The organism is Streptomyces hygroscopicus subsp. hygroscopicus (assembly GCF_030269125.1).
Taxonomy (GTDB): domain Bacteria; phylum Actinomycetota; class Actinomycetes; order Streptomycetales; family Streptomycetaceae; genus Streptomyces; species Streptomyces hygroscopicus_C.
Map to the genome: position 1 here is coordinate 57,672 of NZ_BSSM01000010.1, position 115,343 is coordinate 173,014.

Annotated in this window: 96 protein-coding genes and 1 pseudogene (2 of these 97 cut by a window edge); 64 read left to right on the forward strand and 33 right to left on the reverse strand. The window is 71.2% G+C overall.

Annotation, left to right across the window (positions count from 1 at the left end; genetic code table 11):
• The 9 genes from QSK45_RS22190 to QSK45_RS22230 form a co-directional block, all read left to right on the forward strand.
• Positions 1-4,479, forward strand: partial view of a non-ribosomal peptide synthetase gene (locus QSK45_RS22190; RefSeq protein ID WP_490993600.1) — the end only. Its footprint begins 5,763 nt before the window's first position; only the last 4,479 of its 10,242 coding nucleotides appear in the window; the start codon falls outside the window, past its left edge; it ends in the stop codon at positions 4,477-4,479.
• Positions 4,463-4,681 (forward strand): MbtH family protein, encoded by a 219-nt coding sequence (locus QSK45_RS22195; RefSeq protein WP_285559524.1) that lies wholly within the window; start codon positions 4,463-4,465, stop codon positions 4,679-4,681. Before QSK45_RS22190 ends, QSK45_RS22195 begins: the two co-directional genes overlap by 17 nt.
• 12 nt (positions 4,682-4,693) lie before the next feature.
• A complete protein-coding gene (gene txtE / locus QSK45_RS22200; protein WP_285559526.1) occupies positions 4,694-5,950 on the forward strand; it encodes a 4-nitrotryptophan synthase in 1,257 nt (418 codons plus the stop codon).
• Positions 5,951-5,968: 18 nt separating this feature from the next.
• Positions 5,969-7,147, forward strand: a complete 1,179-nt coding sequence (locus QSK45_RS22205; protein WP_285559528.1) for a nitric oxide synthase oxygenase — start codon at positions 5,969-5,971, stop codon at positions 7,145-7,147.
• A 26-nt stretch (positions 7,148-7,173) separates the two neighbouring features.
• The gene (locus QSK45_RS22210; RefSeq protein ID WP_285559530.1) at positions 7,174-8,181 is read left to right on the forward strand and encodes a class I SAM-dependent methyltransferase; all 1,008 of its coding nucleotides are present in this window, start codon (positions 7,174-7,176) and stop codon (positions 8,179-8,181) included.
• Positions 8,182-8,308: 127 nt separating this feature from the next.
• Positions 8,309-14,536 (forward strand): non-ribosomal peptide synthetase, encoded by a 6,228-nt coding sequence (locus QSK45_RS22215; protein ID WP_285559532.1) that lies wholly within the window; start codon positions 8,309-8,311, stop codon positions 14,534-14,536.
• Between the two features lie 85 nt (positions 14,537-14,621).
• The gene (locus QSK45_RS22220; RefSeq protein WP_285559533.1) at positions 14,622-15,845 is read left to right on the forward strand and encodes an MFS transporter; all 1,224 of its coding nucleotides are present in this window, start codon (positions 14,622-14,624) and stop codon (positions 15,843-15,845) included.
• A gap of 487 nt (positions 15,846-16,332) precedes the next feature.
• Entirely contained in the window at positions 16,333-17,946 is a 1,614-nt protein-coding gene (locus tag QSK45_RS22225) for a site-specific DNA-methyltransferase (RefSeq protein ID WP_285559535.1), read from the forward strand.
• Positions 17,943-20,444 carry a DEAD/DEAH box helicase gene (locus QSK45_RS22230; protein WP_285559536.1) on the forward strand — a complete coding sequence of 834 codons (2,502 nt, stop codon included), beginning with the start codon at positions 17,943-17,945 and terminating at the stop codon, positions 20,442-20,444. Before QSK45_RS22225 ends, QSK45_RS22230 begins: the two co-directional genes overlap by 4 nt.
• On the opposite strand, the gene QSK45_RS22235 is transcribed toward QSK45_RS22230, so the two are convergent.
• Positions 20,425-21,666: a serpin family protein gene (locus tag QSK45_RS22235; RefSeq protein WP_285559538.1), complete on the reverse strand. Its 1,242-nt coding sequence runs from the start codon at positions 21,664-21,666 to the stop codon at positions 20,425-20,427. The two genes, QSK45_RS22230 and QSK45_RS22235, sit on opposite strands and share 20 nt — an antisense overlap.
• A gap of 269 nt (positions 21,667-21,935) precedes the next feature.
• Between QSK45_RS22235 and QSK45_RS22240 the strand changes: the two genes are divergently transcribed.
• From QSK45_RS22240 to QSK45_RS22260, 5 genes are all read left to right on the forward strand, one after another.
• Positions 21,936-22,688, forward strand: a complete 753-nt coding sequence (locus QSK45_RS22240; protein WP_285559540.1) for a GntR family transcriptional regulator — start codon at positions 21,936-21,938, stop codon at positions 22,686-22,688.
• A 368-nt stretch (positions 22,689-23,056) separates the two neighbouring features.
• Positions 23,057-23,248, forward strand: coding sequence for an SPOR domain-containing protein (locus tag QSK45_RS22245; protein ID WP_285559543.1), 192 nt, complete (start codon positions 23,057-23,059; stop codon positions 23,246-23,248).
• An 89-nt stretch (positions 23,249-23,337) separates the two neighbouring features.
• Positions 23,338-23,748 (forward strand): (deoxy)nucleoside triphosphate pyrophosphohydrolase, encoded by a 411-nt coding sequence (locus QSK45_RS22250; protein ID WP_285559927.1) that lies wholly within the window; start codon positions 23,338-23,340, stop codon positions 23,746-23,748.
• A 181-nt stretch (positions 23,749-23,929) separates the two neighbouring features.
• Positions 23,930-24,337 (forward strand): ATP-binding protein, encoded by a 408-nt coding sequence (locus QSK45_RS22255; RefSeq protein WP_285559545.1) that lies wholly within the window; start codon positions 23,930-23,932, stop codon positions 24,335-24,337.
• 318 nt (positions 24,338-24,655) lie between these two features.
• Positions 24,656-27,244, forward strand: a complete 2,589-nt coding sequence (locus QSK45_RS22260) for a SpoIIE family protein phosphatase (protein ID WP_285559546.1) — start codon at positions 24,656-24,658, stop codon at positions 27,242-27,244.
• A 135-nt stretch (positions 27,245-27,379) separates the two neighbouring features.
• On the opposite strand, the gene QSK45_RS22265 is transcribed toward QSK45_RS22260, so the two are convergent.
• Positions 27,380-29,347: a hypothetical protein gene (locus QSK45_RS22265; RefSeq protein WP_285559548.1), complete on the reverse strand. Its 1,968-nt coding sequence runs from the start codon at positions 29,345-29,347 to the stop codon at positions 27,380-27,382.
• 293 nt (positions 29,348-29,640) lie between these two features.
• Here QSK45_RS22265 and QSK45_RS22270 point away from each other — a divergent pair, with 293 nt between their 5' ends.
• On the forward strand, positions 29,641-30,771 hold the full coding sequence (locus QSK45_RS22270) for a glycoside hydrolase family 18 protein (protein ID WP_285559550.1): 1,131 nt from the start codon (positions 29,641-29,643) through the stop codon (positions 30,769-30,771).
• Here QSK45_RS22270 and QSK45_RS22275 read toward each other — a convergent pair.
• Together QSK45_RS22275 and QSK45_RS22280 are read right to left on the reverse strand one after the other, a co-directional pair.
• Positions 30,765-31,026: pseudogene (locus QSK45_RS22275) on the reverse strand (succinate dehydrogenase/fumarate reductase iron-sulfur subunit); the annotation flags it as partial. The gene QSK45_RS22270 and the pseudogene QSK45_RS22275 overlap by 7 nt on opposite strands.
• 169 nt (positions 31,027-31,195) lie before the next feature.
• Positions 31,196-31,483 carry an Rv0250c family protein gene (locus QSK45_RS22280; RefSeq protein WP_285559551.1) on the reverse strand — a complete coding sequence of 96 codons (288 nt, stop codon included), beginning with the start codon at positions 31,481-31,483 and terminating at the stop codon, positions 31,196-31,198.
• Between the two features lie 288 nt (positions 31,484-31,771).
• Here QSK45_RS22280 and QSK45_RS22285 point away from each other — a divergent pair, with 288 nt between their 5' ends.
• The 7 genes from QSK45_RS22285 (at position 31,772) to QSK45_RS22315 (ending at position 42,800) form a co-directional block, all read left to right on the forward strand.
• Positions 31,772-33,892, forward strand: coding sequence for an ABC transporter family substrate-binding protein (locus tag QSK45_RS22285; RefSeq protein WP_285559553.1), 2,121 nt, complete (start codon positions 31,772-31,774; stop codon positions 33,890-33,892).
• Positions 33,893-34,108: 216 nt separating this feature from the next.
• Positions 34,109-36,016, forward strand: coding sequence for a translational GTPase TypA (gene typA / locus QSK45_RS22290; RefSeq protein ID WP_285559556.1), 1,908 nt, complete (start codon positions 34,109-34,111; stop codon positions 36,014-36,016).
• A 546-nt stretch (positions 36,017-36,562) separates the two neighbouring features.
• Positions 36,563-37,594 (forward strand): ABC transporter permease, encoded by a 1,032-nt coding sequence (locus QSK45_RS22295; protein WP_285559557.1) that lies wholly within the window; start codon positions 36,563-36,565, stop codon positions 37,592-37,594.
• A 154-nt stretch (positions 37,595-37,748) separates the two neighbouring features.
• The gene (locus tag QSK45_RS22300; RefSeq protein WP_285559559.1) at positions 37,749-39,557 is read left to right on the forward strand and encodes an ABC transporter substrate-binding protein; all 1,809 of its coding nucleotides are present in this window, start codon (positions 37,749-37,751) and stop codon (positions 39,555-39,557) included.
• A gap of 84 nt (positions 39,558-39,641) precedes the next feature.
• Positions 39,642-40,622: an ABC transporter permease gene (locus tag QSK45_RS22305; RefSeq protein WP_285559561.1), complete on the forward strand. Its 981-nt coding sequence runs from the start codon at positions 39,642-39,644 to the stop codon at positions 40,620-40,622.
• A 12-nt stretch (positions 40,623-40,634) separates the two neighbouring features.
• On the forward strand, positions 40,635-41,657 hold the full coding sequence (locus QSK45_RS22310) for an ABC transporter ATP-binding protein (protein ID WP_285559563.1): 1,023 nt from the start codon (positions 40,635-40,637) through the stop codon (positions 41,655-41,657).
• A 12-nt stretch (positions 41,658-41,669) separates the two neighbouring features.
• Complete coding sequence (locus tag QSK45_RS22315; protein WP_285559565.1) at positions 41,670-42,800, forward strand: ABC transporter ATP-binding protein; 1,131 nt, start codon at positions 41,670-41,672, stop codon at positions 42,798-42,800.
• 79 nt (positions 42,801-42,879) lie between these two features.
• On the opposite strand, the gene QSK45_RS22320 is transcribed toward QSK45_RS22315, so the two are convergent.
• On the reverse strand, positions 42,880-43,623 hold the full coding sequence (locus QSK45_RS22320) for a class I SAM-dependent DNA methyltransferase (RefSeq protein ID WP_285559566.1): 744 nt from the start codon (positions 43,621-43,623) through the stop codon (positions 42,880-42,882).
• An 81-nt stretch (positions 43,624-43,704) separates the two neighbouring features.
• On the opposite strand from QSK45_RS22320, the gene QSK45_RS22325 reads away from it, so the two are divergent.
• Positions 43,705-44,088, forward strand: a complete 384-nt coding sequence (locus QSK45_RS22325; RefSeq protein ID WP_285559568.1) for a VOC family protein — start codon at positions 43,705-43,707, stop codon at positions 44,086-44,088.
• A gap of 137 nt (positions 44,089-44,225) precedes the next feature.
• On the opposite strand, the gene QSK45_RS22330 is transcribed toward QSK45_RS22325, so the two are convergent.
• From QSK45_RS22330 to QSK45_RS22350, 5 genes are all read right to left on the reverse strand, one after another.
• On the reverse strand, positions 44,226-45,269 hold the full coding sequence (locus QSK45_RS22330) for an ABC transporter ATP-binding protein (RefSeq protein WP_285559570.1): 1,044 nt from the start codon (positions 45,267-45,269) through the stop codon (positions 44,226-44,228).
• 25 nt (positions 45,270-45,294) lie between these two features.
• Positions 45,295-46,332, reverse strand: coding sequence for an ABC transporter ATP-binding protein (locus QSK45_RS22335; RefSeq protein WP_285559571.1), 1,038 nt, complete (start codon positions 46,330-46,332; stop codon positions 45,295-45,297).
• A gap of 47 nt (positions 46,333-46,379) precedes the next feature.
• Entirely contained in the window at positions 46,380-47,360 is a 981-nt protein-coding gene (locus tag QSK45_RS22340; RefSeq protein ID WP_285559574.1) for an ABC transporter permease, read from the reverse strand.
• A gap of 99 nt (positions 47,361-47,459) precedes the next feature.
• A complete protein-coding gene (locus QSK45_RS22345) occupies positions 47,460-49,220 on the reverse strand; it encodes an ABC transporter substrate-binding protein (protein ID WP_285559575.1) in 1,761 nt (586 codons plus the stop codon).
• Between the two features lie 80 nt (positions 49,221-49,300).
• Positions 49,301-50,329, reverse strand: coding sequence for an ABC transporter permease (locus QSK45_RS22350; protein ID WP_285559577.1), 1,029 nt, complete (start codon positions 50,327-50,329; stop codon positions 49,301-49,303).
• A gap of 473 nt (positions 50,330-50,802) precedes the next feature.
• Between QSK45_RS22350 and QSK45_RS22355 the strand changes: the two genes are divergently transcribed.
• Genes QSK45_RS22355 through QSK45_RS22375 form a run of 5 tightly spaced genes read left to right on the forward strand, consistent with a single transcriptional unit; the run spans position 50,803 to position 56,378 of the window.
• A complete protein-coding gene (locus tag QSK45_RS22355) occupies positions 50,803-52,422 on the forward strand; it encodes a peptide ABC transporter substrate-binding protein (protein WP_285559579.1) in 1,620 nt (539 codons plus the stop codon).
• A gap of 5 nt (positions 52,423-52,427) precedes the next feature.
• Entirely contained in the window at positions 52,428-53,351 is a 924-nt protein-coding gene (locus tag QSK45_RS22360) for an ABC transporter permease (RefSeq protein ID WP_285559581.1), read from the forward strand.
• Positions 53,344-54,324 (forward strand): ABC transporter permease, encoded by a 981-nt coding sequence (locus QSK45_RS22365; RefSeq protein ID WP_285559583.1) that lies wholly within the window; start codon positions 53,344-53,346, stop codon positions 54,322-54,324. The genes QSK45_RS22360 and QSK45_RS22365 overlap by 8 nt, the downstream gene beginning before the upstream one ends.
• A 7-nt stretch (positions 54,325-54,331) precedes the next feature.
• Entirely contained in the window at positions 54,332-55,315 is a 984-nt protein-coding gene (locus QSK45_RS22370; RefSeq protein ID WP_285559585.1) for an ABC transporter ATP-binding protein, read from the forward strand.
• Positions 55,299-56,378: an ABC transporter ATP-binding protein gene (locus tag QSK45_RS22375; protein ID WP_285559587.1), complete on the forward strand. Its 1,080-nt coding sequence runs from the start codon at positions 55,299-55,301 to the stop codon at positions 56,376-56,378. The genes QSK45_RS22370 and QSK45_RS22375 overlap by 17 nt, the downstream gene beginning before the upstream one ends.
• A gap of 128 nt (positions 56,379-56,506) precedes the next feature.
• Here QSK45_RS22375 and QSK45_RS22380 read toward each other — a convergent pair whose 3' ends face one another.
• Entirely contained in the window at positions 56,507-58,621 is a 2,115-nt protein-coding gene (locus QSK45_RS22380; RefSeq protein ID WP_285559588.1) for a S9 family peptidase, read from the reverse strand.
• A gap of 177 nt (positions 58,622-58,798) precedes the next feature.
• Between QSK45_RS22380 and QSK45_RS22385 the strand changes: the two genes are divergently transcribed.
• The 4 genes from QSK45_RS22385 to QSK45_RS22400 all read left to right on the forward strand — a co-directional run bounded on the left by QSK45_RS22385 (position 58,799) and on the right by QSK45_RS22400 (position 65,842).
• Entirely contained in the window at positions 58,799-58,993 is a 195-nt protein-coding gene (locus QSK45_RS22385; RefSeq protein ID WP_037659963.1) for a hypothetical protein, read from the forward strand.
• A gap of 89 nt (positions 58,994-59,082) precedes the next feature.
• Complete coding sequence (locus QSK45_RS22390; RefSeq protein ID WP_285559591.1) at positions 59,083-62,667, forward strand: type I restriction endonuclease subunit R; 3,585 nt, start codon at positions 59,083-59,085, stop codon at positions 62,665-62,667.
• 2 nt (positions 62,668-62,669) lie between these two features.
• The gene (locus tag QSK45_RS22395; RefSeq protein WP_285559929.1) at positions 62,670-64,262 is read left to right on the forward strand and encodes a restriction endonuclease subunit S; all 1,593 of its coding nucleotides are present in this window, start codon (positions 62,670-62,672) and stop codon (positions 64,260-64,262) included.
• Positions 64,259-65,842, forward strand: a complete 1,584-nt coding sequence (locus QSK45_RS22400; protein ID WP_285559594.1) for a type I restriction-modification system subunit M — start codon at positions 64,259-64,261, stop codon at positions 65,840-65,842. Before QSK45_RS22395 ends, QSK45_RS22400 begins: the two co-directional genes overlap by 4 nt.
• A 15-nt stretch (positions 65,843-65,857) precedes the next feature.
• Here the strand turns inward: QSK45_RS22400 and QSK45_RS22405 are convergent, their stop codons facing one another.
• Both QSK45_RS22405 and QSK45_RS22410 read right to left on the reverse strand, forming a co-directional pair.
• Positions 65,858-66,067 carry a DUF397 domain-containing protein gene (locus tag QSK45_RS22405; RefSeq protein ID WP_285559596.1) on the reverse strand — a complete coding sequence of 70 codons (210 nt, stop codon included), beginning with the start codon at positions 66,065-66,067 and terminating at the stop codon, positions 65,858-65,860.
• On the reverse strand, positions 66,064-66,924 hold the full coding sequence (locus QSK45_RS22410; protein ID WP_285559598.1) for a helix-turn-helix domain-containing protein: 861 nt from the start codon (positions 66,922-66,924) through the stop codon (positions 66,064-66,066). Before QSK45_RS22410 ends, QSK45_RS22405 begins: the two co-directional genes overlap by 4 nt.
• Positions 66,925-67,030: 106 nt before the next feature.
• Here QSK45_RS22410 and QSK45_RS22415 point away from each other — a divergent pair, with 106 nt between their 5' ends.
• From QSK45_RS22415 to QSK45_RS22465, 11 genes are all read left to right on the forward strand, one after another.
• The gene (locus QSK45_RS22415; protein WP_490993601.1) at positions 67,031-67,507 is read left to right on the forward strand and encodes an ATP-binding protein; all 477 of its coding nucleotides are present in this window, start codon (positions 67,031-67,033) and stop codon (positions 67,505-67,507) included.
• Positions 67,508-67,726: 219 nt separating this feature from the next.
• The gene (locus QSK45_RS22420; protein ID WP_285559599.1) at positions 67,727-68,635 is read left to right on the forward strand and encodes a helix-turn-helix domain-containing protein; all 909 of its coding nucleotides are present in this window, start codon (positions 67,727-67,729) and stop codon (positions 68,633-68,635) included.
• Positions 68,636-68,684: 49 nt separating this feature from the next.
• Positions 68,685-69,305 (forward strand): Uma2 family endonuclease, encoded by a 621-nt coding sequence (locus QSK45_RS22425; RefSeq protein ID WP_285559601.1) that lies wholly within the window; start codon positions 68,685-68,687, stop codon positions 69,303-69,305.
• 153 nt (positions 69,306-69,458) lie between these two features.
• Positions 69,459-70,154 (forward strand): hypothetical protein, encoded by a 696-nt coding sequence (locus QSK45_RS22430; RefSeq protein ID WP_285559603.1) that lies wholly within the window; start codon positions 69,459-69,461, stop codon positions 70,152-70,154.
• A 10-nt stretch (positions 70,155-70,164) separates the two neighbouring features.
• Positions 70,165-71,025: an N-acetyl-1-D-myo-inositol-2-amino-2-deoxy-alpha-D-glucopyranoside deacetylase gene (gene mshB, locus QSK45_RS22435; protein ID WP_285559605.1), complete on the forward strand. Its 861-nt coding sequence runs from the start codon at positions 70,165-70,167 to the stop codon at positions 71,023-71,025.
• A gap of 35 nt (positions 71,026-71,060) precedes the next feature.
• A complete protein-coding gene (locus QSK45_RS22440) occupies positions 71,061-71,453 on the forward strand; it encodes a DUF6113 family protein (RefSeq protein ID WP_285559933.1) in 393 nt (130 codons plus the stop codon).
• 198 nt (positions 71,454-71,651) lie between these two features.
• A complete protein-coding gene (locus tag QSK45_RS22445; protein ID WP_285559606.1) occupies positions 71,652-73,865 on the forward strand; it encodes a hypothetical protein in 2,214 nt (737 codons plus the stop codon).
• 148 nt (positions 73,866-74,013) lie between these two features.
• Positions 74,014-74,943, forward strand: a complete 930-nt coding sequence (locus QSK45_RS22450; RefSeq protein WP_285559607.1) for an ABC transporter ATP-binding protein — start codon at positions 74,014-74,016, stop codon at positions 74,941-74,943.
• Positions 74,940-75,677, forward strand: a complete 738-nt coding sequence (locus QSK45_RS22455) for an ABC transporter permease (protein WP_285559608.1) — start codon at positions 74,940-74,942, stop codon at positions 75,675-75,677. Before QSK45_RS22450 ends, QSK45_RS22455 begins: the two co-directional genes overlap by 4 nt.
• A 5-nt stretch (positions 75,678-75,682) precedes the next feature.
• On the forward strand, positions 75,683-76,876 hold the full coding sequence (locus QSK45_RS22460; protein WP_285559935.1) for a sensor histidine kinase: 1,194 nt from the start codon (positions 75,683-75,685) through the stop codon (positions 76,874-76,876).
• Positions 76,873-77,487, forward strand: coding sequence for a response regulator transcription factor (locus tag QSK45_RS22465; protein WP_285559610.1), 615 nt, complete (start codon positions 76,873-76,875; stop codon positions 77,485-77,487). Before QSK45_RS22460 ends, QSK45_RS22465 begins: the two co-directional genes overlap by 4 nt.
• A gap of 15 nt (positions 77,488-77,502) precedes the next feature.
• Here QSK45_RS22465 and QSK45_RS22470 read toward each other — a convergent pair whose 3' ends face one another.
• Both QSK45_RS22470 and QSK45_RS22475 read right to left on the reverse strand, forming a co-directional pair.
• Entirely contained in the window at positions 77,503-78,369 is an 867-nt protein-coding gene (locus QSK45_RS22470; RefSeq protein ID WP_285559612.1) for a SirB1 family protein, read from the reverse strand.
• A 29-nt stretch (positions 78,370-78,398) separates the two neighbouring features.
• Entirely contained in the window at positions 78,399-79,418 is a 1,020-nt protein-coding gene (locus QSK45_RS22475) for a GNAT family N-acetyltransferase (RefSeq protein ID WP_285559614.1), read from the reverse strand.
• Between the two features lie 140 nt (positions 79,419-79,558).
• Here QSK45_RS22475 and fdxA point away from each other — a divergent pair, with 140 nt between their 5' ends.
• Entirely contained in the window at positions 79,559-79,879 is a 321-nt protein-coding gene (fdxA, locus tag QSK45_RS22480) for a ferredoxin (protein ID WP_014674796.1), read from the forward strand.
• A gap of 120 nt (positions 79,880-79,999) precedes the next feature.
• On the forward strand, positions 80,000-81,094 hold the full coding sequence (locus QSK45_RS22485) for a bifunctional succinyldiaminopimelate transaminase/glutamate-prephenate aminotransferase (RefSeq protein ID WP_285559621.1): 1,095 nt from the start codon (positions 80,000-80,002) through the stop codon (positions 81,092-81,094).
• Between the two features lie 57 nt (positions 81,095-81,151).
• On the opposite strand, the gene QSK45_RS22490 is transcribed toward QSK45_RS22485, so the two are convergent.
• Positions 81,152-81,571: an ATP-binding protein gene (locus QSK45_RS22490; RefSeq protein WP_285559623.1), complete on the reverse strand. Its 420-nt coding sequence runs from the start codon at positions 81,569-81,571 to the stop codon at positions 81,152-81,154.
• A 290-nt stretch (positions 81,572-81,861) separates the two neighbouring features.
• Positions 81,862-82,851: a VldE C-terminal domain-containing protein gene (locus QSK45_RS22495; RefSeq protein ID WP_285559625.1), complete on the reverse strand. Its 990-nt coding sequence runs from the start codon at positions 82,849-82,851 to the stop codon at positions 81,862-81,864.
• Between the two features lie 97 nt (positions 82,852-82,948).
• Between QSK45_RS22495 and dapE the strand changes: the two genes are divergently transcribed.
• Positions 82,949-84,028 carry a succinyl-diaminopimelate desuccinylase gene (gene dapE, locus QSK45_RS22500; protein WP_285559630.1) on the forward strand — a complete coding sequence of 360 codons (1,080 nt, stop codon included), beginning with the start codon at positions 82,949-82,951 and terminating at the stop codon, positions 84,026-84,028.
• A 106-nt stretch (positions 84,029-84,134) separates the two neighbouring features.
• Positions 84,135-84,911 (forward strand): LOG family protein, encoded by a 777-nt coding sequence (locus QSK45_RS22505; RefSeq protein WP_285559631.1) that lies wholly within the window; start codon positions 84,135-84,137, stop codon positions 84,909-84,911.
• Here QSK45_RS22505 and folP read toward each other — a convergent pair.
• Positions 84,908-85,768, reverse strand: coding sequence for a dihydropteroate synthase (folP, locus tag QSK45_RS22510; protein WP_285559634.1), 861 nt, complete (start codon positions 85,766-85,768; stop codon positions 84,908-84,910). The genes QSK45_RS22505 and folP overlap by 4 nt on opposite strands.
• Before the next feature lie 138 nt (positions 85,769-85,906).
• Here folP and QSK45_RS22515 point away from each other — a divergent pair, with 138 nt between their 5' ends.
• Entirely contained in the window at positions 85,907-86,266 is a 360-nt protein-coding gene (locus QSK45_RS22515; protein WP_285559636.1) for a DivIVA domain-containing protein, read from the forward strand.
• Positions 86,263-86,886 (forward strand): DNA-3-methyladenine glycosylase I, encoded by a 624-nt coding sequence (locus QSK45_RS22520; protein ID WP_285559638.1) that lies wholly within the window; start codon positions 86,263-86,265, stop codon positions 86,884-86,886. The genes QSK45_RS22515 and QSK45_RS22520 overlap by 4 nt, the downstream gene beginning before the upstream one ends.
• Here the strand turns inward: QSK45_RS22520 and chcB are convergent.
• Positions 86,852-87,655, reverse strand: a complete 804-nt coding sequence (gene chcB / locus QSK45_RS22525) for a 2-cyclohexenylcarbonyl CoA isomerase (RefSeq protein WP_285559640.1) — start codon at positions 87,653-87,655, stop codon at positions 86,852-86,854. The two genes, QSK45_RS22520 and chcB, sit on opposite strands and share 35 nt — an antisense overlap.
• Positions 87,656-88,028: 373 nt before the next feature.
• On the opposite strand from chcB, the gene QSK45_RS22530 reads away from it, so the two are divergent.
• The gene (locus QSK45_RS22530) at positions 88,029-88,196 is read left to right on the forward strand and encodes a DUF3117 domain-containing protein (RefSeq protein WP_018544333.1); all 168 of its coding nucleotides are present in this window, start codon (positions 88,029-88,031) and stop codon (positions 88,194-88,196) included.
• Between the two features lie 104 nt (positions 88,197-88,300).
• On the opposite strand, the gene QSK45_RS22535 is transcribed toward QSK45_RS22530, so the two are convergent.
• Positions 88,301-88,999, reverse strand: a complete 699-nt coding sequence (locus QSK45_RS22535; protein ID WP_285559937.1) for an O-methyltransferase — start codon at positions 88,997-88,999, stop codon at positions 88,301-88,303.
• A gap of 234 nt (positions 89,000-89,233) precedes the next feature.
• Here QSK45_RS22535 and sigE point away from each other — a divergent pair, with 234 nt between their 5' ends.
• The 5 genes from sigE to QSK45_RS22560 all read left to right on the forward strand — a co-directional run bounded on the left by sigE (position 89,234) and on the right by QSK45_RS22560 (position 94,235).
• A complete protein-coding gene (gene sigE, locus QSK45_RS22540) occupies positions 89,234-89,947 on the forward strand; it encodes an RNA polymerase sigma factor SigE (protein WP_285559642.1) in 714 nt (237 codons plus the stop codon).
• Positions 89,944-91,014 (forward strand): zf-HC2 domain-containing protein, encoded by a 1,071-nt coding sequence (locus QSK45_RS22545; protein WP_285559644.1) that lies wholly within the window; start codon positions 89,944-89,946, stop codon positions 91,012-91,014. The genes sigE and QSK45_RS22545 overlap by 4 nt, the downstream gene beginning before the upstream one ends.
• Positions 91,015-91,170: 156 nt before the next feature.
• Positions 91,171-92,733 carry a S1C family serine protease gene (locus tag QSK45_RS22550; RefSeq protein ID WP_285559646.1) on the forward strand — a complete coding sequence of 521 codons (1,563 nt, stop codon included), beginning with the start codon at positions 91,171-91,173 and terminating at the stop codon, positions 92,731-92,733.
• A gap of 84 nt (positions 92,734-92,817) precedes the next feature.
• On the forward strand, positions 92,818-93,276 hold the full coding sequence (locus QSK45_RS22555) for a sec-independent translocase (protein WP_285559648.1): 459 nt from the start codon (positions 92,818-92,820) through the stop codon (positions 93,274-93,276).
• 293 nt (positions 93,277-93,569) lie between these two features.
• Entirely contained in the window at positions 93,570-94,235 is a 666-nt protein-coding gene (locus QSK45_RS22560) for a hypothetical protein (protein ID WP_285559650.1), read from the forward strand.
• Between the two features lie 51 nt (positions 94,236-94,286).
• On the opposite strand, the gene QSK45_RS22565 is transcribed toward QSK45_RS22560, so the two are convergent.
• Genes QSK45_RS22565 through QSK45_RS22575 form a run of 3 tightly spaced genes read right to left on the reverse strand, consistent with a single transcriptional unit; the run spans position 94,287 to position 97,357 of the window.
• A complete protein-coding gene (locus QSK45_RS22565; RefSeq protein WP_285559651.1) occupies positions 94,287-95,420 on the reverse strand; it encodes an Mrp/NBP35 family ATP-binding protein in 1,134 nt (377 codons plus the stop codon).
• A gap of 43 nt (positions 95,421-95,463) precedes the next feature.
• Positions 95,464-96,066, reverse strand: coding sequence for a DUF1003 domain-containing protein (locus tag QSK45_RS22570; protein WP_285559653.1), 603 nt, complete (start codon positions 96,064-96,066; stop codon positions 95,464-95,466).
• Positions 96,056-97,357, reverse strand: a complete 1,302-nt coding sequence (locus tag QSK45_RS22575) for a magnesium transporter MgtE N-terminal domain-containing protein (protein WP_285559655.1) — start codon at positions 97,355-97,357, stop codon at positions 96,056-96,058. Before QSK45_RS22575 ends, QSK45_RS22570 begins: the two co-directional genes overlap by 11 nt.
• A 247-nt stretch (positions 97,358-97,604) precedes the next feature.
• On the opposite strand from QSK45_RS22575, the gene QSK45_RS22580 reads away from it, so the two are divergent.
• A complete protein-coding gene (locus QSK45_RS22580) occupies positions 97,605-98,348 on the forward strand; it encodes a hypothetical protein (protein ID WP_285559656.1) in 744 nt (247 codons plus the stop codon).
• Between the two features lie 61 nt (positions 98,349-98,409).
• Here QSK45_RS22580 and QSK45_RS22585 read toward each other — a convergent pair whose 3' ends face one another.
• Both QSK45_RS22585 and QSK45_RS22590 read right to left on the reverse strand, forming a co-directional pair.
• Complete coding sequence (locus QSK45_RS22585; RefSeq protein WP_285559657.1) at positions 98,410-98,925, reverse strand: hypothetical protein; 516 nt, start codon at positions 98,923-98,925, stop codon at positions 98,410-98,412.
• 23 nt (positions 98,926-98,948) lie between these two features.
• Positions 98,949-100,076, reverse strand: a complete 1,128-nt coding sequence (locus QSK45_RS22590; RefSeq protein WP_285559659.1) for a magnesium and cobalt transport protein CorA — start codon at positions 100,074-100,076, stop codon at positions 98,949-98,951.
• Between the two features lie 502 nt (positions 100,077-100,578).
• Here QSK45_RS22590 and QSK45_RS22595 point away from each other — a divergent pair.
• Positions 100,579-101,163 (forward strand): suppressor of fused domain protein, encoded by a 585-nt coding sequence (locus QSK45_RS22595; protein WP_285559661.1) that lies wholly within the window; start codon positions 100,579-100,581, stop codon positions 101,161-101,163.
• Positions 101,164-101,193: 30 nt separating this feature from the next.
• On the opposite strand, the gene QSK45_RS22600 is transcribed toward QSK45_RS22595, so the two are convergent.
• Positions 101,194-102,417: an MFS transporter gene (locus tag QSK45_RS22600; RefSeq protein WP_285559663.1), complete on the reverse strand. Its 1,224-nt coding sequence runs from the start codon at positions 102,415-102,417 to the stop codon at positions 101,194-101,196.
• A gap of 193 nt (positions 102,418-102,610) precedes the next feature.
• On the opposite strand from QSK45_RS22600, the gene QSK45_RS22605 reads away from it, so the two are divergent.
• From QSK45_RS22605 to QSK45_RS22615, 3 genes are all read left to right on the forward strand, one after another.
• Complete coding sequence (locus QSK45_RS22605; protein ID WP_285559665.1) at positions 102,611-103,252, forward strand: DUF6758 family protein; 642 nt, start codon at positions 102,611-102,613, stop codon at positions 103,250-103,252.
• Positions 103,253-103,368: 116 nt separating this feature from the next.
• Positions 103,369-104,226: a PHP domain-containing protein gene (locus QSK45_RS22610; RefSeq protein WP_285559667.1), complete on the forward strand. Its 858-nt coding sequence runs from the start codon at positions 103,369-103,371 to the stop codon at positions 104,224-104,226.
• 72 nt (positions 104,227-104,298) lie between these two features.
• On the forward strand, positions 104,299-104,904 hold the full coding sequence (locus QSK45_RS22615; RefSeq protein WP_285559669.1) for a MarC family protein: 606 nt from the start codon (positions 104,299-104,301) through the stop codon (positions 104,902-104,904).
• Between the two features lie 96 nt (positions 104,905-105,000).
• Here the strand turns inward: QSK45_RS22615 and QSK45_RS22620 are convergent, their stop codons facing one another.
• Complete coding sequence (locus QSK45_RS22620) at positions 105,001-105,153, reverse strand: DUF8834 family protein (protein WP_086805833.1); 153 nt, start codon at positions 105,151-105,153, stop codon at positions 105,001-105,003.
• Between the two features lie 226 nt (positions 105,154-105,379).
• Between QSK45_RS22620 and QSK45_RS22625 the strand changes: the two genes are divergently transcribed.
• The gene (locus tag QSK45_RS22625; protein ID WP_285559675.1) at positions 105,380-106,285 is read left to right on the forward strand and encodes an NYN domain-containing protein; all 906 of its coding nucleotides are present in this window, start codon (positions 105,380-105,382) and stop codon (positions 106,283-106,285) included.
• Here the strand turns inward: QSK45_RS22625 and QSK45_RS22630 are convergent.
• Both QSK45_RS22630 and QSK45_RS22635 read right to left on the reverse strand, forming a co-directional pair.
• The gene (locus QSK45_RS22630; RefSeq protein ID WP_285559676.1) at positions 106,282-107,181 is read right to left on the reverse strand and encodes an alpha/beta fold hydrolase; all 900 of its coding nucleotides are present in this window, start codon (positions 107,179-107,181) and stop codon (positions 106,282-106,284) included. The genes QSK45_RS22625 and QSK45_RS22630 overlap by 4 nt on opposite strands.
• A gap of 130 nt (positions 107,182-107,311) precedes the next feature.
• Positions 107,312-109,549, reverse strand: coding sequence for a DEAD/DEAH box helicase (locus QSK45_RS22635; RefSeq protein ID WP_285559678.1), 2,238 nt, complete (start codon positions 109,547-109,549; stop codon positions 107,312-107,314).
• Between the two features lie 504 nt (positions 109,550-110,053).
• On the opposite strand from QSK45_RS22635, the gene QSK45_RS22640 reads away from it, so the two are divergent.
• Positions 110,054-110,797, forward strand: coding sequence for a ferritin-like fold-containing protein (locus QSK45_RS22640; protein ID WP_285559681.1), 744 nt, complete (start codon positions 110,054-110,056; stop codon positions 110,795-110,797).
• A gap of 105 nt (positions 110,798-110,902) precedes the next feature.
• Here the strand turns inward: QSK45_RS22640 and QSK45_RS22645 are convergent, their stop codons facing one another.
• The 4 genes from QSK45_RS22645 to QSK45_RS22660 form a co-directional block, all read right to left on the reverse strand.
• Positions 110,903-111,166 (reverse strand): hypothetical protein, encoded by a 264-nt coding sequence (locus QSK45_RS22645; protein WP_285559683.1) that lies wholly within the window; start codon positions 111,164-111,166, stop codon positions 110,903-110,905.
• Between the two features lie 172 nt (positions 111,167-111,338).
• The gene (locus QSK45_RS22650; RefSeq protein WP_285559686.1) at positions 111,339-111,566 is read right to left on the reverse strand and encodes a DUF3107 domain-containing protein; all 228 of its coding nucleotides are present in this window, start codon (positions 111,564-111,566) and stop codon (positions 111,339-111,341) included.
• 141 nt (positions 111,567-111,707) lie between these two features.
• Positions 111,708-112,349: a TetR/AcrR family transcriptional regulator gene (locus tag QSK45_RS22655; RefSeq protein ID WP_285559688.1), complete on the reverse strand. Its 642-nt coding sequence runs from the start codon at positions 112,347-112,349 to the stop codon at positions 111,708-111,710.
• 131 nt (positions 112,350-112,480) lie between these two features.
• Positions 112,481-112,705 carry an Rv3202a family protein gene (locus tag QSK45_RS22660; protein WP_285559690.1) on the reverse strand — a complete coding sequence of 75 codons (225 nt, stop codon included), beginning with the start codon at positions 112,703-112,705 and terminating at the stop codon, positions 112,481-112,483.
• 199 nt (positions 112,706-112,904) lie between these two features.
• Here QSK45_RS22660 and QSK45_RS22665 point away from each other — a divergent pair, with 199 nt between their 5' ends.
• Both QSK45_RS22665 and QSK45_RS22670 read left to right on the forward strand, forming a co-directional pair.
• Positions 112,905-113,945: an alpha/beta fold hydrolase gene (locus QSK45_RS22665; RefSeq protein ID WP_285559692.1), complete on the forward strand. Its 1,041-nt coding sequence runs from the start codon at positions 112,905-112,907 to the stop codon at positions 113,943-113,945.
• An 8-nt stretch (positions 113,946-113,953) separates the two neighbouring features.
• Positions 113,954-115,343, forward strand: partial view of a DUF3152 domain-containing protein gene (locus QSK45_RS22670; protein WP_490993602.1) — the 5' portion only. It continues 41 nt past the right edge of the window; 1,390 of the gene's 1,431 nt are visible here — the first part of the coding sequence; its start codon is at positions 113,954-113,956; its stop codon lies beyond the right edge, outside the window.

The following is a 115,343-nucleotide window of genomic DNA, read 5'->3' on the forward strand; positions in this document are numbered from 1 at the left end:
GCCGCGCTGGCGGCGCATCCGGAGGTCGGCCGGGTCGCGGTGCTGGTCCGTGAGGACCGGCCGGGTGACAGGCGTCTGGTCGCCTATGTGACGCCGGGGCAGGGTGGTGCGCCGGACGCGGCGGATCTGCGTGGCTTCGCGGCCCGGCGGCTGCCGGAGCACATGGTCCCGTCGGCGCTCGTGGTGCTGGACGCGTTGCCGTTGACACCGAACGGGAAGCTCGACCGGCGGGCGCTGCCCGTGCCGGAGTACGGTGGCGAGGGCACCTACCGGGCGCCGCGGACTCCTCAGGAGGAGATCCTCTGCGGGTTGTTCGCCGACGTGCTCGGTGTCGGCGACGTCGGCATCGAGGACGGTTTCTTCGACCTGGGCGGGCACTCCCTGCTCGCGATCCGGTTGATCAGCCGGATCCGCGCCGTGCTGGGCGCGGAGCTGAGCATCCGGAACCTGTTCCAGGCGCCCACCGTGGCCGGCATCGCCGGCAACCTTGACACCGGCGGTACCCGGCCGGTCCTGGGACCGCGACCTCGTCCGGCCGTACTGCCGCTGTCCGCCGCGCAGCGCAGGCTGTGGTTCCTGGCCCAGATGGAGGGGCCCACCTACAACTCCCCGTTGGCCCTGCGGCTGTCGGGGCGGGTGGACGTCCCCGCGCTGCGGGCGGCGCTGTCCGACGTGGTGGGCCGGCACGAGGCCCTGCGCACGGTGTTTCCCGAGCAGGACGGTGAACCCTTCCAGCGGGTGCTCCCCGCCGCCGAGGCGGTACCGGAGCTGGAGGTCACCGCTGTCGATGAGCAGGGCCTGGACCAGGCCCTGGAGGCCGCGGCGGGCCACCAGTTCGACCTGGCGACCGATCTGCTGCTGCGGGCGTGGCTGTTCACCCTGGCCGAGGACGAGTCCGTGCTGCTGCTCCTGAAGCACCACATGGTCAGTGACGGCTGGTCGACGGGGCTGCTGATCGGAGACCTGTCGACGGCCTACGCCGCCCGCTGCCGGGAAGAGGTGCCCGCGTGGGAGCAACTCCCGGTCCACTACGCCGACTACGCGCTGTGGCAGCGTGAGATGCTCGGCGAGGAGGGCGACCCGGACAGCGTGCTGGAGCAGCAGTCCGCCTTCTGGCGCCAAGCCCTGGCCGGGGCACCGGAACTGCTGGAACTGCCCACCGACCGGCCCCGCCCAGCGGTGTCCGGCTACGGCGGTGCCGGCGTCTCCTTCACCGTCGACGCCGAGCTGCACACACGGCTCACCGAGGTGGCCAAGGCCCGCGGCTGCACCCTGTACATGGTCTTGCAGGCCGCGTTCGCCGCGCTGCTGACCCGTCTCGGCGCGGGCACGGACATTCCGATCGGATCGGCGGTGGCCGGGCGTGGGGACGACGCCCTCGACGGCCTGGTCGGCTTCTTCGTCAACACCCTCGTCCTGCGCACGGACACCTCCGGGGATCCCACGTTCGCCGAGCTGCTGGACCGGGTCCGCGAGACCGACCTGGCCGCCTACGCCCACCAGGACCTCCCCTTCGAACGGCTCGTCGAGATCCTCAACCCACCCCGCAGCCTGTCCCACCACCCCCTCTTCCAGGTCATGCTCGTCCTCCAGAACAACGACCAGCACGACACCTCCCTCCATGATCTGGAGGTCCGCGAGTGGCCGATCGCGCAGTCCGGCGCCAAGATCGATCTCGCCTTGACCGTGGGGGAGGCGCGGGGCGGCGGACTGGCCGGGACGCTGGAGTACGCCACCGACCTGTTCGACCGGGACACCGCGGAGAGCGTGTGCCGGTGGATGACCCGCATGCTCACCGCCCTCGCCCACGACCCCGAGGGCCGCGTCAGCGAGGCCGACATCCTCACCCCGCAGGAGCGGCGGCGGATGCTGGTGGAGTGGAACGACACCGACCGCGAGGTGCCCGCGGCCACGCTGCCGGACCTGTTCGAGGCCAGGGCGGCGGCGGTGCCGGACAACGTGGCGGTGGTCCACGAGGACACCGAGCTGACCTATGCCGAACTGAACGCCTGGGCCAACCGCCTCGCCCACCACCTGATCGACCGCGGCATCGGCCCCGAGGACGTGGTCGGGCTGGCGATGCCGCGGTCGGCGCGGATGATCGTGGCGTTGCTGGCGGTGCTCAAGGCGGGTGCGGCGTACTTGCCGATCGACACCGAGTATCCGTCCGAGCGGATCGCGTTCATGCTCGACGACGCCGCCCCCGTGTGTGTGATCACCACTGCGGGTACGGCACCCGGCCTGCCCGCCGGCACCGAGGCGCTGGCACTGGACGATCCCTCCGTCGAGACCCTCCTCGCCGCCCGGCCGAGCACCGACCCCGGCGACCGGGACCGTCGCGCACCGCTGTCCCTGGCCCATCCCGCCTACGTCATCTACACCTCGGGCTCCACCGGACGCCCCAAGGGTGTCACCGTCACCCACCGCGGCATCGCGAGCCTCGTCGCCAACCAGGCCGACCGCTACGACGTCGACCCCGACAGCAGGGTCCTCCAGTTCGCCTCCCTCAGCTTCGACGTGACCGTTTCCGAGTACTGCCTCTCGCTGCTGTCCGGGGCGCGGCTGATACTCCCTCCGGCGACGCTCTACGGAGACTCCCTCAGCGACTTCATGCGCGAGAACGAGGTCACTCACGCTCATATCCCTCCCGCGGTGCTGAGCAGCGTCCCCCACACGCGCTTGCCGGACCTGAGGGTGTTGGTCACGGGCAGCGAGGCGCTGTCGACCGAGCTGGTGGCACGCTGGGCGCCGGGCCGAAGGATGGTCAACGCGTACGGCCCGACGGAAGCGACCGTCGACGTGGCGTCCTGGATTTTCGAGGGGCTCACCGAGGGCGAGCAGGCGGACGACATTCCTATCGGCCGTCCGGTGGCCAACACGAGGGTGTTCGTGCTGGACGAGAAGCTGAGGCCGGTGCCGGTCGGAGTCGCGGGTGAGTTGTACGTCGCGGGTGCGGGGCTCGCTCGCGGGTATCTGAACCGGCCGGGGCTGACCGCGGGCCGCTTCGTGGCGAATCCGTTCGGTCCGGCGGGGTCGCGGATGTACCGCACCGGCGATCTGGTGCGGTGGCACGCGCAGGGCCGGCTGGCGTTCCTGGGGCGGGTGGACGACCAGGTGAAGGTGCGCGGGTTCCGCATCGAGCTGGGTGAGATCGAGTCGGTGCTGCTGAAGGACGCGGAGGTCGGCCAGGCGGTCGCGGTGGTCCGGGAGGACCGCCCCGGCGACAAGCGGATCGTCGCGTACGTGGTCGCGGCCGCCGGCACGGCGGTGGAACCGGCCGCGGTACGCGAGCGCGCCGCGGCGGTGCTGCCGGAGTACATGGTGCCTTCGGCGGTGGTCGTGCTGGAGGCGCTGCCGCTGACCGCGAACAGGAAGCTCGACCGCCGGCGGCTGCCCGCGCCGGACTACTCCACCGCCCACGGGCGGGCTCCGCGCACGGAACACGAGAAGGTGCTGTGCGCACTGTTCGCCGAGGTGCTCGGTGTCGAGGAGGTGTCCGTCGACGACGGGTTCTTCGACCTGGGCGGGCACTCTCTGCTCGCGACCCGTCTGCTCAGCCGCATCCGCGCGGTGCTGGACACCGAGATCTCCGTGCGCACGCTCTTCCAGGCTCCCACCGTGGCCGCCCTGAGCCGGCAACTGCGTCTCCCGCCCGCGGGTGACGCACTCAGCCCCGTCCTTCCGCTCCGCTCCACCGGAAGGCGTCTCCCCGTCTTCTGCGTGCACCCGGTCGGCGGTACGAGCTGGTGTTATTCCGGGCTGCTCCAGCACTTCGGACCGGACTATCCGTTGTACGGGATCCAGGCCCGCGGTCTGAACGACGAATCCCCCCTGCCTCAGTCCGTCGAGGAAATGGCGCGCGACTATGTCGACGAAATCCTCGCGATTCAGAAGGATGGTCCGTACCGCCTGGTCGGATGGTCTCTCGGCGGAACCACTGCCCATGCGATGGCGGTGGAACTGCAAAACCGCGGCTATGACGTCGAGTTTCTTGCTATGCTCGATTCTTCTCCGCACCCTGCTCCTCTGCGGGATGAATCCGCACGCCCCGAAGCCGTTCTCAAGGTAATCATGGAGGCCTTCGGGGCGGAGGCCGGGAGCCTGGGAGAACGCCCCAGCATGGACCAGGCCGTTGCGGTCATGCAGGAGAAGATGAGCACGCTGGGGTCTTTGGCGCAGGAGCAGGTGCAGAGAGTTCTTGAGGTAGCCCTGAACTCGGCTCGGGTCGGCAGCCTTCCTCGTTCGGTCGGCCGCATGTCCGGAGACCTGCACCTTTATTCCGCGGCCGGCGGCGATGAGCGGGGTTCAGCAGACGCCGCAGCACTGTGGGCGCCGTATTGCACCGGGCAGGTGCACGTATACGGAATCGACTGCGCACACGGGGAAATGATGGCCCCCGAACCGTTGTCGATCATCGCCAAAACCTTGGTGGCCAGAGTTTCCGAGCTGGAGGAGAAAAGGCATGACGAATCCGTTTGAGCGGGACGATATCGAATACTACGCCCTGGTGAACGAGGAGGGTCAGTACTCGCTGTGGCCCGCCACGATCGAGGTCCCCGCAGGGTGGAGTGTGACTCGCGGTCCGTCGGACAGGCAGTCGGTCGTGAACTTCATCGAAGAAACGTGGACGGACATGCGGCCCAAGAGCCTGGTCGACGCCATGAACAACCCGGCACGGTAGCCGAAATCCGAAGTGAACCGTTCGTATCAATCTCGCAGGGAGCATTCCGTGGGAAACCCGTCACCGCTGTCGAATCCTGAGATCATCCCGAACCCTTACCCCGTCTACGCGGACCTCGCGGAGCGGGAGCCGGTCCACTGGTGCGAGGGTTTGAACGCGTGGGCCGTATTGAGGCATGAGGACTGCGCGAGCGTGCTGCAGGACCCCCGGTTCAAGGCAGAACGCATGGAGGAGATCCTCAGCGGCAAGTTCGACGGTCGGACACTTCCGGCCGACAACATTTACCATCGGTTCACCAGCAACGTCATGATGTACACGGACGCTCCGCGTCACGGTGCGCTGAGGAAATCCACGCTCCCCGGCTTCACGCGGGCGGCCCACGAGCACTACAGCCAGGTCATCAAGCGTGTCGCCGACGAGCTGATAGCCGGCGTCCCGGACGATGCGAAGGTCATCGACGCCGTCGCCGAGCTGGCCGAGAAGCTTCCCGTGCACGCCGCTGTGCACGCCTTCGGAGTTCCCGAAGAGGACCTCGACGCCGTGGTGCCGAGCGTGAACAAGGTGATGACCTACTGGTCGGGGCCCCAGGAGCAGCCGGTGGAGCTCGACCACCTGCTCGAACACCTCACGGACCTGCACACCTACGCGCTCGAACTCGTTCAGGGGAAGCGGGGCGAGGTCGTTGCGGACACGGTCATCGCCCGTCTCGCGGCAGGACTCGCGGACCAGACCGAGGTCACGCCGGAGCAGACCGTGCATCAGCTGGTCCTTCTGCTGATCGCGCTGTTCGCGCCCACGACGCCGGGATCCCTCGGCAGCGGCACGCTCGCATTCGCGACGAACCCCGACCAGATCGCACGCTTTCTGGAGAACCCCGCGTGCGTCGACAACGTGGCGAACGAGGTGGTGCGCTACAACGCGTCGAACCAGTTCACGTGGCGCGTCGCGGCGACGGACGTGGAACTGCGCGGTGTCCGCGTCAAGGAGGGACAGCGGGTCGCTCTGTTCCTGGGGGCGGCGAACCGGGACCCCGGTGTTTTCGAGAACCCGGACAAGTTCGACCTCGACCGGAAGAACAGCGGCAAGAACCTGTCGTTCGGCTTCGGGCCGCACGCGTGTCTCGGCCGGCAGATCGCCAGCCTCGAGATCAGGTGGTTCTTCGTCGCCCTGTTCGAGCGTTTCCCGATGATCCGGCTGGCGGGCAAGCCCGACTGGAACAGCAACCTCGAGTTCCGGTCGCTGCGGTCCCTTCCCTTGAGCCTGGGCTGACGAGCCCCGAGGAAGCCCATGGACACCGAACCGCTCCTGGCGAGCGCTCCTGACCGTCACGTCCGCTTCGTCGGGGCCGGCGGTACCGCCGACCCCGACGAAGCGGAGGAGTTCCTCCGTCAGTTCCACGCCGAGCAGCCTGAGCAGCCTGTCCCCTTCGCGGCGCGTCTGGGGCAGGTCGTCGCCGAGATCGATACCACGGGCACCTACCGGCACACCTCCGAGGAGCTGGCCTTCGGCGCCCGGGTGGCCTGGCGCAACTCCAGCCGCTGCATCGGCCGGGCCTACTGGAACAGTCTTCGCGTGGTGGACCGGCGGGACGCGACGACGCCCGAGGACATTCACCGAGACCTCTGCGAGCACCTGCGCCAGGCGACGAACGCCGGACGCATCCGCCCGGTCATCTCGATCTTTGCCCCGGACACCCCCGAGCGGCCTGCCCCCAGAGTGTGGAACGACCAGCTCATCAGGTACGCGGGCTACCGCCGGCAGGACGGGACCGTCCTCGGTGACGCGGCGTACGTCGACTTCACCGACGTCGTCCGCGAGTTGGGCTGGTCGGCCCCCCAAGGTCCCTTCGACGTGTTGCCGTTGGTCATCGAGACCGCGGACGACAAGCCACAGCTCTTCGAGCTGCCGTCCGACCTGATCCGCGAAGTGCCCATCACCCACCCGGACCATCCGCAGATCGCCTCCCTGGCGTTGCGCTGGTACGCGGTGCCGGCGATCTCCAACATGCGCCTGCGCATCGGAGGAGTCGACTACCCCCTGGCCCCGTTCAACGGCTGGTACATGGGCACGGAGATCGGCGCGCGCAACCTGGTCGACAAGGACCGGTTCAACCTGTTGCCGACCATCGCCGAATGCCTCGGCCTGGACACCAGCAGCGAAACCACCCTGTGGCGTGATCGCGCGCTGGTCGAGCTCAACGTCGCCGTACTGCACTCCTTCACCGCCGCTGGTGTCACGATCAGCGACCACCACACCGAATCCCGCCTCTTCCTCCACCACCTGGCCCGGGAAGAGCGGAACGGCCGCACGGTGTCCGCGGACTGGAGCTGGATCGTTCCCCCGATCTCCGGCGGCATCACGCCTGTCTTCCACCGCTACTACGACGAGATCGAGCAGCGCCCCAATTTCTACCTCGACGACGAGGCTCGGGCCCGCGGTCGGGGGCAATGCCCGCACGCGCACTGACCACCACGGCAATCAGGAGGACAGCAATGATCGAGGCCCAGCAGGCCCGCTCGTGGAAGGTAGCGGCACAGCTCTACAACTCGGCCGTGGCCGCCTCGGCCATCGCAGCCGCCTGGGAGCTGGGCGCGCTGGACGAGCTGCGCGACAAGGGGGTACTGGACGCCCACGAGTTCGCGGCCCGCAACGACCTGGACCCGGTGTCGACCCTCGCGATGTTCAGGGCGCTGGCCGCGGTGAAGATCGTGGAACGGGACGGCACGAGGGTGACCCCCGCGGCGGACTTCGCCGAGATCCAGCAGACACGATCGTTCTTCCACTGGCTCTCCAGGGGAAGCGCGGAGTTGTTCCGCCGGATGCCGCTGGTGCTCCAGAACCAGAACCGCGGGGGCGACCTCGATCCGCGAGACCCGGCGGCGGTCGCCTATGCGTGCCGCGAGATCAACGCCCTCACCTACGACCCCTGGTTCTGGTCGGCCGTCGACGGGATCGACTTCGATCCCACCATGATCGCCGACCTGGGATGCGGCAGCGGCGATCGGCTCATCAAGATGCTGCAACGCCATCCGGGGGCCAACGGGATCGGCATCGACATCGCCGCCGACTCGCTGAAGGTGGCCGAGTCGGACGCCGTCGGTGCCGGGCTGGCCGACCGTCTGACGTTCGTCACCGCCGACGTGCGGACCATGGACGGGCGTCCCGAGTTCACCGAGGTCGAACTGCTGACGTGCTTCATGATGGGGCACGACTTCTGGCCGAGGGAACGCTGCGTCGCCACCCTCGCCCGCATTCGTGAGCTGTTCCCCGACGTCAGGCGCTTCCTGCTCGGCGACGCGACGAGGACGGTCGGCACCCCCGACCACGAGCTTCCCGTCTTCACCCTCGGCTTCGAGGTGGCCCACGACATGATGGGCACATTCCTCCCCACCGTCGCCGACTGGGAGTCCGCGTTCGCGGAAAGCGGTTGGGGACTGCGGCACAAGCATGTGATCGACATGACGGTCGGAGAGGTCATCTTCGAGCTCGAACCCGCGTGACCTGACTGGCGCAGCCAGTTCGACGCACGCCGCACACCGTCAGACAACCACGCTCCGAGAAGGTGGCAAGATGCCAGATCCGCACGACGCAAGGCCCCTGCCGGTGACGGTTGCCCAAGAGGGTCTGTTGTTTCATGCGGAGGCCGAGCGGGACCTACGTGGCCTCGACACCACGCAGGTCGTGCTCACCGTGGACGGCCGCCTCGACCCGGGGGAGCTCCACGCCCGCGCCGGCCGGATCGCCGGGGTCCGTCCCGGGCTGTTCGCCCGCTTCGACCGCGACGCCACGGGCGGCGCGGTGCGTGTCGCCCGCCCTGAGGCCCGGCTGCCACTGGTTCGGCGACACGTCTCGGTGGGCGCCGAGGCCGACGCGACGGTCCAGCGGGTGGCGGACGAGGAATGGGAACGCGATTTCGACCCCACGGGTGACGAACCTCTGCTGCGGCTGGTGGTCGTCACGACGGGGCAGGGCTCGCGTCACCACCTCGTCCTCACCGGCCATCGCGCGGTGCTCACCCTCCAGGCCGCCTACGACGTCCTCGCCGCCATGCTCGGCGGGGACCTGCCGGACGGGGCGCACGGAACGTCGCGGGGGACGGCGGAGGCAGGACGGCCGTCGCAGGCCGACACACACATCGCGTGGCGGGAAGCGCTGCGCGGCCTCGACGAACCCTGTCTCCTCGGCCACTCGGCCGCGACCGTCCCGAACGGAGGGCCGCGGCGACGCCTCGAGTCGCTGTCCGTGCCCGTACCACCCGGTCTCGGCTCGCTTCCCGGCCGTCTCGGCGTCACACCCGAAGCGCTCTACCAGGCCGTCTGGGCCTTGGTGTGCATGAAACTGAAGAACCGCCGGGAAGCGGTCCTCGGCGACGCCGACGACCTTCCCGTCCGGATCGCGGCCGCGCCGCACGACACGTTCGCGGACGTCGTCCGGCGCGCCGACGCACGCAACGGGCTCCTGGCCGTCCACCGCCACGCGGCCGCCGCGACGCTGGAGGACGCGTCGGGGCTCGCGGGCGCCGTCTTCGACACCGCGGTCGTCGTCGACTCCCGTCGCTGGGATCCCGCTTCGCTCGGTCTCGGCGAGGCGCGGGGCGACGAGCCCGCCGGCCTGGCCGTGACCGGCGTACGGCTGCGCGACACCACGCACCACGCCGCCACGCTCGTCGTGCGGACCGCCCACGACGGCGAGCCCAGCGTCGAACTGGTCCACCGGGCCGACCGGCTGGCGGCCGGCACGGCCCGTACCGCTGCCGACCTGCTCACCCGCGCCCTGGCCGTGGTGGCCACCGAACCAGAAGTGCGAGTCGGCGCCATCGACTGGCTCGGCGAATCCCTGCGCCACAGCCTGCTCGTCGACTACAACGACACCGCCGCGCCGCTTCCGCGGGCGCCGCTGCACGACCTGTTCGGCGAGCAGCGGGCCCGGACGCCGGACGCCGTCGCCGTCGTCTGCGAGGGACGCGCGCTCACCTACGCCGACCTGGACGCGGCCTCCAATCGGCTCGCCCACCTCGTCATCGGCCTCGGAGTGAGGCCGGGTGACAACGTGGCCCTCTACATGGGCCGCTCCGCCGAACTGATCGTCGCCGAGCTGGCCGTGCTCAAGGCGGGCGCGGCGTATGTGCCGCTCGACCCGCGCCAGCCCGCGCAGCGACTCGCCTGGATCGTCGCGGACGCCGGAGCAACACTGCTGCTCACGGACCGCCACCCGGCCGACCTGCCTTTCACCTGCGACATCCCGCTGGCTCGCATCCCGGCGGGCGAGGACGCGGCCCTTGCGGGCGACCCTGGCGCACCGGACGTCGACGTGCATCCGGACCAGTTGGCGTACGTGATGTACACCTCGGGCTCCACCGGTACGCCCAAGGGCGTCGCCAACACGCACCGCAACGTGGCCGAGCTGGCCCTCGACCCCTGCTGGGACGCGGCGCGGCACCACCGGGTGCTCGCCTACTCGCCGCCTGCTTTCGACTCCTCGACCTACGAGATGTGGGTGCCGCTGCTGCACGGCGGCGGTCTGACGGTCCTGACCGGCGACAAGATCGACCTCGGCGATCTGGCCGGAGCCGTGGCGGAGCACGGCATCACCGCCCTCTATCTGACCACCGCCCTGTTCGACGCCATGGCACAGGAGCACGTCGAGGCCCTCGCCGCGGTGAGTGAGATCTGGACCGGCGGCGACGTGCTGTCGACCGCGGCGCTCCGCCGGGTCCTCGACGCCTGCCCGGACACCACCGTCGTCCACGTCTACGGTCCGACGGAGACGACGGTCTTCTGCAGCTACCAGACCTTCGAACCTCGGACCCGCCCGGTCGCGGCGCTCCACCTGGGCCGTCCCATGGCCAACACCGCGCTCTACGTCCTCGACGAGTTCCTCGCCCCCGCTCCCCCCGGCGTCGTCGGGGAGTTGTACGTGGCGGGGTCGCATCTGGCGAGGGGGTATGTGGGGCGTGCGGGTCTGACCGCGGAGCGGTTCGTCGCCGATCCGTTCGGTGGGGCGGGGCGGCGTATGTACCGGACGGGTGACCTGGCGCGGTGGGGCCGGGACGGAGTGGTGGAGTTCGTGGGGCGGGCCGACGCGCAGGTGAAGCTGCGGGGGTTCCGGATCGAGCCCGGTGAGGTCGAGACGGTGGTGCTGCGTGACGGGGCGGTGGCCCAGGCCGTGGTCGTGGTGCGTGAGGACCGGCCGGGGGACAAGCGTCTGGTGGCGTATGTGGTGCCGGGTGAGGGCGGCGATGTCGATGTGGAGGCGCTTCGGCGTTCGGTCTCGGCGGTGTTGCCGGAGTTCATGGTGCCGTCCGCGTTCGTCGTGCTCGGTGCCCTGCCGCTCACGGTCAACGGCAAGGTCGACCGGGCGGCGTTGCCCGCGCCGGAGTTCGGCGGCGGAGGCGGCCGTGCTCCCCGTGACCCGGTCGAGGAGATCCTGTGCGGTCTCTTCGCGGACGTACTGGACCTGGAGCGCGTCGGTATCGACGACAACTTCTTCGAACTCGGCGGCCACTCCCTGTCCGCGACCAGACTCGTCAGCCGGATACGGGCGGCGTTCGGTGTCGAGGTGACGGTGCGGGAGGTCTTCGGCTGCCCGTCGGTCGCGCGGATGGCGGGTTCGGTCGCGGTGGGCGAGTCGGCCGGGCGGCCGGCGCTGGCACCGGTGGTACCCCGTCCGGACGTCCTGCCGTTGTCCTTCGCACAGCAGCGGTTGTGGTTCCTGGCGCAGCTGGAGGGCGGCTCGGCGACCTACGACATCCCGTTGGCGATCCGGCTGCGCGGGGGCGTGGACCGGATGGCGCTGGCGGCCGCGCTGGTCGATCTGGTGGGGCGCCACGAGAGTCTGCGGACCGTGTTCCCCGTGGGCGAGACCGGCCCGGTCCAGCGGGTGCTGGCGCCTGCCGAGGTGGAGCTGGACCTTCGTGTCGTGGTGACGTCCGAGGCCGAGTCGGGGGCGGTGCTGCGGGAGTTGGCGCGGCACGAGTTCGACCTGGCGCGGGAGGTGCCGGTGCGGGCCACGTTGGTGGAAACCGGTCCGGACGCGTGCGTGTTGTCGCTGGTGGTGCATCACATCGCTTCCGACGGGTGGTCGAACACGCCGCTGCTGCGGGATCTGGCGACGGCCTACGCGGCACGGGTGGAGGGGCGGGCGCCGGACTGGGCGCCGCTGCCGGTGCAGTACGCCGACTATGCGTTGTGGCAACGGGAAGTGCTCGGCGACGCCGGGGATCCCGGCAGCGCGATGGCACGTCAGACGGCCTTCTGGCGGGACGCGCTGGCCGGTCTGCCGCTGGACGCGACACTGCCGGCCGACCGGCCCCGGCCGCCGGTGGCGACCTACCGGGGCGGCCGCGTCGACCTGCGCGTCGATGCCGCCGTGCACGAACGGCTGGTGCGGTTGTGCCGCACATGCGACGCCTCGTTGTTCATGGCCGTCCAGGCGGCCACCGCCGCGGTGCTCACCGTCAGCGGCGCCGGGACCGACATTCCGCTCGGCTCACCGGTCGCCGGCCGGCACGACGTCGTCCTGGACGAGCTGGTGGGGTTCTTCGTCAACACGCTGGTGCTGCGCACCGACACCAGCGGTGATCCCAGCTTCCGGCAGCTGCTGGCCCGGGTCCGGGAAACCGACCTGGCCGCCTGGGCCCACCAGGACCTGCCGTTCGACCGCCTCGTCGAGGAACTGAGGCCGGAACGCTCCGCCTCCCGCCACCCCCTCTTCCAGACCATGCTCACCCTCGCCGACGCGGTCATCCCCGGACCGGCGATGCCGGGCCTGGCCTCGGACGCGGAGGAGACCCCCGCCGGCGTGGCCCGGTTCGACCTGACGGTCAACTTCCGCGAGCACCGGCTGGAGGCGGGGCGGCCCGGTGGTCTGGATCTGAGCATCGACTACGCCACCGACATCTTCGACGAAGCCACCGTTCGCGCGTTCGGTGAACGACTCGTGCGGTTCGTGGCCGGTGTGGTGGAGACGCCGGACCGGTCGATCGGCGACATCGATGTGCTCACTCCCGGCGAACGGCGGTGGCTGTCGGGGGCCGGCAAGGGTGAGCTTCCGGCCGGGACGACGGCGTCCTTGCCGGAGGTCGTCCGGGCGCACGCCGTTGACCGGCCCCACGCGCCCGCCGTCGTGTGCGGTGAGCGCGTGCTGACGTTCGCCGAGTTCGAGGAGCAGGCGAACCGTCTGGCCCGGCGGCTCGTCGCGGCCGGGGTCGGTCCCGAGACCCGGGTCGCCCTGTTCCAGGACCGGAGCGCCGAGGTGCTGGTGTCGATGCTGGCGGTGCTGAAGGCCGGTGGGGCTTATGTCCCCCTGGACACCCGGTACCCGAGGGCCCGGATCGAGGAGATCCTGCGGCAGGCATCGGCGTCGATGGTGCTGACCGCTGGTGAGGTGTCCGGCTCGGAGCTGCCGGACCGGGTACCGGTGGTGCGGGTGCCACCGTTGGAACGGTGGCGGCCGGGTGACTCCGTGACGCCACCGCCGGACGTGCGGGTGCATCCCGACCAGCTCGCTTATGTGATGTTCACGTCCGGGTCGACGGGAGTGCCGAAGGGGTCGGCCAACACGCACCGCAACATCGCCGAGTTGGTGCGGGACGAGGTGTTCGGCAACGGCGTGGCCGACCGGATGCTCCAGTATTCGTCGTTGGCCTTCGACGCGTCGACCATCGAGATATGGGGTCCGCTGCTGCGGGGCGGGTGCGTGGAGGTGGCGCCACCCGGGGTGCTGGACTCGACCGCGCTGGGCCGGTTGCTGACCGAGCGCAAGGTGCCGGCGCTGTTCTTGACCGCGGGCCTGTTCCACGTGCTCGCCGAGGAGAACCCGCAGGGCTTCCGCGAGGTCCGGGAGGTGTGGGCGGGCGGGGACGTGGTGTCCGCGGAGGCGGTGCGCCGGGTGCTCGCCCACTGCCCGGACATCACCGTCCACAACGGTTACGGCCCGACCGAGACCACCGTTTTCGTCGCGGTGCACCGGGTGGACAGGACGACGGGGCATTCGGGGGCGCTGCCCATCGGAACCCCGCTCGCCCATACCGGTATCTACGTCCTGGACGAGGCCCTGCGCCTTGTCCCGCCGGGCGTCGTCGGGGAGTTGTACGTGGCGGGGTCGCATCTGGCGAGGGGGTATGTGGGGCGTGCGGGTCTGACCGCGGAGCGGTTCGTCGCCGATCCGTTCGGTGGGGCGGGGCGGCGTATGTACCGGACGGGTGACCTGGCGCGGTGGGGCCGGGACGGAGTGGTGGAGTTCGTGGGGCGGGCCGACGCGCAGGTGAAGCTGCGGGGGTTCCGGATCGAGCCCGGTGAGGTCGAGGCGGTGGTGCTGCGTGACGGGGCGGTGGCCCAGGCCGTGGTCGTGGTGCGTGAGGACCGGCCGGGGGACAAGCGTCTGGTGGCGTATGTGGTGCCGGGTGAGGGCGGCGATGTCGATGTGGAGGTGCTTCGGCGTTCGGTCTCGGCGGTGTTGCCGGAGTTCATGGTGCCGTCCGCGTTCGTCGTGCTCGGTGCCCTGCCGCTCACGGTCAACGGCAAGGTCGACCGGGCGGCGTTGCCCGCGCCGGAGTTCGGCGGCGGAGGCGGCCGTGCTCCCCGTGACCCGGTCGAGGAGATCCTGTGCGGTCTCTTCGCGGACGTACTGGACCTGGAGCGCGTCGGTATCGACGACAACTTCTTCGAACTCGGCGGCCACTCCCTGTCCGCGACCAGACTCGTCGGCCGGATACGGACAGCCTTGGACGTCGACCTTTCCCTCGCGGATCTGTTCGAAGGGCCGACGGTGATCCGGCTGGCCGGCCGGCTCGACGAGACGAGGCGCGCGAACGCCACCGCCCGGCCCAGGCTGCGGCCCCGTGGGCAGCGATGAGCCACCTCCACCACGACGGACGCACGAGTGCCCGCGGGACCGGCCCCCGGAGGGCCTGCGGAGCCGACCACCCGGGACGGTGCCCGTGACGGGGGGATCGTTCGCACCGTTGACGAACGCGGCTTTCCGCTGGTTGCTCAGTGCCCGCGTGACGACCATGACCGGCAACGCGATGGCGCAGATCGCGCTCGTGTTCGCCGTGCGGGACGTGACCGGGTCGGTCACGACGCTCGGTGTCGTCGTGGCGGCACGCTCGATCGCGAACTTGGTGTTCCTGCTGTGGGGCGGCGTCGTGGCGGACCGGCTGCCCCGCCAGTTCGTGCTCGTGGGGTCGTCCGCGGTGTCGACGGTCAGCCAGGGGCTCCTGGCCGTCCTGGTGCTGACCGGGACGGTGTCCGTGCCGGCGTTCGTGGTGCTGGCGGCCGTGAACGGCATGTCGAGCGCCTTCTCCTTCCCCGCCTCCTCGGCGCTCGTGCCGCAGACGGTGTCCGCCGAGCAGCGGCAGCGCGCCAACGCGTTGCTGCGCCTCGGGACGAACTCGTCGATGATCGCGGGCGCGTCGCTGGGCGGCCTGCTGATCGCGTTCGCCGGCCCCGGCTGGGGCCTCGCGGTGGACGCGCTGTCGTTCGCGCTGTCGGGCCTGTGCTTCTCGTTCGTGCGGGTACCGGCGGCCGGGGTCGCCGCCGAGCGCAGACCGGGCGTGCTGTCCGAGCTGCGGACCGGCTGGACGGAGTTCGTCTCGCGGACCTGGGTCTGGGTCGTGGTCGTGGCCTTCTTCTTCGTCAACGCGGCGCACGCGGGCGGCACCATGGTCCTCGGCCCGGTCATCGCGGACACCGTGATCGGGCGCGAGGCGTGGGGCTTCGTGCTGGCCGCGCAGACCGCGGGCATGGTCGCCGGCGCCTTCGTCGCGCTGCGGATCAGGGTGCGCAGACTGCTTCTGCTCGGCGTGGCGTGCGTGGCGGCGTTCGCGGGCCTGCCGTTGGCACTCGCCGTGTACCCGGAGCCCTGGCTGCTCATGACCACCGCCTTCGTGGCCGGGCTGTGCCTTGAGCAGTACGGCGTGGCGTGGGAGACGTCGTTGCAGCACCACGTGCCGGAGGACCGGCTCGCACGGGTCTACTCCTACGACATGCTCGGGTCGATCGCGGCGGTTCCGCTGGCCCAGCTCGTGGTCGGCCCGGTGTCGGGGGCCGCGGGGATCACCGCGACCCTGCTCGGCTGCGCGGCGATCCACGTGGTCGCGACGGCCGCGATGGTCGCCTCGCGGTCGGTGCGCGCGGTGGAGAACGTCCCCTCGGTGCGCTGACGCGGCCCGTCGGGGAGCGCTGCGGGGGAGGTTCCGCTTCACCGTCCGAGTGCCGTTCCGGGCTCCCGGTCGACGCGGTGCGGGCGAGGGGGCCGCGGGGATCCGGTACGGCCGTTCCGCCCCGCCGTCAGGGTGGGCGCGAGTCCGCTACCAGGTGAAGGCGGACGCCCTCCCGGCACCGGAGATCACGGAGCCGCGCGCATGAGCGAACGGGCCCGGTGCGCCACCCGCGCCGAGATGTGCGAGGCCGTCGCCGAGGCGAGCGACGCGGCGCGGGCCGCCCACGCCTCCCGGGCGGACTTCTCCGCCGGCCGCGCTCGGCCGCTGTCTGCCGGGCGAGGCGGGACTGGCGGGGCGGCCCGGCGGGCGCCTACCCTGCGGTGAAGCCGTATCTTTGCAGATGGAAAGCCCATGCCGCACCGTGCGGGGCCGCACTGTCAGTCCCCGTCGGTACGCTTCCGGATGTCACGACAGTTGGAGGAAAAGCATGGGCACCTCGGGGCGCCTCAGCCTGTCCTGGGTCAACAAGGACAGGTCGCTCGTCAGCACCCAGGGCGGGGGGTACGAGTGGGTCGACCGCGACGACGTCCGGGTGACCGAGACGCGCCTGCTGACCGACGTGGCCACCGTGGGCGAGACGCGCGAGGAGCGCGCGCGGGCCCGGGACAACCTGCTGATCACCGGCGACAGCGCCGAGGCCCTCCGGTCGCTCACCCGGCTCCCGGAATTCGCCGACGAGTACCGGGGCAAGGTCAAGCTCGTCTACATCGACCCGCCGTTCAACACGGGCCTGACCTTCGCGCACTACGACGACGGGCTCGAACACTCCATCTGGCTCACGATGATGCGCGACCGGCTCCTGCTCATCCGGGACCTGCTGGCCGACGAGGGAAGCCTGTGGCTGGAACTCGACGACACGGAGATGGCGTACTGCAAGGTCCTGCTGGACGAGATCTTCGGCAGGTCCAACTTCATCTCCACCGTCCTGTGGCAGCGGCGCCACTCCCGCTCCAACGACGCCGTGTTCTCGACGTCCCACGACTACATCCTGGTGTACGCCAAGAACGCGGCCCGGTTCCGGGCGGTGCGCAACAAACTGCCCCTCCAGCCCGAGCAGGCGAGCGACTACGCCAATCCCGACGGCGACCAGCGCGGCCCCTGGCGGTCCATCTCCTTCAGCGCGCCCAATCTGCGGCCGAACCTCTCGTACGAGATCGTCGCCCCTTCGGGGAAGGTGCACGTCCCGCCGAGCGGGCGCTGCTGGCGCACCACGCGGGACGCCTTCGAGAAGCTCCTGGAGGACGGCCGTGTCTATTTCGGCGCGGGCGGCCTCGGCGTGCCCCGGGTGAAGCAGTTCCTCTCCGAGGCGCCGGGGATCGTGCCGAACACCTGGTGGACCCACCAGGAGACCGGGCACACGGAGGAGGCGGCCAAGGAGAGCGCGGCGCTGTTCGGCCGTGCCGCCGCCTTCAGCACCCCGAAGCCCGAGCGGCTGCTGCACCGCATCATCACCATCGCCTCCGACCCCGGCGACATCGTCCTCGACTGCTTCGCGGGCTCCGGCACCACCGCGGCCGTCGCGCACAAGACGGGCCGCCGCTGGGTGACGGTGGAGCGGCAGCCGGAGACGGTCGACGCGTACGTGCTCCCGCGCCTGCGCAAGGTGGTCGAGGGCGAGGACTCCGGCGGGGTCTCCGCGACCACCGGCTGGGAGAAGGGCGGCGGATTCCGCCACCTGGAGGTCGCGCCGTCCATGTACGAGCGGGTCGCCGGCCGGGTCCTGCTCGCGCCCTGGGTCGAGGGCGCCGCCTTCGCGGCGGCGGCCTGCGCCCAGCTGCCGGGCTTCGAACCGGACCCGGAGGCCGAGCCGCCCTTCGCCGGCGGCAAGGGGCGCCAGCGCCTCGCGGTGGTCGACGGGCTCGTCTCCGAGAGCACGGTGCGGTCCGTCGTCGCGGCACTGCGCGAGGACGAGCGGGTGCTCATCGTGGCCAAGAGCTATCTGCGGGAGGCGGCGAGCCTCCTGGAGCGGCTCAGCCCCGGCTCGCGGATCAAGAAGGCCCCCCAGGACCTGCTGGACATGAAGGGACGTGTGCTGCGTTGAGCTGGATCACATACGACCGGGCGGCGATCGAGGACCTCGCGACCCGCATGGCCCTGCGGGACCCGAACCGCCGTGCCGTGGCCAGGGTGGTGGAGGAGATCCGGTCCGGGGACGGCCGGGAGGTCGTGTGCGACCTGGCGACCGGCGTCGGCAAGACGTACATCTGCCGGGCGCTCATCGACTACCTCGCCGACCAGGGCGTGCGCAACATCCTCATCGTCACGCCCGGCCGCACCATCCAGCGCAAGACCGTCGCCAACTTCACGCCCGGACACCCGAAGTTCGTGCCCGGCGCCACCCATGAACCGCTCGTCATCACGCCGGAGAACTACGCGGGCGGCCGGGTCGGCGACGCCCTGCACGACCCGGACGCGCTCAAGGTCTTCATCTTCAACGTCCAGCTGCTGACCAAGCCGACCGCGAAGTCCTCGCGCGCCACCTACTCCACCGACGAGTTCATCGGCACCGCGCTCTACGACCATCTGCGCTCGGTGGACGACCTGGTGGTCATCGCCGACGAGCACCACGTGTACCGCAGCGAGGCGAAGCGGTTCCACGAGGCGGTACGGGATCTGCGGCCGCGGGCGCTCGTGGGGCTGACGGCGACCCCGGACGAGACGGACCGCAACGTGCCGGGCCGGGTCGTCTTCCAGTACTCCCTCGCCGAGGCCATCGCGGACGAGCTGGTCAAGATCCCCGTCATCGTCTACCGCGAGGACGGGCACACCGACATCCGCACCCAGCTGGCCGACGCCTGCCATCTGCGCGGGGTCAAGGAGGAGACCACCCGGCAGTGGGCGGAGCGCAACGGGCGGCCCATGGTCAACCCCGTGCTCTTCGTGGTCTGCCAGAGCATCGAGGAGGCCACCGAGACCGCCGAGATCCTGGCCGGCCCCGGGTTCATCGACGAACCGGGCGCGGTGCTGCGGATCACCTCCGGCAGCAAGGAGGACGCGCTGGAGGCACTCGCCGGCATCGAGGAACCCGACTCGCCGGTGCGGGCCGTGGTCTCCGTCGACATGCTGAAGGAGGGCTGGGACGTCAAGAACATCAGCGTGATCGTGGCCCGGCGCGCCCTCGCCTCCCAGACCCTCACCGAGCAGATCCTCGGCCGTGGCCTGCGCCTGCCGTACGGGGAACGGGTCGGTTTCTCGATGGTCGACTGCGTCGACATCATCGCCCACGAGTCGTACCGGCGGCTGCTGGACTCCAAGGAGGCTTTGCTGGAGCACACGCTGCCGCAGCGGGCCGGGAAGGGCGGGGGTCCGGCCGCCTCTTCGGGCGCGACCGGAGCTTCGAGCGCCTCGGGTACGGCGGCCCCGGGCGGCGCGGCCCCGCTTCCCGTGTACCACGAGACCCAGACCCAGGGCATGCTGGCGTTCACCGCCGACGCCCCGGTCCGGGACGGCGGTTTCGACGGCGAGATCTCCGAGGCCGTCTACCTCGGCATGGCCGACATGGCGGGCCGGCTCGCCGAGGCCGGTGCGGAGAAGGAGCAGATCCGGCAGGTCATGCGGCCGGTGGAGGGCGCCCCGAGCGTCGTCTTCCCGAGCAGGCGCCTGCTGGAGAAGCCGGACACCTACAGCCTGTCCTTCGTCAGCGCGGAGGCCGTCGCGGAGAAGGGCAGGCAGTTCAAGCACGAGATAGAGGTGGAGCTGAAGCGCAAGGCGCTGACCGCCTCGCACGCGCTGGACGGCGGCCTCAGCGTCCAGGTGCAGGACCAGAAGTCGGCCGTGGGGACGCAGAGCAGCTGGCCGCTCGCGAAGGTCAGGGAGGACCTGGAGGAGCGGATCCTCAACCTGCCGCAGCTCAAGCTCACGGCCGACGAGGTCGAGGCCGCGCAGGCGATCGTACGGACGTTCCTGGCCGCGGCGGTCGAGAAGGACGCGGGGGACGGCACGCCCTGGGGCGAGGCCCGCGCCGAGCTGGCCCTGACCCAGCTGGAACGGCTCGTCGTCGCGAGCTTCAAGCAGAAGCTCGCGACGGTCGAGCACGAGCTGGTGAAGGTGACGCTGCCGCCGCCGGTCCAGCCGTGGCCCGGCCGGACCATGCCCCAGCTGGGCATCACCGACAAGGTGATCCGGGGCATGGGCTACACCGGCTGGGGCAGCTCGATCCTCCCGGTCGTGCACTTCGACGCGCTGTCGACCGAGGTCAAGCTGGCACGGCTGATGGACGTCAGCCCCAAGGTGCGGTGGTGGCTGCGGCTGGAGTCGCACAGCGGCACGTACATCCAGCTGGACAACGGCACACGGTACTTCCCGGACTTCGTCGCCCTCGACAAGGACGGCACGCAGTGGCTCGTCGAGGGCAAGTCGAACACCGAGGCGGCCAGTGCGCCGGTGCTCGCCAAGAAGGCGGCGGCCGAGGCCTGGGCGAAGGAGGTCACCGGACGCGGCGACTTCGGCACCTGGCGCTACGTGTTCGCCACGGAGGAGCACCTGGGCCAGGCGAGCACCTGGGACGCCCTGCTGACCCTCACGGGCGCCCGGGGGTAGGCCGCCCGGCGCTGCCCGCGTAACCCGGTGCCGGGGAGGGCGCCGGGTCGGTCACCCAGCCCGCCAGCAGGACCAGGCGCGAGTCGCGGTCGGCGGCGAGGAAGGCGAAGGGGCGGTCGAAGGCGACGCGGACGACCGTGGTCTCGTAGCGGTACTGGGGCGCGGCGCTGCCGTACATCTGCGCCACGGCCGTCACCGCCCCCGCGCGGAACCCGAGGGCGCCGAACCGGGCCACGGCCGACTGCCGCGCCTCCGAGACGGCCAGCGGGTGGGCGCTCACCCCGGGGAAGTGGCCGAACCGCGCGTCCGTCGCCGTTCCCAGCCCGAACAGGCCGGCCAGGGACAGCAGATCGTGGTCCGCGCGCACCTCGTAGGCCACCGTCCGCACGTCCAGCGACGTGGGCTCCGGCGCGACGGCCGGCTCCCGCTCCACCCACAGGCCGGGCCCGACCTCGCCGTACGGCAGCGCGCCGCCCGGCGTGAGGGCGAGCGCGCGCTCCACCACCGCGACGCCCGCGGCCATGACCTGGCCCGGCGTCATGCGCTCCTCGCCGAGGACGAGATGGACGTCGACGCCGTTGTCGCCGGGGACGGTCAGCGCGGTCACGAAGCCGTCCGGGGTGCCCGCGACGCCCACCCGGTCGGGGCGCACGCTGCGCCGGTGCAGGCCGCGCAGCGTACGGCCCTGCCAGGGGCCCGTCTCCGGGGTGAGCCGCTGCTCGGTGAACGGCTGGCGCCAGGTGGTGTGCAGGGCGAGCGCGCCGGCCAGCACCATCCGCGTCTGCCGGTTCAGCGTCACCGGCATCCGCTCGACCAGGCCGCCGGTCCGCTCGGCCGCCCAGCGGTCCAGTCGCTCCTGCGCGGTGACGAGGTCGTCCCCGAACCCGCCGTGCGTGCCCGGCGGGAGCTTGGCCAGCCACTCCTCACGCAGCAGCAGTTCGTGGTGCGTCCACAGGCCGAGGGCCGCGTCCAGGCCGGACACCGAGCCGAGGGCCGCGAGCAACTCCCGTGCGGTGGCGGACGCCTGGTCCGCGGGCACGCCGAGCGCGTCGGCCAGTTCCTGCCGGGCGGGGCCCGCCGCGCCGTCCGCGAGGAGGGCGAGCAGGGGCCATACCCCGGCCGCGGAGAACACCGTGCCGCCCCGCGCGGTGGCGCCCCACCGCGCGGTGAGTCCGTTCACCGCGCGTACGACGGCGCCGTCGACCCGGTTCTCCACCCTCAAATCCGCCCCCTGTGTCCCGCTTACCTGTGACAAGTCGTAAGAGGCACGGTACCGGTGTCCTCGGACTGTCGTTCGGGCGGCCGGAGTTGTTCGGGGCGTCAGGTGGTGTCCGGCAGGTGTGAAGGGGTGCCCACCCGGGGGAGAAAGCGCTGGGTGGGGCATCGCCGACCGAATGTCATCACTTCGAGTGATTCTCTGGCCTTTGCTTGCACGGCTCAACCCACGGTTGCCAGGCTGTCGCTGTCTGTACAACCTGATGGGAGCGGCCAGTGACTTTCGGTGAGCAGCCGGCGTACCTGCGCGTCGCGGGTGATCTCCGCAAGAAGATCGTCGACGGTTCACTGCCGCCCCACACCCGGCTCCCCTCCCAGGCCCGCATCCGCGAGGAGTACGGCGTGTCGGACACCGTCGCCCTGGAGGCCCGCAAGGTGCTGATGGCCGAGGGCCTGGTCGAGGGCCGCTCGGGATCGGGGACGTACGTGCGCGAACGGCCCGTGCCGCGCCGGGTGTCCCGCTCCGGCTACCGCCCCAGCGGCGGCGCCACCCCGTTCCGGCAGGAGCAGGCCGACGCCTCGGTGCGCGGCACCTGGGAGTCCAGCAGCCGGCAGACCGAGGCGGGGGCCGCCATCGCCGAGCGGCTCGGGATCGAGACCGGCGAGCGGGTCATGCGCACCAAGTACCTGTACCGCGACGCCGGTGAGCCGATGATGCTCTCCACCTCCTGGGAGCCGCTCGCCGTCACCGGCCGCACCCCGGTGATGCTGCCCGAGGAGGGGCCGCTCGGCGGGATGGGTGTGGTCGAGCGCATGCGCGCCATCGACGTCATCGTGGACAACGTCATCGAGGAGGTCGGCGCCCGCCCCGGTCTCGCCGAGGAACTCCATCTCCTCGGCGGTGTCCCCGGCCATGTCGTGCTGGTCGTCCAGCGCACGTACTACGCCTCCGGGCGACCCGTGGAGACCGCGGACGTGGTGATTCCGGCGGACCGGTACCGGGTGGCGTACCACCTGCCGGTGCGGTGAGGGCCGGGCGCCGCGGAGTGAGGTAGCGCACACCCCGGCGCTCGCGCTGGGGCGGGTGCGCCGGTGCCGGGCCCCCGCGGATCGTGCCGCCGATGTCGTGGTCCGGTCGTCCTCGCAGGTGGGCGCGGTTTTGGGAGCCACGGTCCCGGCCGGCTCGCCGAGGGCGCATTCGTCCTCTTGCGCCCCTGCGTTCTGACTGGTTGCGTACCTCTTTGTGAAAAGGCGTATTCGCTGAGTAAAGGTTGGGCGTACGCTCGGGCATATGCGTAGTGCGGTTTCCTTAGGCGGGGCCCGGCGAGGGTCCGGGACGGGATGGGGGTCCCGTGCTGCCGGAGAGGGTGAAGGGCGCGATGGGGGCGGAGCGGACCATGAGTGAGGGCACGGCTTCCCTGCCCTGGATCGTCATACGGCAGGACGACAACGGCAATCGGTACCGCGTCGGCCGGTACGCGACCCGGGCCGAGGCGCAGAAGATCGCCGACAGCTTCGAGGACCGGGGACACAAGCAGCTCTACATGGTCGAGCGCCTCGGGCAGAACGGGGACGGCGCCCGCGGCTGACCGGCGGCGCCCGTACGGGGAGGGCGACCGCGACCGACCGACGGCGCCCGTGCCCCGGGGCCTCCCGTAGGCTCCGCTCCATGACGTCCATGACGGAACGGACCGTGGTGGTGGGTGCCGCCCTGCTCGACGGCGGCCGCCTGCTCGCCGCGCGCCGCAGCGCGCCCGCCGACCTGGCCGGACGCTGGGAGCTGCCCGGCGGCAAGGTCGAGTCGGGGGAGCGTCCCGAGGACGCCCTCGTGCGCGAACTGCGCGAGGAACTCGGCGTCGACGCCGAGACGGTGGAGCGCGTACCCGGCCAGTGGCCCCTGCGGGAGCCGTACGTGCTGTGGGTGTGGACGGCGCGGCTGCGTCCCGGTTCACCCGCCCCCGAACCCCTCCAGGACCACGACGAACTGCGCTGGCTGACCCCGGCGCGGCTGTGGGACGTGCCCTGGCTGGAGCAGGATGTGCCGGCGGTGCGGGAGGTCGCGGGGCGCCTGGGGGCGGGGGCGCGCTGAAGTGCCCCGGCCCGGTGCCGCCCGGTGCGCGCGAACCTCTGCCGGCGGGCCGCCCGGCTCCCGTTTCCCGTCCCGCGTACGCCGTTCGACCCACACTCCCGCCGTCCGGACGGTACTGGCCATCACTTATCGGGTATGGGCCAATTAACCCCACGAAACCGGACAGCTCGCGGCCTGGGAAGTGATCGGCGTGATCGACACCGATGGCGACTGCGCCGAGTGGACCTTTCCCGCGGAACCGGGAGCCGTGCGCAGCGCCCGGACGGCGGTCCGCGGCCAGTTGCACGGCTGGGACCTCGACTCTGTGGCCGACCTCGCCGCGCTGCTGGTGAGCGAACTGGTCACCAACTCGCTGCGGTACGCCACCGGCCCCATCGGCGTACGGCTCGTACGGCCCGTCGGTGCCGACGACTCCCTCCTCGTGGAGGTCTCCGACCCGCTCCCCGACCCGCCGCGCGAGCGCGTCGCCCAGCCCGAGGACGAGAGCGGGCGCGGCCTCCAACTGCTCGCCGGGTCCTCCCGCCGCTGGGGCACGCGCCCCGGCGTGAACGGGAAGACCGTCTGGTTCGAGCTGGCCGTACCGGGGTGACGGTGCCGGGGGCGCATCGGGGTGGCGCGGGGGTGTCCGGGGTGAGGCAGGGGCGCCCGAAGGGGCGGAGGGGGTGTACACGGAACGCCCTGTGGTCCACCGTGTGACTCCGGCTCGCGGACCGGTCCGGAGTGTGTGATTCGGGGGCGTGTTCCCTGGTTAGAAGAGTGGCAGTGTTGTCGCGGAGCGGTCCGAAAAACGTCTGGACCGAGCTGTGATCGTGAACACCGTGTCGCGCGGCGCCGGAGTGCTGGATACTGCGGGCAGCCGCCCCCGGTGACCGGTACCGGGTGCGGTGAGCTGGAGGGGACGGTTCGCGTGAGCGAGATACCAGCGAAGGCCACGGAGTCCGAGGACCCGTCGGACGGCGCGAGGGAACAGACCGCCGCGGGTGCGGCGGCACCCGGCGACGCCCTGTGGCAGAGCAGTCCGCCCGGCTCCATGTACGACTACATAAAGGTGGCCTCCTTCTCCATCGGCCCCGACGGCCTGGTGGACCAGTGGAGCCTGCGCGCCGAGCAGCTCTTCGGCATTCCGGCCGCGCGTGCCGTGGGCATGGACCCGATAGAGGCGTTCATCGACCCCGACCTGCGGGAACAGGGTCAGCGCAAGATGGCGGAGATCCTCGACGGGCGCGAGTGGACCGGGGTCGTGCCCTTCCGGATGCCGGACCCTCCGCGGGGCGGGCGCGGAGCGGACGGGCTGGCCGAGGTCTATGTGATGCCGACCCGGACGGCGGAGGGCGAGAAGGCGGCCGTCTGCATCGTCGTGGACGTCCGCACCCTGCGCAGGATCGAGACCGATCTCGCCGCGTCCCAGGCGATATTCGGACAATCCCCCTTCGGTTTCCTGCTGATCGACTTCGATCTCCGGGTGCGCCGCGTCAACCAGCGGTTCGCCTCCGTCTTCGGCGGCACCCCGGACGACCACCGGGGCCGGGGGGTCTTCGACTATCTGCCCCGCGGCGAGGCCGAACGGGTCGCGGCGACCCTGCGGCGGGTGCTGGAGAGCGGCGATCCCGTCACCGACATGCACGTCACCGGTCATGTGCCGGGCTCCGAGGAGCGCAGGCACTGGTCCGTCAACCTCTATCGCGTGCACAGCGGCAGCGGCCGGCCCATCGGCGTCGCCTGGCTCGCCACCGACGTCACCTCCCGCCGCGCCGCCGCCCGGGAGGCCGCGGCCGCCCGGCGCAACCTGGCGCTGCTCAACGAGGCCGGGGCCCGGATCGGCAACTCGCTGGACCTGGAGACCACGGCGCGCGAACTCCTCGACGTCGTGGTCCCCGGCTTCTGCGACCTCGCCACCGTCGACCTCTACCAGGGGCTGCTGACCGGCGACGAGACCCCGCCCGGGATGGCCGACGGCAGCGCCGAGCTGCGCCGGGTCGCCATCGCCAGCGCCGTCGCGGACGCGCCCGCCGGCCGCGCCAGCGAGCCGGTCAAGGTCGGCGCGGTACACCACTTCCCCTTCAACTCCCCCTGCGCGGACGCCCTGCGCACCGCTCGCCCGCGGGCCGTGCCGGCCGAGGAAGGCAGCCTGGTGCAGTCCACGCTCGCCGTCCCGATGGTCGCGCACGACACGGTGGTGGGGCTGGTGCGGTTCGCGCGGACCAAGGGCAGCGAGCCGTTCGGGGAACGGGACCGGGACCTCGCGGTGGAGTTGGCCGCGCGTGCCGCGGTCTGCATCGACAACGCGCGGCTGTACCGCCGGGAGCACGAGCGGGCACTGATCCTCCAGCGCTCCCTGCTGCCGCCCGGCGATCCCGAGGCGTCCGGCCTGGACATCGCCTGCCGCTATCTGCCCGGCAACGCGGCGACCGAGGTCGGCGGCGACTGGTTCGACGTCATCGAACTGCCCGGACACCGTACGGCGTTGGTGGTGGGCGACGTGATGGGGCGCGGGCTGCGGGCGGCCGTCGCGATGGGTGAACTCCGCACCGCCGTACGGACGCTGGCGTTGCTCGATCTCGAACCGGCCGAAGTCCTGTCCGCCCTCGACGAGATCGCGCGGGGGCTCGGCACGCCGGGGGGTGTGCAGCAGGCGACGCGTACGGCGCGGCAGCCGCGGGACGCCGATCTGTCCGAGGTGTACCTCGCGACGTGTGTGTACGCCGTGTACGACTCGGTGACCCGGCGATGTACGTTCGCCAACGCCGGGCACCTGCCGCCGGTGCTGGTCGAGCCGGGGGAGCCCGCGCTGATGCTGGACGTGCCGCCCGGGATGCCGCTCGGGGTGGGGGGCGAGCCCTTCGAGGAGGTGGAGGTCGAGCTGCCCGAGGGCTCGCTGCTCGCGCTGTACACCGACGGGCTGGTGGAGTCCCGGGACCATCCGCTGGACGAGGGGCTGCACGCGTTCGTCGGCGCGCTCACCGATCCGGCGCGGCCGCTGGAGGACGTGTGCGACCACGTGCTCAACACCCTGAACACGCACCACGGCGAGGACGACATCGCGCTGCTGATGGCCCGGGTGCAGGGGCTGCCGGCGGAGTCCGTCGGCGACTGGACGCTGCCGCGGGAGCCGCGGAGCGTGGGGCGGGCGCGGGAGCACGCTCGGGCACAGCTCCTCGGCTGGGGGCTGGAGACACTGGTCGACACGACGGAGCTGCTGGTCAGCGAGCTGGTCACCAACGCGCTGCGGTACGGCGAGGGGGAGATCAGGCTACGGCTGCTGCTGGACCGGACGCTGGTGTGCGAGGTGTGGGACGGCGGGCTGGTGCAGCCCCGGCGCCGGCGGGCTCGGGACACCGACGAGGGGGGCCGGGGGTTGCAGCTGGTGCAGTTGCTCAGCGCGGCGTGGGGGTCCCGGCGGACGCCGCGGGGGAAGACGGTGTGGTTCGAGTTGCCGTTGCCGGGGGCCGAGGCGGTGCTCGCGGACCCGGCGGAGGCGTTGCTGAGCCTGTTCTGACGCCCGCGTTCCGTCCTCGCGGCCCGGCGCGGCTGCCGCGCCGCCGCCGCTTCGGCCCTTCCCCCGTCCGCCCTGCCCGTCCGCCCCGCTCTCCGGACGGCTGATGGAGGGCCCCGGTGCCGGTGCGCGGCGCCGTCAGGGTGCCGGCATATGTCTTCGGCCCCGCGTCGCCGGGCCCCCGAAGCTCGCCGGCGGGCCGCCGTCGGGGTCCTCGGCGAGGAGGATGCCGCCGAGGACGGCGCCGGGCAGGCCGGCGGTGGTGCTGTCGGGGTAGGGCGTGCCGTGGGCGCGGACGTCGCGTTCGGCGAGGGCACGGGCCTCCCGGGCGGCGGTGTCGGCCTCGAACGCGGAGCCGGTGTCCGTGACCGGGGTCCGCGCCGCCTCCGACAGGCGGGCGCGGGCCTCCGGGCCCACGGCACCGCGGTGCACCGCGACGAAGTCGTCGGCCGAGTCGACCGCGGCGTGGGCGACGAGCAGCGCCGCCGCGTCCAGGACGCCGGAGCGGCCCACGTCCAGTCGGGCGACGGCGCGGGTGATCCGGCGCAGGGCGTCCAGCGGGTCGTACGGGAGGGCGCCCGTCAACTCCTCCCGCACCGCGGCCAGTACGCCGTCGGCGTGGGCGAGACGGGCGGCCTGCTCGCCCGAGGCCAGGGGGGTGCGGGAACGCCCGTGCCGGGCCGCCGCCAGGTCCGCCTCCGCGCCGGTCAGCGCGGCCGGTACCAGCGCCGCGGCCTCCCGCAGCCGCGCCGCGAGTCGTTCCACGCCGCTCACCAGGACCTCGGCCTGGGCCACGGCGCCCTCGCCGGCGCGCAGGCTCCGGGCGGCGCGGTCGCCGTCGGCCGCGTCGATGGCCTGGCGGGCCTCGTTGAGGCGGGCGGTGGCGAACAGCAGGCGGTCCTTGGCCTGTTCGACCGAGCCGGTGACGAGGTCGGTGGCGGAGGCCGCGTACCGCTCCCGGAGGGCCGTCAGGGTGCCGTGCGCGACCACCGTCCGTACCGCCAGCGCCCGGAACCGCCTCTCCGCCACCTCCGCCGCCGCCCCGGCCCCCGGTCCCTCCAGCCCCCGCACCTGATCCAGGGCCGCGGCCTCCGCGTCCAGCCGGCGCCCCGCCTCCGCGCACCGCCCCACCACCCCGGCCAGCGCCTGCCGCCGCGCCGCCGCCTCCTCCGGGAACCCCTCCTCGTACCTCCGCCACATCGCGAACGCCGCCACCAGCTCGGCTTCGGCACCCCGCAGGGCCCGTACGAAGCCCTGGGTCACCGCTTCCGCCCCCGCCTCCCGCGGCGCGCGGACGAGGGCCCCGGTCACCGCCTCCGTCCCGGCGTCCCTCGCCGCTTGCGCGCGCGCGTTCCCCTCGGCTCCGCGCGAGGCGGGGCGGAAGCCCCCGGCACCGGTGGCCGGCTCCGCCGTGGTCCCGGGCCGGTCCCGCGCCTCGGCCGCTGCGCGTGCCCCGGTGTCCGTCTCCCGTTCCGTCTCCGCCCGCCACCGAGCGCCCTGGAAGGTACCGGCCGCGGTGCCGGACGGCGCTTCGGCTCCCGCGCCCGCACCCCCCTTTCTCCCGCCCCGCACCCCCGCTCCGGCCGCCGGCCCCGCCCCCTCCTCGACCGCCACGCCCTCGCCGGCCCCCACCTCGTCCTTCACGGCCTCGCCCTTCAGGACCCCGAACCTCTCCCGCACGAAGGACAGTTCCTCCCGGCTGGTCCGCACGCAGTCGTCCGCCAGCACCAGCGCGCTCCTCGCCTGGCGTTCGGCGTCGGCGAGGGTGGGGGGCCGCGGATGCCCCGGCATCGTCCCCGGTGTCGTACGGGTCCGGCTGCGGCGTACGCGGCGCAGGTACCCGTAGGCCGCCAGCACCGCCGCCGCGGCCACCGCGACGAGGGGGAGGACGAAGTCCGCCGTGGACGTGCCGCCCGCTCCCGGTGCCGAAGCGCTCGCCGCCGTCGCGGCGGAGGCGGCGGGAACCGGAGCACTCGGAGCGATCGTCATCAACGGCAACATCAGCCACCCGGCCCCCACCAGGGCTCCCAGCACGGCATGCGTCACCCGCGCCCGTATGTGCCCCTCGGCACGCCGGGGGCGGCCCCGGAACAGGGATGACGTCACATTTTGGAGCGTATGGGGGAGTGGACCGCGCCGCGAGCGGGGCGGATACGGGTGGGGGACCAGGCGGACAGGGGGACGGAATGGACGCGGAGACCGAGCCGGAGCCCACGCCGGGTGCCGCCGCCGTGCCGGAATCGGGTGCTGGTGCCGGACCGGAACCGGGTGCCGCCGCCGTGCCGGAATCGGGTGCCGCCGCCGTGCCGGAATCGGGTGCTGGTGCCGGACCGGAATCGGGTGCCGCCGCCGTGCCGGAATCGGGTGCTGGTGCCGGACCGGAACCGAGTGCCGCCGCCGTGCCGGAACCCGGTGCCGACGCCGTGCCGGAACCCGGTGCCGACGCCGCGCCCGAACCGGGTGCCGGTACCGGACCGGGACCGGGAGCGGGCCCGCGGACCCCGGCCGGCCCCGAGCACCGCCGTCTCCTGCGCCGCGCCCTCACCGCCGTCGGCCTCTGCCTCCTCCTGCTGGTCCTCGCCCTGCTCACCGCCGAAGGCGCGCTCCGTGCCGGCTACTCCGGCGATCCCGCCCCCGGCACCCGCAGCCGGGATCGGGACGCGCTCTGGCTCGGGCACGCCTGGGTGGACGGGCGGAAGACGCAGAAGGACGTCGAGGGGCTCGCGCGGCGGTTGAGAGGTACCGGGATCAGGGATCTGTACGTGCACTCCGGGCCCCTGGAGGACGACGGGACGCTGCCCGACTCGGCCTACCCGAAGGCGCGTTGGCTGATCGGTTCCCTGCACCGGGAGTTGCCCGGCGTGCGGGTGCAGGCATGGCTCGGGGACGTGCTCGCGAGTGAGGGGCCCAAGGGGCTGCGCCTGGAGCGCCCCGCGACCCGGGCCGCGGTCCTCGCCTCCACGCGGCGGATTCTCGCCGCCGGTTTCCAGGGCGCGCACTTCGACCTGGAGCCGTTGCACTCGGGCGACCACGACTACCTGGCCCTCCTCGACGACCTGCGTGCCCTCACCCACGCCCACCACGCACTGCTGTCCGTCGCCGCCCACCAGATCGACCCCCTCCCTGGCTTCCACTCCTTCTGGGGCGCGACCACCGGCCATCCGAAGTGGTGGTCGCAGGCGTACTTCGGGCAGGTGGCCCGCCGGGTGGACCAGATCGCCGTGATGTCGTACGACACCATGCAGCCGCTGCCGAGCCTGTACGGCGGCTACGTGGCCCAGCAGACCAGCCTCGCCCTGGAGGTCACCCCCGATTCCACCCACCTCCTCATGGGCCTGCCCTTCTACCACGAGAACCGGTTCGGGCACTGGGCCCGCGCGGAGACCGTCCCGGCCGCCGTTCGGGGCGTACGCCTCGGACTGTCCCGCACCGACGCCCACCGCACCCGCTTCGGCGTCGCCCTGTACGTCGACTTCGCCGCCACGGAGGCGGACTGGCGGGCGTACCGGGAGGGGTGGGCGGCGCAGTAGCCGAGGCCGGGTTCGTCCTGCGTGGTGCGTCCGCGGTCGCGGCCGGCGCGGTCGGCCGCGTCCACCGGGTGCATGTCCGGTTCCGCGACGCGCATCGGGAAGCGCGGGCCCGCGAACGCCCGCCCGCTCTCCTCGTGGTCGCGCACCACATGGCATGTTCCGGGACAGGAAGCACTCGACGTACTCGCGGAACTCCTGCGAGCGGTCCACGTCCTCCTGGAACGTGCGGCACTCGCCGGGGGAAGGGCCGGCCGGGCCGGCAGACCGGCCGCCGTGCCGGCGGGCGCCGGCCACCAGCGGTCGGTCCGCGGGTGGACGGCGGCGATCGCGGCGCGCCCGGGGGCGCGCACGCCGCCGCCGTCGTGTCGGTGTTCCGTACCAGTGGCCAAGACAGCACTCCGGTCGGCTCGGGGAACGGGGGCGTTCAGGGGGCGTGCCGGTCACGGGCGCCCAGGCCCTCGTCGTCCGAGTCCGTCCACAGGCTGATGTCGTACGGCGTGTCGGAGACGGTGACGAGGTCGGGCCGGTTCGCGGAGCCCTGGGCGGCGGCCGACTCGCGCAGCAGCGCCACGCTCTCGCGCAGGTGGTCGGCGTCCAGGCGGGCCCGGCGCACCTCCAGGCCGCCGCCGAGCTGCTGCTCCAGCCGGTCCAGCGACCGCCGCAGTTCGTCGAGACTGCGCTGGGCCATGGTCAGGTCGTCGTGCACGGACATGATGTGCCCTCACTTCCGCGGATGCTGCGGGTCCCGGGCGGCATTGTTCATGCGCCTGAGAGTGTTGCGCGTCACACCTGGTGCTGTGAAGGCGTCTGCGTCGATGGGACAGGCGCGCGGGTGCTTGACCCGGTGTGTTTGCGCCGCACGGGTGGGCTTGCCGTCCGTCGCCGCCGTGTCGCTCGTGGTTGGCGGATCCTTTCCTCTTCAGTAGCCGCATAGATCTGATCAGCTCCAAATACCGCCAAACGTGATCGTATCGCTCGCGGCTTCCCGGAGGTAGCAGAGATGTCCCACCACGGCGTCGGCCTGCGCGCGGTCCTGCGCTCGGCCGCCTTCCTCACCGCGGGCGCGCTCGCGGTACCGCTGCTCGCGGGGTGCGGCTCGGACGAGGACGTGGCCAAGCCCCTCGCCGCGCAGGACATCGACCTGGTCGCCCGCAGCCAGGTGGCCGACGGCGGCACCCTGAAGTGGGCCGTGGACGACCTCCCGGAGACGCTGAACACCTACCAGGCCGACGCCGACACGGGGACCACCCGCGTCGCCCAGGCCGTGCTGCCGTCCATGTTCCGGATGGACGCCTCGGGCCGGCCGGTCGTCAACCCCTCGTATCTGGAGTCCGCCAAGGTCATCGAGACCGAGCCGCGCCAGGTGGTGCTGTACAAGCTGAACCAGCAGGCCGTGTGGAGCGACGGCCGGGAGATCGGCGCCGCCGACTTCGTCGCCCAGTGGCGCGCCCTGTCCGGCAGGGACAGCGCCTACTGGACCGCGCGCAACGCCGGGTACGACCGCATCGAGAAGATCGAGCGCGGCGCCAACGACCTCCAGGTCCGGGTCACCTTCTCCCGCCCCTACGCCGACTGGAAGTCGCTGTTCTCGCCGCTGTACCCGAAGGACATCACGGGCACCCCGGACGCCTTCAACGACGGCGCCCGCCGCAAGCTGGCCGTCAGCGCAGGGCCGTTCAAAGTGGACAAGGTCGACACCGTCGCCCAGGACATCGTCCTCACCCGCAACCCCCGGTGGTGGGGCAGACCGGCCAAGCTGAACCAGATCGTGCTGCACTCCGTGCCCCGCGACAAGCGGATCGGCGCGCTCGCCGACGGCAGCGCGGACCTCGCCGACCTCGACCCGGCCGACGCCGAGCGGATCGGGCTCGCCGCGCGCGAGAAGGGCACCGGGGCCCCGCTCCAGGGCGGCGGGAGGACGTCGCTGGCGACGCTGCGCTCCTGGGCGCGCGCCCACGGACTCGACTCGGGCGACGTGAGGGCGGGCGGCACGAAGCTGGTCCGGGCCGTCACCGAGTACCTCGACCAGCAGACGGCCCTCCAGGCATTCGGCGTCCGCAAGTCCCTGGAGCCCGCCTACACCCAGCTCGCCCTCAACGGCGCCTCCGGGCCGCTCACCGACGAGCGGGTCCGCCGGGCCATCGCGCGCGCCCTGGACCGCAAGGAGATCGCCCGCCTGGTGCTCACCCCGCTGGGCCTGCCCGCCGTCCCCGTCGGCAGCCACCTCGCCCTGTCCGGGCAGCCCGCGTACGCCGACGACAGCGGGGCGCTGGGCGCGCAGGACACCAAGGCGGCGCAGGCGCTGCTCGCGGAGGCCGGATGGGTGCCCGGCGGGCCGGTCAAGGAGGAGAAGAAGGGGCAGAAGGCGGCCGGACCCGAGAGCGGTCACGAGGACAAGTCGGACGGCGGCCGGGACGGCGAGTACATCGTCGGCGAGGACGACAAGGGCGACGCCGGCGGCAGGCACCTCGCGGAGGAGGGCCGGCACGGGGGCGCGGCCGGGGCGTACGCCCCCAAGGGCACGGCGGCCCCGGCCGGGGCCAGGACCGGGCCGCTCGCCAAGGACGGCAAGGCGCTCACGCTCCGCTTCGTCCTGCCGTCCGGGCCCGGGTCGGACACGCTGAACACCGTGGCGACGCGGATCTCCGCGATGCTGGACCGGCTGGGGATCACGACGACGATCACCAAGGTGTCCGACGAGAGCTACTTCAGGGACCACATCGCCGCGGGCGACTTCGACCTCGCGCTGTACTCCTGGCCGTCCTCCGCCTTCCCGGCGACCGACGCGCGGCCGATCTACGCCAAGCCGCTGCCGGGCGCGGACGGCTCGGTGAACGTCGAGCAGAACTACACGCGGGTCGGCACGGACCAGGTCGACCAGCTCTTCGAGCAGGCGGCCACCACGCTCGACGAGGACGAGGCGAAGTCGCTGATCCGGCAGGCCGACTCCCGCATCTGGGCCACCGCCGGCTCCATCCCGCTCTACCAGCGGCCGCAGCTGGTGGGGGCGCGGAGGAACCTGGTGAACGCCGGGGCGTTCGGATTCCAGACGCCCGTCTACGAGGACATGGGCTTCCTGAAGAAGGGGGCGAAGGTCTCTCCGAGCCCGAGGGCGAGCTGATCGCCGTCGCCTTCCGCGGGTGCGCGGGAGGCCGCTCGCGCACCCGCGGCACAGCCGCGCACGGGCACGTCCCGCGCCCCTCGGGTCGGCCCGGCGAGCCCCGACTGCAAACGGCACGTACCATGGGGTGAGGCCGTGGCGTGTCAAGCCCGGCAGGCCCGCGTCACACAGACGTCGCAGCAGGGCCTTCTCACCACTCTGGGAGTTCGCCGCACTATGGCCACGCGCCACGACATCCGCAACGTCGCCATCGTCGCCCACGTCGACCACGGCAAGACCACCATCGTCGACGGCATGCTGAAGCAGGCCGGCGCGTTCGCCGCCCACCAGCTCGACCAGGTCGACGACCGGGTGATGGACTCGAACGACCTGGAGCGTGAGAAGGGCATCACGATCCTCGCCAAGAACACGGCGGTGAAGTACCACCCCAAGGACGGCGGGGAGCCCATCACCATCAACATCATCGACACCCCCGGCCACGCCGACTTCGGTGGCGAGGTCGAGCGCGGTCTGTCGATGGTCGACGGTGTGGTGCTGCTGGTGGACGCCTCCGAGGGCCCGCTGCCGCAGACCCGCTTCGTGCTGCGCAAGGCGCTCCAGCAGCGCCTGCCCGTCATCCTGTGCATCAACAAGACGGACCGCCCGGACGCCCGCATCGACGAGGTCGTCAACGAGACGTACGACCTCTTCCTCGACCTGGACGCGGACGAGGAGCAGATCGAGTTCCCGATCGTCTACGCCTGCGGCCGTGACGGCGTCGCGTCGCTGACCAAGCCGCAGGACGGCACCGTCCCGGCCGACAGCGACAGCCTGGAGCCGTTCTTCTCCACGATCCTTGAGCACATCCCGGCCCCGACGTACGACGAGGCCGCGCCGCTCCAGGCCCACGTCACCAACCTCGACGCCGACAACTTCCTCGGCCGTATCGCGCTGCTCCGGGTCGAGCAGGGCGAACTGCGCAAGGGCCAGACCGTGGCCTGGATCAAGCGCGACGGTTCCGTCAGCAACGTGCGCATCTCCGAGCTGATGATGACCGAGGCGCTCACCCGCAAGCCCGCCGAGATGGCCGGTCCGGGCGACATCTGCGCCGTCGCCGGTATCCCGGACATCATGATCGGCGAGACCCTGGCCGACCCGGAGAACCCGGTCGCGCTCCCGCTGATCACGGTGGACGAGCCGGCGATCTCCATGGTCATCGGCACGAACACCTCGCCGCTGGTCGGCCGCGGCGGCACCGGCAAGGGCGCCGACGCGAAGGCGGCCGTCAAGGACCGCAAGGTCACCGCCCGCCAGGTCAAGGACCGCCTCGACCGCGAGCTGATCGGCAACGTCTCGCTGCGCGTCCTGGACACCGAGCGCCCCGACGCCTGGGAGGTGCAGGGCCGTGGTGAGCTGGCGCTCGCCATCCTGGTCGAGCAGATGCGCCGCGAGGGCTACGAGCTGACCGTCGGCAAGCCCCAGGTCGTCACCAAGGAGGTCGACGGCAAGGTCTACGAGCCGGTCGAGCGCATGACCGTCGACGTGCCCGAGGAGCACATGGGCGCCGTCACCCAGCTCATGGGCGTCCGCAAGGGCCGCATGGACAACATGTCGAACCACGGCTCCGGCTGGGTGCGCATGGAGTTCGTGGTGCCCTCGCGCGGTCTGATCGGTTTCCGTACCGAGTTCCTGACCCAGACCCGCGGCACCGGCATCGGCCACTCCATCCACGAGGGCCACGAGCCCTGGTTCGGCACCCTCACGACCCGTAACAACGGCTCGCTGGTGGCCGACCGCGCCGGTGCCGTCACCGCGTTCGCGATGACGAACCTCCAGGAGCGCGGCGTGCTCTTCGTGGAGCCGGGCACCGAGGTGTACGAGGGCATGATCGTCGGCGAGAACTCGCGCGCCGACGACATGGACGTCAACATCACCAAGGAGAAGAAGCTCACCAACATGCGGTCCTCGACGGCCGACGTGGCGGAGTCCATCGTGCCGCCGCGCAAGCTGTCGCTGGAGCAGTCGCTGGAGTTCTGCCGCGACGACGAGTGCGTCGAGGTGACCCCGGAGGCCGTTCGCATCCGCAAGGTGAACCTCGACCAGCGTGAGCGTGCCCGCGCCGCGAGCCGCGCCAAGCACGGCTGATCCAGGGCCACTTGAACCCGGGTTCCCCCATGGTGGGGGGACCCGGGTTTTTTGCAACCCGTTTTCCAGTGGCGTATGTCCGGCATGCGGAGATCGCTGCCCGATACCCATGTAACAAGTCCGTTTCGCGCCTTCTACGGGCGGACACTTTGTCCAGATTTTGAAAGGTCTGGGCGCCAGCTGTGACTGAATCGAGATCTACGGGCAGTGGTCGGTGGTTCCGCGGATGGCAGATAGTTAGCCGCGTAGCGCTCGGGTCAATGGGTCACGCGCTGTGGGGACAGTTGCGTCGACTCACGAGCACCAGGGGGAGCCTGAGCCTCCGTCAGGGGTGTCGGAGGCAAGGCCAGAACCCTCTCCTGTAGGTGAACGCGTGCAGTCGTGAGGAGGAACACCCATGTGCGGTGTCGTAAGCAACAGGTGGATCGGTTCTTCGCTTCCCGTCGTGTGACCAGGTCTTGGAGCTACGCGCGTCCGGCTGCGGATTCGCGCGTCCTCGGAGTACCCGGGCACCATTCACACCCATACCTGTGAAACGGACGAACCGTGACAAGTCCTATCGACATGGGGGGCGGCGGAACCGCGGTCGTCTCCGGCGAACCAGGGCCGAAGGCGAAGGGCGAAGCCGCCCTGCTGACGGGCCGGTCTCCCGGCCAGTTGATGTGGACGCGTTTCAAGCGCGACCGCACCGGCGTGATCTCGGCCTACGTGGTGGGCTTCTTCTTCCTGGTCGGCCTGCTCGCCCCGCTGATCTCCAAGGTGTACGGCAAGAACCCGTACACGGTCTACGCGGACGAGCGCCCGGAACTCTTCGACAGCGCCGGCGTGCCGGTGCATCCCAACGGCGGCATCAGCGGCGAGTTCTGGTTCGGGCTCGAACCCGGCAACGGCTATGACGTCTTCACCAAGCTGATCTACGGCATCCGCACCTCGCTGATGATCTCGGTCGCCGTCACCGTCGCGGTCGTCGTCACCGGCATCCTGCTCGGTGTCGCGGCCGGCTATCTCGGCGGCAGGACCGACTACTTCATCGGCCGGGTCATCGACTTCCTGCTCGCCTTCCCGGCGCAGCTGTTCTTCATCGCGAGCATGCCGGTCGTGGTCTCGCTGTTCGTCAGCCCGCGCGACGAGACGCCGACCTACGTCCGGGTGGTCGCGCTCATCATCGTGCAGTGGTTCCTGGGCTGGATGGGCCTCGGCCGCATCCTGCGCGGCACCGCACTCGCCCTGCGCGAACGGGAGTTCATCGAGGCGGCCAAGGTCAGCGGGGCCTCGCCCTGGCGGATCATCCGCAAGGAGATCCTGCCGAACATCGTCACCCCGCTGCTGGTGCAGGCCACGTACCTGCTGCCCAACTTCGTGACCGCGGAGGCGGGTCTGTCGTACCTGGGCGTGGGCATCGTCGAACCGACGCCCGACTGGGGCCAGATGTTCTCCAAGGCGTCCACCGAGCTGGTGATGCAGAACGACATCACCTACATGTTCTTCCCCGGCGTCTCGGTGATCATCTTCGTCGTCGCCTTCAACCTGCTCGGCGACTCGGTCCGCGACGCGTTCGACCCCAAGACCGCGCGCTGACCCGTACCGCGGCGGCCGACGGGAGACGGGCCCGTTCGGCGACTCCTCCACACCGCACGGCACTTCAGCACTTCTCGTACCACGCCAGAGTCCTTTTCGTACCGGTGACACATACAACGCACTGGTGACACACAGATGGGTGGGAATCCTCGTGATGAGTAGGGGCGGACGCCACGCATACGGCGCACTCTCCGTGCTCGCGGCCGGAGCTCTTGTGCTCACCGGTTGCAGCAAGGGCGGCAGCGACGGCGGCGGCAACGACAAGCAGGACCAGCAGAACGCCAAGCGCCAGCAGGCCGGCATCAAGTTCGGCGACGCGGCCGACTCCACCGGCCCGGCGGCCCCCGTGCCCGGCGCCAAGTCCGGCGGCAGCATGGAGGTGCTCGAACGCGACAGCTACGCGCACCTGGACCCGGCGCAGGTCTACGTCTTCAACGAGATGACGGTCGCCCAGCTGCTCGACCGCGGCCTCACCGGCTACAAGGCCACCAGCAACGACGGCAAGCAGCACGAGGTGGTCGGCGACCTCGCCACCGACTCCGGCACGACCACCGACGGCGGCAAGACCTGGAAGTACACGCTCAAGGACGGCATCAAGTTCGCCGACGGCACGCCGATCACGTCCAAGGACGTCCGGCAGACCGTCGAGAGGCTCTTCGCGCCCTTCATCAACCAGGGCCCGACCTACCTCCAGCAGTGGCTCGCCGACACCAGCGGCACCGGCTACCGCAAGCTGCTGCCCGACGGCCCCTACAAGGGCAAGCACCTGCCCGACAGCGTCCTGTCCACGCCGGACGACAAGACCATCGTCTTCCACTTCAAGACGCCCCACCCGGACCTGCCGTACACGCTGGCCATGGCGGGCTACTCCATCGTCTCCGCCAAGGGCGACACCAAGGAGAAGTACGACAAGACCCCGGTCACCACCGGTCCGTACAAGATCCAGTCGTTCAAGTCCGGCAAGTCGATGGTGCTGGTCAGGAACCCCGCGTGGGACCCGAAGACCGACCCGATCCGCCACCAGTACGTGGACCGGTTCAACATCACCTTCAACCAGCAGTTCGAGGCCTCCACCAAGGCCCTGCTCGCCGACAGCGGCGCCGACCAGGCCGGCGTCAGCTTCAGCAACCAGGTCGACGCGGGCAACCTGTCCCAGGTGCTGCGGGACCCGAAGCTCAAGTCCCGGGTGGTCTCCGGCTACCAGCCGTACGTGGGCCAGATGAACATCAACATGAGCAAGCCCGAGATGAAGGACATCCGGGTCCGCCAGGCCATCGCCTACGCCCTGCCGGTCACCCCCTTCGTCCGCGCCTACGGCGGCAGCGACGCCATGCAGGTCGCGGGCGGCCTCATCGGCCCGACCGTCAGCGGCTACGACCCCGCCTTCGACCCCTACGGCAAGAAGAAGAAGCCCGCGGGCGACCCCGACAAGGCCCGCGCCCTGCTCAAGGCGGCCGGCAAGCTCAACATGAAGCTGACCTTCGGCTACATCAACTCCCAGGAGGGCCAGCAGTACTCCACCGCCATGGCGGCGGGCCTGAAGAAGGCCGGCTTCGACGTCCAGCGCCAGGAGATCCCGGCCGAGACCTTCTACGACCAGGTCTCCAAGGTCAACAACCCCTACGACATCTTCCACACCTCCTGGGGCGCCGACTGGCCGTCCGCGTCCACGGTGATGCCCCCGCTGTACGACGGCCGGCAGATCGCGGACGGCGCGTCGAACTACTCGCAGATCAACGACCCGCACGTGAACAGCGAGATCGACCGCATCAACACCATCACCGACCCGGTCAAGTCCTCGGCGGAGTGGGAGAAGCTCGACAAGTACCTGCTGACCAAGGTGGTCAACGAGGTCCCGACGGCGTACTACAAGGGGACCCAGATCGCCGGCTCCAAGGTCGGCGGACTCGTCTACGACGACGTGATCGGCGGCGTCGACCCGCGTCGCCTCTACATCAAGTAACCGTTCCCCGCCGGTACCCGGCGCGCCGCCACCCCGGCGCGCCGGGTACCGCCCGGACCGCCGACGTCTGAGAGCTGCCCTGTCATGCTGCGCTTCCTCGTCCGCCGGATCATCGGTGCCGTCGTCATTCTGTTTCTGCTGAGCATCGTCACGTTCGTGCTGTTCTTCGGGGTGCCCCGGGACCCGGCGCTGCTGATGTGCGGCAAGACCTGCAACCCGGACAGCATCGCGAACATCCACCACGTGCTCGGCCTCGACAAACCCCTCACCGAGCAGTACTGGATCTTCCTGCACAACCTCGTCCTGGGCAGCGACCAGTTCGCCCAGGGCCCTTGCCCCGCCCCCTGTTTCGGGTACTCCTACCACACCAACGACCCGGTCTGGTCGACCCTGATGGACCGGCTGCCCACCACCGTCTCGCTCACCCTGGGCGCGGCCGTCTGCTTCCTGATCGTCGGCCTCGGCACCGGCCTGCTCGCGGCCTGGCGGCGCGGCACACTGGTCGACAAGACGGCCACCGCGGGCGCCATGGTCGTCAGCGCCCTCCAGATCTACTTCCTCGGCCCGCTCGCGCTCGCGCTCCTCGTCTACCAGACCCACTGGTTCGACAAACCCGCGTACAACAACTTCACCGGCGACCCGCTGACCTGGTTCACCGGGCTGATCATCCCCTGGGTCGTGCTGTCCACGATCTTCGCCGCGCAGTACACCCGTATGGCGCGGTCCGCGATGATCGAACAGCTCCAGGAGGAACACGTGCGCACCGCCCGCGCCAAGGGCATGTCCCGGCGGTACGTCTTCTTCCGCTACGCCTGGCGCGGCTCGCTGATCCCGATCGTCACCATCTTCGGCATCGACCTCGGCTCCCTGCTCGGCGGCGCCATCATCACCGAGTACACCTTCGGACTGCCGGGACTCGGCCAACTCGCCGTGCAGTCCGTGTTCTTCAGCGACCTGCCGCTGCTGCTCGGCGTGATGCTGTTCGCCGCCACCATGATTCTGCTCTTCAACATCGTCGTCGACGCCGCGTACGCCTTCATCGACCCGCGCGTGCGGCTGGCCTGAGGAGAGACATCCATGAGCACCCCTCTCCTGTCCGTGCGGGACCTGCACGTCAGCTTCAAGACCGAGGACGGCGTCGTACGGGCCGTGGACCGGCTCTCCTTCGACCTGGAGCGGGGCAGGACGCTCGGCATCGTGGGCGAGTCCGGCTCCGGCAAGTCGGTGACGAACCTGACCGTCCTCGGCCTGCACAACCCCATGTTCACCACCGTCGAGGGCGAGATCCTGCTGGAGGGGCAGGAGCTGACCACCGCCCGCGAGTCGGAACTGGAGAAGCTGCGCGGCAACAAGGTCGCCATGATCTTCCAGGACCCGCTCACCGCCCTCTCGCCGTACTACACCGTCGGCCGGCAGATCGCCGAGCCGTACATGAAGCACAACGGCGCCTCCAAGAAGGAGGCGTGGGAACGCGCCGTCGAGATGCTCGGCAAGGTCGGTATCCCCAACCCCCGGCAGCGGGTGAAGGACTACCCGCACCAGTTCTCCGGCGGCATGCGCCAGCGCGCCATGATCGCCATGGCCCTGGTCTGCGACCCCGACCTGCTCATCGCGGACGAACCGACCACCGCGCTCGACGTGACCGTGCAGGCGCAGATCCTCGACCTGTTGAAGGACCTGCAACAGGAGTTCGGATCGGGCATCATCTTCATCACCCACGACTTGGGGGTGATCGCCGACATGGCCGACGACATCATGGTGATGTACGCGGGCAGCGCGGTGGAGCGGGGCACCACCGACCAGGTGCTGCGCTCGCCCCAGCACCCGTACACCTGGGGCCTGCTGAACTCCATGCCACGCCTCGACTCCGACACCGGCGCGCGGCTGTCCCCGATCCCGGGCGCTCCGCCCTCCCTGCTCAACCCGCCGTCCGGCTGCCGGTTCCATCCACGCTGCACCTTCCAGGACCGGGTGGCGGGGGCGGGCCGCTGTACGACCGAACGCCCGCCGCTCGCCACCGACCGGGGGTCCGCCTGCCATCTGACCGCGGACCAGAAGCGGACCATCTTCATCGAGGAGATCAAGCCCCGACTGGGCTAGGAGGACACTGTCATGAAAGAGGACCTGGTCCTCCCGGCCCAGCGCGAGCGGAGCGCCGGGGACGGCGAACCACTGCTCCAGGTATCGGGGCTGACCAAGCACTTCCCGGTCAAGGGCGGCTTCCCGATCCGCCGCACCGTCGGACAGGTGCAGGCCGTGGACGGCATCGACCTGACCGTGCACGCCGGCGAGAGCTTCGGCCTGGTCGGTGAGTCGGGCTGCGGCAAGTCCACCACGGGCCGGCTGATCACCCGGCTCATGGAGCCGACCGCCGGCACCGTCACCTACCGGGGCCGGGACATCAGTCACGCCTCGCGCAGGGAGCTGGCGCCGATCCGCTCCGAGATCCAGATGATCTTCCAGGACCCGTACTCGTCGCTCAACCCGCGGCAGACGGTGGGCACCATCATCTCCGGCCCGATGGAGATCAACGGCATCAACCCGGAGGGCGGCCGCGAGAAGCGCGTGCGCGAGCTGCTGGAGATCGTCGGCCTCAACCCCGAGCACTACAACCGCTTCCCGCACGAGTTCTCCGGCGGTCAGCGCCAGCGCATCGGCGTCGCCCGCGCGCTGGCCCTGGAACCGAAGCTGATCGTGGCCGACGAGCCGGTCTCCGCGCTGGACGTCTCCATCCAGGCCCAGGTCGTCAACCTCCTCCAGCAGGTGCAGAACGACCTGGGCATCGCGTTCCTCTTCATCGCCCACGACCTCGCGGTGGTGCGGCACTTCTCGCAGCGCGTCGCGGTGATGTACCTCGGCAAGATCATCGAGGTGGGCGACCGCGACTCCATCTACACCCGCCCTCGCCACCCCTACACCCACGCCCTGCTGTCCGCGGTCCCCGAGGTCGACCTCACGGACGGGGAGACGGGCGGCCGCGAGCGCATCCGTCTCGCCGGTGACGTGCCGTCCCCCATCTCCCCGCCGTCGGGCTGCCGCTTCCGCACCCGCTGCTGGAAGGCGCAGGACAAGTGCGCGACGCAGGAGCCGCCGCTGGTGCGGATCTCCGGGAACCACGAGGGGCACCTGACGGCGTGCCACTTCCCGGAGGAGCCCACGATCGAGGGGCGGGAGGAGGACATCGTGCTGGACCCGGCGCTGGCGGCGCTGGAGGACACCGGGTCCGGCCCGGAGGAGGCCTAGCGGCGGCGATCGAACGCACGGCCTGATGAGCGGGGCGTCCGGGTTCGCCGGGGCCCCGCCTGTCGGCGTGTCCGCGCGGTCAGGCGGTGGGCACCGCCACCGTGATGATCTCGGGGGCGGTGGGCGCCGGCGGCCGGCCGTCCCAGTCGCCGTACTGCTCCACGACGGTGAGACCCGCCTCGGCGAGGAAGCCGGCGAGGGAGTCGCCGTCCAGGAACCGCAGGACGCTGTGGCTGACGCGGGGCGCGGGCCAGCGGTCGCTGTCGTACGTCTCCGTGAACCGCACCCGTCCGTCCCGCGGGCCGCCGTCCAGCACCTGATGGGTGACCCGGACGGGCGTTCCGTCGGCGGCGAGGACCTCGCGCGCCCGGTCGGGCGTCCACCGCTCCCAGGCCCGTGCGGCGGGATTCCTGGTCTCGAACACGAACCGCCCGCCGGGCCGCAGGGCCTGGCGCACGGCCCGCAGACAGCCGCGGATCTCCTCGTCGCGGACCAGCGCCTGGAAGGCGTGCCCGGTCATCACGGCGAGGTCGAACTCCGCGTCCCAGGACCGCAACCGGGTGTCCCCGAGCACCCACTCGACGTCCGTCCGGTCCGCGCGCGCCTGTACGAGCATGGCGGCGGCCGGGTCCAGTCCCGTCAGCCGCCCTGTGTGCCCCTCGGCCCGAGCCCTGCGCAGCAACTGCCCGGTCCCGCATCCGACATCGAGCACATCGCCCGCCTGCCGCACGAACCCGAGATAGAAATCGTCGCCCGGCCCCCACGGGTTGAGGCGGTCGTACAGCGCGGCGAGCGAGAGATCAGCGAACGAGTGATCCACCACCGCCGCAGTGTGGCATACGTTGCTGATCGGCACACGTCGATTTCGGCGGGGTGTCTCCGGCGGCGAGCGGGAGGTGGGGACGTGCTGCATCACGTCGAGCTGTGGGTGCCGGACCTGGACCGGGCGGTCGCCTCCTGGGGGTGGCTGCTGGGTTCCCTCGGATGGGAGCCGTACCAGGAGTGGGCGGCGGGGCGGAGCTGGCGGCTGGGGGAGACCTATCTCGTGGTCGAGGAGTCGCCCGCGCTGCGGCCCGGCGCCGGGCACGACCGGATGCGGCCGGGACTCAACCACCTGGCCTTCCGGGCCGCCGGGAGGGAGGCCGTGGACGCCATGGCCGAGGCCGCGCCCGCGCACGGCTGGACGCTGCTGTTTCCCGAGCGGCACCCCCACGCCGGCGGCCCCGGGCACTACGCCGTCTATCTGGAGGACGCGGACGGATTCGAGGCGGAGGTCGTCGCCGGATGACCCCGGGTGCGGCGAAGGCCCGCGTCTTGGGGAGACGCGGGCCTTCTTTTCCCGTGGAGCGGACGTTCAGGTGGCTCGGGTCAATGGGCCGGTGAAGTCCGTTCCGGCAAGGGAGCGACCGACGGAAAAGGGGTGTGTCAGGCCGCCGCCTCGGGGTCCTTGGCAAGGCGCGGAGCCGGGATGGTCTCCTGCGTCTCAGGATAGTGGCATGCCGTGAGGTGGCCGGGCTTGTTGCCCTCGGCCTGGACCAGCGGCGGGGCCTCGGACGCGCACTTGTCCGTCGCCTTCCAGCACCGGGTGCGGAAACGGCAGCCCGAGGGCGGGTTGATGGGCGAGGGCACGTCGCCGACCAGGCGGATGCGCTCGCGCGGCTCCTCGTCCACCGTGGCCTCGGGCACCGCGGACAGCAGCGCCCGGGTGTACGGGTGGCGCGGGTTGTCGTACAGGTCCTCGCGGTCGGCGATCTCCACGATCTTGCCGAGGTACATCACCGCGACGCGCTGCGAGAAGTGCCGCACCACCGCGAGGTCGTGGGCGATGAAGACGAACGCGATGCCCAGCTCCCGCTGCACCTTCTGCAGCAGGTTCACCACCTGGGCCTGGATGGAGACGTCCAGCGCGGAGACCGGCTCGTCGGCCACGATCAGCTTCGGTTCCAGGGCCAGCGCGCGGGCGACGCCGATGCGCTGGCGCTGACCGCCGGAGAACTCGTGCGGGAAGCGGTTGTAGTGCTCGGGGTTGAGGCCGACGATCTCCAGCAGCTCGCGCACGCGCTTCTCGCGGCCGCCCTCCGGGTTGATGTCGTTGATCTCCATCGGTCCCGAGATGATCTTGCCGACCGTCTGCCGCGGGTTCAGCGAGGCGTACGGGTCCTGGAAGATCATCTGGATCTCGGAGCGGATCGGCGCCAGCTCCCTGCGGCCGGCGTGCGTGATGTCCTGGCCCCGGTACGAGATCCTGCCGGCGGTCGGCTCCATGAGCCGGGTGATCAGCCGGCCCGTGGTGGACTTGCCGCAGCCCGACTCACCGACGAGGCCCAGGCTCTCGCCCTCGGAGACCTGGAAGTCCAGACCGTCCACGGCCTGCACCGCGCCGACGGTCCGCCGGATCGGGAAGCCGCCCTTGATCGGGAAGTGCTTCGTCAGCCCGGAGACGTCCAGGAGGGGGTTCGTGTTGCTCATGATCGTGAAGTCCCGTCTGCGTCCGTCAGTTGTGCCGGGTCGCGGCGAAGTCGGCGAAGAGTTCCTGCTTCTGCTCGGCGGTGAGGTGGCAGGCCGAACCGCGGCCGTCCACGATCTCCAGCAGAGGACTCTCGCTGGAGCACTTGCCGCCCGAGACCTTCTCGGTGAAGGCGCAGCGCGGGTGGAACCGGCAGCCGGTCGGCGGGTTGAGCAGCGAGGGCGGCGCACCCGGGATCGGCGTCAGCGGCACGTCGACCGGGCCGTACAGGCTCGGCATCGAGTTCAGCAGGCCCAGCGTGTAGGGGTGCTGCGGGTCCCGCAGGACCTCCTCCTTGGTGCCGCGCTCCACGCACCGGCCGCCGTACATCACCAGCACGTCGTCGGCGATGTCGGCGATCACACCCAGGTCGTGGGTGATGAAGATGATCGCGGTGCCGAACTCCTGCTGGAGGTCCTTGAGCAGGTCCATGATCTGGGCCTGCACGGTCACGTCGAGGGCCGTGGTCGGCTCGTCGGCGATCAGCAGCTCCGGGTCGCAGACCAGCGCCATGGCGATCATCGCGCGCTGGCGCATACCGCCGGAGAACTGGTGCGGGTAGTCGTCCACCCGCATGTCCGGCTGCGGGATCCCGACCCGGCGCAGCATCTCGATGGCGCGCTTTCGGGCCTCGGTCTTGGAGCAGCCCGTGTGCTTGCGGTAGGTCTCGGCGATCTGCGTGCCGATCGTGTGGTACGGCGACAGCGAGGCCAGCGCGTCCTGGAAGATCATGGACATCTTGTTGCCGCGCAGCCGCTCCAGCTCGCGCTCGGAGGCGGTGAGCAGCTCCTGGCCGTCGAGGAGGATCTCGCCCTCGATCGACGTACGAGCGGGGTCGTGCAGGCCGAGGATGGTCAGGTTGGTGACCGACTTGCCGGAGCCCGACTCGCCCACGATGCCGAGCGTCTGACCCTTGGCCAGGTCGAAGCTGAGACCGTCGACGGCCTTGACGACGCCGTCCTCGGTCGAGAAGTGGACCTTTAGGTCCTTGATCGAGAGGAACGGCTGCTGATCGGTGCTCGTCACGGGGACGCTCCTGGGGGTGATGCGGGGGGTCGGGAATGGGGCGGAGGTCAGGCGAGCCGGATCCGCGGGTCGATGAGGGCGTAGACGGCGTCGACGACGATGTTGAAGACCACGATCGCGCCGGCCGACAGCAGGGTCACACCCAGGACCATGGGCAGGTCGCTCTTGTTGACGGCGTCCAGCGCGAGCCGGCCGACGCCCTGGAGGCTGAAGACGGACTCGGTGATGATCGCGCCGCCGATGAGCGTGGCGAGGTCGATGCCGAAGATGGTGACGATCGGACCCATCGCGCCGCGCCAGGCGAACCGGAAGAAGACGGTGCGGCGGGACAGGCCCTTGGCGCGGGCCGTGCGCACGTAGTCCTCGCTCAGCGTCTCGACCAGCTGGGAGCGCGACATACGCGTGTAGTTGGCGGTCCAGATCAGCGCCAGCACCAGCCACGGCAGCAGCAGGCCGGAGGCCCACTCGGCCGGGTTGTCGGTGAGCGGGGTGTACGACGGGTTGTCGAGGATGCCGAGCTTCGCGACGAGGAAGTACATCGCGATGTAGCCGACGAAGTAGATCTGCAGCGAGGAGGCGATCAGCGAGCCGGAACTGGCCAGCTTGTCCTGCCACTTGCCCTGCTTGACGGCGGCGATCATGCCCGCGCCGACACCGAAGATGATGAAGACGACGGCGGAGCCGAAGGCGAGCGAGAGCGTCAGCGGCAGCCGGTCCAGGATGGTGCCGAGGACGGGCTGGCGGTTGGCGAACGAGTAGCCGAGGCAGGGCGCGGCGCAGTCGCCGAAGTCGCCGTAGCTGCGGCCGACGAAGATGCCCTTCAGCCAGTACCAGTACTGGACCGGGACCGGGTGGTCGATGCCCAGGTTGTGCCGGACCTGCTTGAGCATGTCGGGCGTGCAGTTCTTGCCGCACGACATCATGGCGGGGTCACGCGGAATGGCGTAGAAGAGCCAGAAGGTGACGGCGCTGATGACCAGCAGGATGACCAGCGCGCCGAGGATTCGGCGAACAAGGAAGCGGAGCATGGGGCGTGACTTTCCGGACGGGGCGCCGTCGCCGGGATAAGGGGTGGGCCGTAGGGGGGCGGCCAGATCGTGGCCGCCCCCCCGGTGGGTACTACACGGTTACTTCATCGCGTACAGCTTGGTGAGCGCGACGCAGGTGTTGCCCGGGTCGTACACGACGTTGCCGACCTTGGAGCCGTGCATCCAGTTGCGGATGGCGTGGTAGTCCGGGACCACCGGCGCGATCTCCATGATCTGGCGGTCGACCTCGCCCCAGGCCTTGTTGGCCTGCGTGACGTCCGCGATCTTGGAGGCGGCGTCGATCGCCTTGTTGACGCCCGGGTCGTTCAGCTGGGCGTAGTTGCTGCGGCCGTCGCCGATGTTCTTGCCGTCCCAGCAGGGGAAGAACACGGAGTAACCGTTCGGCCAGTCCGGGCTCCAGCCGGCCGCGAACAGGTCGTAGCCGTTGTCGATCTTGCCGATCTGGGTGTAGAAGGTCGACTTGTCGACCTGCTTGTTGACGACCTGGAAGCCCGCCGCCTCCAGCGCGTTCTTGATGGCCACGGCGGTCTTCACGGCCGTGTCCGACGCCTGGTAGGCGATGACGAGCTTCTGGCCGACCTTGCCGGCCTCCTTCAGCAGGGCCTTCGCCTTGGCCGGGTCGCCACCGGGCTTCTTCTCGGTGCCGTAGAGGTCGAACTTCTCGTAGCCGGGGGTGACCGGGCTGAGGATCGTGGTCGCGATCGCGGTGCTGGCCGCGCCACCGCGGATGGTCTGCAGCTGCTGGTGCGGCCACGCGTAGTTGATGGCCTGGCGGACCTTGACGTCCTTGATCCGGGTCATGTTGATCGGCCAGTAGTAGGTGACCGTGTCGACCTGGGTCAGGACGCGCTTCTTCAGCGTGGCGTTGGTCATGACCTGCGCGATGCGCTCGGGCGCGACCTCGTTGAAGATCGACATCGCGTACTGGTCGTTGCCCTTGTCCGCGATGTAGCGGTCGGTGGAGGCGACCAGCTCGAAGCCGAACTGGAAGACGAACTTGTCCGGGTACGCGTTGCGGATCGGGTCCGTCTTCGGGTCCCAGTGGTCGTTGCGCACGTAGGTCAGCGACTTGCCGATGTCACGGCTGCCGATCCGGTAGGGGCCGAGCGCGAACGGCTGCTTGTCGTACTTCTCCTTGGTGTCGTGCTTCTTGTTCACGAGACCGTAGCCCGGCATGGCGAGCGTGTAGTTGAAGTCCGTGCGGGCCTCGGTCAGGTTGAAGGTGACCGTGTTGCCCGAGATCTCGAGCGAGTCGAGGTGCTTGCCGTCGTAGGGGCCCTTGTACTTGTCGCCGCCGACCATCCACTGCTGCACGTAGCGCGGGCCCTCGGTCACGAAGGACGCGAAGAGGCGCTCGAACGTGTGGCGGACGTCGTCCATGGAGAGGGCGGAGCCGTCCTCCCACTTGATGCCGTCCTTGATGGTGAACGTCCAGGTCTTGCCGCCGTTCTTCATCGTGCCGGCGTCCGTGGCGACGTCGCCGACGAGGATGGCGCCACCCTTGTCGTCCACCTTGTAGCCGGTCAGACCGCGCAGGATCGGGCGGGTGATGGCACCCTCGGTCGCGACGTAGACCTGCGCCGGGTCCATGTGGTCCATGTCGAACTGGTCGAGCGAGTAGATCGTCCCGCCCTTGACCGCGCCCGGGACCTCGGGGGCCGGACCCGTCGAGTCGGCCTTGGTGCCGACCGGGATGTTCATGGTCTTGGCGTCGCCGACCGACGGCACGTTCTTGTCGGTGCCGGAGTCGCTCTTCCCGCTGCTGCAGGCGCTCAGCACAGTCGTGGAGGCCGCGGCCACACCGGTGGCGATCAGGAAGTTTCTACGTGAAAAAGACATGCTGAGCCTGCCTATAGGGGTCGATTCGGACGGTCGTAACCAGCCGGACGCCATCGAGCCGGACCGGGTGGAAGGAAGTGCTACCGCTTGGACTTGGGGTCGAGCGCGTCACGCACGGAGTCGCCGAGCAGGTTGAAGGCGACCACGAAGAGCACCATCGAGATGCCCGGGAAGAGCATGAAGGTGAGGTCCTGGGAGTAGAACGTGGATCCTCGAGCGATCATCACGCCCCAGTCCGGGGTCGGGTCGATGATGCCGACGCCGAGGAAGGACAGGCCGGCCTCCGTGGTCACGAGCGTCGGCAGCAGCAGAGTGCCCTGGATGATGATCGGTGTCCACAGGTTGGGCAGCAGCTCCTTGAACACGATGCGCATCGGAGACGCGCCCGTGACCTTCGCCGCCTCCACGAACTCGCGCTCACGCAGGGCGAGTACCTGACCGCGCAGCAGACGCGCGATGGTGGCCCAGCCGAACGCGGTCAGCACCACGATCAGGGCGACGGCGCGCAGCCACGTCGGGATGTTGTCGTCGGGAGCGACGAAGATGCCGTAGACGACCGGCATGAACGCGATGAAGAACAGGGTGGACGGGAACGACAGCAGGATGTCGATGACCCGACTGACGAGGTAGTCGGTCTTGCCGCCCAGGTAGCCGGCCGTGATGCCGACCACGACGCCCAGGGTGACGGTGAGGATCGTGGTGGCCACCGCGATGCCCAGCGACGTCCGGATGGCGTACAGCAGGAACGTGAACACGTCCCGGCCGAGCTGCGGCTCGACGCCGAACCAGAACTGCGAGCTCATGCCGCCGTTCGGGCCCGCGGGGTACGCGAACGCGTCCAGCAGGCTCGGGTCCTGGCTGGCGTACGTCGTGTACGGGTTCTTGCCGTACAGCTTGGCTATCAACGGCGCCGCGATCGCGATCACGAAGAAGAAGATCACGACATAGGCGGATATGACGCCCGTCTTGTCGCGCTTGAAGCGCTTCCAAGCGAGCCGCCCCGGAGAACGGCTCTCACTGCCCTTCGGACCGCTCGAAGTGGTCGACTTCGTGACGGTCTCGTCGGTCACCTCAAGCGGGGTGGCCGCGGATGGAGTTGGGGAGGTCATGGTGCTCCTGGCCCAAGGGAGGGTCTGATGACTCCGCAGGGCGCTCCCCTACGGGCTACGCCGGACTTTTTCAACGCAATTCATTCAAGGTCAATAAATTCTCGGCCGACTTGGGCTTGTCTTTACCTTCTTTGCCTCTGCTTGGCGAAACTGTAGCTACGCGGGTAGCGCGATGTAATCAATCCGTGCTTCACATCGGACCAATCGGACTAATCGGGCAAGAAGTTCGTTATGCGGACGGTCGAGTGTCGAAATACGTACATCGACCGCTCCCAATCCAACGTTTCGGCAACGTTACGCGGAGATCTGTTGCGTGGGCCTTACAAGATCATCGACCCCCCGGGGGAGGGTGCCTGCAATCGGCCGACGTGTCCCTCTAAAGGTCCCTCAATCCGGTATTGCACATGCGGTATGTGTCGTATGAGCCGATATTGACCGGTAATGAATCCGGTGATCGCCAGGAGGAGGCGCCCATGCGGGGAGTGACGCGCGTCGGACGGGCCGCCTGCGCGATCGCCACCGGGCTGACGATGGCCGGATGCGGTGGTGGCGGAGGCTTCGGCGGGGCCGGGGTACTCACCTCCTCGTGGGGCGATCCGCAGAACCCCCTGGAGCCGGCCAACACCAACGAGGTCCAGGGCGGCAAGGTGCTCGACATGGTCTTCCGGGGCCTGAAGAAGTACGACCCCCGCACCGGCCGGGCCGTGAACATGCTCGCCGAGCGCATCAGCACCCCGGACTCGCGCACCTTCACCGTCACCGTCAAGGACGGCTGGCGGTTCAGCAACGGTGAGCCGGTCACCGCCCGCTCCTTCGTGGACGCCTGGAACTACGGCGCGAGCCTGAGGAACAACCAGAAGGACGCGTACTTCTTCGGCTACATCGACGGCTACGACAAGGTCCACCCCGACAGCGGCCGGCAGAGCGCCGACACCCTGTCGGGGCTCACGGTGACCGGACCGAGGACCTTCACCGTCCGCCTGAACCAGAAGTTCGTCGGCTTCCCCGACACCCTCGGCTACGCCGCCTACGCGCCCCTGCCGCGCGTCTTCTTCACCGACCACGCGGGCTGGCTGCGCAAGCCGGTCGGCAACGGGCCCTACCGGATCGCGTCCTACGCCAAGGGCTCCGCGATGACGCTGAAGAAATGGAACGGCTACCCGGGCCCCGACCCCGCCCGCAACGAGGGCGTGACCCTGCTCGTCTACACCGACAGCAACACCGCGTACACCGACGTGCTGGCCGGCAACCTCGACCTCGTCGACGACGTGCCCGCCACCCAGCTCAAGAACGTCCGCACCGACCTGGACGGCCGCTACATCAACACCCCGGCCGGCATCCTGCAGACCCTCGCCTTCCCCTACTACGACCCGAAGTGGAACACCGAGGGGGCGCGCAAGGTCCGCACCGGGCTGTCCATGGCGATCGACCGCGCGCAGATCACCGAGACCATCTTCCGCCGCACCCGCACCCCGGCCACCGACTGGACCTCCCCGGTCCTCGGCACGGCCGGCGGCTTCCAGGACGGGCTGTGCGGCCACGCCTGCGACTACGACCCGGCGGGGGCCCGCAGGCTCATCCGGGAGGGCGGCGGCATCCCCGGCGGCCGGCTGAAGATCACCTACAACGCGGACACCGGCTCGCACAAGCAGTGGGTGGACGCCGTGTGCAACTCCATCAACAACGCCCTCGGTGACGACAAGGCGTGCGTCGGCAACCCCGTCGGCACCTTCGCCGACTTCCGCAACCAGATCGGGCAGCACCGGATGACCGGTCCCTTCCGGGCCGGCTGGCAGATGGACTACCCGTTGATCCAGAACTTCCTCCAGCCGCTCTACTACACCGGCGCCTCCTCCAACGACGGCCGCTGGTCCGACGCGCGGTTCGACCGGCTGGTGGACCGGGCCAACGCCGAGACCGACCGGGCGGCCTCCGTGCGGCTGTTCCAGGAGGCCGAGAAGGTCGTCCGCGACAACATGGCGGCCATCCCGCTCTGGTACCAGAACGGCAGCGCCGGCTACACCGCCCGGCTCTCCCGGGTGACGCTCAACCCGTTCAGCGTGCCGGTCTACAACGAGATCAAGGTGGGCTGAGCCGCGTGGGCCGCTACGTCGCGAGGCGACTGCTCCAGATGATCCCGGTCTTCGTCGGGGCCACCCTGCTGATCTTCCTCATGGTCAACGTGATGGGCGATCCGATCGCGGGCCTGTGCGGCGAGCGCGCCTGCGACCCGGCGACCGCCGCCCAGCTCAAGCGCGAGTTCGGCCTCGACCAGCCGCTGTGGCGCCAGTACGCCACCTATATGGGAAACGTCTTCACCGGCGACTTCGGCACGGCGTTCAACGGCCAGCCGGTCACCGAGCTGATGGCGGCGGCGTTCCCGGTCACCATCCGGCTCACCGTCGTGGCCGTCCTCCTCGAGATCGTCATCGGCATCGCGCTCGGCGTCGTCACCGGCCTGCGGCGCGGCCGGCCCGTCGACACGGGCGTGCTGCTGGCCACCCTGGTCGTCATCTCCGTGCCCACCTTCGTCACCGGCCTGCTGCTGCAACTGCTGCTCGGCGTCGCCTGGGGCTGGATCAGACCGTCCGTCTCGCCGGCCGCGACCTTCGGGGAACTGATCGTGCCGGGGCTGGTCCTCGCCTCCGTCTCGCTCGCCTACGTCACCCGGCTCACCCGTACCTCCATCGCGGAGAACAGGCGCTCCGACTACGTGCGCACCGCGACCGCCAAGGGCCTGCCCCGACGCCGTGTCATCACCCGCCACCTGCTGCGCAACTCGCTGATCCCGGTGGTCACCTTCATCGGCACCGACATCGGGGCGCTGATGGGCGGCGCGATCGTCACCGAGCGGATCTTCAACATCCACGGCGTCGGCTACCAGCTCTACCAGGGCATCCTGCGCCAGAACACCCAGACGGTCGTCGGCTTCGTGACCGTCCTCGTGCTGGTGTTCCTGCTCGCCAACCTCCTCGTCGACCTCCTGTACGCCGTACTCGACCCGAGGATCCGCTATGCCTGAACAGCCGTACGAGCCCGAGGGCGCCATCGCCGGCACCGGCATGGGCGGTGCCATGGACCTCGGCGCGAGCGAGGCGACCACGCTGGAGCGGGCGCCCGGCGGGCCGCCGGGCGCCGGGCCCGCCGGCAAGCCCCGCTCGCTGTGGTCCGACGCCTGGCGGGACCTGCGCCGCAACCCCGTCTTCCTGCTGTCGGCCCTGGTCATCCTCTTCCTGGTGTTCGTCTCCCTGTGGCCCTCGGCGATCGCCTCGGGCAGCCCGCTCGGCTGCGACCTGGCCAAGTCCCAGGACGGCCCCGGGCCCGGCGCGCCCTTCGGGTACGACGGGCAGGGCTGCAACGTCTACACACGCACCGTCTACGGTGCCCGTACGTCCGTCACGGTCGGCGTCCTGGCCACCCTGGGGGTCGCGGTGCTCGGGTCCGTCCTCGGCGGTCTGGCGGGCTATTTCGGCGGCTGGTGGGACGCGCTGCTGTCCCGGGTCACCGACATCTTCTTCGCCATCCCCGTCGTCCTCGGCGGGCTGGTGCTGCTGTCCGTGGTCACCAGCAACACGGTCTGGCCGGTGATCGGCTTCATGGTGCTGCTCGGCTGGCCGCAGATCTCCCGCATCGCGCGCGGCTCGGTCATCACCGCCCGCCAGCACGACTACGTCCAGGCGGCCCGCGCCCTCGGGGCCTCCGACTCCCGCATCCTGCTGCGCCACATCGCCCCGAACGCGGTCGCCCCGGTCATCGTCGTCGCGACCATCGCGCTCGGCACCTACATCTCCCTGGAGGCGACCCTGTCCTACCTGGGGGTGGGCCTGAAGCCGCCCAGCGTCTCCTGGGGGATCGACATCTCCGCCGCCTCCCCCTACATCCGCAACGCCCCGCACGCCCTGCTGTGGCCCTCGGGCGCCCTCGCCGTCACCGTCCTGGCCTTCATCATGCTCGGCGACGCGGTGCGCGACGCCCTCGACCCCAGGCTGAGGTGACGGCGCCATGCTGCTCGACGTCCGCGATCTGCGCGTGGAGTTCAGGACCCGGGACGGGATCTCCCGGGCCGTCAACGGGGTGTCGTGCACCGTGGACGCGGGGGAGACCCTCGCGGTGCTCGGCGAGTCCGGCTCGGGCAAGTCGGTGACCGCGCAGGCCGTGATGGGGATCCTCGACATGCCGCCGGGGCGGATCACCGGCGGGGAGATCCTCTTCCGGGGCCGGGACCTGCTGCGGATGAAGGAGGAGGAACGGCGGCGGCTGCGGGGCGCCGGGATGGCGATGATCTTCCAGGACGCGCTGTCGGCCCTCAACCCGGTGCTGTCGGTGGGCGACCAGCTCGGCGAGCTGTTCGTGGTGCACCGGGGGATGTCGCGAAAGGCCGCGCGGGCGAAGGCGGTCGACCTGATGGAGCGGGTGCGCATCCCGGGCGCCGCCCAGCGGGTGCGCGACTACCCCCACCAGTTCTCCGGGGGCATGCGCCAGCGCATCATGATCGCCATGGCGCTGGCCCTGGAGCCCGCGCTGGTCATCGCCGACGAGCCGACCACCGCCCTCGACGTCACCGTGCAGGCGCAGGTCATGGACCTGCTCGCGGAGTTGCGGCGCGAGTACCGGATGGGGCTCGTCCTCATCACCCACGACCTGGGCGTGGTGGCGGACGTCGCCGACCGGATCGCGGTGATGTACGCCGGCCGGATCGTGGAGTCGGCGCCGGTGCGCGACATCTACAAGGCGCCCGCCCACCCCTACACGCGCGGCCTGCTGGACTCCATCCCGCGCCTGGACCTCAAGGGGCGGGAGCTGTACGCCATCAAGGGCCTGCCGCCGAACCTGTCGCGCATCCCCCCGGGCTGCTCCTTCCATCCGCGCTGCCCGATGGCCCGGGACGTCTGCCGCACCGACGTGCCCCCGCTGTACGAGGTGTCCGGGGACCGCGGCAGCGCCTGCCACTTCTGGAGGGAGTGCCTGGATGGCGGCGAGCAGTGAACCGATCCTGGAGGTCAGCGGGCTCGTCAAGCACTACCCGCTCACCCGGGGCGTCGTGTTCAGGAAGCGGATCGGCGCGGTCAGGGCGGTCGACGGCGTCGACTTCACCCTCGGCCGGGGGGAGACCCTCGGCATCGTCGGCGAGTCGGGGTGCGGCAAGTCGACGGTCGCCAAGCTGCTGTGCAACCTGGAGCGGCCGACCGCCGGGTCCATCCGGTTCAAGGGCGAGGACATCACCCGGCTGTCGGGCCGCGCCCTGAAGGCCGTGCGCCGCAACATCCAGATGGTCTTCCAGGACCCGTACACCTCCCTCAACCCCCGGATGACCGTGGGCGACATCGTGGGGGAGCCGTACGAGATCCACCCCGAGGCCGCTCCCAAGGGGGACAGGCGCCGCAGGGTCCGGGAACTGCTGGACGTGGTGGGGCTCGACCCGGAGTACGTCAACCGCTATCCGCACCAGTTCTCCGGCGGCCAGCGCCAGCGCATCGGCATCGCGCGGGGCCTCGCGCTGCGCCCGGAGATCATCGTCGCCGACGAGCCGGTGTCCGCGCTGGACGTGTCGGTGCAGGCCCAGGTGATCAACCTGCTGGACCGGCTCCAGGCGGAGTTCGACCTCTCCTATGTGTTCATCGCCCACGACCTGTCGATCGTGCGGCACATCTCGGACCGGATCGGGGTCATGTACCTGGGCCGGATCGTGGAGACGGGCCGGGAGGAGGAGATCTACGAGCACCCGACGCACCCCTACACCCAGGCGCTGCTGTCGGCGGTGCCGGTCCCGGACCCGGAGGCGAGGGAGCACCGCGAGCGGATCCTCCTCAGCGGGGACGTGCCCTCCCCCACGGCCATCCCCTCCGGGTGCCGCTTCCGCACCCGGTGCTGGAAGGCGCGGGAGCGGTGCGCGGTGGAGGTGCCGGCGCTCGCGGTGCCGGCGGTCTTCCGCCGGGGTCCGGCCGCCCACGACTCGGCGTGCCACTTCGCGGAGGAGAGGCGGGTGGTGCCGCCGGAGGGTCCGGGGGCGCCCGAAGCCACCGGAGCCGACGGCAACGGGCCGGGGTGACATGGTGCACCCCGGCCCGTTCACGGCACCCGCACGGCCGTACGCTGTGCAGCCTGCCGCGTCCGTATATCGGAGCTGCTTCCGTCAAGTTGCCTGTTCGTTAACGCAATTGACGGCTGCCGTCCGCGTCACGCCAGGGACCGCCGCAGGAAGTCCAGCTGGAGGTTGAGCAGGTTCTCCGCGACCGTCTCCTGCGGGGTCATGTGGGTCACCCCGGACAGCGGCAGCACCTCGTGCGGCCGGCCCGCGGCCAGCAGCGCGGAGGACAGCCGCAGCGAGTGCGCGACCACCACGTTGTCGTCCGCCAGGCCGTGGATGACCATCATCGGGCGGTGCGGCTCGGCCGCGTCGACCAGGCCCGCGTCCTCGATCAGCGAGTTGCGGCGGTAGACCTCCGGCTGCTCGTTCGGGTCGCCCAGGTAGCGCTCCTGGTAGTGGGTGTCGTACAGCCGCAGATCGGTGACGGGCGCGCCGACCACCGCCGCGTGGAAGACGTCCGGGCGGCGCAGCACCGCCATGGCGGACAGGTAGCCGCCGAAGGACCAGCCCCGGATCGCCACCCGGCGCAGGTCCAGCGGGAACCGCTCGGCGAGCGACTGGAGCGCGTCGACCTGGTCCTGGAGCACGACCTCGGCCAGGTCGTCCTTGATCTCCTTCTCCCAGGCGGGCGAGCGCCCCGGGGTGCCCCGGCCGTCGGCGACCACGACGGCGAAGCCCTGGTCGGCGAACCACTGGGAGGTGAGATGGGCGTTGTGCGCGGCGACCACCCGCTGACCGTGCGGGCCACCGTAGGGGTCCAGCAAAACCGGCAGGGGAGTGTCACCGGGGTAGTCCCGTGGCATAAGCACGGCGCACGGAATTCGGCGTGCGCCCCCCTCGGTGAGAGTGACCCGGGGGGACAAACCGGGGTCTTCGGCGTAGGACCGGACAGTCGCCGTCACTTTTCCGTCACGCAGCACCTGGACACGGGCGCCCGGCCTGTCCAGCGTCGCGGACACCAGCACCGTCACGTCCCCGGCGCGCACCGCCGAGTGCACACCGGGTTCCCGGGACACGCGCTCCACGCCCAGCTCGTTCACCCGGTACACATGGATCTCGCCGATCTCGGGCGCCTCCGCGTCGGCTCCGGCGGAGGCGGAGACGAGCACGTCGTCCGCGCCCACGTCCAGCACCGCACGGATGTGCAACTGGCCGCTGGTCAGCGGACGTTCGCCGACGGCCAGCACGCGCGCCCCACCCTCGTCGGCGATCCTGACCAGCTGTCCGGAGGGGCTCCAGCAGGGAACCCCACCGAACAGTTCCAGCCAAATTGGGTCCTCGTCGGCGTGCACCATCCGGGTCGCCCCGGTGTCCGGGTCCACCGCCAGGTAGAGCAGTCCGCGCTGGTCCCGGGACTGCACCAGAACCAGCGGCGCCCCCGCCTCTGACCAGTGCACTCGGGCCAGATACGGGTAGCGGGCACGGTCCCAGAGCACCTCCGTGCGCGACCCGTCGAGGCCGAGCACGAACAGCCGTACGTCCGCGTTGGCAGTGCCGGCCGCGGGGTAGGCGACGTTACTTGGCTCACGCTCGGGGTGTGCCGGATCGGAGATCCACCACCTGGTCACCGGCGTGTCGTCCGCGCGGGCCACCAGCAGCCGGTCCGCCTCCGGGGCCCACCAGAAGCCCCGGGTACGGCTCATCTCCTCGGCCGCGATGAACTCCGCGAGGCCGTAGGTGACCTGCTCGGTCTCCGGCTCGGCGAGCGCGCGGTCGCCCTCGCCGTCGGCGCCCACCACGCGCAGGGCACCCCGGGCGACGTAGGCGATGTGCCGGCCGTCGGGCGCCGGACGCGGGTCGATCACCGGCCCCGGGACGGGGAGTTCACGGGTCTCGCCGGTCGTCAGGCGCGCCGCGAAAAGCCGCCCTGACAAGGTGAAAGACGCCAACTCCACGGTGGCGTCGGTGGCGTAGCCGACGATGCCGGCCCCGCCCTCCCTGGTGCGCTCCCGGCGGGCCCGTTCCTCGGGCGAGAGCTGTTCGGAGGCACCCTTGAGCAGGGCGCCCGGGTCGGCGGCGAGCCGCTCGGTGCCGTCCGGGAGGTCCATCACCCAGAGGGAGTTGGCCCGGTCGGCACCGGAGCTCGAACGCAGGAACGCGACACGTGCGCCGTCGGGCGCCACGGTGAACCCGCGCGGCGCGCCGAGGGTGAACCGCTGGGTCCTGGCGTGCCTGCGGGGAAAGGAGTCGGACTCGGTCGTCATACCCCGACCATATTGGCCATGCGCCCCCTTGTGCGGCTGTGCGCCGAGCGATGCGCGAGTACGGATAGTTATGATCACTACCGCTGTGTGGGTATGAACCTGCCGGTGTCCGCATGGACTTGCTCTACCGATCTTTCCGAACAGCCGTGTCCCTGGGATCTTTGGAGGTGAGCCGCCGTGGCACTCTCGATTTCGGCGGTGGTGCTGCTGGCGATCATCGTCTTCCTGCTGATGAAGAAGTCGGGGCTGAAGGGCGGCCACGCGGTGGTCTGCATGCTGCTCGGCTTCTATCTCGCCTCCTCGACCATCGCGCCCACGATCAGCCAGCTGACGACGAACGTGGCCAGCATGATCGGCAGCATCAAGTTCTGACCTGTTCTGCTTCGGCCCGCTGCCTGACTTCGTAAGCTTGACCGTCCTGGGACGAGTGAGGCTGGGGGCAGCGGGTGGACGAGCAGGGCGTGGACCGGAGACTGAGGGAACTGGCGAAGGCGTCACCCAACTTCGGGCGGCTGTACGGGTACCAGCCTCTCTTGGCGATCTACGGCTCGCAGGCCGAACTCACCGTTCTGACCAACCCGAACGCGGCCTACGTCAGCGCCGGTCAGTTCGGTGAGGTCCTGGCCGAGGAGTTCGTCACCCGTACGGGCACCCGGGTCGAAGGCACCCGCCAGGTCGACCGCTTGAACGCACTCACGCGCGCCGGCGTGCTCGTGGGCTGGAGCCGTGCGGCTTTCGACAAGCTGCGCCGAGGCCGGAACGACGCCGCGCACAACCACCTCTTCGACACGACGAAGGCCCTGGAGGCCCTGAAGCTGTGCTGGCAGCTCGGCGACCTGTTCGACCGGGCCCTGGGCGGCACGCGCACGGTGACGGCCTTCGTGCCTCCCACACTGCCTGCCGAGACCCCGTCGGTCTCTCCCGAAGAGCTCGCGGAGTTGCGGGAGGCCCTGAACGAGCATCGTCGTACTCTCGCCGAGTCGCAGGTGAAGCTCTCGGAGACCAGTGACCGTCTGGAGGCCGAGCGCCGCGCCCGTGCCAGGGCCGAGGAACTCATGGCCAGCGCGGAGCAGGCCAAGGTGATGCACGCCGCTCAGGTCGAGGAACTGCGGGCGCAGGTCGAGGAACTGCGGGCGGCGCACCGGCAGCAGTACGACCGCGAGCGCCTCCAGCCCCGCAGGATCGCCTCCGCCGCGCGCGACGCGATCGTGGAGCGCGCCCAGCGCCCGGCGCCTCTCAACGAGGTCCAGGCGCGGGCGAAGATCGACGCGATGCTCGCCGAGGCGGGCTGGGCGGTGCAGAAGAAGGCGGACGCCAACCCGCTGGCGGGCAGGGGCGTCGCCATCGAGGAGTTCACCGTTGCCACCGGCCGCGCCGACTACGTCCTCTACGTCGACGGCAAGATCGTCGGCGTCATCGAGGCCAAGCGCGAAGGCACGCCGCTGGCCGGAGCGCTGGGACAGAACGAGCGGTACGCGGCGGGCGTGCTCAAGGAACACGCGATGGCCGTGTGGCGCCGCGAGGAGCCCTTCGCGTTCCGCTACGCCACGACCGGCACGGAGACGTACTTCCTCAACCGGATCGACCCGGAGGCCCGCTCCCGGGAGGTCTTCGGCTTCCACCGCCCGGAGACTCTCGCGGCGTGGATGCGGTACGCCGAAGAGCATCCGGACGCCCCCACCTTCCGGGCGGCCCTGCGTACGAGCATGCCGCTGCTGGAGACCCACGGGCTGCGCATGGCCCAGGTGGAGGCGATCACCGGCCTGGAGGACTCCCTGGCCGCCGACAAGCCACGCGCCCTCATCCAGATGGCCACGGGCGCCGGCAAGACCTTCACGGCCGTCACGGAGACCTACCGGCTGCTCCGCCATGCGGGCGCCCGCCGGGTCCTCTTCCTCGTCGACCGCAACAACCTCGGCCGCCAGGCCCGCGCGGAGTTCGACAAGTACCGCACGCCGGACGAGAACCGGAAGCTGACCGACCTCTACAACGTCGACATGCTGGGCCGCGGCGGGCTCCAGGAGACCTCCTCGGTCGTGGTCTCCACCATCCAGCGGATGTACGCGCTTCTCAAGGGCGAGCCGCTGACGGACGAGCCGGAGACGACGGACGAGCCGGAGACGGACGAATCAGCGGGCGCCCCGTTGAACGAGACGTACGTGGCGGACGAGCCGATCACCGTCGAGTACAACCCGGACGTCCCGATCGAGTCGTTCGACGTGATCATCGTGGACGAGTGCCATCGCTCGATCTACGGGCTGTGGCGGGGGGTCCTGGAATACTTCGACGCCCACCTGGTGGGCCTCACCGCCACGCCCACCCGGCAGACCAGGGGCTTCTTCGACCACAACGAGGTCTCGAAGTACACGTACGAACAGGCTGTCGCAGACGGAGTCAACGTCGACTTCGACATCGTGCGCCTCAATACCGACCTGCGGGAGAACGGCGGCGCGAAGATCGAGAAGGGTACGACCGTCCGGATCCGGGACCGGCAGACGCGTGCCCAGCGGTACGAGGAACTGGACGAGGACTTCGCCTACACCACCTCGCAGCTGGGTCGCTCGGTGATCACCGAGGACGAGATCCGCGCCGTGCTGACGACGTACAAGAACAACTGGCAGCGCTGGTTCCCGGGCCGGGCCGACCTTCCCAAGACCCTGGTCTTCGCGGCGGGCGACGACCACGCCGAGGAGGTACTCAAGCAGGTCAAGGAGGTCTTCGGACGCGGCGACGAGTTCGCGAAGAAGATCACCTACCGGTCGCGGGCGAACGGTGACGACCCCGACTCGCTCATCAACGACCTGCGGAACTCGCCCCGCCTGCGGGTCGCGGTGACCGTCGACATGATCGCCACGGGCACGGACGTGAAGCCGCTGGAGTGCGTGATCTTCCTGCGCTCGGTGAAGAGTCCGGTCCTCTTCGAGCAGATGAAGGGCCGGGGGGCCCGCTCCATCGACCCGGACGACCTGAAGAAGGTGACTCCGGAGGCGGCTTCCGACCTGACGAAGGACCGTTTCGTCCTCATCGACGCGGTGGGCGTCACCGATTCGCCTCTGGTGGACGCCCGCCCCCTGATCCCGGCCGGTGAACAGCGGGGCGTCTCGCTGGCCAAGCTGCTCGACAAGGCGGGCACGCGGTCGCTGACGGCGGACGAGGCCGAGACCCTGGGGCGCCGCCTGGCCCGCATCGACCGCCAGTTGGACGATGAGGACAGGGCCCTTCTCGCCCGGACGTCCGGCGGCGTCAGCCTGGCCGACCTGGCCCGGCACATCGCGGACGCGGTGGACGTCGACACCCAGGACCAGGCCCGTCACGAAGGCGGCCCCGAGCTGGCCCGGAAGAAGGTCCAGGACGCCGTGGCGCCGCTCACCTCGCGCCCGGAGCTGCGCAAGCTGATCCTCGAGATCCGTCACCAGCAGGACCTGACGTACGACGAGACGACCGAGGTACTGGTCACAGAGCTGCGGGAGATCCCCCGGCAGGAGCGGGCCCGCAAGGAACTCGACGAGTGGAACGGCCTCCTCACCAAGGAGCAGCAGGACGAGAACGCGGCGATCCGCGTCGCCCTGGGCAGCGGCGCGCGCGTCGCTCCGCGAGAGGCGAGGGCTGCCCTGAAGGAGCTGGCGGCCAAGGTGCGAGCGACCAACCGCGCCTGGACACCGACCGTCCTGTGGGATCACTACGAGCAGCTCGGCAGGGCGGCGGCCAGTCCCGGCAAGGAGGCCGGCCTGGGCGACCTGATGCGCCTCATCCGCTACGAGCTCGGTGCCGACGACGAGCTGCGCCCGTACCGTACGGTGGTCCAGGAGCGCTTCGAGGGCTGGCTGCTGCGGCAGCGGCAGGCGGGTGTGGAGTTCACGGACGACCAGCTGTGGTGGCTGGAGCGGATAAAGAACGCCATCTCCAACGACGTCGGCATAGAGCCGGGAGACTTCGGAGTCGCCCCCTTCACCGAGCGCGGCGGAGGCCGGGGCTTCATGCGGGCGTTCGGGGACAAGGACAAGGCGTTGGAACTGTTGGATGAGCTGAATCAGGAACTGGCTTGAGTGTGAGCGTGGACGGGGAGAGAGAGCTTCCGGCGGGGTGGGCTTGGGTCCAATTGGATCAGGTCTGCGACGTTACTGGGGGTATTCAGAAGCAGGGCAAGCGCCGTCCGGTGAAGAACAAGTTCCCTTTTCTGCGTGTAGCCAACGTTGGGCGTGGGTCTCTGAACCTCGGTGAGGTCCACGAGGTTGAGCTTTTCGAGGGTGAGCTGGATCGGTTTCGTCTGAGAGACGGTGACCTGCTCGTAGTCGAAGGAAATGGGAGCCCGGATCAGATTGGCCGTGCCGCTATGTGGCGGGGCGCCATCAAGGATGCAGTGCACCAGAATCACTTGATCAAGGTGCGGCCGACTTCCTGTATCGATCCTCAGTTTCTTGAGCTCCTTTGGAACTCCCCCACTATTTCGGCTCAGTTGATGAAAGTGGCTCAGTCGACTAGCGGCCTTTACACGCTGAGCACCTCGAAGCTGAACCGTGTGGAGTTCGCCCTACCGCCGCTCGCGGAGCAGCACCGCATCGTCGAGGTCCTGGAGGAGCAGCTGTCGCGGCTTGAAGTGGCCCTCGGGTCCCTGCGGTCCTCTGCCGTGCGTAGTGCAGGTCTGCGCCGGTCGCTGGCGGCCAAGGCCTTCTCCGGAACGTTGCTTTCCGATAGCGGCGGCTCGCCTCTTTTGGCCCAGCCTCTCCTGGAGCGGGTTGACGCTCAAGTCTCCGCACATGCTGGCAAGAAGCGTTGGAGTCAAGAGCGAACTCCCGCGCAGGAATGGTGTCACGATCTGCCCGAGGGTTGGGAATGGAGGACCCTGGGGTCGCTGTCGTTGATGATTCAGTACGGAACCTCGGCGAAAGCTGAAACCTCGGCTGCCGACGATGCAGTCCCCGTGATCAGGATGGGTAATATCCAATCAGGGAGCATTGTCCTGAACGACATAAAGTATCTGCCAGGTGATCATCCAGATATCGATCCTATGCGACTCCAAGGCGGAGACCTGCTGTTCAACCGCACCAACAGTGCTGAATTGGTTGGGAAATCTGCGGTGTACCGAGACGACCTGGGTGAGGCTGTGTTCGCCTCGTACTTGATTCGGTGCCGTCTCGCGGACGGGATCGATCCCGACTGGGTAAGTACTTACGTAAACAGTGTCGGCGGTCGAAAATATATCAGGTCGGTACTGTCGCAGCAGGTCGGCCAAGCGAACGTGAATAGCGTTAAGTTGGCAATGTTCCCCATTCCTGTTCCTCCGGCCGAGGAGCAGGTGAAGATCATGAAAAACCTGCGCGATTGGTATCGTCTGCTGGAGTATTCTGACAAGAGCCGAGAAACCGCGAAATTGCGGGCCATCCAACTGCGCGAATCGCTCCTCCGTGCAGCATTCTCCGGAAGACTCACACAGCAGTCGCCTGAGGATGAGCCTGCCGCCGATCTCCTTGCCCGTATCGCTGTCGAACGTGCCGCTCAGGATCCGCCCAAGCGTGCTGGCAAGATATCCCGCCGACGGGCGGCTACGTCATCGGCCCTGCGGGGCGCCGTTGCAACTGGCCCCGCCCCTGAACCAACCCCCGTCCCCGCCCTCGCCGTACAGCAGGAGTTCGACCTGTGACCGCCCCCGCAGACGCCCAGCAGCCCGCCGAGAAGGCCAAGGTCGCTGCCCAGACCAACACCCTGGTCTCCAAGCTCTGGAACTACTGCAACGTCCTCCGCGACAACGGCATGTCCACCATCGAGTACGTCGAGCAGCTCTCCTACCTGCTCTTCCTCAAGATGGTCGACGAGATCGAGAACGACCCCTGGGACGGGCAGGACATGAGTGCCCTCGTCCCGGCCGACTACAACTGGCAGTCCCTCGTCGGCAAGCGCGGTCCCGAGCTGGAAAAGCACTACCGCGACATCCTCGAACATCTCGGCAGCCAGCCCGAAACCACCATCGGCACGATCTTCGCCGACGCCCAGAACCGGATCACCAAGCCCGCCCTTCTGGAGAAGCTTGTCGTCGAGCTGATCGGCCGGGAGGACTGGGCCGTCACCGGGACCGACCTGAAGGGCGACGCCTACGAAGGTCTGCTCGCCAAGGGCGCGTCGGACACCAAGACCGGCGCCGGCCAGTACTTCACCCCCCGCGCGCTCATCGACGCCATGGTCGACGTCACGCAGCCCGACCACGACGACACCATCACCGACCCGGCCTGCGGTACCGGCGGCTTCCTCATCGCCGCCCACGCCTACATCCGCGAGCACCACATGAAGACCATGTCGCTGGACGAGCGCATGGCCTACGACAGCGGCCGCAAGATCTGGGGCAACGAACTCGTCACCGGCACCGCCCGCCTCGCCGCCATGAACATGCTCCTCCACGGCATCGGCAAGAGCGACGGCCCGAGCCTCATCACCGTCGGCGACGCCCTCGCCGACAAGCCCAGCGGCAAGCACGCCACCCTCGTCCTCGCCAACCCTCCCTTCGGCCGCAAGTCCGCGATCACCGTGATCGGTCAGGACGGCGAGGTGGAGAAGGAGGACATCCAGTACGACCGTGACGACTTCACCGCGACCACGACCAACAAGCAGCTCAACTTCCTGCAACACATCATGTCGCTCACGGCAGTTGGCGGACGTGCCGCCGTCGTCCTGCCCGACAACGTCCTCTTCGAGGGCGGGGCCGGTGAGAAGGTCCGCCGCAAGCTCCTGGACGAGTTCGACCTGCACACCATCCTGCGACTGCCCACCGGCATCTTCTACGCGGGCGGCGTCAAGGCCAACGTCCTCTTCTTCGACAAGAAGTCCCCGCGAGCCGACGGCAAGCCGCACACCACCGAGACGTGGGTCTACGACTTCCGTACCGGCCAGCACTTCACGCTGAAGCAACGCCCGCTCACCCGCGCGCACCTGGACGACTTCGTCGCCGCCTACCGGCCCGGCGAGCCGCGCTCGTCCCGCGTCGAGTCCGAGGACGAGAACGGGCCGTTCAAGAAGTTCAGCTACGAGGAACTGATCGCGCGCGACAAGGTCAACCTCGACATCACGTGGATGAAGGACCCGGCCCTCGACGACGCCGACAGCGGTCTGCCGCCCGAGGTGATCGCCGAGGAGATCGTCCGCGACCTCCAGTCCGCCCTGAACGAGTTCACGGCCATCGCCCGTTCCCTGGGCGGCGAGGTGGACGTACCGGAGGTCGAGGTCGAGTAACCGGGTCCAGTCGGGTCAGTCTTCGGACGCGTACGACACGAAGTGGGCCCAGGCCCCCGGCGCCAGCATGAGCCGGGGGCCCTCGACGTTCTTGGAGTCGCGGACGTGGATGGTGCGGGGCGCTATGGCGACCTCGACACACGAGTCGCCTTCGGGCCCGTCGCTGTAACTGCTCTTGAACCACGCCGGCTCGAAGGTGCCACCAGCAGCGGGCTCGCGAATCATGTTTCTCCCAGCAGTTGCTTGATGAAGGCCAGCGACTCCCGTGGGGAGAGAGCCTGAGCCCGGATGGTGCTGTACCGCAACTCAAGGATGCGGAGCTGTTTCAGATCGGAAGTCGGGCGGCCGTTGAACGCTCCATCGGAGCGGCCTACTGCCGTCCCGTCCTCGAACTTCAGCACCTCGATCTTGCCGCTCAGCCCGGGATGGGCACCAGAGTCCGTCGGCATCACCTGAAGGGTGACATGGCGTAGCTCAGCCACTTCCAGCAGGTGTTCGAGCTGCTGACGCCACACCATTGTGCCTCCAACCCTTCGGCGTAGTGTCACCTCTTCCTGGACGAAGCTGAGCATCGGTGCCGGATCCCGCTCGAAGATCGATTTACGGCCCGTACGCGCGGCCACCAGGCGTTCCAGCTCGGCCTCTGAGTAGGCGGACTGGGACACCTCGAACAGGGCCCGCGCATGTTCCGGCGTCTGCAACAGGCCATGGATGCTGAGTCCGACGTACACCCCCATCTCCACAGCCTTGGCTTCCAGCTCGGCCGGTTCCCGAACCTTCTTCGGATACCGGACCTTCTCCACGTCCTCCTTCATCGCCGAGATCAGCCCACCCGCCCTCAAAACCCTGTCGGCGTTGTCCAGGTACCCGGGCTGGGGGATCCGCTTCCCGCCCTCGACCTTGTAGATCAGGTCCTCGCCGTAGCCGATGGCCTTGCCGAACTCGCCGGCCCTCATCCCCGCCGCCTCCCGGCGCAGCTTCAACTGTCGTCCCACCGTGGCGATGACCGCGACGCCCCACTCGTCATCCGGATCCACCTCCCAACCCGGCTCGTCTGACTCGCCCTTGAGTTCGTCCGTCATCACCCCTCCTGACACGTGCCGACGCTCCGGACAACCACCGGACAGTCACCGTACGCAACGGCGTAATCACTCATCACGGTAGGCGTAGTCGGCCACTCTGAGTGACGTGAATCAGAAATTCGCCGACCCCAGCGCCCGAAACGTCGAACTCGGCAGCGCCGCCCCCTACTTCACCGTCCTGCTGTCCTCCACCCCACGCGGAGCCCGCCTGGCCCGGCTGCTCGCGGCCGACCAGCTCCGGAGCTGGGGAATTCCGTCGGAGTCCGCGACGCACATCGTGGCGGAACTGGCCGCCAACGCCGCCACCCATGGCCGCCTGCCCGGCCGCAGCTTCCGCCTCACCCTCTACGTTGTCGGCCACACTCTGCGCATCGAAGTCGCCGACACGCGCGGTGACCGTCTGCCCGAGCTCCAAGTACCGGACGCGCACGCCGAGTCCGGTCGCGGCCTGCTGATCGTGGACGCGCTCGCCGACCGCTGGGATGTCGCCGAGGGCCCTTTCCCGCGCAAGACCATCTGGGCCGAACTGTGCCTTCAGACACCGGAACCCGCCCCCACGGGTTCCGGTGACACCGGCGGCTGAAAGCCAAGAACGGACGGGGAAAAGGAACCCACCAAACCCCACCCCTCCCGCCCGAGCCGGTCGCTCACTCGGCCGGGTGAATATGCCTGCGTCAGCTGGATTTCACAGCCCCAGCTACCCATACGCTCAGCGCAACACCACCGCAGACATGCGACGGCCCTCGCCGGGAAGGCAATCCCAGTGCGAGGGCCTGACCACCGAGGAAGAGGCAACTTCCCGATGGATACCCAGAACCCTAGCGCGCCCCCGCGCGCCCAGTCCGGCATTGGCGGCAACAAGCACCCGAACCGGGGCCCTCAAGCCGCCGCACGCTCCGGCTCCGGCGGGCTCACCCACGACAACACCCGCCACACCACCCGCTTCACGGTGATCGGCAACCACCTGGTCCAGCACCCCGACCTCTCCCTCCTCGCGATCGGTCTGGCCTGCCACATCCAGTCGCTGCCGAAGGGCGCCCGCGTCGACATCAAGACCCTTTCCGCCCGTTTCCCCGAGGGCGCCACCCGGATCGCCGCCGCCCTGCGTGAGTTGGAGACCCACGGCTACCTGCGCCGCGAACGCTCCCGCGTCCCCGGCGGCCGTATCGTCACGCGCACCATCTCGTGCAACCAGCCGACAGCCCAGCGCCACCATCCCGACAGGCCCGGCTGCCCCACCCGGCGGCCGGCACGACCGGCGGCGGCACCGGCACAGCGCCCTCCCCGCACCGCCCCCAAGCCCCTCCCCGCCGTACCCCAGCCGGCCTGCACCGCCCCCGCCGCCCTCCAGGCCGCCGCCGACCTCCTCGTCGATCTGCGCCGCCACGACCCGGGCCTGCTCCTCTCGGAGAAGGACACGGCACATCTGGCCCCCGGCGTCGCCGCCTGGCTGGAGCGCGACGTCAGCCCCGCGGCCGTGCGCGGGGTACTGACCACCGATCTGCCACCTGAGGGGCTACGACGCCCCGCCGCCCTTCTGGCCCACCGCCTCGCCGCCCAGCTGCCACCCCCACCGCCGTTCCGGGCTCCGGCCGCCCCACAGCCCGTACGGCACCCTTTCCAGACCTGCGACGGTTGCGACCGCCCCTTCCGCGCGCCCGCTCCCGGCCGCTGCCGCGACTGCCGAACCGATCTCCCGGAGGCCGCCTAACATGAACGTGACGATCCTTGCCCCCGGGCACAGACGAGGAGCGAGCGCCATGACCATCGCCCCGGACAACGCGCAGCAGGGCGCCTCCCACCTCTACCGGGCCATGCGTGACTTCGTGGAGTCCACGGACGGCACCCTCCCCGGCAAGTTCGAGATCACCAAGGAAGGGATCGTCCTCGACATGATGTCGCCTGTCCGGCCGCACGAGCTCACCGCGCTGCGTCTCCGGAAACGCCTGGAGAAGGTCATGCCCGAGGAGATCGTGGCCCACACGGGCGAACCCGATGTGGAGGTGGAGCCGGAAGGCATCATGCGCCGCCCTGACATCATGGTGATCGCCGAGGCGGACATGGAAGGAGAGGGGTCCTTCGACCCTCGTACGCTCATCGCCGCCATCGAGATCGTCTCCCGGTCCAACCCGGACAACGACTGGGTCACCAAGATGCGCGACTATCCCCTGATCGGCATCCCGGCCTACGCGATCTTCGACCCGCGCACCGGCACCGGTGCCGTCTTCGCGGACATCCACCCGACCCCCAGCGGCCCCCGTTACGCCACCCGCAAGGACTTCGTCTACGGCGAGGACGTCACCATCGCAGACTGGACCATCTCGACGGACGGCCTGCCGCGCTACAAGGACGAGGGCGCCGAGCCGGAGCCCCGGTCCTGAAGCCGAAGAGCGTCTTTCCGGATACGGAGGAGCCGGTTTCGGCCACCTTGGTCCGAGGTGGCAGGCCCTGGCTTGACTGACCCCCCTACGTCAGGGGAATCGTTCTCGTAAAGATCGTCAAGATCGTCGCGAAGATTTCTCCCGGGGTAGCACATGGCCATTTCCAGACCGCAGACACGGCAGTTCGAGGCGTTCATGACGAACCTGTCCTACGCCCGGCGCATGGTCAAAGCGGGTGCCATGCTCACGCCCTTCAGGTCTCCGACGATCGACATCGACGACTTCTACCGGGCGGCCTGGGTTCAGGCGGTCGCGGCCATCGATCACTGGCTGCACGAGGAGGTCCTGCGCCGGGTCGCCGAGCTGGCGGCCAAGGACAGTCCTGAGATGCCGTACCAGCTCCGGGTCTACGAGCTGCCTTTGCACACGGTCGAGGCTGTGCGGCGTGGCGATGTGGCCCTGTCCGAAGCCGTGGTCGAGCACCTGAGGGAAAAGCTGTCGGGACAGGCGCTCCAGCATCCCGGAAAGATTTCCGAAGTACTCAAACTCGTAACGGAAAAGAAAGTCTGGTATGAGGCGGCGGGATGCGTCAACAAGGAATTCTTCCAGGGGCGCACCACATTCAACGAGAAGAAGCTCCGCAGCCGCTATCTGGAGATCACCCGGCGACGTAACAAAATCGCGCATGACGCCGACCTGATCGACGGCGACCTGAAACAGCGGCGCCCCATGGACGAGGCGGAGGTGACGGACGCCATCGACTGGATCGAGCGCATCGCACTGGCCATCGCTCACGTTCTCGACAGCAAAGACCAGGAGGTGACCGAAGGAGGCCCGGCCGCCTCGTAGGCTGGTCCCCATGACGGAACTGCCAGCCCGGCGTCTTCTCCTGGTGCACGCGCACCCGGACGACGAGTCGATCAACAACGGCGCCACCATGGCCAAGTACGTGGCCGAGGGCGCCCAGGTGACCCTGGTCACCTGCACCCTGGGGGAGCGGGGGGAGTCCATCCCGCCCGAACTGCGGCACCTGACCGGCGCGGCGCTCGGCGCGTACCGGCGCGGTGAGCTGGCCGCCGCCCTCGCCGAGCTGGGGGTCACCGACGCCCGGCTGCTCGGCGGCGCGGGCCGCTACGGCGACTCCGGGATGATGGGCATCCCCGACAACGAGGACCCCGGCTGCTTCTGGCAGGCCGACGTGGACGAGGCCGCGGGACACCTCGTCGAGGTCATCCTGGAGGTCCGCCCCCAGGTCCTCGTCACCTACGACGACAACGGCGGGTACGGCCACCCGGACCACATCCAGGCCCACCGCGTCGCCATGCGCGCCGTCGACCTCGCGGCCGAGCGCGGGCACGTCATCGACAAGGTCTACTGGATCCGCACCCCGCGCTCCGTCGCCGAGGACGCCTTCGCCCGGCTCCAGGAAGAGCTGCCGTCCCTGCCCTTCGAGAAGAGCGCGGCCCTCGACGACGTACCCGGCGTGGTGGACGACGCGCGTGTCACCACCGCCGTCGACGGCACCGCGCACGCCGCCGCCAAGACCGCCGCGATGCGCGCGCACGCCACCCAGGTCGAGGTGGCCGGGTCCTGCTTCGCCCTGTCGAACGAGCTGGCCCAGCCGCTGTTCACCACCGAATACTTCGAGTTGGTGCGCGGCACCGCCGTTCCCGGTGAGACCGACCTGTTCGCCGGTATCGCCGTCGAGGAGGCCCCGTGAGCGGCGCCGGGGGCCGCACCGGCACCCCGGGCCCGATGCTCGCCCAGCCGCTGCGCCCGCCGACCCCGGGGCGGGCGGCGGCGTACGTCGGCCTCTTCCTGCTCGGCGCGGTCGTCGCGGCCGCCGGGGCCCTGGTGCAGGCCGCCTGGTTCCCCGGGGGGCTGCTGCTCGCCCTCGCGGGCGCCGTCGGGACGTTCCTCGGCGGGGCGTACACCACCCGGTCCCGGGGCGGCGCGATGGCCCCGGCCGCGGGCTGGATCGTCACCGTCATCCTGCTCACCGCCTCCCGCCCCGAGGGCGACTTCCTGTTCGGCGCGGGCGGCGGCTCCTATCTCTTCCTGTTCGGCGGCATGGCCCTGGCTGTGATCTGTGCCACGCTCGGCGCGGGGTGGCAACCGCGCGGCGGCTCCGCCCGACTTGGCAAGTGACGTACCGCTTTCCGGTGCGGCCCACGTGCGAGTTGGGTGTGGGTTTCCTCAGCGGTCAGGGGATGAAGGCCAGAAGCGGCCAGTATGGTGGTGCGCGCCGCCGAGCCTCCCTCACGCGCTCGACCTCGTTCGAGCTGGGGGGACCGTCCAAGCAGTGAGGCCGGTGTCGGGCGGCGGAGCCAACTGGGAGAACCTGCCTTGAGTCGTGAAACTGACACTCCGTCCTCCGGGCCCAACGGGCGCGGCGGAGCCGCATACCCGTCCGGCACCCCGCCGTACGGGACCCCCATGGCTTCCGGCGACGGTACGGGCGCGGGCCGTTCGGGCACGCGGTCCGAGGAACGCAAGACCGAGACCACGCTGACGACCCGTATCCGGATCAACATCCCCGGGTCCCGGCCCATCCCGCCGGTCGTGGTGCGCAAGCCCGTCGCGGACGGCGAGTCCGCCGACGGCGCCCGGGAGGAGAAGCCGGCCGCCGAGACGCGCACCCCGGCCGCCCCGGCGCCCGCCCCCGAGGTCCCCGCCGAGCCCGCGGCCCAGGCCGAGGAGAAGACCAGCGACTGGTTCGCGCCCCGCAAGGCGGGCGCGCCCGCCAAGGGCGGCGCGGGTGCCAACGGGCCCAAGAACGCCGGGGGTTCCGGCGCTCCCGCCGGCGCGCCGGGCGCCCGTGCGGGTGCTCAGGGAGCGAACGGCGCGGCCGGTCGCCCCGGCGGTGTGGTCGGCTCCATGAGCGTGCCCGGCCGCACCCCCGGCAGGACGAGCGGCTCGGGCCTGCCCGGCGCCACCGGCGGCCCCGTGGCCCCCGGACACGGCGGCGGCACCGGCTCCTTCGACGTCACCGAGGCGCTGGCCGCGGGCCCGCTGGGCGGCGGCTCCCGCGCCTCGGAAGCGGGCGGCGAGCCGCGCCGCGACGATCTGCCGTACTTCTCGGAGAACGGTCCCGCGGGCGGCCACGAGCCCTTCGGGGGCACCGCGGGCGCGGGCGGCGCGAACGGCGCCGGCGGTCACGGCGGTCAGCACGGCCCGCAGGGGCCCGCGGGGCCGACCGGCGGTCCGGTCACCGGGGACAGCCCGCTGCGGCCGGGCGCCGAGGGCCCCTACGGCCATCAGGGCGCTGCGCGCGGCGCCCTCGCGGACATCGCCGACCTCGAAGGACCGGCCGGCGCCCCGGCGGGTGTCCCGGGCGGCGGTCTCGGTCCCGGTGGCGGGCTCAGCGACGACACCGCGATCCTCACTCCGCAGAAGCCGGCCCCCGAACCGGGCACGCCCGGCTACCGGGCCCCGGACAACGTCTCGGGACACACCGTCACCAGCGGCATCCCGGTCGTCCCCGGCGCGAACGGCGCCCCGTTCGGCGCCGGTGGTCCGGCCGGCGGCCCCGCGGGTGGTCCGGCCGCCCCGGCGGCGCCCAGGCCCGAACCGGCCGCGGCCGCGCCCAAGGCGGCGGCCAAGCCGAAGAAGAAGGGCCGCAGCAAGCTGGTGCTGCTCTGCGCCGGCGTGGTCGTGATCGCGGGCGGTGTCTACGGCGCCGGGCTGCTGATGAACCACACCGACGTGCCCAAGGGCACCACCGTGCTCGGCGTCGACATCGGCGGCGGCACCCGCGACGACGCCGTCAAGAAGCTCGACGACGCGTTCGGCACCCGGGTGGCCAAGCCGCTGAAGCTGTCCGTGGGCGGCCGTACGGTCACGCTCACCCCGGCCAACGCCGGTCTCCAGTTCGACTTCCAGGCCACCGCGAGCGAGGCCGCCCGGAGCGACTACAACCCGGTCTCCGTGGTCGGCACGCTCTTCGGCCGGCAGCGCGTGGTCGAGCCGGTCATGCCGGTGGACGAGGAGAAGCTCCAGGCCGCGCTCCAGCAGGCGGGCGGCGGCTCCGGCTCCGGCGCGGTGGTCGAGGGCGGCATCGAGTTCAAGGCCGGCAAGGCCGTCGCCGTCTACGGCAAGGCGGGTACGGCCATCGACGTGGCCCGCTCGACCCAGGCGATCGAACAGGCGTACCGCACCGAAGTGGAGACGGGCGACTCGTCGCCGGTCACCGTGCCCACCGCCAACCGGCAGCCGGCGGTCTCCAACGCCGAGGTGGACCGCGAGCTGAAGGAGTTCGCGAAGCCGGCCATGTCGGCGCCGGTGGTCGTGCGCACCGACGCGGCGCACTCGGTCCTGTTCAGCCCGCAGAAGTCGCTGTGGAAGTTCCTCGGCGTGGCCGCGGTCGACGGCAAGCTGACCGACAAGCCCGACTACCCGGCCCTGAAGCAGCTCTACGGCCAGGCCTTCGACGGCGTCCTGATCACCCGGGGCAACGGCAAGAAGACGCCGGTCACGCCCCAGGACGTCTACCTGGCCATGCGTCAGGCGCTGACCAGCACGACCAACCGCGTCGCGGTGATCAGCACCAACCCGAACTAGGGGAGCCCGTACGGCTTTCGAGGGGCGCCCGGCATGCCGCCGGGCGCCCCTCGCGGGTATGTCACCCCATCCCCATGACATCTGTCATCCGGCACCCAGGACCCGCGACACTGCCGGACGCCACCCCCGCCCCGCCACCATGGACGCCATGACAACGACAGCGGCACCGGCCACCTCCACCGAGGTGGTCGGGTTCGACCAGGTGACCAAGGCGTACGGGACGGTGCGGGCCGTCGACGGGCTCTCGCTGCGACTGCACCCCGGGCAGACCGTCGCCCTGCTCGGGCCCAACGGCGCGGGCAAGTCCACCACCCTCGACCTGCTCCTCGGCCTCAGACAGCCCGACGCCGGCACGGTGTCCGTGTTCGGGACCACCCCCCGCGAGGCGATCGTGGCCGGGCGGGTCGGGGCCATGCTGCAGAGCGGCGGCCTGATGGACGACGTCACCGTCGCCGAACTGGTCGGGCTGTCCTGCTCCCTGCACCCGCGCCCGTACAAGCCGTCCGACGTGATGGCCCGCGCGGGCATCGCGCAGATCGCCGACCGCAAGGTCAACAAGCTCTCCGGCGGCCAGGCCCAGCGCGTCCGCTTCGCCCTCGCCACCGCGGGCGACAGCGACCTGATCATCCTGGACGAGCCGACCACCGGCATGGACGTCTCCGCCCGCCAGGCCTTCTGGGCCACCATGCGCGAGCAGGCCGACCAGGGCCGTACGGTCCTGTTCGCCACCCACTACCTCGAAGAGGCCGACGCCATCGCCGACCGGGTCCTGGTGCTGCACCGCGGCCGCCTGCTCGCCGACGGCACCGCCGCCGAGATCAAGGCGCGGGCGGGCGCCCGGCGCGTCTCCTTCGACCTGGAGGGCACCGTCGACGCGGAGGCCCTGCGCGCCCTGCCGTTCCTCACCGCCCTCGACGTGTCGGGCCGGACCGTGCGCATCCAGTCCGCCGACGCCGACGCCACCGTGCACGCCCTCTACGGCCTCGGTGTCTACCCCCGCAACCTGGAGGTCGCCGGTCTCGGCCTGGAGCAGGCGTTCGTCGCGATCACGGAGGCCGAGGAGGCCAGGCAGTCGTGAACAGTCTCATCAGGCTCGAACTGACCCGCGCGCTGCGCAACAAGAAGTTCCTGTTCTTCTCGGTGCTCTACCCGGCGGTCCTCTTCCTGATCATCGCGGGCAACGCCGACGACACCAGGATGGACGGCACCGGCCTGACGCTGGCGACGTACATGATGGTGTCCATGGCCTCCTTCGGCGCCCTGACCGCCGTGCTGATGGGCAACAGCGAGCGCATCGCCAAGGAACGCGAGAGCGGCTGGGTACGGCAGCTGCGGCTGACCCCGCTGCCCGGCCGCGGCTACGTCCTCGCCAAGACCGCCGGCGCCGCCGTGGTGAGCCTGCCGTCCATCGTGGTGGTCTTCCTGGCCGCCGCCGTGATCAAGCACGTACGCCTGGACGCGTGGCAGTGGCTCGCGCTCACCGGGGTCATCTGGGCCGGCAGCCTGGTCTTCGCCGCGCTCGGCGTGGCCATCGGCTACCTCGCCTCGGGGGACGCGGTCCGCCCGGTCACGATGATCGTCTACTTCGGCCTGTCGATCCTCGGCGGCCTGTGGATGCCGTCGACCACCTTCCCGCGGTTCCTCCAGGACATCGCCGAATGGCTGCCCACCCACGCGTACGCCGCGCTGGGCCGGGCCGTCGAGGAGAGCCGGGCCCCGCACACCACAGACGTCGTCGTCCTCGCCGGGTACTTCGTCCTCTTCGCGGGCGGCGCGGCCTGGCTGTACCGGAAGGACACGCTGAAGGCGTGAGCACCATGACGGAAGACCCGAAGGCGGCCGGGGCGCGGCCGGAGACGCGGGTACGGATCGGGCAGGGCCCGCACGGCCGGCGCGAGGTGCTGGTCAAGGTGCTGTGGATCGGCGTCTGGCTGGTCTTCCTCAGCTCCCCGGTCGGCGACCTGGCCGGCGGCCGGCACACCCCGGCCGGCACCGTGGCGGGCGCGATCGGCCTCACCGCCTTCGTGGTCGCGTACCTGGCGCTGGTCTTCCGGCAGATGGGGCAGCCCTTCTCGCCGCGGGCCGTGGCCTCGCTGCTCGCGGTCCTCGCCGTCCTCGCGCCCGTCCTGATGTACTGCCTCGGCCTCCGGTGGAGCGGGCTGTTCGTCTACCTCTCGGTGGCCTGCGGGGCCACCCTGCCGCTGCGGGCCGCGTGCTGGGCGATTCCGGGCTGCGGCCTCGTGATGTACCTCGTCGGGCTGCGCTGGGGGGCGTACGCGGTCGACGACCTGCTGCCGCTGGTCGTGCTGATCGGGTTCGCGATGGTCGGCGTGGGGCAACTGGTGCGGACCACCGTGGAGTTGCGCAAGGCGCGGGCCACCGTCGCCCAACTCGCCGCCAACGAGGAGCGGCTGCGCCTCGCCCGCGACCTGCACGACCTGCTGGGCCACTCGCTCTCCCTGATCACGCTGAAGAGCGAGCTGGCGGGCCGGATGCTGCCCGGACAACCCGACAAGGCGGCCCAGCAGGTCGCCGACATCGAACAGGTCAGCCGGCAGGCCCTGGTGGACGTCCGGGAGGCCGTCACCGGCTACCGGCGCCCCCGGCTCGCCGTCGAGCTGGCGGGCACCCAGGTGGCCCTCACGGCCGCGGGCGTCGCCGCCGAGATACCGGCCGAGCCCGACCTCGCGGGCGTGCCCGGGGAGGCCGAGTCCGCGCTCGCCTGGGCGCTGCGCGAGGCGGTCACCAACGTGGTGCGGCACAGCGGCGCCGACCGGTGCGCCGTACGGCTCGCGCGTCGCCAGACGCTGGACGGGCCGATACTCGAACTCGCCGTCGAGGACAACGGGTCGGGCGGCGGCAGCGGGGGCTTCGGCAACGGGCTGACCGGGCTGACCGAGCGCCTGGAGAAGGCCGGCGGCACCCTGGAGGCGGGCCGGGTCAAGCACGGATTCCGGCTCGTCGCCCGCGTGCCGGCGGCTCCCGCCGGGGACATAGGATCCGGGGCATGACGCGCACGATCAGGGTCCTGCTGGCCGAGGACCAGTCCATGGTCCGCGAGGCGCTGGCCGCGCTGCTCGGCCTGGAGGACGACATCGAGGTCGTCGCGCAGGTCGCGCGCGGGGACGAGGTGCTCGCTGCGGTCGGGGCGCACGACGTGGACGTGGCGCTGCTGGACATCGAGATGCCGGGCTGCACCGGCATCGAGGCCGCGGCACGGGTCCACCGGGACTTCCCCGGGGTCAGGTTGGTCGTCCTCACCACCTTCGGGCGGCCCGGCTATCTGCGCAGCGCCATGGAGGCCGGTGCCGACGCCTTCCTCGTCAAGGACGCGCCCGCGGCCCAGCTCGCCGCCGCCGTGCGCAAGGTGCTCGCCGGGGAGCGGGTCATCGACCCCACGCTGGCCGCGGCCGCGCTCGCCGAGGGCGCCAACCCGCTCACCGAACGCGAGCGCGAGGTGCTGCGCGCCGCGGCCGACGGCTCCACCAACGCCGAACTGGCCAAGGCCCTGCACCTGTCCCAGGGCACGGTCCGCAACTACCTCTCCACCGCGATCCAGAAGCTCGCCGTCCGCAACCGGGCGGAGGCGGTGCGCACCGCGCGGGAGAAGGGCTGGCTGTAGAACCTCCCGAGGAGGTCAGTTGAGCTTGGCGCGGGCCGTGCGGGCCTGCTGCCGCACCCGTTCGGCGGCCGGTTCGTCGACGACCTCGATCAGCTCGGCGTACGCGTCGAGTTCGTCCGCTCCCGCCGTGAACTGTCCGCGCTGCACCAGCAGTTGCCCGCGCTCGTAACGCAGCCGGGCCGGGTGGGCGGGGATCAGCAGCGCCAGCTCCACCGCGCGCAGCGCCACGTCCGAGCGCTCGGGGCGGGCCGCGGCCCATGCCCGGATGTTGTTCAGGATCCGCTGCACGACCTCCAGCGGCGGCGCGGGCTCCAGCATCCCCGGGTCCAGCGGCGCGCCGGTCGCGCCGACCACGAGCAGCTCGGCGTCCGGCCCGGTCAGCACCCGCCCGCCCTCGAACGGATCGGCCAGCACCTGCTCGCCGGTGGCTCCGAACCCGACCACGAAGTGCCCCGGGAGCGCGACCCCGTACACCGGGGCCCCGGCCCGCCGGGCGACCTCCAGCCACACCACCGACAGCAGGATCGGCAGCCCGCGCCGGCGCCGCAGCACCTCGTGGAGCAGCGAGGACTCCAGGCGCTGGTAGTCGCCGGGGGTGCCGTGGAACCCGTAGCGCCCGCCGAGCAGCCGCCGCACCGCCTCCGCCCAGGCGCGCGGCCCGCCGGGCCGGTACGGCAGCTCGCCCGCGAGCCGGTCCAGCTCCGCCTGCGCGGTGTCGATCCCGGCCTCGTCCAGCGCGCCGTCCGCCTCCGCGCCGATCAGCAGGCACAGCGCCGCGAGGTCCGGCCGCTCGGCCCGCGCCTCCTCGGCGAACCGCGCCCGCAGCTCGGCGGACCGCTCGGGCGGGGGCGGGTACGGGGGAGGCAGGTACGGGTGCTGCATGGCAGGCTCTTGCCCTTCCGGAGGGGTTCTTACGACTGGTCGTGGGCGGATCGTTCCTCCGGCTCACGGAAGTGGTGGTACGCGTGGTGCCGGGTGAGGCCCAGGCCGGCGTACATGGCCTTCGCGGGTTCGTTGTCGGTCTCCACCTGGAGCCAGGCGGCCGAGGCGCCCTCGTCCAGCGCACGGCGGGCGAGGGCGGCCATCACCTCGGTGGCGAGCCCCTGCCGCCGGCGCTCGGGAGCCACCTCGACCGCGGCGAAGCCGGCCCACCGTCCGTCCACGACGCACCGCCCGATCGCCGCCGGGGCCGCGCCCGCCGCGCCGGGCACGGAGGCGAACCACACCGAGGGCCCACCGGTGAGCACCCGCAGGGCCACCTCGCTCACCCCCTTGCGCTGGTACCGCGCGAGCCATGCCTCGTCGGCCTCGCGGGTCAGGACCACCTCCGCGTCCCCGGCCCGGTCCGCGAGCGGGACCAGGGCGCCCGTCCACACCTCGGTGGTCACCTCCCGCGCCCAGCCGCGCCGCTCCAGCTCCGCGCACAGCAGTTCCTGCGTGCCCTCGGCGCCGGTCGCGGCCTGGACGTACGCGGGCAGCCCACGCTCGCCGTACCAGCGTCGTACGGCCGTCAGGGCCGCGTCGAGCGGGCACCCGGGATCGCCCAGCGGCAGCACGCTGTTGGCGCGCCGTGTGTACCCTCCGGCGGCCCTCAGCTCCCACTCGCCGAGCCGCTCGCTCTCCACCGGACGCCACCCGCGCGAGGCGACCCGCGCCAGCTCCTCGTAGCTCGCCGCGGGACCCCGGCGGCGCGCCGGGGCGGCCGGTACGACCTTGCCCGCCACGAGCGAGGTTTCCTGAAACCGGACACTTGTGCCGCCCCGCTGTGTGATCATGAGCACGCCATGATCCCAAGATGTGAGAACGCCCACCGTGTCGGTGAACTTCTCCCGCGCCGCACCGGGTTCGCTCAACCGTCGTACGGAGACGCGTTTCCCCACGTCAGCGGGGGTGATTCGGACTTCCAGGCGTCCTTGTGCCGAGATTTCCACCGGTCAGTTCACCCCTCCTGTTCGGATCATGCTCCGGAACGGAGATACTAGGGGCGGGCATCGACGACGCCGCGCTCCCGCGCGCCAGGCGGCGGAGCCTGAGGAGGCCCGCCAGCGCCCTATCGAGGAGGAACGACAGCGTGACCTACGTCATCGCGCAGCCTTGTGTCGACGTCAAGGACAAGGCGTGCATCGAGGAGTGCCCGGTCGACTGCATCTACGAGGGCCAGCGGTCCTTGTACATCCACCCGGACGAATGCGTCGACTGTGGTGCCTGTGAGCCGGTCTGCCCGGTCGAGGCGATCTTCTACGAGGACGACGTCCCGGAGGAGTGGAAGGACTACTACAAGGCGAACGTCGAGTTCTTCGACGAACTGGGCTCGCCCGGCGGCGCCAGCAAGCTGGGGCTGATCGAGCGTGACCACCCCTTCGTCGCCGCGCTGCCGCCGCAGGGCGAGTGACCGTTTAGCGCCCAAGCGGCCGGCACCGCGCCGCCTCGGTGCCGTACGGCCCCGATCGCCTGATCACCGCCGCACGGGACCGAGGCGTTTGCCGCACCAGACGAAAGTGAGCCACTGATCGTGTCCGCAGTCTCCGACCGGCTTCCCACCTTCCCCTGGGACAAGCTGGAGCCGTACAAGAAGACGGCCGCGGCCCATCCGGACGGCATCGTCGACCTCTCCGTCGGCACCCCGGTCGACCCGGTCCCCGAGCTGGTCCAGAAGGCCCTGGTCGACGCGGCCGACTCGCCGGGCTATCCGACGGTCTGGGGCACGCCCGCGCTGCGGGACGCGATCTGCGGCTGGCTGGAGCGGCGCCTGGGCGCGCGCGAGGTGACCCACCGGCACGTCCTGCCGGTCGTCGGCTCCAAGGAGCTGGTGGCCTGGCTGCCGACCCAGCTGGGCCTCGGCCCCGGCGACAGGGTCGCCTACCCGCGCCTGGCGTACCCGACGTACGAGGTGGGCGCCCGGCTCGCCCGCGCGGAGTACGAGACGTACGACGACCCCCGCGACCTCGACCCGACCGGTCTGAAGCTGCTCTGGCTGAACTCCCCGTCCAACCCGACGGGCAAGGTCCTGTCCCGGCGGGAGCTGACCGACATCGTCGCCTGGGCCCGCGGCCACGGCGTCCTGGTCGTCTCCGACGAGTGCTATCTGGAGCTGGGCTGGGAGGCCGACCCGGTCTCGGTGCTGCACCCGGACGTCAACGGCGGCTCGTACGACGGCGTCGTGGCCGTCCACTCCCTCTCCAAGCGCTCCAACCTGGCCGGCTACCGCGCCGCCTTCGTCGCGGGCGACCCGGCCGTCCTGGGCCCGCTGCTGGAGATCCGCAAGCACGGCGGCATGATGACCTCCGCCCCGACCCAGGCCGCCGTGGTGGCCGCGCTCGGCGACGACACCCACGTCCACGAGCAGCGCGCCCGCTACGCCGCCCGCCGCGAGGCGCTGCGCTCGGCCCTGCTGTCCCACGGCTTCCGCATCGAGCACAGCGAGGCGAGCCTCTACCTGTGGGCCACCCGCGACGAACCCTGCTGGACCACCGTCGCCCACCTCGCCGACCTGGGCATCCTGGTCGCCCCCGGCGACTTCTACGGCACGGCGGGCGAGCACTTCGTCCGCGTGGCCCTGACGGCGACCGACGAACGCGTCCAGGCGGCCGTCTCGCGCCTGCGCTAGAACGCCGACGGGGCCCAGGGGACGATCCCTGGGCCCCGCTCACCGGGCTGATCCGGCTCAGGTGAGCGGCAGGCCCTGCATCGGCAGGCCGGAGGTCGGCAGGCCGCCCTTCGCCGCGCCGGACGCCGCGTCCCCGAGGGCGCTGCCCGCGGCCGCGGCCGCGCCCCCGGCGGCCTGCTGCGCCGCCGGGGCCGCCTTCTTCACGGCGCCGCCGGCCGTCTTGCCCGCGGCCGGCACGGCCGTCTCCACGGCGTTGCCGCCCGTGTCGCCCGCCAGCGTGGTGACGTGCTCCGCGGCACCGTCGACGGTGTCACCGACGTGCGCCGCGTCCAGCGCGGTCAGGCCGCTCAGGTTCGGAGTGGCCGCCGGCAGGTTCGTGGCCGCACCGGCGGAGCCGGCCGCACCGACCCCGGCGGCCGCTCCCGCTGCGACGAGCAGCGCGGCACGGGCGATCCGGCGGGTCAGGGGGAGGGACATGATGCTCCATTCGACGGGAGAAGAACGATCTCTGTCGTCCGGACCCGGCACCGGGCTCGGACGCCATGACTACCGCTCGAAGCCCCCGAAGGTTGCGGACGCCCCAGGTAAAGAACGGATAACGCATCGCATTATCAGGTGTGGATAAAAACGGGCAAAGGACGTCCGCGGGAATGCCCAGCAGAATCCTTCCGCCCCTTGGGCCCCAAGGGATTCCGGTCGAGGTCCGCCACTCGCCCGTATGGTCGCTCGTGAAACGCCGACGTCACCCGTCGGCGCGATCCGCCGTACTACTGTCCGGTCACGATACGGACAACGCCCACGGACTTCTCCGCGCCCGCGGCCCCCTGCGAGCGCACCGGCTGCCACGCCCCGCCGTCGCTGCCCGCGGTCCACACCCGCCCCGCGTACGCCACCCGCTGGATGTGCAGCGCCGAGGAGTTGGCGACCGCCCACTGCGCGAGCTGCCACCCTCGCTCCCGTTCGTCGCGCCCGCTCGCGTCCGTCCGCGTGCCGAGCGGCACCGGCACCGACACGGTCCGCCCGTTCGCCGTCGCGGTCACGCTCGGCGAGGGCGACGGCGAGGGCACCGGCGCCCCGCCCACCTCCGCGCCGGTCTCCTGGAGGGCGTCCCGCCCGAAGTCCCGCACCAGCGCGGCCCGTACGGCGTCCGGACCGATCGCCCCGGCCGTCGGGTCGAAGCGCCCGTCACAGGTCAGCGCGGCCGCCGCCTGCCCGGTCAGCGCCGCCGACAGCAGCTCGGCGTCCGGCTCGTGCTTGGCGTACGCCTCCGGGTAGCCGCTGCGCTGCACCTTCTGCGCGGCCACCGTGAGCGGCAGATCGGTGTAGTCGGGCACCCTGGCCAGATGGGCGTAGAAGATCCCGGCCGCGTACGCGGGGTCCATGATCTGCCGCTCGGTGCCCCAGCCCTGCGAGGGCCGCTGCTGGAACAGGCCGAGCGAATCCCGGTCGCCGTGCTCGATGTTGCGCAGCCCCGACTCCTGGAGCGCGGTGGCGAGCGCGATGGTCACCGCCCGCACGGGCATGTTCCGGCCGGTGCCGACGGCCGCGATCGTCGCCGCGTTCGCCGCCTGCTCGGGCGTGAACTCGTACGACGGGCCGTCGCCGGTGGCCGAGACCACCTTGCAGCCGTGCGATCCGCCGCCTCCGGTGACGTACTGCACCACGAGGTAGGCGGCGACACCGCACAGGACCAACAGGGCCGCGCCGAACCGGAGGAGACGGCCGCGGCGCTCGGGGCGGGTGGGGGGCTGTGACACGCGTACAAGGTACTGGAGTGATCACCGTCCCTCACCAGTGGTCCGCTGCCGCGCGCGCGACCCGGGCGGCCCGCGGCGGCGCGCTAGGGTCGGGGCCATGGCCGACACCTCGCTTGACCTCACGCTGGACGCCGCCACGCTCACGGCGCGGCTCGTGGACTTCGCCTCCGAGAGCGGCACCGAGAAGCCCCTCGCCGACGCGATCGAGACCGCGCTGCGCGCGCTGCCGCACCTGACGGTGGACCGCCACGGCAACAACGTGGTCGCCCGCACGCACCTGGGCCGCGCCGAGCGGGTGGTCCTGGCCGGGCACATCGACACCGTGCCGATCGCGGACAACGTGCCCTCGCGCCTCGACGAGGACGGCGTGCTGTGGGGCTGCGGCACCTGCGACATGAAGTCGGGCGTGGCGGTCCAGCTGCGCCTCGCGGCCACCGTCCCGGCCCCCAACCGTGACCTGACCTTCGTGTTCTACGACAACGAGGAGGTCGCCGCCGACCTCAACGGGCTGCGGCACGTCGCGCGGGAGCACCCGGAGTGGCTGGAGGGCGACTTCGCGGTGCTCCTGGAGCCCTCCGACGGCGAGGTCGAGGGCGGCTGCCAGGGCACCCTGCGGATGCTGCTGCGGACCGAGGGCGAGCGGGCGCACTCGGCGCGTTCCTGGATGGGCGCCAACGCCATCCACGCGGCCGCGCCGATCCTGGCCCGCCTCGCGGCCTACGAGCCCCGCTACCCGGTGATCGACGGCCTGGAGTACCGCGAGGGCCTGAACGCCGTGCGCGTCGACGGCGGCGTCGCGGGCAACGTCATCCCCGACGAGTGCGTGGTCACGGTCAACTTCCGCTACGCCCCCGACCGCACCGAGGAGGAGGCGATCGCGCACGTCCGCGAGGTGTTCGCGGACTGCGGGGTGGCCGAGTTCGTGATCGACGACCACAGCGGCGGCGCGCTGCCCGGCCTCTCGCACCCGGCCGCGGCGGCCTTCATCGAGGCGGTCGGCGGTGTCCCCCGCCCCAAGTACGGCTGGACGGACGTCTCCCGTTTCGCCGCGCTCGGCATCCCCGCGGTCAACTACGGCCCCGGCAACCCGCACCTGGCGCACAAGCGGGACGAGCGCGTGGAGACCGCCAAGATCCTCGCGGCCGAGGAGCGGCTGCGCGGCTGGCTCACCGCGTGACCCCGCCGCGCGTGGCGCACGCCTGGCGGACACGCGTAGGTCCCCCCTGTGTAACCCGCGTAGATCTAGGCTGAGGACGAACCACCGGCAAGCGGAGGGAGCGCACATGCCTACCGGGAACCCCGAAGGGAAGAAGCAGCCGCCGGACGAGCAGCGGCTCGGGCCGGTCCTCCGGCGGCGGGGCCAGGTGACGCGGAGCACGACCGACCAGCGGCTGCTGGACGCGGGCGGCCCCTCCGACTGGGTCCACACCGATCCCTGGCGGGTGCTGCGCATCCAGTCGGAATTCATCGAGGGCTTCGGCACGCTGGCCGAGCTGCCGCCCGCGATCAGTGTGTTCGGCTCGGCCCGCACCCCGGTGGACTCGCCGGAGTACGACGCCGGGGTCCGGCTCGGCCGGCGCCTGGTGCAGGCCGGCTGGGCGGTGATCACCGGCGGCGGCCCCGGCGCGATGGAGGCCGCCAACAAGGGCGCCTGCGAGGCGGGCGGCGTCTCGGTCGGGCTCGGCATCGAGCTGCCCTTCGAGCAGGGGCTGAACCCCTACGTCGACATCGGCCTGAACTTCCGCTACTTCTTCGTCCGCAAGATGATGTTCGTGAAGTACGCGCAGGGCTTCGTGGTGCTGCCCGGCGGCCTCGGCACCCTGGACGAGTTCTTCGAGGCGCTGACCCTGGTGCAGACCCAGAAGGTCACCCGCTTCCCGATCGTCCTCTTCGGCAGCGAGTACTGGGGCGGCCTGGTCGACTGGCTCAAGAACACCCTGGTCGCCACCGGAAAGGCCATGGAGAAGGACCTCCTGCTCTTCCACGTCACCGACGACGTGGAAGAGGCGGTGGCCCTGGTCTCCAAGGAGGCCGCCCGGGACCGGGGTACCGCGCCCTAGGCCAGACCGCGCCGGGCCACCGCGGGGGGGCGGTGGCCCGCGATGGAGGAGACCATGTCGAGCACCTGGCGGGTCTCGGCGACCTCGTGGACGCGGTAGACCATCGCCCCGAGCCACGAGGACACCGCCGTCGTCGCCAGCGTGCCGATCAGCCGCTCCTTGACCGGCCGGTCCAGCGTCTCCCCGACGAAGTCCTTGTTGGACAGCGACACCAGCACCGGCCACCCGGTGGCGGCCATCTCGTCCAGCCGCCGCGTCGCCTCCAGGCTGTGCCGGGTGTTCTTGCCGAAGTCGTGCCCGGGGTCGATCAGCACCGACTCCCGCGGCACCCCGAGCGCCACCGCGCGCTCCGCGAGCCCCACGGTCACGTCCAGGACGTCGGCCATGACGTCGTCGTAGGTCACCCGGTGCGGGCGGGTGCGCGGCTCCGCACCGCCCGCGTGCGTGCACACCAGGCCCACCCGGTGGCGCGCCGCGACCTCGGCGAGGCCCGGGTCCGCGCCGCCCCACGCGTCGTTCAGCAGGTCCGCGCCCGCCTCGCACACCGCCTCGCCCACCTCGGCCCGCCAGGTGTCCACGCTGATCACCACGTCCGGGAACCGGCGCCGCACCTCCGCCACGAAGCCGACCGTGCGCCGCGCCTCCTCCTCGGCCGAGACCTCCTCGCCGGGGCCCGCCTTCACCCCGCCGATGTCGATGATCGCGGCGCCCTCGGCCACCGCCTGCTCGACGCGCGCCAGGGCCGGCTCGTCGCGGAACGTCGCCCCCCGGTCGTAGAAGGAGTCGGGGGTCCGGTTCACGATCGCCATGATCACTCGTTCGTGCGGTCCGAATTCCCGCCTGCCCAGCCTGAGCATCCGCTGTGACCTCTTCCTCGTACGTCCGGCACTGCGACCGCCAGTGACCCTAACTGTCAGACTCGCATGGCACGATCGGAGCTGACAGATTCCGCGTCCGGCACAGTGCCGGCACCCGAGCGTGGGGGCCCCGAGACGATGGTGATGTTCCTGTTCCTGGTCGTCGCACTGGCCGTCGTGGTCGCCGCGGTGACCCTCGCCGTGGTGGGCGGCGGCGAGAGCGCCCCGCTGCCCGAGGCGGCGCCCGAGCGGCTCCGGGACCCGCTGCCCCAGGACCGGCCGGTGGGCCGCGAGGACGTGGAGAGCCTGCGCTTCCCGCTCGCCGCGCGCGGCTACCGGATGTCCGACGTCGACGACGCCCTCGGCCGCCTCGGCGCCGAACTCGCCGAGCGTGACGCCCGTATCGCGGGCCTGGAGTCCGCGCTGGCCGGGGCTCGGGCCGCCGCCGCCGCGCGCCCCGCCCCGGACAAGAACGAACACCCGGAGGGCCGGCAGTGACCGCCGCGATCGCGGGCCCGGACGGCGCGCTGCGCTGCCCGTGGGCCCTGTCCACCGACGACTACGTGTCGTACCACGACGAGGAGTGGGGCCGCCCGGTCCACGGCGACGACGCCCTCTTCGAGCGGCTCAGCCTGGAGGCCTTCCAGTCGGGCCTGTCCTGGATCACCATCCTGCGCCGCAGACCGGGCTTCCGCGCCGCCTTCGCGGGCTTCCGCATCGAGAAGGTCGCCGCCTTCACCGACGAGGACCGCGAGCGCCTGCTGGCCGATCCGGGCATCATCCGCAACCGCGCCAAGATCGACGCCACCCTCGCCAACGCGCGCGTCCTGGCCGACTGGCCGGCCGGTGACCTGGACGACCTGATCTGGTCCCACGCCCCCGATCCGAAGACCCGCCCGGCCCCCAGGACCCTCTCCGACGTCCCGGCGGTCACGCCGCAGTCGACGGCCCTGTCCAGGGCACTGAAGAAGCGGGGCCTGAAGTTCGTGGGACCGACGACGGCGTACGCGCTGATGCAGGCGTGCGGTCTGGTGAACGACCACCTGGAGACATGCGTGGCGAGGAGCGCCCGCGGGGGGCGGGTCACCGCCCCAGGTACTTCGGCTTCTCCTTGTTGACGAACGCCTGTACGGCGATCGTGTGGTCCTCCGACTGCCCCGCGCGGGTCTGGAGTTCGTCCTCCTTGTCCAGCGTCTCCTCCAGGGAGTGGGTCAGACCGAAGGCCATCGCCTCCTTGATCGCCGCGTAGGCCATCGTCGGCCCCGAGGCCAGCTTCCGCGCGACCTTCTCGGCCTCGTCCCGCACCTCGGCGGCGGGTACGACCTTGTTGGCGATCCCCAGCTCCAGCGCGTCCTGCGCGCTGATGCTGCGCGGGAAGAGCAGCAGGTCGGCAGCCCGGCTGGGCCCGACCACCCGCGGCAGGGTCCAGGAGATGCCGGAGTCCCCGGTGAGGGCGACGCCGACGAACGAGGTGTTGAAGGACGCGGTGTCGGCGACGACCCGGTAGTCCGCCGCGAGGGCGAACCCGAAGCCCGCGCCCGCCGCGACCCCGTTCACCGCGGCGACCACCGGCTTCGCCGCCCCCGCGAGCGCCCGCACGATCGGGTTGTAGTGCTCCCTGACCGTGCTCATCGTCTGCCGGGACCCGGTCTCCCGGTCCTGCGCCAGCAGCCCGATGTGCTCCTTGAGGTCCTGGCCCACGCAGAACGCCCGCTCCCCGGCGGCGGTCAGCAGGACCGCCCGTACGGCCGTGTCACGGACCGCCTCCTCGGCCGCCTCCCGCAGCGCGACCTTGGTCGCCACGTTCAGCGCGTTCATCGCCTCGGGGCGGTTCAGCGTGATCGTCGCGAGCCCGTCGCTCACCTCGTAGAGCACGGTGTCGGCCATGGCGCATCCCCTCCGGTTCGCGGTGGTGACGTACCACCCGGTACGCCCCTGTCCGATCACAGCATGGCGGAGATCATCGGCCGGCGGCCCGCCCGCGGGTGTGAGGTGCGTCAAAGAAAACGGGGCCGGGGCCGTCCGAAAGGTGTCCACGCGGTGGCGCAGTATCGCAGCCACATCGCCGAATTGAGTGGTTTTGCTCGCGCGCGTTGCGCAAGCGATGCGGACCGACGTTGGTCATCGGGTCCTGAGATGCGGGATAATGGCTTGGAAGCAATGTGTTCGATGCCGGTGTCGCGTGTCCGATCCGGTCCCGCGCGTGCCCGCCCGGGTGCCATCGGCAGACGATGAGCTGGTTTCAGGAAGGGGAACGAGCATGGCGGCCATGAAGCCGCGGACGGGCGATGGCCCGCTCGAGGTGACCAAGGAGGGGCGGGGCATCGTCATGCGCGTTCCGCTCGAAGGCGGCGGTCGACTCGTCGTCGAGCTGACCCCTGACGAGGCCGAGGCGCTCGGCGACGCCCTCAAGAAGGTCGTCGTCTGACACGCGCGCGAGTCAGTCCTCACGGCTGCCCCGGCATCGTACGCGGTGCCGGGGCAGCCGTGTTCCGGGGGCCGCTCCGTCCGCCGTGGTGAGCCCCGGCGCCGTCACCGCTTGACGGCGCACAGCAGTCCGTCGCCGACCGGCAGCAGCGAGGGGACCAGCTCCTGGCTCTCGCGCACCGTGCGCAGCAGCTCCCGCAGCCGCAGCACCTCGGACGGCTGTGGCCCCGAGTCGACCGTGCGGCCGCTCGCGAAGACGCCCTCGAAGACCACCAGGCCGCCCGAGCGCAGCAGCCGCAGCGACTCGGCGAGATACTCCGGGTACTCCTGCCGGTCCCCGTCGCAGAAGACGAGGTCGTAGCCCGCGTCCGCGAGCCGGGGCAGCACCTCCAGGGCGCGGCCGGGGATGAAGCGGGCCCGGTTGCTGGCGAAGCCGCAGGCGCGGAACGCCTGCCGGGCGAACTGCTGGAGCTCCGGCTCCGGATCGACGGTGGTCAGCACCCCGTCCGGGCGCATGCCGTGCAGCAGATGGATTCCGGACACCCCGCAGCCCGTGCCGATCTCCGCGACCGCCTTCGCGTCCACGGAGGCGGCGAGCAGGCGCAGCGCGGAACCCGTGCCGGGCGACACCGAGCGCAGCCCCGCGTCACGGGCGCGGTCGCGGGCCCAGAACAGTGCCTCGTCCTCGGCGGCAAAGGCGTCGGCGAATGCCGAGCTCGTCTGCCGGTTGCCGGTAATGACCCTCTCCTGTCCCCATGGATGCCTCGGCGTGACTGTATCCGTTGGCGTCGGGAACCCGCAGATGGGACCGGGCGTTTATAGGGAAGAGACAGGGCTGGGGAACGCTTCGGGGGGCGAGAGGTGGAGCAGGGCACCGCACAACTGCTGACGCAGCGGCACGAGCCGCGCCAGCGAGTATCAAATTCTCGTAAAACCGCTTATCCGGAGCTAACGGGCGAGGTGGCTATGGTAGGGGCTCCACTGGACACCACCAGAGCCGACAGGGGAGGTGCGGCTGCGCCCGGGGACCGGGGCGGAGTGCTGCGGCGCTTCCTCGGGTCGGCGGGCAGGCCGAAATCCGTGACCGACACCGCTGCTGACAGCCACGCCACCGGCATCGCCGGGGGCGACGCCCAGACCGCGACCTTCACCAGTGACGCGGACGGGCAGGCGTGGACTCCGCCCACCTGGGACGAGATCGTCAGCACCCACAGCGCCCGCGTCTACCGCCTCGCCTACCGCCTCACCGGCAATCAGCACGACGCCGAGGACCTCACCCAGGAGGTCTTCGTCCGCGTCTTCCGCTCCCTGTCGACGTACTCGCCGGGCACCTTCGAGGGCTGGCTGCACCGCATCACCACGAACCTGTTCCTGGACATGGTCCGGCGCAAGCAGCGCATCCGCTTCGACGCCCTCGGCGAGGACGCGGCCGAGCGCCTGGCCAGCCGCGAACCCACCCCGCAGCAGCTCTTCAACGACGCGCACTTCGACGCCGACGTCCAGCAGGCCCTGGACACCCTCGCGCCCGAGTTCCGCGCCGCCGTCGTCCTGTGCGACATCGAAGGGCTGTCGTACGAGGAGATCGCCGCGACCCTCGGCGTGAAGCTCGGCACCGTCCGCTCGCGCATCCACCGCGGCCGCTCCCAGCTCCGCAAGGCCCTGGCGCACCGCTCACCGGAGGCCCGCGCGGCCGAGCGGCGCACGTTCATGGCCCGGGTCCCCGCACTGGGGGGAGGGGGCGCGACGGCGTGAGCGGATCACGGCAGAAACCCGAGGTGGCACACCTCGCCGAGCAGCATCTGGGAGACCGGCTCTCCGCCCTGGTGGACGGAGAGCTCGGTCATGACACGCGCGAACGCGTCCTCGCCCACCTGGCCACCTGCGCCCGCTGCAAGGCGGAGGCGGACGCCCAGCGCGCGCTGAAGAGCGTGTTCGCGACCGCGGCCCCGCCCCCGCCCTCCGCGAGCCTGCTGGCCCGCCTCCAGGGTCTCCCCGGCGGCGATCCGGACGGCGGCACCCCGCCCGGCGGGCCGTTCGGCGGCGGAGAGGACCGGACCCCCGGCGATCCCGACGTGTTCGGCCCGAGCCGGGGCTTCTCCTTCGGCTACGTCCCGGCACGCCCCCACGGACCGGGCCGCGAGCGGACCCGCTTCCACGAGGGGGGCGGCCCGCTCGGGGACGGCGGCTTCCGCATCCACCCGGTCGGCCGTCCGGACGACGGCCGCTCCGCCTCGCGCGGACTGCGCTTCGCCTTCGCCGCCGCCGGCGCGGTGTCGCTGGCCGCGGTCGCCCTCGGCGGGGTCACCACCGCCATCCCGGGCTACCCGGCCGCGGACGCCCGCGGCACCGGCAGCAACGTGATCCCGGCCCGCACCACGGGCACCGGCGGGAGCACGGGCGGGAACGCGTCGGCGTCCGAGGCCCAGCGCCGCCGTCAGGGGCCGCTGCTCGCCCAGGGCGGCGGGGCACTGCTCGGGCGCACGACTCCCCGGCCGACCGCCGTGACCGCACCCCTGGTGCCGGGCGCGCCGGACCCCACGGCCGGGCCGGACCAGAACACCGGCGCCCGGCCGGCCGGGCCGCTGATGGCGGGTGCCAACGCGGTGACCCCGCTGATAGGCCCGCTGGACAAGGCCATGGACCTGCCGCTGGGCAAGTGGTCCAAGGCGCCCATGGTCCCGGGGCTGCTCTCCGACACCGGCCCCGCCCCCGCCCCGCACAACTTCGTCCGCCCCTCGGCGTCCTCGGCGTCCTCGGCGTCGTCGGCCCCGGCGGCGTCCCGCCTGTCGGCTCCGGTCGTCCCGCACCGGGAACACTGACGCGGCCACACTGACGCGGGAGCCCTGGCCCGGAAGCCGGGCCCGGGTGTTCGACCGGCCCCGCGCAGGGGCCCGCGACCTGGTTGAATCCGGGCACGTAGCCGATGTCCCGCGGCCGCCGCCCAGCGCGGGGCCGCGGCCAGCCGTGGGGAGAGCATGAACGAGGGGAACCGCGTTCCGCCGGGGGCGGAGCCGGAGGCGGCGGCGGGGGCCGAGCCGACGCCGGACGGCGACTTCGAACTGGCCAGGCCGGAGCGGCCCACGCCGTTGCACGAACCGGACCCGTACAGCACCCCGCCCTACGGCGAACCGGGCCCCTGGGCGCCCGCCCCGCCGGTCCAGCACCCCATGGCGACCCCGGCGCACGGGACGGTCGTCGCACCACCGGCGACAGCGGCCGTACCGGCGCCCGCCGCGCTCGCGCCCGTACACGCCCCCACCCCACCCGCACCGGCCCCCACCGCGGCCGTACCGCCGGCCTCGGCGCCCGCCGTGCCCGCGTCCGCCTCCCCGCCCGCGGAACGGACGCCGGCGGACCCCTGGGGGCGCTACGACCCCTGGGCGGCGGGACCGCTCCAGCGGACCGGGCCCGCGGTGGGCGGGCGGCGGTCCGGGCGGCGGCGCTTCATGGTCGGCTGGACCCTCGCCGTCGCCCTGGTCGCGGCCGGGATCGGCGGGCTCGCCGGGGGCTATGTCGAGCGCGAGGGGTTCGGGAGCGGAGTGACCCTGCCGCAGCCCGGGGGCGTTCCCGCCGGGCGCGCGCCGGACAGCGTGGCCGGGATCGCCGCCCGCGCCCTGCCCAGCGTCGTCACCCTGCACGTCTCCGGCTCGGGCGAGGAGGGCACCGGCACCGGCTTCGTGCTGGACGACCGCGGGCACATCCTCACCAACAACCACGTCGTCGCGCCCGCCGCGTCCGACGGCAAGATATCCGTGACGTTCAGCGACGGCGACTCCGTCAAGGCCACCGTCGTCGGACGGGACAGCGGCTACGACCTCGCCGTCGTCCAGGTCGACGGCGTGCGCGGGCTCACCCCGCTGGCCCTCGGCAACTCCGACGACGTCCGGGTCGGCGACCCCGTCGTCGCCATCGGCGCCCCCTTCGACCTGGCCAACACCGTCACCGCCGGGATCATCAGCGCCAAGGAGCGGCCCATCACCGCGGGCGGCGAGGAGGGTGACGGCAGCGACGTGTCGTACGTGGACGCGCTGCAGACGGACGCGCCGATCAACCCGGGCAACTCCGGGGGACCGCTGCTGGACTCCCGGGCCCGGGTCATCGGCATCAACTCCGCCATCCGCTCCGCCGGCAGCGGATCGGACACCGAGGGCGGCCAGGCCGGCTCCATCGGCCTCGGCTTCGCCATCCCGGTCAACCAGGCCAAGCGCGTCGCCGAGGAACTGATCAACGACGGTCACGCCACCCACCCGGTCATCGGCGTCACCCTCGACATGGGCTACACCGGCGACGGCGCCCGCGTCGACGGCCACAGCACGGACGGCGGCCCCGCCGTGATCAAGGGCGGCCCCGGCGAGCGGGCCGGTCTCAGGGCGGGCGATCTGATCACCGGGGTCGACGGGGAGCGGGTGCACACCGGTGAGGAGCTGATCGTCAAGATCCGTGCCCACCGGCCCGGTGACCGGCTGCGGCTGACGGTCGAGCGCGGCGGCGCCGAGCGGGAGGTCTCACTCGTGCTGGGCGCCTCGGAGCAGAACTGACACAAGTCTCACCTCGGGACGGTACCGGTCGGACCAGAACGCCGGGTACCGTTGAGCGACCGAGGACATCGCAAGGAGCGTCAGGTGTTCAATGACATAGGGCCAATGGAGCTACTGACGATCATCGTCATCGCGGTGCTCGTGTTCGGCCCGGACAAGCTCCCCAAGGTCATCCAGGACGTCACCCGGACGATCCGGAAGATCCGCGAGTTCTCGGAGAGCGCCAAGCAGGACATCCGCAGCGAACTGGGCCCCGAGTTCAAGGACTTCGACTTCGAGGACCTCAACCCCAAGACGTTCCTGCGCAAGCAGCTCGGCAATGACGAGCTGGGGCTCCAGGAGATCCGCAACGGCTTCGACCTGAAGAAGGAGATGGCCGAGATCACCGACGCGGTGAACGGCCATGACACCGGGTCCTCCGGGTCCTCCGCCGCGTCCTCGGACTCCGCGCAGGCGTCCTCCGGCGGGCGGGTCGACATGACCAAGAAGCCCGAGGAGTCCGAGAAGGACGACCGGCCGCCGTTCGACTTCGACGCCACGTGAGCCGCGCCGCCGCCGCGTGAACCCTGCTGACGCCGCGTGACCCGCGCCGTCTCCGCCCGGGTCTCGCGCGCCACCCGTGGCATGCCGACACGCGCACGTGACGCGCGTCATAGCGCGCGCCCGTGCCAACCGGCCTGAACAGGCCGTTCGAGGGACCCGCGGGTCCGGCGCCTGCCCGGTGCGTCTCAGCGGTGTGGATATGCTGCCGAGTTGTTGTGCGGACCGGACGAGTACGCCCGAAGGGGGGCGGGCCGCCGCTTCGGTCCGACGAGCGCGAGGAGGCGTCCGGGCAGATGGAGACGACGAGTCGGGTGGGCGCGACGGCGCCGGCCACGGAGGGCGGGCAGGGTCTCGCCTCCGACCGCGGCACGGTCGACGGTTACCTGCGGGCGCCCTTCCCCTGGTACGGGCTCGACGAGGCGTTCACGGGGCCGCGCTGGCTGATGCAGGTCGGCATGGCGTCCGACGGTGCCGTGGAGCACGGGTCGATCGGCCACGGTGACACGCCCTCCGTCCTGCACGAGGGCGCCGCCGGCGCCGAGCCCCGGGAGAAGTTCGCGGTGGTGGTGACCGTCGCCGCGCATCCGTCCCGGCGGGTGGCCGGCGGTTCGGGGCTGCTGGAGGCGACGTCCGTGTCCTCGGCGGCGTGGCTCGCGGGGGTGGGGCTGCTGTCCTTCACCTGGCCGGGACAGATGGACCACGGCCTGCGCGACGACTGGCTGGAGCAGCAGACCGAGACGGCGTGGGCACTGGCCGACGATCTCGGCGGGCCCGAGTGGTCCACGCTCTCGCTTCCGGTGGACGGGGTCGCGGCGCCGTTCCACTACCGGGAGTCGGAGTTCGGCTGGGTGCTGGCCGGTTCCACCGAGGCGGGCGTGCACCTCGGCGCGTACGGGCGGGGCATGAGCGCGTACGGGCTCGGGTTCGCCGCGGTGAAGGACGTCGCCGCGTACGCGTGAGTCGGGGGCGCCGGACGCACCCGGCGCCCCCCTCGTCCCGCGCGGTGAAGCTCAGAACTTGTTCTTCGGCGTGAGGCCGAGGGACATGCCCGACAGGCCCCGCTGCCGGCCGCCCAGCTTGCCCGCGATGGAGCGCAGGGCGCTGCCCGCGGGGGAGTCCGGGTCGGTCAGCACGACCGGCTTGCCCTCGTCGCCGCCCTCGCGGAGGCGGACGTCGATGGGGATGGAGCCGAGGACCGGCACCGTCGTACCCGTCGTACGGGTCAGGCCGTCGGCGACCAGCTGGCCGCCGCCGGTGCCGAAGACGTCGACCATCTCGCCGCAGTGCGGGCAGGGCAGGCCGGACATGTTCTCGACCACGCCGACGATCTTCTGGTGGGTCTGCACGGCGATGGAGCCCGCGCGCTCGGCCACCTCGGCGGCCGCCTGCTGCGGGGTCGTGACGACCAGGATCTCGGCGTTCGGCACCAGCTGGGCCACGGAGATCGCGATGTCACCGGTGCCGGGCGGCAGGTCCAGGAGCAGGACGTCCAGGTCGCCCCAGTACACGTCCGCCAGGAACTGCTGGAGGGCGCGGTGCAGCATGGGACCGCGCCAGACCACCGGCGCGTTGCCCGGGGTGAACATGCCGATGGAGATGACCTTCACGCCGTTCGCCGACGGCGGCATGATCATGTTCTCCACCTGGGTAGGACGGCCCTCCGCGCCCAGCATCCGGGGCACCGAGTGGCCGTAGATGTCGGCGTCCACGACGCCCACCTTGAGGCCGTCGGCCGCCATCGCCGCCGCGAGGTTCACGGTGACCGAGGACTTGCCGACGCCGCCCTTGCCGGAGGCGACCGCGTAGACCCGGGTGAGGTTGCCCGGCTTGGCGAACGGGACCTCGCGCTCGGCCTGGCCGCCGCGCAGGGCCTCGGCCAGCTCGCGCCGCTGCTCGTCGCTCATCACGTCCAGCGTGACGTCCACGCGGGTGACGCCCTCGACGCGCGAGACCGCCTCGGTGACCCGCTGGGTGATGGTGTCGCGCATGGGGCAGCCGGAGACCGTCAGGTACACGGTGACCGCGACCGTGCCGTCCTCCCCGATCCCCACCGATTTGACCATCCCCAGTTCGGTGATGGGGCGGTTGATCTCGGGGTCGTTCACCGTCGCCAGTGCCTCGCGCACCGCGTCTTCCGTAGCCATAAGAACGATGGTACGGCGCGCCGAGGGCCCTCCGGGTAGCCCCTCAGCGGTCGTCTGCGTCACGTCCGGGCGGGCGTTCGGTCCGTTCCGCCGGGAATACGACCGGACCTCCGTGACCGCGCCGTTCCTCCATCTCCTTGAGCATGTCCTGAAGCTCCGAGCGGATCCAGTCACGGGTGGCGACCTCGCCGAGGCCCATGCGCAGCGCGGCGATCTCCCGGGTCAGGTACTCGGTGTCCGCGATCGACCGCTCGTTCTGCTTGCGGTCCTGTTCCAGGTTGACCCGGTCGCGGTCGTCCTGCCGGTTCTGCGCGAGCAGGATCAGCGGGGCGGCGTAGGACGCCTGGAGGGACAGCGCCAGGGTCAGGAAGATGAACGGGTACTCGTCGAACCGCAGTTGCCGGGGGGCGGCCACGTTCCACAGCACCCAGACGATGATGACGATCGTCATCCAGACGATGAAGCGTCCCGTGCCGAGGAACCGGGCGATCCGCTCCGACAGCCGACCGAAGGCCTCCGGGTCCCACTCGGGCAGGAACCGGCGGCGGGGCGGCCGCGGCTGGTCGAGCCGGAGCGTGCGCGGGCGGGTGGCCGCCGTGGCGCCCGCGGGCGTGCGCTCGCGGCCGCTTTCACGCTCAGGAGGCATGGTCACCCGCCTTCTTGTCCCCCTCGGGGTTCTCCTCCAGGTGGAACTCGGTCTCGCGCCAGTCGTCGGGCAGCATGTGGTCCAGTACGTCGTCCACGGTCACCGCGCCGAGCAGCGACCCGGCCTCGTCCACCACGGGCGCGGCCACCATGTCGTAGGTGGCGAAGAACCCGGCGATGACCGGCAGCGCGTCGTCCGGGGACAGCGGCTGGAGATCGTCGTCCAGGAGCGAGCTGACCAGGGTGTACGGGGGGTCGCGCAGCAGTCGCTGGAAGTGGGCGGTGCCCAGGTACTTGCCGGTCGGGGTCTCGTCCGGCGGGCGGCAGACGTAGACCTGGGCGGCGAGCGCGGGGGAGAGGTCGGGGTTGCGGACCCGGGCGAGCGCGTCGGCGACGGTGGCGTCGGGGCGCAGCACGATCGGCTCGGTGGTCATGAGGCCGCCGGCGGTGTGTTCCTCGTAGGACATCAGGCGCCGCATGTCGGCCGCGTCGCCGGGCTGCATCAGGCTCAGCAGCCGCTCCTTGTCCTCCTCCGGCAGTTCGGAGAGCAGGTCGGCCGCGTCGTCCGGGTCCATGGCCTCCAGGACGTCGGCCGCGCGCTCCTCCTGGAGCTTGCCGAGAATCTCGATCTGGTCGTCCTCCGGCAGCTCCTCCAGGACGTCCGCGAGCCGGTCGTCGTCCAGGGCGGCGGCGACCTCGGCGCGCCGTTTGGCGGAGAGGTGGTGCAGCACGTTGGCGAGGTCGGCGGGGCGCAGCTGTTCGAAGGTGGCGAGCAGGTTCTCGGCGCCCTGCCCGTGCTCCTCCAGGGAGAACCCGGAGACGCCGGCCCAGTCCACGGTCAGCGTCTCGCCCTTGACCCGGCGGAACGCGCTGCCCTTTTTGCCCTTGCGGACGAAGACGCGGTCGATCTCCCAGTCCCGGCGCGCGGGCAGCTGCTGCACGGACATGTCGAGGACGGTGGCCTCCTCGCCGGTCTCCACCAGGGTGACCCGCCGGTCCAGCAGCTCGCCGAAGACCAGGCGCTCGGTGGGCCGCTGCTCGAAGCGGCGGACGTTCATGACGCCGGTGCTGATGACCTGCCCGGACTCGATGCCGGTGATCCGGGTCATGGGCAGGAAGATGCGGCGCCGGGTGGACAGTTCGACGACGAGGCCGAGCACGCGCGGGGGTCTCCTGCCCACGCGCAGCATCACGACGAGATCGCGCACGCGGCCCACCTGGTCGCCGTTCGGATCGAAGACGGGGACCCCGGCGAGGTGCGAGACGAAGATCCGGGGGGCGCCGGCTGCCATGGTTCTGCTTCCTTGTCAGGGACGTGCGTCGGAGAGGTGCGTCGGAGAGGTGTGGAGGGGTTTGCCGCAACGACTGCTTTTGTTGGGGAATTGCTCGTATTTGCCCGCACGGTTGCGCTTCAGGCTAGCCCGTACCGATCGGATACGCCCTGGTGGGGGGTCCGGACGGACTGGCTCCGCCAGGCGGCCGGGCACCGGTACGCTGCGGTACGCCGCTGAAGGAACCGTCGGAAAGGCGACCTCACCTGTGACTGCGATTCCCCCCGGCCGTACCCGCCCGGTGACCGCGCTGTGCGCGCTGGCCGTGACGGGCGCGGCGGTGCTGGCCGGATGCGGCGGCGACGATCCGGACGCGGGGACGAACGGGGTGGGCAAGCTGCCCGCCGACAGCATCCAGGCGCGGACGCGGGCGGCGGCGCAGGGGGCGTCGGCGGTACGGGTGTCCGGGACCGTGGTGACCAGCGGCCGTACGTACCGGCTCGACATGCGGCTGAAGGACGACGGTGGATCGGGGTCGGTGACCTCGGGGGCCGCCACGTTCAGGCTGCTGCGGGTCGGTACGCAGCTGTATCTGAAGGCCGACGCGGACTTCTGGGCGCAGACGGACGGCAAGGGCGGCGACGGCAGCGGCGCGGCGGCCAAGCTCGACGGCAAGTACGTGAAGGTGCCGCAGCAGGACCCCGCGTACAAGAAGTTCAGCGGCTTCACGGACAAGGACGTCCTCCTCTCGGGTCTCCTGACACTGCACGGCTCCCTGGCGACCGACGGTCATCACACCCGGGCGAGTACCCCGACCATCCGCATCACCGGCGACCACGGCTCGGGCGGCACCCTGGACGTCTCCCTGAAGGGCACCCCCTACCCCCTCGCGCTCACCCGCGCGGGCAACGCGGGCACCCTTCGCTTCTCCGACTGGGGCAAGCCCTTCACGCTCACCGAGCCGGCCAGGTCCGAGACGGTGGATTACGGGCAGCAGCTGCCGACGTCCTGAGCGGGACGGCACCCGGGGGCGCACCGGTACCGAGTCGCACGCCGGAACCGCGGGTCCGGGATCACCGGCCCTTGCGGCGCCTCGCCAGGAGCTTCGGCAGGGCCGCCGGTACCGGCCGGCGCGTCGTCGCCGGCGTCGCCACCGGTCTCTCGGCCAGGCTGCCGTCGGGCAGGGCGGTCACCGCGCCCGCCGGCGTCAGGCGCAGCACCCTGCACTCGCGCGCCCAGCGGTCCGGCATCCGCTCGGCGTCGGGGGCGTTCAGGCGCTTGGACCTGAGGTCGGCGACCGCCGCCTCCCACTCCGGCGTGCCGGCGGGCAGCTCCGTCACCGCGGCCGGGAAGGAGACCAGCCGGCCGCCCTTGTCCTTGCTGCGGACGGTCACCTCGGCGGAGCCGCCGTCGGTCAGTCCCGTCAGCGGCTGCTCGCCGGGCCCGTCGCCGACCACGCACACCGCGCCCTCGTGCCACACATGCCACACCGCACGCGCGGCGGACGCGTCCGCGCCCCGCACCCACAGGAGGCCGGACTTCTTCGCGGCCTCCTCGATGAGGGCCCTGTCGCGCAGCTCGCCTGTCATACGTCCACCCCTGTCCACGCCGCTCACAGCCAGCCGTTGCGCTTCAGTGTCCGGTGGATGCCCAGACACAGCACGACGGTGATGCCCATGATCACCGGGTACCCGTACTTCCAGTGCAGCTCCGGCATGTACGTGAAGTTCATCCCGTACACCCCGCACACCATCGTCGGCACCGCGATGATCGCGGCCCACGCGGTGATCTTCCGCATGTCCTCGTTCTGCGCGACGGACGCCTGCGCGAGGTTGGCCTGGAGGATGGAGTTGAGCAGTTCGTCGAAGCCGACGACCTGCTCGTGGACGCGGGCGACGTGGTCGGCGACGTCCCGGAAGTACTTCTGGATGTCCGGGTCGATCAGCCGCATCGGCCGCTCGCTGAGCAGCTGCATCGGCCGCAGCAGCGGCGCCACCGCGCGCTTGAACTCCATGACCTCGCGCTTGAGTTGGTAGATCCGCGCGGAGTCCACACCCCGCGAGACCCCGCCCCGCCCCGGAGAGAAGACCTCGGTCTCCACCTCGTCGATGTCGTCCTGCACCGCGTCGGCCACCGCGATGTACCCGTCCACCACGTGGTCGGCGATCGCGTGCAGCACCGCCGAGGGGCCCTTCGCCAGCAGCTCCGGGTCGTCCTGCAACCGGTGCCGCAGGGCCCGCAGCGAGCCCTGGCCGCCGTGCCGCACGGTGATGAAGAAGTCCCGGCCGGTGAAGCACATCACCTCGCCGGTCTCCACGACCTCGCTGGTCGCGGTGAGCCGGTCGTGTTCGAGGTAGTGGATGGTCTTGAAGACGGTGAACAGCGAGTCGTCGTACCGTTCCAGCTTCGGCCGCTGGTGCGCCTGCACCGCGTCCTCGACGGCGAGCGGGTGCAGCCCGAACTCCCCCGCGATACCGGCGAACTCGGCCTCGGTCGGCTCGTGCAGCCCGATCCACACGAAGCCGCCGTCGCGCCGTACCTGCCGCATCGCCTCATGCGGGGTCAGCGGCTTCGCGCTCGCGAGGCGCCTGCCGTCGCGGTAGACGGCGCAGTCGACCACGGCCGACGGGGTGGCGGGGTCGCGCGTGGTGTCGTACGACACGGACGGCGCGCTCGTGGCCTTGCGCGGCGAGACGCGGGAGGGACGGACCACGGCGCGCAGGTCGCGGATCATCGACATGGGCAGGCTCCTTCGCGACAGGCAACGAAAGACCGCCGAAGACGGGTGGAACCACCCGGAATGAGGACGTCCTGCGGGGATTTCCCCGGCCGGGGCGGGGGAAAGTGTTTGGCTCGTCCACAAAGCGGGGAGCACCGCACCGTTGCGGTGGCGATTTCGCTGCTGATGCAGAACTGATGCAGATCAGGCAAAGCGATACGAAGTGCTCTTCCGAACAGTGACGCGCACGGGAAGGCGGCAGCCGGCCAGAACGGAAACCAGCCAGTGGCTACGACGGCCAGTGACTACATCAGCGGGCGGAAGAGCGAGTGGTACTACCAGGTCGACTTCGATCCATGACAGCCCCACCTCCTCCGGCCGGTCCCTCGTAAGGGAGTTCCCAGGGGTCCGGGACTTGACAGCACGCTTGGCGCGCCGTCCCGAACCACCGGCTCAGAGTACCAGCCGCCCTTGCTGTCAAGGTGCCGCTTTGCCCGCTGCTGACGAGTTCTATGCTCACGGCATGGTTGATGTTCTTCCTCTGGTCGAGGCACGGTTGACGACCGCGCTGGGCGAAGCGGACGCGCGCGCCGCCGTCACCTTCCTCGGCACGGACCGCATCGAGGTGCTCCGCTTCACCGAGGGGGACGTCGTCCGCTACGCGACCCTCGGCATGTCCGCGCACCCCATGAGCGACCCCACCGCGCTGGTCGCCGATCCCGTCAAGGGCCCCCGCGCCGAACTGGTCCTGTCGGTGCGCGCGGGCGTCGCCGACACCGACAAGGTGCTCCGCCCGCTCGCCGTGCTCGCCGCTTCCCCGCAGGTCGAGGGGCTGATCGTGACGCCCGGTGCCTCTCTGGAGGTCGGCGAGCCGCTGTGGCCCGGCGCCCCCTTCAGCTCGGTCCTGGTGGGCGAGGGCGGCGGGCTGGTGGAGGATCTGGAGCTGGACGGTCCGCTGGATCCCGTGCGGTTCCTTCCGCTGCTGCCGATGACGGCGAACGAGGCCGCCTTCAAGCGCGTGCACGGCGCCCAGGCACTCCAGGAACGCTGGCTGACGCACGGAACGGACCTGCGGGATCCCGTCCGCAGGTCCGTTCCGCTGGAGTGAGCAAGCTCACCAAGGCCCGGCCGGCACCGGTCAGTTGGCGAAGACCGTGACCCCGTCCTCGGTGGCGTGCTTCGGCGCCAGCTCCTCCGCGTCGTGGGTGAGCGCCCGCCGCCGTACGACCACCACCAGGGCGCCCAGCAGCGCGGTGACCGCCGCCACCACGAACGGGACGTGGATGTTCGTCCACTCCTCGATCTTCGGCGCGAAGTAGGGCGCGGCCGCCGCCGCGAACCAGCGGACGAAGTTGTAGCCCGCGCTCGCCACCGGGCGCGGGGCGCTGGAGACCCCGAGGGCCAGCTCGGTGTAGACGGTGTTGTTCACGCCGATGAGGGCGCCGGACAGGATGGTGCAGACGATCGCGGTGGTGTGGTTGCCGTAGCCGAGCACCAGGACGTCGGCCGCGAGCAGTACCAGCGAGGCGCCGAGCACCTTCAGCGAGCCGAACCGCTCCTGTGCGCGCGGGGCCACGATCACCGAGAAGACGGCGAGCAGCGCGCCCCAGCCGAAGAACACGGCGCCCGAGCGGTACGGGGTCATGTTCAGCACGAACGGCGTGAAGGCGAGCACGGTGAAGAACGTGTAGTTGTAGAAGAACGCCGAGATCGCCGCCGAGGCCAGACCGCCGTGGCCGAGCGCCCTGACCGGGTCGAGGACCGAGGTCTTCCTGGCCGGCTTCGGCTGCTCCTTCAGGAACGCCGTGATGCACAGGAAGCCGACCGCCATCAGCGTGGCGGTGCCGAAGAACGGGTAGCGCCAGCTCATGTTGCCCAGGATCGCGCCGAGCAGCGGGCCGCAGGCCAGGCCGAGGCCGAGCGCGGACTCGTAGAGCAGGATCGCCGCCGCGCTGCCTCCGGCCGCGGCGCCGACGATGACGGCGAGCGCGGTGGAGACGAACAGCGCGTTGCCGAGGCCCCAGCCCGCCCGGAAGCCGACCAGCTGGCCGACGCTGCCCGAGGTGCCGGCGAGCGCGGCGAAGACGACCACGAAGGCGAGACCGAGCAGCAGCGTCTTCCTGCCGCCGATGCGGCTGGAGACGAAGCCGGTCAGCAGCATCGCGACGGCGGTGATCAGGAAGTACGAGGTGAAGAGCAGGGACACCTGACTGGGGGTGGCGTCCAGGCCCCGCGCGATCGACGGCAGGATCGGGTCGACCAGGCCGATGCCCATGAAGGCGACGACGGAGGCGCCGGCCGTGGCCCAGACCGCCTTCGGCTGCCGCAGGATGCTGCCGGCACCCGCGTCCAGGGGATCCATGTGCTACTCCCGTTTCCTAGTTAGTTGGCTTATACACATACTAAGTTAGCCCTGCTAATTAATGCAAGGTGCACCTAATCTGCCCGGTCAGGGGTGGTGGAGGGGTCCGTCAGGGGGGCGGGGGTCGGTCCGGGCCGTCCGGACGGGTGATCGTCCTTGACGCGGACGGGTCGGGGTAGGACCGTGGGGCCCTATGAGGGGCGAACCCAGTTGCCCGCGATGTGGTGGCCGGGTCAGGGCTCCCGGTCTCTTCGCCGACACGTGGCAGTGCGATGTGCACGGGGCGGTGTTTCCGTTGCAGCCCGTGATCCCGCCCAGCGTCGAGGCCCTCGGTGCCGTGGTGCACCGCACGCACGTTCCGCTGTGGATGCCGTGGCCGCTGCCGGTCGGCTGGCTCTTCACCGGGGCGGCCTACGCGGGCGACGACCGCAGCGGCGGCCGCGCGACCGCCGTCGCCTGCTCCGGGCCCGGCCCGCTCGGCGGCCCCGGGGAGCTGATCCTGGTCGCCGAGGAGATGGGCGTCGGCCTCGGGGCGCGCTACGCGGGGCTCGACGGCCCGGACCCGGGGCCGTACATGAACGTCGAGAAGCCGCCGCAGACCAAGGTGCTCGCCGCCGGTCGCCCCACGCCGCTCTGGCACGTCTACCGCACCCCCGACGACCGTGCCGTCTTCGCCGGCGAGGCGCTCGGCATGTGGCTGTGGGCGGTGATCTGGCCCGAGCAGGCGGGGCTGCTGCTGTACGACGAGCTGGTCCTGACCGACCTGCGCGACGCCGGCGCGGAGCTGGACCTGGTCCCCTACGGGGCGCTGTCGCCCCGGCTGCTGCGCCCGTAGGGGGCGCGCGGGAGGTCCTGTAGGGGGCGTACCCAGGGAGCGGTCGTGACAAAGGGGGTGTCCGGGCCGGTTATCCTGAGGTGTCCTCTTCCGTCCCGGGCCCGTCTGGAGTCACCGTGCGCATCGATCTGCACTGTCACTCCACGGCGTCCGACGGCACGGACACCCCGGCCGAGCTGATGCGCAACGCCGCCGCGGCCGGCCTGGACGTCGTCGCGCTGACCGACCACGACACCACCCGCGGGTACGCCGAGGCCATCGCCGCGCTGCCCGCCGGGCTCACCCTGGTCCCGGGCGCCGAACTGTCCTGCCGTGTCGACGGCGTCTCGATGCACATGCTGGCCTACCTCTTCGACCCCGAGGAGCCCGCCCTGCTCGCCGAGCGCGAACTGGTCCGGGACGACCGGGTGCCGCGGGCCAAGGGCATGGTCGCCAAGCTGAACGAGCTGGGCGTGCCGGTCACCTGGGAGCAGGTCGAGCGGATCGCCGCCGGCGGCTCCGTGGGGCGCCCGCACGTCGCCTCCGCGCTGGTCGAGCTGGGCGTGGTGGAGACGGTGAGCGACGCGTTCACCGAGGAGTGGCTCGCCGACGGCGGCCGCGCCTACGTGGCGAAGCACGAGACCGATCCCTTCGAGGCGATCCGGCTGGTCAAGACCGCGGGCGGGGTCTGCGTGTTCGCGCACCCGGCCGCCGCCAAGCGGGGTCGTACGGTCCCCGAGTCCGCGATCGCCGAGATGGCCGCGGCCGGCCTGGACGGCATCGAGGTCGACCACATGGACCACGACGCGGAGGCCAGGGAGCGGCTGCGCGGCCTGGCGAAGGACCTCGGACTGCTGGTCACCGGCTCCTCGGACTACCACGGCAGCCGCAAGACCGTCGCGCTCGGTGCCTACACCACCGACCCCGAGGTGTACGGGGAGATCACCCGCCGGGCGACCGGCGCGTTCCCGGTCCCGGGGGCCGGCGGAGCCTGAGGCCGCCCCCTCGCAGCCGACGCGCGCCCACACCTCAGTTCTTCTTCTTTCAGCAAGGCCAGTACTTCCCCCATGTTCGACATCGCCGTCTTCGGCTCTCTGTTCCTGACCCTTTTTGTCATCATGGATCCCCCTGGGATCACCCCGATCTTCCTCGCCCTGACGGCGGGCCGGCCGGCGAAGGTGCAGAAGCGGATGGCCTTCCAGGCCGTCTGCGTCGCGTTCGGGGTCATCGCCGTCTTCGGCGTCCTCGGACAGCAGATCCTCGACTACCTGCACGTGTCCGTGCCCGCCCTGATGATCGCGGGCGGACTGCTGCTCCTGCTCATCGCGCTCGACCTGCTCACCGGCAAGAACGACGAGCCGAAGGCCACCAAGGACGTCAACGTGGCCCTCGTGCCGCTCGGCATGCCGCTGCTCGCGGGGCCCGGCGCGATCGTGTCCGTCATCCTGGCCGTGCAGAGGGCCGGCAGCGTGAGCACGCAGATGTCCGTGTGGATCGCGATCCTCGCGATCCATGTGGTGCTGTGGCTGGTGATGCGCTATTCGCTGCTGATCATCCGGGTCATCAAGGACGGCGGCGTGGTCCTGGTGACACGGCTCGCGGGCATGATGCTCTCCGCGATCGCGGTGCAGCAGATCATCAACGGGATCAGCCAGGTGATCCGGGGGAGCTGAGGCTCCCGTGCTTCGGCGCCGGCGCTCAGACGATCCAGGGGAGCCGGACCGCTTCGGTGCGGTCCGGCTCCCCTGGAAAGTGTGAGCGGGAACCCGTTACGAGGCCGGGGTCTCGGCCGGACGGATCCACAGGCGCTGTCCCACGGCGGCGGCCTGCTGCACGATCCGATTGACGGAGGCGGCGTCCACGACGGTGCTGTCCACGGTGGTGCCGTCGACCTCGTCGAGTCGCATGATCTCGAAGCGCACAGGCTTCTCCCTTCGTCTGGTCATCCTCCTGCGGAGAACTACTTGGTGCGCCGGATGTGTATCCCGCGTCGTACTGAGTCAACCTGCCGCGTGTTACAAACATTCCCTACGCTAAAGAAATTTTTCGAACGCCTAATTACTGACCGGTAAGTAACCGCTGGTGACCGAGAGAGAGCACCCGAGACTGACCGGGACCGGTTGTGTTCGCAGTGTGACGGCGAGGAGAATGGAGGTGATGAACGACGACCTGGCGCACCTCGCCACCCGCATCGACCGTACGAACGAGCTACTCGAACGCATGCTCGCCGAGGTGGCGAAGACACCCTCGACCCACGCGATCTTCGTGGACGCCGGGTATCTCTACGCGGCCGCGGGCCGACTGGTCGCCGGGACGGAGGACCGCCGGGCCTTCGACGTCGACGCCGAGGGACTGATCGACGCGCTGATCGACCGCGCCCGCACCGTCTTCGCGGACAGCCGGCTGCTGCGCGTCTACTGGTACGACGGCGCCCGGCGCCGCATCCACACCGCCGAGCAGCAGTCCATCGCCGAACTCCCCGACGTCAAGGTCCGCCTCGGCAACCTCAACGCCAACAACCAGCAGAAGGGCGTCGACTCGCTGATCCGCACGGATCTGGAGTCGCTGGCCCGGCACCGCGCCATCAGCGACGCGGCCCTGCTCGGCGGCGACGAGGACCTGGTCTCCGCGGTCGAGGCCGCCCAGGGCTACGGCGCCCGCGTCCACCTGTGGGGCATCGAGGCGCCCGAGGGCCGCAACCAGGCCGAACCCCTGCTCTGGGAGGTGGACAGCCAGCGCACCCTGGACCTGGAGTTCTTCAAGCCGTACGTCTCCAGGCGCACGGCCGCCGCCTACGAGGCCGGCGCCGGTGCCCGGCCCACCCGCGAGGACGTCCGCTTCGTCGGCGCCCAGATCGCGGCGAAGTGGCTGGCCTCCCGGGGCCGCGACGCCCTGGTCGAGCTGCTGCCCGGCCATCCGTACCTGCCCGGCTCCGTCGACCAGGACCTCCTGGTCGAGGCCGAGGGCCTGCTCCAGTACTCGCTGCGCGGCCAGGCGGATCTGCGCCGGGCCCTCAGGGACGGGTTCTGGGACCACTTGCAGGCGCAGTACTAGCGGCTCTCCCCGTCCGCCCCGGTCCCGTCGGTCTCGTGCCAGAAATCGGCGAGGGCGCGGGCCGTCTCCAGCGGGCGCTCGGTGTTGGGGGAGTGCTCGGTGCCGTCGATGACCGTCCGGCGCGCGCCGAGCCGTGTCGCCATGTCGTCCAGCAGGGGCACCGGCCAGGTGTCGTCCCAGGAGCCCGACACGACGTGGAACGGCAGCGGCAGGGCGGCCAGCTCCGCGACCCGGTCCGGCTCCACGCACAACTGGCGCCCGGCGGCGAGGAGCTGCGCGGGCTTGGTGCCCATCCAGCGGAGCCGCAGGTGCTCCTGGATGTCCGGGGCGTCGCCCGGCGCGGTCGTCCCGGTCTGCTCGGGCGGCTCCATCTCCCGCATCGCCTCCCACACCTGCGCCATGGTCAGCACGGCGAGCGTGTCCCGCAGCAGCCGTACGCGTTCCTGCTGGGGCTCGGAGATCTGCGCGGGCCCCGACGCCATCAGGGTCAGCGACCGGAAGGGCGAGTGGTCCAGGAGCACGGCCGCGCGGGCGACCTGACCGCCGAAGGAGTGCCCCAGCAGATGCACCGGCGCGCCGACCGCCTCGACCTGCGCCAGCACGTCCGCCGCCAACTCGGCCTGCACGTAAGCCGATTCGTCACCCTCGGGGCCGTCCGACTCGAACTGCCCCCGCCCGTCCACGGCCACGGTCCGGTACCCGCGCGCGGCCAGCGGCACGTGCAGCGGGTTGAAGTCCTCCTTGCTGCCGGTGAACCCGGGCAGCAGCAGGACGATCCCCTTCGCCTCGACCCCCTCGGCCACCGGGGCGTCGACGACGGCGAACTCCCCGCGCGCGGTGCGCAGCGTGTACGCGCGGGCTCCGGGGGGCGGGACGAAGGTGTCGGGCCTGCTCATGGAGAGAGGTTAACGGGACAGGCGGGCTCCGAGCGGGGAGGGGCGTCGGCGGGGAACGCCGACGGCCCGGTTCACCGAGGTGAACCGGGCCGTCATCGGGCTGCGGTGCCGCCGCGCGGGCGGCGCCGGATCAGGCTTCCGGGGCCTCCGCGGCCGCCGTCGCCTTGCGGGCGCGGCGTGGCTTGGCCTCCGGCTCGCCGGTGGCCTGCGCCGGGATCTCCGCGGTGGCCGTCCCGGCGGCGGCCTTGCGGGTCCGCCGCGCCTTCGGAGCGGCCGGCTCGGCGCCGTCGGCGGTGGCCTCGGCGGCCTTGCGGGTGCGGCGCGGCTTGGTCTCCGCGGCTTCGGTGACCTCCGTGGTGACCTCCGCGGCCTCGGCGCTCGCCGCGGTCTTGCGGGTGCGGCGGGGCTTGGCCTCGGTCTCGGCGGCCTCGGTCTCCGGCTTGGCGGCGGCCGTCTTGCGGGTGCGGCGCGGCTTGGCCTCGGCCTCGGCCGCGTCCGCCTCGGTGACGGTCGCCTTGCGCGTGCGGCGCGCCTTGGGCTCCGCGGCCGGGTTCTCCGCCACGGGCTCGGCGGCGACCGCCGGGGCCTCGGCGGCCTTGCGGGTGCGGCGCGGCTTGACCTCCGCGGCCTCCGCCGTGTCCGCGGCGGCGGCCTCGGCGACCGGCTCGGCCGCCTTACGGGTGCGACGGCGCGGCTTGGCCTCCGCCGCGGGCGCGGGTTCCGCGACGACGGCCGGGGCCGGGGTGTCCACGACGGCGGTCTCCACGGCCTCCGCCGCCACGGGCTGCGCGGTCTTGCGGGTACGGCGGCGGCGCGGCGTCTCCACGACCTCCGTGGCCTCCGCCTCGGCGGGGGCCGGAGCGGTCACCGCGGCCTCCCGCGGCGCCTCGGCGGTCGCCTCCGCGGTCGGCGTCACCGCGGCGGGCGCCTGCGCGCCGCCCCGGGTGCGACGGCGACGGCGCGGGGTGCGCGTCGGCTCCTCCACGGACGAGGTCTCGGCGGCCGGCGCCTGCGGGGCCGCGTCCAGCGGGGCGCCGCCCCGGGTACGGCGGCGACGGCGCGGGGTGCGCGCCGGACGCTCGCGCTCGGCGGCGTGGGACTCGGCACGGTCGTGGCGGTCGTGGCGGTCGTGGCGGCCACCGCGGCCGCGGTCACGGCCGCGGGCGCCGCGTCCGCCGGTCTCGCCCAGGTCCTCCAGCACCTCCGCGTCCAGACCGGCACGGGTGCGCTCCGAGCGCGGCAGGATGCCCTTGGTGCCCTCGGGGATGCCGAGGTCGGAGAACAGGTGGGGGGACGTGGAGTACGTCTCCACCGGGTCGTTGAAGTCCAGCTCCAGCGCCTTGTTGATCAGCTGCCAGCGCGGGATGTCGTCCCAGTCCACGAACGTGATCGCCGTACCCTTGGCGCCCGCGCGGCCGGTGCGGCCGACGCGGTGCAGGTACGTCTTCTCGTCCTCGGGGGACTGGTAGTTGATGACGTGGGTGACGCCCTCGACGTCGATGCCGCGCGCGGCCACGTCGGTGCAGACGAGCACGTCCACCTTGCCGTTGCGGAACGCGCGCAGCGCCTGCTCGCGGGCGCCCTGGCCGAGGTCGCCGTGGACCGCGCCGGAGGCGAACCCGCGGCGCTGCAACTGCTCGGCGATGTCGGCGGCCGTGCGCTTGGTGCGGCAGAAGATCATCGCGAGCCCGCGGCCGTCGGCCTGAAGGATGCGCGCGACCATCTCCGGCTTGTCCATGGAGTGACCGCGGTAGACGAACTGCTTGATGTTCGCGACCGTCGCACCCTCGTCGTCCGGCGCGGTGGCGCGGATGTGCGTGGGGCGGGACATGTAGCGGCGGGCGAGGCCGATGACCGCGCCCGGCATGGTCGCCGAGAACAGCATGGTCTGGCGCTTGGCCGGGAGCATGTCGATGATCTTCTCGACGTCCGGCAGGAAGCCCAGGTCGAGCATCTCGTCGGCCTCGTCCAGGACCAGGCACTTGACGTGCTTCAGGTTGAGCTTCTTCTGGCCCGCGAGGTCGAGCAGGCGGCCCGGGGTGCCGACGACGACGTCGACGCCCTTCTTCAGGGCCTCGACCTGGGGCTCGTAGGCCCGGCCGCCGTAGATCGCCAGCACCCGCACGTTACGGACCTTGCCGGCCGTCTGGAGGTCGTTGGTGACCTGGGTGCACAGTTCGCGGGTGGGGACGACGACCAGCGCCTGCGGGGTGTCGGTCAGCTCGTCGGGGGCGGCGCGTCCGGCCTCGACGTCGGCGGGGACGGTCACGCGCTCGAGGAGGGGGAGGCCGAAGCCCAGCGTCTTGCCGGTGCCGGTCTTGGCCTGGCCGATGACGTCCGTGCCGGAAAGGGCGACGGGGAGCGTCATCTCCTGGATGGGGAAGGGGTTGATGATGCCGACGGCCTCCAGGGCCTCGGCGGTCTCGGGGAGGATCCCAAGGTCTCGAAACGTCGTAGTCAGGGTGCTGCCTCTTCTGTGTGGCGCGGTGCGAGGCGAGCGCGGGGGTCATGACTGACCGTGCCGGGGACGTCGGCTGCCGTACGGGCGAACCTGGTAAGGCAAGCCGTATGGCACGGGACCTCTGCCGACGCTCGAGCGCTCGTACCGCTGAGGGTGTCCCTCCGGTCGTCGTACGCACTGAGCCGTACGCCACGGAGGTCTGTCGGGTCGGAGCCGATCGGGCCACCGACCGGGCATCCTCATGCGTGCGCCCTGTCGGGACACGTCGAACACCGTCGACGCACTCAGCAGGCGCATTACCACCATACCCCGGATTCGCGCACATGCGATGGCCGATTTGGTCACGTAGTCGTGGTCACAGTGGTCGGCCGGGGGCTCGACGGGGGCGCCGAGCGGGCTATTGTGCGCCTCATGACTAGCTCTGACAAGCCTGAGAACGCGTCCGCCGCCCCCGTACCGACCGGTGTCGCCGCGCAGGACTGGGCGCAGGCCGCCGCCGAGCCGCACTACCGCGCCGCCGTCGTGGACCTGCTCGGGGCGCTCGCCTACGGAGAGCTCGCCGCGTTCGAGCGGCTCGCGGAGGACGCGAAGCTGGCGCCGACCCTCGCGGACAAGGCGGAGCTGGCGAAGATGGCGTCGGCCGAGTTCCACCACTTCGAGCGGCTGCGGGACCGGCTGACGGAGATCGGGGAGGAGCCGACGGCGGCGATGGACCCGTTCGTCGCCGCGCTGGACGGCTTCCACCGGCAGACCGCGCCGTCGGACTGGCTGGAGGGCCTGGTCAAGGCGTACGTCGGTGACTCGATCGCGAGCGACTTCTACCGGGAGGTGGCGGCGCGGCTCGACGCCGACACGCGGGAGCTGGTGCTCGCGGTGCTGGACGACACCGGGCACGCGGAGTTCGCGGTGGAGAAGGTGCGGGCGGCCATCGACGCCGATCCGCGGGTCGGCGGACGGCTCGCGCTGTGGGCGCGCCGGCTCATGGGCGAGGCGTTGTCGCAGTCGCAGCGGGTGGTGGCGGACCGGGACGCGCTGTCGACGATGCTCGTGGGCGGGGTGGCCGACGGGTTCGACCTCGCGGAGGTGGGCCGGATGTTCACCCGGATCACGGAGGCCCACACGAAGCGGATGGCCGCGCTGGGCCTCGCGGCCTGAGAGACGGCGCGCTCCGCGGGGAGTGGTCACGGGCGGGTCGCGCGCCTGCCGGTGCGACGCGGTCCGCCGCGCCCCCGCGCTCGGCCCCGGCGCGTGGGCGGGGGACTACGCCGTCAGTGAGCGGCGGGCCCTCGACGGGCGCAGCAGCAGAGACAGGGATGCGGCGGAGATGATCGCCGCACCCAGGAACAGGATCACCGTGAAGTCCGAGCCCAGGGCGCTGTGGGTGACGAAGTCGCCCAGGAGGGCGCCCGCGGCGCCGGTCGAGAGGACCAGGGGGCGGGCCGGGAGGCGGTGGGCGAGGCGGGTGGTCGCCGCCCAGGCGAGCAGGAGACCGAGCACGGCGGCGCCGAGTGCTTCCAGGATCATGACGGGGGGTCCCTCCCACGGCCGGTCTGCCTTGAACGGTCGTAGCCCGTCTTACCCGTGACCTGCGGATTGCAATCCTCCGCTATGGAGGAGTTGTGTCGTCCCTGTGTGCGAACCGCTCAGCGCAAGGGCCCGGCGGCCGAGTGCCGCCGGGCCCTTGCCATGGCCTTGCTCACAGCGCGCCGAAGCCCACCTTGCGCACGGTCGGCGCGCCGAGTTCCACGTACGCCAGCCGGTCCGTCGGCACCATGACCTTGCGGCCCTTCTCGTCCTGAAGGGTCAGCAGCTGCGTCTTACCGGCCAGCGCGTCGGACACCAGGCGCTCGACCTCCTCGACGCTCTGACCGCTCTCCAGAACGATCTCGCGGGGCGCGTGCTGCACGCCGATCTTGACCTCCACGGCTTTGTCCCTCCGACGGTCAGTGATGTGCGCGATCTTCCGCGCCGTACCAGCACACATTAGCCCGGTGAGGGGACGTACACGCTGTCGGCCGGAACGCCAACAGCGAACAGCGCACGGGAATGAACGCGGTGCCGCGGCTCAGTGCTGCTCGTTGCCGTGCAGCGGGAAGCCCGCGATGCCGCGCCAGGCGAGCGAGGCCAGCAGCTGCACCGCATGGTCGCGCGGCACGCTGCGATCGCTGTGCAGCCAGGAACGGGCCACCACCTGGGCGAGCCCGCCGAGGCCGGAGGCGAGCAGCATGGACTCCGCGCGCGAGAGGCCGGTGTCCTCGGCGATGACGTCGCAGATCGCCGCGGCGCATTCGTTCGTCACCTTGTCGACGCGCTCGCGCACCGCGGGCTCGTTCGTCAGGTCCGACTCGAAGACCAGCCGGAAGGCGCCGCCGTCGTCCTCCACGTAGGCGAAGTAGGCGTCCATGGTCGCCCGCACGCGCTGCTTGTTGTCGCTCGTCGACGCCAGCGCGCTGCGCACCGACTGGATCAGCGCCTCGCAGTGCTGGTCCAGCAGGGCGAGATAGAGGTCGAGCTTGCCCGGGAAGTGCTGGTAGAGCACCGGCTTGCTGACGCCGGCCCGCTCGGCGATGTCGTCCATCGCCGCTGCGTGGTACCCCTGTGCGACGAAGACCTCCTGGGCCGCGCCCAGCAGCTGGTTCCGTCGAGCTCGGCGCGGCAGCCGCGTGCCGCGCGGGCGCGCCGCCTCTGTTTGCTCGATGGCTGTCACGCCGCCTCCCAATGTCGTCCACATGCGGTGTCGACCGCGCGGCCATCGTACTTTTCGGTAACCGTGGTGTGCGCGGTGCGAACGCAGAATTTCACGGAGCGGACGACGGCGAAAGCCGCGTCACGCGGTGATCAGCGGTAGTCGTCCTCGTCGAGCGCGACCACACGTGCCTGTTCGAGCAGATCGGCCTCGTTCGCGCGGTCCTTCTTCTCCGCCGCCAAGGTGTCGTCGTGCTCGGGCCGGATGTCGGCCTGCTGCTCGACGGCGTCCACCACCGGATCCTCGACGCCCACCTCGGGGGCCGTGTCGTCGTCCAGTTCCTCGATGGTGTCGGGCTCGGTGGGGTCCTGGGCCATGATGGGCTCCCTTCCTACGAACGTCCCTGGGAACAGCAGGGGCCACATGCGGGTGCCCTCTGTACGAGACTAGGAGACGGCCGATTCGGACGCCATGCCGTGCGCGCCCGTCCGCCCACCGGTTGCCCCCGATGGAACGGCTCATTCTGTGACGGCGAACACATCAATCCGGGTGTGATCACCTCGTAACATTGCCCGCATGTCTTCCACCGAGTCGCCCTCCGCGCCGGCCGCCAGTGTGCTCCCCCGGGTGGCGCCCGTCCGGGTCGGCGAGGGAGAGCGGCTGCGGACGGTGGGCCTGCCGGGGATCACGCTGTCGGTCCGCTGCCGGCCGCCCGCGCGCGAGGACCTGCCGCGCGCCCTGTACGTCCACGGGCTCGGCGGCTCCTCCCAGAACTGGTCGGAGCTGATGGCCGAGCTGGACGGCGTCGTGGCCGGCGAGGCGGTCGACCTGCCGGGCTTCGGCGACTCCCCGCCACCGGACGACGGCGACTACTCGATCACCGGACACGCGCGCGCCGTCATCCGCTACCTGGACGCGTCCGGCCCGAGCCCCGTCCACCTCTTCGGCAACTCGCTCGGCGGCGCCGTCGCCACGCGCGTGGCCGCCGTACGCCCCGACCTGGTGCGCACCCTCACGCTGGTCTCGCCCGCGCTGCCGGAGCTGCGGATCCAGCGCTCCGCGGTGCCGACCGGGCTGCTCGGCGTGCCCGGCATCGCCACCCTCTTCACCCGGCTCACCAAGGGGTGGACGGCCGAGCAGCGGGTGCGCGGGGTCATGGGCCTCTGCTACGGCGATCCGGGCCGGGTGACCCCGGAGGCCTTCCGGTACGCCGTCGACGAGCTGGAGCGGCGGCTCCAGCTGCCGTACTTCTGGGACGCGATGGCCCGCTCGGCGCGGGGCATCGTGAACGCGTACACGCTCGGCGGTCAGCACGGGCTGTGGCGGCAGGCCGAGCGGGTGCTCGCCCCGACCCTGCTCGTCTATGGCGGCCGGGACCAGCTCGTCGGCTACCGCATGGCCCACAAGGCCGCCCGTGCCTTCCGCGACTCCCGGCTGCTGTCCCTGCCGGACGCCGGCCACGTGGCGATGATGGAGTACCCGGACGTGGTGGCGCGGGCCTTCCGGGAGCTGCTGGCGCAGACCAGGGCCGACGACGGCGACGACGGCGACGGCAGCGGTGACGGCAAGGACTCGGGCGGCCGCGAAGCCGCCGACGGTACGCGATCGGGGAGCTGAAGCACACCGTGGGACGCCACAGTCGCCGAGGACCGGCCAAGCCGGCCGCAGCGCGGGACGCGGGTCCGGAGATAGCGGCGCAGGATGAGCGGGGCTCGCCCGGCCGAGGGGCGCCGAGACTTCCGGACGGGACTCCGGAGCAGGGCGCGCCGCGGATGGCCGAGGGGATTCCGGCTCGTGGTGCGCCGATGCCTGAGGGGGCTCCGGATCGTGGTGTGCCGCGGATACCCGGCGGTGCTCCGGATCGTGGTGTGCCGCGGATGCCCGACGGCACGCCCGCCCGTGGCGTTCCGAGGTATCCCGACGGAACGCCCGCGCACGGCGTACCGCGTGTCCCCGGCGGGGCCGCCGCCCGTGGTGGGCACCCCGAGCAGCGTGAACCCGGGGGCGGCTGGGGGGAGTTGCGGGCGCGGACCGGGTCCGCGACCGGGGCGGAGGGGATGGTGCTGCCCCGGCAGCGGCAGGCGGGGCCGGACGGGGGTGCCGGGCGCGGGCCGCGACAGGACTACCTGGACGCCTTCGACGGCGGTAACGGCAGGCCCGGGGGCGTCCGCACGAAGGAGCGGCCGGCCGAGGAGCCGGGACCGAGGCGCGAGCCGGGGCCCGGGGCGGAGCCGGCCGGCGCCGGTGCCGACGGGACGCCGGTGCCCGCGCAGCGCGGTGGCAAGGGGCGGGCCTTCACCGGCATCGCCGCGGCCGCCGTCACCACCGTGCTCGCGGTGGTCGTCGCCGGACAGGTGACCGAGGGGCGGGACGGCGCCGCCGAGACGGGGCGGTCCGCGCCGGACCGGGGCGCCGGCACGAGCACCGCACCCTCCGCGGAGCCGACCGTGGTCCCGCTGACGTACGAGCAGAAGATTGACCGCACGTACCCGCTGGGCGCCACCCTGAAGGCGTCCGGGAAGTTCGACACCGTCCCCGGCTTCGACAAGGCGCCCGGCACCGGCCAGAAGTACCGCTACCGGGTCGACATCGAGCAGGGGCTCGGCCTGGACGGCGTCCTGTTCGCCGAGGCCGTGCAGAAGACGCTGAACGACGACCGCAGTTGGGGGCACGGCGGCACCCGCACCTTCGAACGGATCTCCTCCGGCAAGCCCGACTTCGTGATCACCCTGGCCAGCCCCGGCACCACCGCCACCTGGTGCGCCAAGTCCGGCCTGGACACCACGGAGGACAACGTCTCCTGCGACTCGGCCGCCACCCAGCGCGTGATGATCAACGCGTACCGGTGGGCCCAGGGGAGCAGGACATACGGCGACAAGATCCACATGTACCGGCAGATGCTGATCAACCACGAAGTCGGCCACCGGCTCGGCCACAATCACGTCACCTGCGAGAAGGACGGCGAACTCGCGCCGGTGATGCAGCAGCAGACCAAGTTCCTCGACCATGACGGCA

Bases quoted from the DNA above. Each gene is read 5' to 3' on its own strand.
- QSK45_RS22340 (WP_285559574.1), bottom strand. From the start codon at position 47,360: ATGCTCCGCTTCCTTGTTCGCCGAATCCTCGGCGCGCTGGTCATCCTG.
- QSK45_RS22305 (WP_285559561.1), top strand. From the start codon at position 39,642: ATGCTGCGCTTCCTCGTCCGCCGGATCATCGGTGCCGTCGTCATTCTG.
- QSK45_RS22410 (WP_285559598.1), bottom strand. From the start codon at position 66,924: ATGACGGACGAACTCAAGGGCGAGTCAGACGAGCCGGGTTGGGAGGTG.
- QSK45_RS22330 (WP_285559570.1), bottom strand. From the start codon at position 45,269: ATGAGCAACACGAACCCCCTCCTGGACGTCTCCGGGCTGACGAAGCAC.
- QSK45_RS22600 (WP_285559663.1), bottom strand. From the start codon at position 102,417: ATGGATCCCCTGGACGCGGGTGCCGGCAGCATCCTGCGGCAGCCGAAG.
- QSK45_RS22530 (WP_018544333.1), top strand. From the start codon at position 88,029: ATGGCGGCCATGAAGCCGCGGACGGGCGATGGCCCGCTCGAGGTGACC.
- QSK45_RS22355 (WP_285559579.1), top strand. From the start codon at position 50,803: ATGCGGGGAGTGACGCGCGTCGGACGGGCCGCCTGCGCGATCGCCACC.
- QSK45_RS22570 (WP_285559653.1), bottom strand. From the start codon at position 96,066: ATGCCTCCTGAGCGTGAAAGCGGCCGCGAGCGCACGCCCGCGGGCGCC.
- folP (WP_285559634.1), bottom strand. From the start codon at position 85,768: ATGCTCAGGCTGGGCAGGCGGGAATTCGGACCGCACGAACGAGTGATC.
- QSK45_RS22575 (WP_285559655.1), bottom strand. From the start codon at position 97,357: ATGGCAGCCGGCGCCCCCCGGATCTTCGTCTCGCACCTCGCCGGGGTC.
- QSK45_RS22420 (WP_285559599.1), top strand. From the start codon at position 67,727: ATGGATACCCAGAACCCTAGCGCGCCCCCGCGCGCCCAGTCCGGCATT.
- dapE (WP_285559630.1), top strand. From the start codon at position 82,949: ATGGCCGACACCTCGCTTGACCTCACGCTGGACGCCGCCACGCTCACG.
- QSK45_RS22560 (WP_285559650.1), top strand. From the start codon at position 93,570: ATGGAGACGACGAGTCGGGTGGGCGCGACGGCGCCGGCCACGGAGGGC.
- QSK45_RS22405 (WP_285559596.1), bottom strand. From the start codon at position 66,067: ATGATTCGCGAGCCCGCTGCTGGTGGCACCTTCGAGCCGGCGTGGTTC.
- QSK45_RS22310 (WP_285559563.1), top strand. From the start codon at position 40,635: ATGAGCACCCCTCTCCTGTCCGTGCGGGACCTGCACGTCAGCTTCAAG.
- QSK45_RS22370 (WP_285559585.1), top strand. From the start codon at position 54,332: ATGCTGCTCGACGTCCGCGATCTGCGCGTGGAGTTCAGGACCCGGGAC.
- QSK45_RS22645 (WP_285559683.1), bottom strand. From the start codon at position 111,166: ATGATCCTGGAAGCACTCGGCGCCGCCGTGCTCGGTCTCCTGCTCGCC.
- QSK45_RS22595 (WP_285559661.1), top strand. From the start codon at position 100,579: ATGGTTGATGTTCTTCCTCTGGTCGAGGCACGGTTGACGACCGCGCTG.
- QSK45_RS22590 (WP_285559659.1), bottom strand. From the start codon at position 100,076: ATGTCGATGATCCGCGACCTGCGCGCCGTGGTCCGTCCCTCCCGCGTC.
- QSK45_RS22380 (WP_285559588.1), bottom strand. From the start codon at position 58,621: ATGACGACCGAGTCCGACTCCTTTCCCCGCAGGCACGCCAGGACCCAG.
- QSK45_RS22470 (WP_285559612.1), bottom strand. From the start codon at position 78,369: ATGCAGCACCCGTACCTGCCTCCCCCGTACCCGCCCCCGCCCGAGCGG.
- QSK45_RS22315 (WP_285559565.1), top strand. From the start codon at position 41,670: ATGAAAGAGGACCTGGTCCTCCCGGCCCAGCGCGAGCGGAGCGCCGGG.
- QSK45_RS22245 (WP_285559543.1), top strand. From the start codon at position 23,057: ATGAGTGAGGGCACGGCTTCCCTGCCCTGGATCGTCATACGGCAGGAC.
- QSK45_RS22365 (WP_285559583.1), top strand. From the start codon at position 53,344: ATGCCTGAACAGCCGTACGAGCCCGAGGGCGCCATCGCCGGCACCGGC.
- QSK45_RS22665 (WP_285559692.1), top strand. From the start codon at position 112,905: ATGTCTTCCACCGAGTCGCCCTCCGCGCCGGCCGCCAGTGTGCTCCCC.
- QSK45_RS22205 (WP_285559528.1), top strand. From the start codon at position 5,969: ATGGACACCGAACCGCTCCTGGCGAGCGCTCCTGACCGTCACGTCCGC.
- QSK45_RS22640 (WP_285559681.1), top strand. From the start codon at position 110,054: ATGACTAGCTCTGACAAGCCTGAGAACGCGTCCGCCGCCCCCGTACCG.
- QSK45_RS22300 (WP_285559559.1), top strand. From the start codon at position 37,749: ATGAGTAGGGGCGGACGCCACGCATACGGCGCACTCTCCGTGCTCGCG.
- QSK45_RS22440 (WP_285559933.1), top strand. From the start codon at position 71,061: ATGCTCGCCCAGCCGCTGCGCCCGCCGACCCCGGGGCGGGCGGCGGCG.
- QSK45_RS22630 (WP_285559676.1), bottom strand. From the start codon at position 107,181: ATGAGCAGGCCCGACACCTTCGTCCCGCCCCCCGGAGCCCGCGCGTAC.
- QSK45_RS22375 (WP_285559587.1), top strand. From the start codon at position 55,299: ATGGCGGCGAGCAGTGAACCGATCCTGGAGGTCAGCGGGCTCGTCAAG.
- QSK45_RS22280 (WP_285559551.1), bottom strand. From the start codon at position 31,483: ATGTCCGTGCACGACGACCTGACCATGGCCCAGCGCAGTCTCGACGAA.
- QSK45_RS22195 (WP_285559524.1), top strand. From the start codon at position 4,463: ATGACGAATCCGTTTGAGCGGGACGATATCGAATACTACGCCCTGGTG.
- QSK45_RS22345 (WP_285559575.1), bottom strand. From the start codon at position 49,220: ATGTCTTTTTCACGTAGAAACTTCCTGATCGCCACCGGTGTGGCCGCG.
- QSK45_RS22350 (WP_285559577.1), bottom strand. From the start codon at position 50,329: ATGACCTCCCCAACTCCATCCGCGGCCACCCCGCTTGAGGTGACCGAC.
- QSK45_RS22660 (WP_285559690.1), bottom strand. From the start codon at position 112,705: ATGGCCCAGGACCCCACCGAGCCCGACACCATCGAGGAACTGGACGAC.
- QSK45_RS22565 (WP_285559651.1), bottom strand. From the start codon at position 95,420: ATGGCTACGGAAGACGCGGTGCGCGAGGCACTGGCGACGGTGAACGAC.
- QSK45_RS22490 (WP_285559623.1), bottom strand. From the start codon at position 81,571: ATGTCCCTCCCCCTGACCCGCCGGATCGCCCGTGCCGCGCTGCTCGTC.
- QSK45_RS22505 (WP_285559631.1), top strand. From the start codon at position 84,135: ATGCCTACCGGGAACCCCGAAGGGAAGAAGCAGCCGCCGGACGAGCAG.
- chcB (WP_285559640.1), bottom strand. From the start codon at position 87,655: ATGGCCGACACCGTGCTCTACGAGGTGAGCGACGGGCTCGCGACGATC.
- QSK45_RS22585 (WP_285559657.1), bottom strand. From the start codon at position 98,925: ATGACAGGCGAGCTGCGCGACAGGGCCCTCATCGAGGAGGCCGCGAAG.
- typA (WP_285559556.1), top strand. From the start codon at position 34,109: ATGGCCACGCGCCACGACATCCGCAACGTCGCCATCGTCGCCCACGTC.
- QSK45_RS22225 (WP_285559535.1), top strand. From the start codon at position 16,333: ATGGGCACCTCGGGGCGCCTCAGCCTGTCCTGGGTCAACAAGGACAGG.
- QSK45_RS22450 (WP_285559607.1), top strand. From the start codon at position 74,014: ATGACAACGACAGCGGCACCGGCCACCTCCACCGAGGTGGTCGGGTTC.
- QSK45_RS22425 (WP_285559601.1), top strand. From the start codon at position 68,685: ATGACCATCGCCCCGGACAACGCGCAGCAGGGCGCCTCCCACCTCTAC.
- QSK45_RS22615 (WP_285559669.1), top strand. From the start codon at position 104,299: ATGTTCGACATCGCCGTCTTCGGCTCTCTGTTCCTGACCCTTTTTGTC.
- QSK45_RS22250 (WP_285559927.1), top strand. From the start codon at position 23,338: ATGACGGAACGGACCGTGGTGGTGGGTGCCGCCCTGCTCGACGGCGGC.
- QSK45_RS22465 (WP_285559610.1), top strand. From the start codon at position 76,873: ATGACGCGCACGATCAGGGTCCTGCTGGCCGAGGACCAGTCCATGGTC.
- mshB (WP_285559605.1), top strand. From the start codon at position 70,165: ATGACGGAACTGCCAGCCCGGCGTCTTCTCCTGGTGCACGCGCACCCG.
- QSK45_RS22605 (WP_285559665.1), top strand. From the start codon at position 102,611: ATGAGGGGCGAACCCAGTTGCCCGCGATGTGGTGGCCGGGTCAGGGCT.
- QSK45_RS22460 (WP_285559935.1), top strand. From the start codon at position 75,683: ATGACGGAAGACCCGAAGGCGGCCGGGGCGCGGCCGGAGACGCGGGTA.
- QSK45_RS22550 (WP_285559646.1), top strand. From the start codon at position 91,171: ATGAACGAGGGGAACCGCGTTCCGCCGGGGGCGGAGCCGGAGGCGGCG.
- QSK45_RS22635 (WP_285559678.1), bottom strand. From the start codon at position 109,549: ATGACGCTCCCCGTCGCCCTTTCCGGCACGGACGTCATCGGCCAGGCC.
- QSK45_RS22285 (WP_285559553.1), top strand. From the start codon at position 31,772: ATGTCCCACCACGGCGTCGGCCTGCGCGCGGTCCTGCGCTCGGCCGCC.
- QSK45_RS22210 (WP_285559530.1), top strand. From the start codon at position 7,174: ATGATCGAGGCCCAGCAGGCCCGCTCGTGGAAGGTAGCGGCACAGCTC.
- QSK45_RS22515 (WP_285559636.1), top strand. From the start codon at position 85,907: ATGGTGATGTTCCTGTTCCTGGTCGTCGCACTGGCCGTCGTGGTCGCC.
- QSK45_RS22625 (WP_285559675.1), top strand. From the start codon at position 105,380: ATGGAGGTGATGAACGACGACCTGGCGCACCTCGCCACCCGCATCGAC.
- QSK45_RS22430 (WP_285559603.1), top strand. From the start codon at position 69,459: ATGGCCATTTCCAGACCGCAGACACGGCAGTTCGAGGCGTTCATGACG.